Genomic DNA, 115,343 nt, shown 5'->3' on the forward strand with positions numbered 1-115,343 from the left:
ACGTGTGGCCGGTGGGGGTGGTGAGTTCGATGGTGTGCCTCGCGCCGATGCTCGAGGCGGATCCGGGTGCGGCTTCGGGGCTGGGGCGTGCTTTCCAGCCGGGGGTTTCTTTGGTGTGGTTGCAGGCTTCGCAAAGTCCGGCGGCGTTGTCCGTGGTGGTCGGGCCGCCGGTGTGCCAGGGCACGATGTGGTCCAGGTGGCGGATGGGCGCGTCGCAGTACGGGGTGCGGCAGGTGTCGTCTCTGGCCTGGATGAAGCGGCGGTGCCCGGGCGGGAAGAGCCGGGCGCGGGAGTCCATCCCCACGAGCTCGCCGGTGCCGGGGTGGGTGTAGAGCCGGCGGAGCCAGAGGTTGAACGCGGGGTCATTGGCGCTCCCGGCGGCGCCGCCCGGTCCGGGGGGACGGCCGCCCTCGCCGCTGTGTGCATCCTTTGTGCCGTTGATGAGGGTGCGGGCCCAGCCGGCCGGGACGGTGCCGTAGCCGGGGAGCCGGGCGGGTGCGGAGTCTCTCGGCAGGAGGGTGCGGTCGGTGATGACGAGCTGGATCTCGACCCCGCTGATCCCGCCGGGGGTGCCGGTGGTGCGTTCGACCAGGGCATCGGCCATGAGCTGCCCGCGGCCCCTCGGGTCCCCGGCGGCGCGGAGGGTGTCGGCGTGCCCGGTGAGGGTCTTGTAGACGGCGACGCCGGCGGTCACGGGCAGCAGGGCGGTCAGGCAGGTCATCGCATCGGGGGCCGGGCGGAGGCTGACGTGCCGCTCGGTGGCGGCGTGCGCGGCGCGTTCGGTGACGGAGCGGGGGTCACGCCGGTACGCGGCGGCCCGGGCCGCGGCGACCAGGGACCGGTCACCGGCCCCGGCGAACGTCCCGGCGTCGGCGGCGAGGTCGGCGTCGACGGCGGCCCGGTCCGCGGCGGTCAGGCAGGCGGTTTCACGGACGAGCAGGGTGGCGCGCCATTCGTTCAGCTGCCCGGTTTCGAGCGCGGTGAGGGTGTGCGGCATCTCGGTCACGAGGGCTTTGGCCAGGCCGAGGAGCCGGCCGCCCCTGGCGGGGGATTCGTGCCGGGCCAGGGCGATCTGCGCACCGATCCCGGTGCCGAGATTCTCGGGCGGGACCCCGAGCCGGGCTTGTTCGCGGCGTTGGAGCAGGTCGAAGGCCACGGCGAGCCGGGCCTGTTCCGCGGACGCGGCGGATTTCCAGTCTTCCAGTTCCCGGATCCGGTCAATGATCCCGGCACTGTCCGTGGGCGGACAGCCTAAGTCCACCGGCCCGGCGGCCAGCCGGCCCGCCAAGGCCGCGGAGGCTGCCTCCCTGGTGCCCGGAATGGCGGCGGCATCGCCCGCGGCGCGGCTGAAGCCACCGTCGCCGTATCCTGCCGGAGCCACTTCGGGCCCCTGATTGCCGTCCATGAATCCAGTGTTTCAGAGACCCCCGACAATAACGCGCCTGTACTCCTCAGCCGAAGCTAGGCGTCACGGATTGCCGGCGGACTCAGCGGTTGCGGTAGTAGTCCTTCCAGACCAGGCGATGGAGGGGGATCACCCGCGGCAGCGACCGTAGTCCGGGGATGAACGGCAGCAGGGCCAGCAACGCCGTCAGCACGAACATCGTGACGACGACGAGGGCATCGGCATTAGGCGAGCTCTTGAACGGTTCCACTTGGTAAAGGAGCGAGAAGAGCCACAACCAGGACTGCCCAGGCGTATCGCCGGTTTCGTTCATCACGCCCCACTGATCCCCCGAGAGGTGTTGGCTGGCCGCAAGATCCGGGAAGTAGCCGCCGTCGCCCAAAAAGAGGAGGCCGCGCGTGTAGTCCATGTTGTAGAAGTTTCCGCCGCTTTGCAGCACGCCGTCCAGACTGCCTTGGCGCGCCATCTCCAGCAGCGCTCCCGTCAGTGCAGGGACCGGGCCATAGTCGCCGTCGCCCACCTGGGCCGGGTCGTTATCCGGCGCAGCGGCAAGGGCGTCCGAATAGGCAGCTGCCCAGGCTGAGCGCTGCTGATCCGTGGCGGCCGTCCAGCTCGCCAGCTCTGCCGGCGGCGACGGCAGCGTCGCCAGCGGGGCGATCACGAAGTCATTGGCGGTATCAACCGGGAGGCGGACGCCGGAGAGGCTTTGAAGGTCCACGGGGCCGATGTTCTGCGTCGCGTCCGGGGTCGAGTTGTAGGGCGGCCCGTATCCGGCAGTATCGCTGGTGCCGGCCAGTTCCTTTGCAGCGGTGCCAACGAAATCCGCCGGGGCGGCCGTGGCCCACGCCTTGAGGCTCACGCTGGGCTCATCAGGGGACCCGAAGATGGCGGACACACCGAGCACGAGCAGGCCGACCACCACAACGCCGATGATCAGTTCCTTGATGAGGTCATATTCGCGGACGCTGCCCGTCCAGGGCCGGCTGGCAACGTCGTCTGCCTTCCGCCAGGAGGTACTGCTGTTTTTTCTGGTCATTGCACTGCGCCCCCGGATTCTGTGCCCCTGGGTTCGGAGGCCTCCGGAGGTTCGGTGGCCTCCGGAGGTTCGGTGGCCTCCGGGCGGTTGTGAAGCAGCTGGGCGTCGGACTCCGCGGCATCCAGTGGAGGTGCAACGCCGTGGACCCGGACCAGCAGGACGTGCAGGACCACCACAGCGCCCACGGCCAAGGGCAGCAGCGTGACGTGCCAGGTGAAGAGCTGACCGACGTTGGCCACATTGAACCAAGCGCCTACTCCGACCGCGTTCAGCGCATCCTTCGCTTCAAAGGCAATCCACTGCGAATCGAAGTTCGTCTGGAGCAGATACCCGGTGAAGGCCGCCACGATGGAAACGACAAAGGAGATCACGCCGGTGATCCAGGTCAGCACCCGGCCCCCGCGCCAGGCCGCCATCCAGAATTTCAGCCACAGGTGCACCACCATGAAGATGAAGAAGAACTCCACGCTCCACAAATGCGTGCTGTTGACGAAACTCCCCAGCGAGGACACGTGATACCACTGGGGTCCGTTCAGTCCCAGCACGATCCCGGAAACGATGATCCACAGCAGGGACGCGATGGCCCCCATGCCGAATACGTACGCCCAGGATGCCACGAAGCTTGGCTGGTCCTCGGGCAAGAGTTTGTCCGGCGGAAGCTTCCTCAGGAGCCACCGGCGGGCCCTGCCGGTCAAGGTGCGGGCGTCTGTTTCATCGACCTGCGCACCGTGTCCCGGTGTTGCGGGGGCAGTCATTTCCGCCGCTTCCCTCCGGGAAAAGGCAGGACCAAGGCCAGGATGAACAAGATGATCATCACGACGATCACGATCAGGTTTCCGGATTGGATGGTGAAGCCGTCCCAGCCAAAATATGTTCCATCACCAACCATGCCAACGCTTGCCACGAGCCATCCAGACATGAGCTGCTCGATTCTTTTTAGGATGCCGGTTCAACTCCACCACTGTCACGTATCCGCAGACAGGGTCTTCTGCCCCGTTTAGGCGCCCTTCCGGGACCCCGTGTTGCTGTGCTGCGGTGGATTAGGCTGGAGCCGTGACCCGCCTCATTCTTGCCTCCCAGTCCCCCGCCCGCACCAAGCTGCTCCACAACGCCGGCATCGCCCACGAGGTCCTCGTCTCGGACGTGGATGAGGACGCCGTGCAGGCCCGCTACGGCGTGACGGATCCGCATGACACGGCCCTGTTGCTTGCCCGGGCCAAGGCAGAGGCCGTCGCGTCCCTGCCCGAGGCGGACGGCGCAATCGTGATCGGCTGCGACTCGGTCTTCGAGTTCGACGGCGAGGCCCACGGAAAGCCCTACACGGCCGACGTCGCCCGGGAGCGTATGCTCCGCATGAGCGGCAGCATGGGCGTCCTGCACACCGGCCACTGGCTCGTGGACTGCCGCGACACGGCCGTCGCAGACGCTGACACAGACGCAGACGCAGACACCAACGACGACACAGACGGCGACGACGGCGCGCGCGGCACCGGCGCCACCCTGGGCTCGGTGTCCTCGGCCGAGGTCCACTTCATGGAGATGAGCGCTGACGAAATCGAAACCTACATCGCCACCGGCGAGCCGCTCCAGTGCGCCGGCTCCTTCACGATCGACGGCTACGGCGGGGCGTTCATCCGCAAGGTCGACGGCGATCCCCACACCGTCGTCGGGCTCTCCATCTCCACCCTGCGTGCCCTGCTCGGCCAGGCGAATGTGGGCATCACCGAGCTCTGGACCGGCGGGGCTGTGGACCCGGCGGACGTCCGCGCCGAGTAACGACGGAATGCGTGGCGGAGTGAGCCAATTCGCTGCCCTTTGTGGCAACCCTACAAAGGAAGGGCCGTATACGCGCGGAATCCGCAAGTAATATCGGCGGAACCCTCAAAACCGCGCTAGGCTCCCTGAAGGAAAGAAGGAGACGCCTTGTCAGCAAATTCGGAGCAGTCCGCACCCACCGTGCCGGGATCAACGCAGTCATCTACAGCCGAGGGCATCCGCCGGCTGACCAAGGTGCTGATCGCCAACCGCGGAGAAATTGCGGTGCGCATCATCCGCGCCGCCCGCGATGAAGGCATCACCTCGGTGGCGGTCTACGCGGACCCCGATCGCGACGCGCTGCACGCCCGGCTCGCGGACGAGGCCTACGCGCTCGGTGGCAACACCGCCGCGGAGTCCTACTTGGTGATGGACAAGATCATCGACGTCGCCCGCCAGTCCGGCGCGGACGCCATCCACCCCGGGTACGGGTTCCTGGCCGAGAACGCCGAGTTCGCCGCCAAGGTGATCGATGCCGGCATTACGTGGATCGGCCCCTCCCCCGCAGCGATCTCTGCCCTGGGCGACAAGGTCCAGGCCCGCCACATTGCCGAGAAGGTTGGCGCCCCGCAGGTTCCCGGCACCGCCGACCCGGTCGAATCCGCCGAGGAAATCCTCGACTTCGTGGACAAGTTCGGCCTGCCCGTCGCCATCAAGGCGGCCTTCGGCGGCGGCGGACGCGGCATCAAGGTGGCCCGCACCCGCGAAGAAATCCCCGAACTCTTCGAATCCGCCGTGCGCGAGGCCACCGCCGCCTTCGGCCGCGGCGAGTGCTTCATTGAGCGCTTCCTGGACGCCCCGCGCCACGTCGAGACCCAGTGCCTGGCCGACGCCCACGGCAACGTCGTGGTGGTCTCCACCCGCGACTGCTCGCTCCAGCGCCGGAACCAGAAACTCGTCGAGGAAGCCCCGGCCCCGTTCCTCACCGAGGAACAGAACCGCCGGCTCTACGAATCCTCCAAGGCCATCCTCAAGGAGGCGGGCTACCTCGGCGCAGGCACCTGCGAATTCCTCGTCGGCCAGGACGGCACCATCTCCTTCCTCGAGGTCAACACCCGCCTTCAGGTGGAGCACTGCGTCTCCGAGGAAGTCACCGGGATCGACCTCGTCCGCGAACAGTTCCGGCTGGCCCGCGGCGAGGAGCTCGGCTACGGCGACCCGGAAGTCCGCGGCCACTCGATCGAATTCCGCATCACCGGCGAGGACCCGGGCCGGAACTTCATGCCCGCCCCCGGCACCATCACGGTACTGAAAAACCCCACCGGTCCCGGTATCCGCGTCGATTCCGGCGTGGAGCAGGGCGATGTCATCAGCGGCAACTTCGACTCCATGCTCTCGAAGCTGATCGTCACCGGCGCCACCCGCGCCCAGGCCCTGCAGCGCTCCCGGCGGGCACTGGAGGAAATGGTGGTGGAGGGCATCCCCACCGTCATCCCGTTCGACCTCGCGGTGGTTTCCAATCCCGATTTCGCACCGGCCGAAGGCCCCTTCAAGGTCCACACCCGCTGGATCGAGACGGCCTTCGTCAATGACATTCCGGCCTGGACCCCGACCGGCACCGAGGCTGAAGCGGCCGACGCCGGTGACCGCCAGCGCGTCGTCGTCGAGGTCGGCGGAAAGCGCCTGGAAGTCGTGCTGCCGGCGTCGCTGGGCTCAGTCAGCAACGCCGCAGGCGCCAAGCCGGCCAAGGCCAAGAAGCGCTCCCGGGGTGGCGGCGCACCCGCGGCCGCGAGCGGCAACGCCCTGACCTCCCCCATGCAGGGGACCATCGTGAAGGTGGCAGTCGCCGAGGGTGACACGGTCGCCGAGGGCGATCTCGTCGTCGTGCTCGAGGCGATGAAGATGGAACAGCCGCTCACCGCCCACCGCGCCGGGATCGTCATCGGCCTCGCCGCAGCGGCCGGCGAGACCGTGTCCGCCGGCGCCATCATCGCCATGATCGAGGACGGCGCCGCGGAGTAAGCGCACACGGCACGGCGACGGCGGACGGCAGGCGCCGCTGCCGGCCGCGGGCGCGCCTCTGGCGCGTCCGCGACCGGCCAGTAGAGACTTGGAGTGTGAAGCCATTCCTGCTCCTCGCCTCGCGCGCGGAAGACACCGCCGCCGAGGACGAATACCGCGCCTACCTTCGCTACTGCGGTCTCCGGCCCGAGCAGCTCCACCGCATCCGGATGGAGGCCGCCCCGCTGCCCGCGCTTGAGTTGTCCGACTATTCGGGCGTCATTGTGGGCGGCAGTCCCTTTACTTCCAGCGACCCGGCCGAGCACAAGAGCGCCACCCAGCACCGGGTGGAGCGCGAACTCGCCGGGCTGCTGGACAGGATCGTGGCCGAGGACTTCCCGTTCCTCGGCGCCTGCTACGGCGTCGGCACCCTCGGACTGCACCAGGGCGCCGTGATCGACCGGACGTACGGTGAAGGGCTCGGCGGCGTCACCATCAAACTGACGGCGGAGGGGCTGCAGGATCCCCTCCTGCGCGGGCTGCCGGAGAGCTTTACGGCGTTCACCGGCCACAAGGAAGCCTGCACCGTCCTGCCCTCCCATGCGGTGCTGCTGGCCAGCTCGGCCGCCTGCCCGGTGCACATGTTCCGGATCAAGACCAACCTGTACGCGACGCAGTTCCACCCCGAGCTCGATGCTGAAGGGCTCGTCACCAGGATCGATATCTACCGCCATGCCGGCTACTTCCCGCCGGAATCGGCCGAAATGCTCATGGATGACGCCCGGCAGTTCACTGCGACAGAACCGATGAAGATCCTGCGGAACTTTGTGGAGCGCTACGCGAGCTGAGCCCCGCCAACGCTGAAGCCTGGCCCCTGAGCCCCGCCAACGAAGAAGCCCGGTGTGTTCAATGAACACACCGGGCTTCCTCTGTCAGGAAAGAGGGCCGGACGTCAGGCTACGTTGTTGGTGTAGTCGAGGTCCCGGGTTTCCTTGCTCACGAACAGGGCGATCAGCGTCAGCACCGCCATGGCGGCGAGGTAGACACCCACCAGCACGGTGCTGCCACCGGCCAGTTCCCAGAGCCAGACGGCGATGAACGGAGCCACGGCAGCGCCCAGGATGCTGGAGACGTTGTAGCTGATGGCGGAGCCGGTGTAGCGGACATTGCCCGGGAACAACTCCGGCAGGAGCGCACCCATGGGACCGAAGGTCAGGCCCATGAGCGAGAAGCCGATGATCAGCAATGCCATGGCGCCCACGAATCCGGCGCTGAACAGCGGAACGAACAGCAGGCCGAAGGCGAGGATGCCGAAAGTTACAACAATCAGCATCTTGCGGCGGCCGAATTTTTCGGCCAGCGGGCCGGAGACCAGCGTGAAGATACCGAAGAATACGACGCCGGCGATCAGCATCCAGAGGAAATCGTTCCGGCTGTAGCCCAGGCCCGGGACGAACGCAGCGGCAGCGGCCTCGGTCATCGGCTTGCCGGCCTTTTCGGCGGCGGCCTTCGCCGTGTCCAGACTGGACGCCCGGGTGCCGTAGGTCAGCGTGAACGTGGTCATCAGGTAGAAGAGCACGTAGGTGGCGAGCATGATGAACGTGCCCAGGATCAGCGGACGCCAGCTGGTCTTGAAGACCCGTGCCAGCGGCAGCTTGGCAACCTCATTGGATTCGAGGACCTTGGTGAAAGCGGGGGTTTCGATCAGCTTGAGCCGAACGTAGAGGCCGATGATGACCATGACGGCACTAAGCAGGAACGGCACCCGCCAGCCCCATTCCATGAAGGCCTCCGGCGTCAGGGTGTAGCTGAAGACCAGGAAGATCACGTTGGCGATGATGAAGCCGATCGGGGCCCCCAGTTGCGGGAACGTGCCGTAGATGGCGCGCTTGTTCGACGGGGCGTTTTCGGTCGCCAGCAGCGCCGCACCGCTCCATTCGCCGCCGAGGGCCAGGCCCTGGCAGAAGCGCAGGACCACGAGGAGTGCCGGGGCCAGGAAGGTCCAGCCCGGGACGGTTGCCGTCGGCAGGCAGCCGATCAGGAAGGTGGCAACGCCCATGGTCAGCAGCGAGGCCACGAGCGTGCCCTTGCGGCCGAACTTGTCACCGAAGTGGCCGAAGATGACCGAGCCGAGCGGGCGGGCGATGAAGGCGACGCCGAACACGGCGAAGGATGCCAGCAGCTGGGTCGTCTCGTTCTGCCCGGGGAAGAAGAGCTTCGGGAAAACGAGCACGGCCGCGGTGGCGTAAACGTAGAAGTCATAGAACTCGACGGTGGTACCGATCAGGCTGGCGACAATCACGCGGCCGCGCGAATTCACCTGCTTGGTGGACCCATGCTCCGCGGAGGTGGCAGTGGATGACATGTAGTAACGCTTTCATGAAGACCGGTCGGATATTTCCCCAAGAGCCCGATGCCCGGGGCCGCCGGCTAGGGATTCGTATACGTCTGATAATAGTTCCCACCGTCCAGTCAATGGACAAATAGTCCGCTATTTGGACTCCGTGTCGTTGTCTCACGTGGTGGTCGTCACACCTATTCTCACACCGTCATAAAAGCCCCGATAGGCAAAAGTCACAGCGCGTTAATAAACCGCGTCCGTCCCGGAAACGCGGCGTCCCTACCTTTGAAGGACATCACCCCCAAGGAGGTCTCCCAAGTGACTGCTGAACGCACCGCCGAAATCGGCACCGCAGAGGTCGGCGCCGCCAGTACCGGCGGCACCCTTACCCTCGACCACCGGCCCGGCCGCTGGATCGCCAACTGGGATGCGGAAAACAAGGAGCAGTGGGAGTCGGCCGGCCGCTCGATCGCCCGGCGCAACCTGAACTGGTCCATCTTCGCCGAGTTCCTGGGCTTCGTGGTCTGGCAGCTGTGGTCGATCGTGGTGGTCCAGCTTCCCTCCGCCGGCTTCAAGTTCTCTACCAACGAGATCTTCTGGCTGATCTCCATGCCAAGCCTCGTCGGCGCCACTCTCCGGATCCCCTACACGTTCATGGTTCCCCGCTTCGGCGGCCGCAACTGGACCATCGTGTCCGCCCTGTTGCTGCTGATCCCCACGATCGGACTGGGCCTGTGCGTCGCCAACCCGGCCACCCCGTTCGGCGTCATGCTGTTCGTGGCCGCGCTGGCCGGCTTCGGCGGCGGCAACTTCGCCAGCTCGATGGCGAACATCACCTTCTTCTACCCCGCACGGGAAAAGGGCTGGGCCCTGGGCCTGAACGCCGCCGGCGGAAACCTCGGTGCCGCCGTCGCGCAGCTGGCCGTGCCGATCGCCATCACCCTGCTGGCAGCCGGCACCGTGAACCTGCCCGTCGCAGGGTTCATGTGGGTTCCGCTGATCCTGCTGGCGGCCTTCGGTGCCTGGAAGTACATGAACAACCTCACCAGCGCCAAGGGCGACGTCGCAGGTTCGCTGGCCGCGGTCAAAGAGCCGCACCTGTGGATCATGGCGCTGCTGTACATCGGCACCTTCGGCTCCTTCATCGGCTTCGCCGGCGTCTTCCCCAAGCTCATCAAGGACTACTTCCCGGCATTCTCATCCATCTCCGTCGGCACCGTGGCCCTGTCCCTGGCCTTCCTCGGCCCGCTGGTCGGCTCCCTGGCCCGCCCGTACGGCGGACGCATGGCGGACCGGATGGGCGGGGCCCGCATGACCGTCGCAGCCTTCGCCGCCATGGCCGTCATCACCCTCACCATGCTCTGGACCCTGCCGCTGAAGAACTTCTGGCTCTTCCTCTTCCTGTTCCTGCTCCTCTTCACCGCCAGCGGCTTCGGAAACGGCGCCACCTACCGCATGATCCCGATCATCTTCGCCACCTCCAGCCGGGCCGCCCGCGCCGGGGCCAGCACGCACACCACCCAGCGGCTCGCGTCCTCGGCCCTCGGCCTGATCTCGGCCATCGGCGCCTACGGCGGATTCATCATCCCCCAGGTCCTCAACGCCTCCAACACCGCCAGCGGTTCCTACACCTCGGCGTTCTACGGCTTCGTGGGGGCCTACGTGCTGATGCTGGTGGTCTGCTGGTTCTGCTACATCCGCAACGCCAACCGAAATGCGATGGGACACGTCTAACATGACCAAAAGCGCCGCCACGCACTGCCCTTACTGCGCTCTGCAGTGCGCCATGACGCTCACATCTCCAGCGGCTCTGACCCCGGCTGTCCAGCCGGGGTCAGACCCCGTAGACGCTGCACCGGGCCCCGCCACTACCCCAACGTCCGCGCCGCTCCTGACAGTCGCCGGACGGGACTTCCCCACCAACCGCGGCGGCTTGTGCCGCAAGGGCTGGACCTCCGCCTCGTTGCTGGACCACCCGGGCCGCGTCACGGAGCCCCTGCTGAAGGGCGCCGACGGCGTCCACCACCCGGTCAGCTGGGACGAGGCCCTCATGCGGATCGTCTCCGCCGTAAAGCAGGCCCGCCTCGAGCACGGGGCTGACGCCGTCGGCGTGTTTGGCGGCGGCGGCCTCACCAATGAGAAGGCCTACCAGCTGGGCAAGTTCGCCAGGCTGGCTTTGGGCACCTCACGGATCGACTACAACGGGCGGTTCTGCATGTCCTCGGCCGCCGCGGCCGGCATGCGCGCCTTCGGCCTGGACCGCGGGCTCCCGTTCCCGCTCGCGGACCTCGACACCGCCAGCACCATCCTGATGCTCGGCTCCAACGTTGCCGAGACCATGCCGCCCTTCGTCCAGCACCTCCAGGGGGCGCGCGACGCCGGCGGCCTGATCGTCGTCGACCCCCGGCGCTCCGCCACCGCCGCCTTCACCTCCGACGGCGGCGGGCTGCACCTGCAGCCGCTGCCCGGCACCGACCTCGCCCTGCTCCTGGGCATCTCCCACGCGGTGATCCACGAGGGCCTCGCCGACGCGGGATACATCGCGGACCGGACCACGGGTTATGACGCCGCGGTCCGCAGCGTCGGAAGCTTTTGGCCCGAACGGGTCCAGTCGATCACCGGCGTCCCCGCCGGGCTGATCCGTGAAACCGCCCGGCGGCTGGCCGACGGCGCCGGCAAGGGCGGCAGCTACATCCTCACCGGCCGCGGCGTCGAACAGCACGTGGACGGCACTGACACCGCCACGGCCGCCATTAACCTCTCCCTCCTGCTGGGCCTGCCGGGCTCCGCGCGCAGCGGCTACGGCACGCTCACCGGCCAGGGCAACGGCCAGGGCGGCCGCGAACACGGCCAGAAGTCGGACCAGCTCCCCGGCTACCGGAAGATCACCGATCCCGCCGCCCGCGCCCACATGGCCAGGGTCTGGGGCGTGCCCGAACCCCTGATTCCCGGCCCCGGCCTTCCCGCCGTCGAACTCCTCAAGTCGCTGGGACAGCCCGACGGCGTCCGGTGCCTCTTCGTGCACGGCGCCAACGTGGCGGTGTCCGCGCCGGACGCGAACGCCGTGATCGCGGGCCTGCGCAGCCTGGACTTCCTGGTGGTGTGCGACTTCTTCCTCTCCGAGACCGCCGCCGAGGCGGACCTGGTCCTGCCCGTGACCCAGTGGGCCGAGGAAGAAGGAACCCTCACCAACCTCGAGGGCCGCGTGCTCCGCCGCCGCCGGGCCCTCACTCCCCCGCCCGGTGTCCGCAGCGAGCTGTGGATCATGACCCGGCTGGCCGAAATGCTGCACGCGCCGTCCACGTTCAGCGAGGATCCGGAAACAGTGTTCGAGGAGCTCCGGCTCGCGTCCTCCGGCGGCCTGGCCGACTACTCCGGGATCGACTACGCCATGCTGGACCGCGGCGAGGCCGCCTACTGGCCCTACCCCGCCGGGAGCGCGGGCACGCCGCGGCTCTTCCTGGACGCCTTCGCCCATGCGGGCGGCCGGGCAGTGTTCACGCCGGTGACGCCCCGGCGTCGTTCTACTTCTGCGGGCGTCCCGTCCGCGGCGGACCGCCGGGAGGACCAGCGGGCCGACCGGGCCGGCGACGATCGTCCCGGCACGCCGATGACCCTTATTACCGGCCGCCTGATGGAGCACTACCAATCCGGCGCGCAAACCCGCCGGGTGGCCGCCCTGGCCGAGGCACAGCCGGAGGCGCGGCTCCAGCTCCACCCCGCCGCGGCCGCCGCCCAGGGCATCGCCGACGGCGACTACGTCTCGATTTCCAACGAACGCGGCGTGGTCAGCTGCCGCGCCGAACTGAGCACGGACATCCGGCCGGAGACGGTGTTCCTGCCGTTCCACTTCCCGGAGCTCGAGAGCGCCAACCGGCTCACGGAGGCGGCCACGGACCCCATTTCCGGGATGCCCGAGTTCAAGACCAGCAAAGTGTGGATCCGCCCGGCAGCTTCCCTGGATGCCCTGGCCGGCATGCACAGCGGCGTTCCAGCCCGCGTTCTTCAAGCAGAGGAGACCTCATGACTGAGCGGATTGTGGTGGTGGGCTTCGGGCCCGTCGCCGCGAGGCTGATCGACGAGCTGCTGCCGGCCGTGCGCAGCGGCATCGCACACCTGACCGTGGTCGGCGAAGAGTCCGAGGCGGCGTACAACCGAGTGCTGGTGGCGGATCTTGGCGTCGGCCGGACGACGCCGGCCGCGCTCGCCCTCGCGGACGCGGCGGCACTGGTGGCCGACGGCGTCGATGTCCGGCTGGGCGTCCGCGTCCGCCGCGTGGACCGTGCCCGGCAGCAGGTCTTGTTGAGCGACGGCACCTCCCCCGGCTACGAGCGGCTCGTCTTCGCCACCGGTTCACGGCCGGTCATCCCCAACCTGACCGGGCTCAATCCGGACCCGGCCGCGCCGGTGCTGCCGCCGGGCGTGACCGCCCTGCGCGATCTCCGCGACGCGTCCGTGTTGCACTCTGCCGTGGCCGGCGGCAAGCGCGTGGTGGTCCTGGGCGGCGGTGTGCTGGGCCTGGAGACGGCCCTCGCCGCGGCTGAGGAAGGCGCCACGGTGACCGTGGTGCACAACGGCCCGCATCCTTTGGGCCGGAACATCGACCGCGGCGGCGGCGCCGTGCTCGCGGCGTCCCTGCGGAACTGCGGCGTGCGGGTGGCCGGCAACGCCCGCTCGGTCGGCGTCGAACACAACGCGCCCAACGGCGGTTTCTCCGCCTTGTTGCTGGATGACGGCTCCGCGATCGACGGCGACCTCCTGGTCCTCTCCTGCGGTGTCCGGCCGCGGACCGAACTGGCGGAGGGCTGCGGGCTCTCCACCGGTGCCGGGATCCTGGTGGACCACAAGCTCCGCGCCCACCACGAGCCCCACATCTTCGCGATCGGCGACTGCGCCGAGGTCCGCTGCCCGGACCCCGAGTGCGTTCAGTGCCGGACTGCGAGGGGACCCTCCGGGCTGGTCGGCCCTGGCTGGCGGCAGGCCGAATGGCTCGCCGACTATCTGACCCTGCTGGCGTCCGGCGCCGAGGCGGAGGCCGAGGCTTTGCCGTCCCTGCCGGCGGAACTGCCGGGCGTGATTGTGCTCAAGGCCCGCGGCATGAACATGGCCGTGGCCGGGGACGTGTCCGCAGATCCCTGGGACGAGGAAGCCTTGAGCTCCGGGGCCGTGAACGGCCGGCCCCGGCTGCAGATCGCCCAGTGGGCCGATCCCGAGCACGGCCGCTACGTCAAGATGACCACCCGCGCCGGCGTGCTGGAAGGGCTCGTGGCCGTGGGCATGCCGCGAACCTCGGCCGAGCTGGTGCAGCTCTTCGAACGCGGCGCGGAACTGCCCGCCGACAGGTCACTGCTGCTGCGCCTGGACGGGCCGGACCAGATCGCTTCCGCGGGTGCCGCCGACCCCGCCCGGACCGTCTGCCGGTGCGCCGGCGTCAGCGGCACGGCGATTGCTACGGCCGTGTCCGAGGGCTGCGGAACGGTGCCCGAGGTATCGGTGTCCACCCGCGCCGGCACGGGCTGCGGCGGCTGCCACGAGGACATCAAGGGCATCATCGAGGCCCACTTTCAGGGGGCGGCTGCCTGATTTCTAGCTCGCAGCGCTGTCGAAGTACTTCTGCCACTGGGCGTGCTCGCGGCCAGCTTCCAGCCGGCGGTTCGCGGTCCACCTGGGCAGGTATGCGGGCGCTGGCATCTCGCGGGCAGGCTTGGACTTGTGCGTGGGCTCAGGCCGGGCCTGCACAGGCTTGGGTCTGGGGCGGGACTGGACCGACCTGGCCACAGGCCGGGTCTGGACGGCCTTCCGGGTGTAACCCGGCCGTGTGTCGGCCGCGTGGTGCCTCATCCAGGCCACAAGCGCCCAAATGGCGAGTCCTGTCAGGGTGAGTTGCCAGTATGTGACCAGTATCCCGATGATGACCAAGATCAGAAATAGAGCGGGGATCCACATGACGACATTATGCCTGTGCGGCACGCCCGGAGGTAGAGGCCTTTCTCCCCCGATTGCCCGCACGGGAGTTGTCGTCCGTATAGTCCCCTGAGGTTCCCGCTGCAGGGTTGACGCTCTGACCCACCCCCCTCAAGACGCGATGGGCCGGCGCCAGAGTTGTTGAGTCATAGGTGCATGCTAAGTCACGGCAGGACTTGCCACCGGCAGGAGGATACGCCATCCCATTCGTGAAAACTGCACGTTGTCCGCCGCGACGCGGAGGGGTCGGCATCGTGGCTGGGTGGTGGAGGTGCAGAACCTGTCCGCACGGATTTCGGCCAGGAGCTGAGTCGTTTCCGCATCGGGCAAGTCCGAACATTGTTCAGACACACCGCAGTAGTACCGGGCACGCTTCGTTATCTGGCGCTAGTTGTTTTAAACTGAGGGCATTAAACCCCTTCGAGGACTGGTTGCCCGTGGAGACAGTATTCTTCCTGGTCGTAATTCTCATCGCAGTGTGGATCCTGCTCGGCCTCTTGCTGAGACTCAAGAAGAGAACCCACCGCAAGGGCTCCAATTACTACGTGCCCACCTTCAAGGCCAACTTCGACACATGGGAGAGTAAATGGACCATGGACCGAAAGCTGCAGGAGAGGTGGGATAAGGCACGGTGGCAGCAGGAGTTTAACCGTCCGTAACTTTGGAGCAGGCGGTCACCATTCCCCCGAAGAGGAACATTAAAGCCGCGGATGCTGTGAAGCGCATTCATGACCGCACGGGTCACCCTGCGGACGAGGTGCATCCCATTCCCCTCTCGGTATAGTGCGTCCGGCCACCCCGGCCTGCGGGGCAGGCCAAGTTGCCACATACGGTTCGGCTGTCCCACGCCATCTGGGTTGAACAATAATCGGGAAGCCCGGAGTTCAGGGCACTCAGCAACTCCACTAGCTCCGAAGCGGGCCTTTCTCCCCTTGGCACGGCCGAGGGGCGGGGCTGCAATGAACGTAGGTTCCGTTCAGCCGCAGGAGGCATCCCATGAACGTCCCGGTCATTTTGGCGCTCGGCGCGATCATTGTGTTCGCCGTCGTGATGGGCGTTGTCATGTCGCGCGACAAGGATCCGCAACGGCGGGCGGCCGCGCTGACGCGCACCGGAGCGGCCGTCATGGCGGCGTTCACCATCATCGGGGGAATCTTCATCGGCGGCTTCGCGATGCAGGACCCGGGCGGAACAACCGGAACGCTGATCACGCTCGCCTGGGTGGTTCCGATGCTCATCCTCGCGGTCTCGGCCTGGTTCTGGCCGGCGGCAACCGCTCCCCTGCTGCTCGCCCTCGCCTCGGCCTTCATTGCCGCGTGCGTGTGGCTCGCCTTTGACCCCGCTGCCCTGAGCGCCTTCCTCAACGACAACGGCCCCCTTATCGCCGTCAGCGTTCTCGCGCTGGCGTTCCCGGCCGCAATCCTCGGCCTGAAAGTTACCGCACTGGCCGGCTGGCTGCTGGTGGGCCTGGGGGTGTTGCCGCTGTTGATCACGATCATCGGAAGGTCGGGTGCGGTCGGATCGCTGATCGCGGCCAGCCTGGTTCCCCTGGCCTGCGGGATCGCCTATCTGCTGTCCGTCCGGATGGCCAGGACGGGTTCGACGTCGGGAACCATCCACCCCGCGGCCGCCTAAGGCTGCCGCACCGCCGCCAAACCCGGCCGCGTAACGCAAATCGGGCCGCGGGCCAACGGCGGGTAGCATCGGGGCCATGAGCGCCGACGACGACGACATCACCGAAGAACTGCTGGCCGACGCCCGGAAGCTGACCGGGTTGAGCCTGGAACTGCTTGGGCTCGACCCCCACCCGGACGACATGACAGCCGAGCAGCGGCTCCAGTTTGATCCCGAGGACCTGGCCGAAATGGCCTCCGTCTCCTCCGAAGACCGGCGCAAAGCCGTGGGCCAGACCCGTCTGCTGGCCGGACTCCTGTGGAACTCGTCCAGCATTCTGATCGACCAGTTGTTCCGCGATCTCGGAACGCTCAGCACGCTGGATGTTCTCACGCCGGCCGACATCGCCGGGACCTCCGTCCTGTCCTCGCTGCCGCCACAGTTCGCCGCCAGCTACGACGCGAAGTTCACCCAGAAGTTCATCGTGGTCGCGGCCGACGTCACCGCGTCGCTGGTCCGGGGCTGGGCCGCCCCCGGCTGCCTTGCAGCGGAACTAGCCGTCCGCTGCCTGCTCGATCAGGCGGAAATCACCGAGGACATCTACGAACTGGATCTTCCGGAGGACTGGCGGGCCGACGTCGAGGAAGTCCTGTTGGAGGATGCCGACAGTGACGCGCTCTACTCCGACAACCTTGACGTTCTCGAGGACGACGCCGCAAGTCTGGATTTCGAGCAGTGGTTCATACCCTTCACCCCCGGCGACACTGTTCCGCCGTACGCCTACTCCTGAGCCCTATGGCTGGGCGGGCGGCTCGGCGAACCGGGCCAGGAAGTCCTCCGTGAAGCGCCGGACGCCGTCCCACTCGGTGTACACGTAATCACGGGACGTGTCCGTGTCCGGGGATCCTTTGTCGCTGGCGATCTTCTTCATGACGTGCTTCTTGATGAACCCGTAGTGGGTATAGAGCACGGCGCCGGCGAACAACCCGACGTGGGCGGGCCGCCAGCCCGTGTCCTGCTCGAACTTCTCCACGTAGCCCTCCGCGGTCTGCTCGTCTCCGTGTGCGGCCATGCTCACCGAAACCAGGGCCGACGGCAAGCGTTCGAGCTCACCGCGGTTCTTCTTCACGAAGTCTGCGACGTACCCCTCGTGTTTTCCCACGTGCACCGAGGCCGCCACGATCACGCCGTCATAGCCGCCCGGAAGAGGGTCCGGGGAATGCTTGAGGTCCGCCGTCTCCGCCTGGTGCCCGTTCGCCCGGACCACCTCGGCGATGTACTCCACGATCTGCGCGGTTTGTCCTTCGACGGTCCCGTAGGGGATATAGATTTTGGCCATGTGCCAAGTTGACCTCGCCCGGCTGTGACGCACTACGGCCGAAGGTCCCGCGGGCGGCGACGCACGGCCCTCTTGACGCCCGCACTCTTGACGGCGGCGGCCTACCGACATGAGATGGACGAAGGCCCGGTGCGGTTCTGATTCGACCGGCCGGTACACAAGCAGAACCCTCGATGAAAGGACGCAACATGTCCCTGCTCGACTCCGCCCTCTGGGACGGCAAGATCTACCTCAGCGGCTGGCGGCCCGGGCGCGGCGGGACCGGTGACGCCGTCGAACCAGCCACCGGAGAAACGCTGGGCCGCTATGGCGTGGCCTCCCTGGAGGATGTCCGCGAAGCCGCCGCGGTAGCCGCAAAAGCGCAAAAGGACTGGGCCGCCCGCAACCCGGAAGACCGCGCCGCCGTGCTCCGCCGCGCGGGACAACTCTGGGAGGAACACTCGGCGGAAATCCAGGCCTGGATCGTCCGCGAATCCGGCGGCATCCCGCCCAAAGCCGGGCTGGAAACCCACATCGCGGCCAACGAATGCTACGACGCCTCCGCCCTGCCCTCACTCCCGGCTGGCGACGTGCTGACCTCAAACGAGAGCCGCTGGTCCTTCGCCCGTCGCCGGCCCGTCGGCGTCGTTTCGGTGATAGCACCCTTCAACTTCCCGCTGATCCTCTCCATCCGCGCAGTCGCCCCGGCGCTGGCCCTTGGCAACGCCGTCCTGCTCAAACCGGACCCGCGCACTGCGGTCTGTGGTGGCGTCACCTTGGTCCGGGTGTTCGAGGAGGCGGGTCTTCCGCCCGGCCTGCTCTCCCTGCTGCCCGGCGGCGCCGAGATCGGCTCGGCCGTCGTAGAGGCACCCGAGGTCCGCGTCATCGCCTTCACGGGGTCGACGGCGGCAGGGCGCAAAGTGGGCGAGGCGGCCGGCCGGCTGCTCAAGCGCGCCCACCTGGAACTCGGTGGGAACAACGCAATGATCGTGCTGCCCGGCGTCGACCTCCCCAAAGCTGTCTCCGCCGCCGCGTTTGGCTCCTTCATGCACCAGGGTCAGATCTGCATGGCGTCCGGCCGGCATATCGTGCACGAGGACATCTACGAGGACTACGTCAGCGCCCTGGCGGAAAAGGCCCGCCATCTACCGGTAGGCGACCCGAAGAGCGGAACAGTGGCGCTGGGCCCGGTAATCGACGAGAAGCAGCTCCACCGGGTGGACACGATCGTTCAGGACGCGGTGCAGGGCGGCGCGCGCCTGGCCGCCGGCGGCAGCCACGACGGCCGCTTCTACCAGCCCACAGTACTCGCGGACCTCGACCTCGCCAGCCCGGCGTGGAAGGACGAAATCTTCGGCCCCGTGGCGCCGGTGATGAAGTTCTCCACCGTGGACGAGGCCGTGGCCCTGGCCAACGACAACGAATACGGGCTCTCCATCGGGATTCTTGGCGACGTCGGCATGGCCATGACGATCGCCGACCGGCTCGACTCCGGCAAGGTCCACATCAACGAACAGACCGTATCCGACGAGGCCAACTCGCCCTTCGGCGGGGTCAAGAACTCGGGCAACGGCTCGCGGATCGGCGGCCATCACGCCAACATGGAATCCTTCACGGAAATCCAGTGGCTGACCGTGCGGCCGGACATCGCGCCGTACCCGTTTTAGGCCGGGTAACTGCGGGAGTTCCCCGCCGCGGATGGCGCGGAGCCGGTGGTCCCATTTTCCGCAAACGACGCGCCGAACGTCCCATAAAACAGCACCCTTCCCAGTCAGGTGTTGCGACGTTGACGCGAAACCGCGGCCCCCGCACGGCGGTGCGCCCGACTGCCGAAAACGAAGAATCCCTGCCCGGATTCCCGGCCAGGGATTCTTCGCTCAGCGGAAGCGCACTAGTAGCCGGAGGGCTGGTCGAACCGCTGGCCGGCAGGGTTGGAGGGCAGAATTGTCATCACCAACAGCGCCAGGCCGCCGAGGAACGGCACCAGGACCAGCAGGATCAGCCAGGCGCTCAGGTTCACGTCGTGGAGGCGCCGCGCCAGCAGGGCCACGGACGGAACGATTGTCCCGAGCCCCCAAATGACAGCAAGGATCAAGCCGACAATGGCACCCGGTCCCGTCACGGCGGTTCCGGACGCATTAGTCGTCGTGCCGGTGCTGGTGATGATGTTGATGACTATCCCGACGATGAGGGACACCAGTGCCCACCACCAGTACTCACTGCGGCTTGCCCGGCCGGAGAAGATGGCGTATTTCTTGAAGAATCGCTGGACGGCCTGCTTGAGGGTAGCCCCATAGAGCGGCGCCCAAAGCGGAGTCTCTCCGGTCTGGGGCGGAAATGCATTCGGTTGCTGCGGATAACTCATGTAGTCCCCTTGAATGAGTGCGAATGACGAGATTCATCCTAGGGCCGCCGTCGGACATGAATGCCTGTTGGGCGGCGAGAATTTACACTGCGTTCACCCGCGCATGTGTGCGGCGCAGGAGGCTAGACCCGGATCAGTGGACGCGGAACCTCAGGCGCCGGTCAACCGTCGTGCTTAATCTCCCGGCTCGAACACCGCGGTTCCCATCATCAGGATGCCGCGCCGGGGTATCCAGAAGTCCCCCAACCTGTCCTGGACTGGCAAGGCAGCGGGTTCTCCCAAGTCGCGTCCCTTGAGCACGGCCCGGCTGTCTGCGACGAACCACATGCGCCGAGGGTGGACGGCAAATCGTTGGCCGTTGGGGGCGAGGCCAGTCAGGCCCAGGTGGCCCGCCCCGAGGAGCGGTCCGGCAACGGCACCCATGGCGCGCAGGAACGCCCGGCTGCGCCACAGCCGGTCCGGAACGGCACCGGACACCACCGTCATGAATCTGGTGATCGTCGTGGAGCGCAGCGTGAGCTGCCAGTGCAGCGCAGCGCCGCCGTCGACGTCGACGTCGACGTCGACCGTGAAAGCGTGGCTGCCGCTCCACGTGAGGGAAATGCGGGAGGTTGACGCCGAATCGAGGGCGGCGCCGAAGTACCGGGGGCACGAGAGTCCTGGGGCCACGGTGCCATGCATTGACCATGCTCCGGCGGGGTCGCGGATCCAGACCGAGGTGTACCCCGGCCCGATCGATGACCCGGCGAAGCGCCGCAACGCCAGTACGTAGCCTGAACTGAACGGAACCCCGGTGACGCCGAACCCGGTGAAGGATTCTTCTTCCCCCGCGACGTCCCCCGCGGCGCCGTGCGCAGTAGAGCGCGCGGCGGCCCGCTCGGCGGCTTCAACCAGCGCCTGGGGACTCTGCATGGCATCAGCCTCCGGATTGCGGCGGGCCCGCTCTGTAACTCTACGTGCGCAATCTACATGTGGACGTGGAGCCGCCGGGCTGCTTCGGAGATGGAGCCGCTCAGGGACGGGTACACGGTGAAAGTGCTGGCGATGTCGTCGACGTGCAGCTTCTGGGTCACGGCGATCGAGATCGCGAAGATGAGCTCGGAGGCGTTCGGGCCCACCACCACCCCGCCGATCACGGTGCCGGAGCCCTTGCGGGCGAAGATTTTGATGAAACCGTCGCGGTGGTTGCGCATCTTGGCGCGGGCGTTGCTGCGCAGGGACAGCTTGATGACGTCGGCCTGGTACTTGCCCGAATCAATCTCGGCCTCGGAGACGCCCACGTTCGCAATCTCGGGCGAGGTGAAGATGTTGGATGCCACCTGGTGCAGCTTAAGGGGCATGACACTGTCGCCCAGGAAGTGCGCGATCGCGATCCGGCCCTGCATCGCGGCGACGGAGGCGAGCGCCAGCACGCCGGTGCAGTCGCCCGCGGCGTAGATGTTCGGCGCAGTGGTGCGCGAGACGCCGTCGACCTTGATGTGGCCGCTCTCGGTCAGCGCGACGCCGGCTTCCTCCAGGCCGATGCCGGCCGTGTTGGGGATGGAGCCGACGCAGACCAGGCAGTGGCTGCCGGTCACCTTCGAACCGTCGCCGAGGGTGACCACGACGCCGTCGTCCGTGCGCTCGACCGTCTCGGCGCGGGCGCGGGAGAGGACCTTGAGCCCGCGGCGTTCGAAGACGCCCTCGAGGACCTCGGCGGCGTCGGTGTCCGAGCCCGGCAGCACGCGGTCGCGGCTGGAAATCAGGGTGACCTTGGAACCCAGGCCGTTGTAGGCCGAGGCGAATTCCGCGCCCGTGACGCCGGAACCCACCACGATCAGCTCTTCGGGGAGCACGTCCATGTTGTAGATCTGGGCCCAGTTGAGGATGCGCTCACCGTCCGGGCGGGCCGTGGGCAGCTCGCGCGGGTGGGCGCCGACCGCCAGCAGGATGGTGTCTGCTTCCACCGTCTCGGTGCCGTTGGCGGTGAGGACCTCGATGGTGTGGTTGTCCAGCAGCCTGCCGGAACCGATCAGGATGCGGACGTTCTGGTGTTCCAGCCCGACTTGGATGTCCTCCGACTGCTTCCGCGCCAGCCGCAGCAGGCGGTCGTTGATGTGCTTGAGGTCCGCGCGCATCGTGGGGGTGCAGTCGCCGCCGTCGAGGTCGAATTTAACCCCGAGCTCGCCGGCCTCGCCGACGCGGGTCATCAGATCTGCCGTCGCGATCAGGGTTTTGGACGGAACGACGTCGGTCAGCACCGCCGAGCCGCCGAGCCCCGCACGCTCGATGATGGTGACCTGCGCCCCCAGCGAGGCGGCGACCATGGCGGCCTCGTAGCCGCCAGGCCCTCCGCCGAGAATTGCGATGCGGGGTGAGCTGAAGTCAGGATGCGTAGTCACAATCAACCATTGTCCACCATCCGAACCGGAGCCACCAAGAATCCGGGCCGCGCGCGGGTCCGGCCGTGCATGCTGGGCAGCGGGCCCCGGCCGCGATAACTTGTACCGGTGAGTACAACAGAATTCCTGAACACGGACCCTTTCGACGCCGCCCGCGCCGCCGCCGACTACATCGCCGCAGAGACGGGCGTCGACTCCCATGACGTCGCGCTGGTCCTCGGCTCGGGCTGGGGCGACGCCGCCGAGCTCATCGGCGAGACCACGGCCACCTTGTCCGCCGCCGAAATCCCCGGCTTCTCCGCACCGTCCGTGGTGGGGCACGTGGGCACCATCCGCTCGGTCCTGACCAAAGAGGGCAAGCGCGCCCTGGTACTGGGCGCACGCACGCACTACTACGAGGGCAAGGGCGTCCGAGCCGTGGTGCACGGGGTGCGCACCGCCGCCGCGGCCGGCTGCAAGACCCTCGTGCTGACCAACGGCTGCGGCGGGCTCAACGAGAACTGGACGCCCGGCACGCCGGTGCTCATCAGCGACCACATCAACCTCACCGCCACCTCTCCGTTGGAAGGGGCAACGTTCGTGGACCTGACGGACCTGTACTCCTCCCGGATCCGCGGGCTGGCCCGCGAGGTGGACCCGTCGCTGGACGAGGGCGTCTACGCCCAGTTCACCGGCCCGCACTATGAGACGCCCGCCGAGGTGCAGTACGCCAAGCGGATCGGCGCCGACCTGGTGGGCATGTCCACGGCGCTTGAGGCGATCGCCGGCCGTCACGCCGGCATGGAGGTCTTCGGCATCTCGCTGGTGACCAACCTCGCCGCCGGGATCAGCCCCGTGCCGCTCAGCCACGGGGAAGTCCTCGAGGCCGGCGAGGCCGCCGGCCCGCGGATTTCCAAGCTGCTGGCAGACATCATCGCCAAGCTCTGATCCTGGTTCTGGGCTGGGCCCCGCGACCGGTCCTGGGCCACCCGGCTGCGGCTATTCCGCGGCCAGGTAGTCCAGGACCTTTGCCTTGTCCGCCGGGAACCGCCGCTCCATCGAGTCCGCGATCCCGGCGATGCTCTGGCGGGCCAGCGCCTGCCGCCAGGCGAGTTCGGCCTGGCGCATGGTCTGGGAAATCAGGCACGTCCGCGCGAAGTTCTCCTGCCGGTCCGGTTCCGGAACATTTCCGAGGATCGCCTCGCACCGGAATGCCGGGTCCTGGCCCTCCAGCGCCAGCACGATGTCCAGCACGGTGATGTTTTCGGGCCGGCGCGCCAAGAGAAAGCCGCCGCGGGGACCCGACACCGAGTCCAGGACGCCGGCCCGGACCAGCGACTGAAACTGCTTGTTGAGATAGGCCGCCGGGAGTTTGTAGAACTCGGCCAGCCGGGCACTGTTCACCGGCTCACCGGGCGGTGTCCATGCCATGTTGACGCAACTGTGCACGGCCCATTCGACACCACGGCCCATTTTCATATTCCAGACGCTACGTGTCCGGAAATTTGGGTGTCAAGGTCCCGCGAAAGGCCTCGAGATGGAACTGAAACCCGAACTCTCGATTGTCTGGGCAGGAATCGCCCACGATTGGCGATAGTTTGGTTCCATGACGTCTTCTGATGCCGAACTCGCCCGCCTCCTGAGCGATGCCCGCGATTGGGCAAGCCAGGACCCGGACCCCGCCACCGCCGCCGCCCTCTCCGAACTGGTCCGCCTCGCCGACGGGGGCGTCGCCGCGGCCCGCCAGGAACTGGCCGACAGCTTCAGCGGCACCCTGCAGTTCGGCACCGCTGGACTGCGGGCAGCCCTCGGCCCGGGTCCGAACCGGATGAACCGCGTGGTGGTCCGCCGCGCCGCCGCCGGCTTCACCGCCTTCCTCACCAACGCGGTCGGGCAGGCCTCCCCCGGCACCCGGCCGCGCGCCGTCGTCGGCTATGACGCCCGTTACAACTCCGACATTTTCGCCGAGGAAACAGCGGCGATCCTCACCGCGGCGGGGGTTGAGACCTTCCTGATGCCGGCCGCGCTGCCCACCCCGCTGCTCGCCTACGCGGTGCGGGCGCTGGACTGCGACGGCGGCGTCATGGTTACCGCCAGCCACAACCCGCCGCAGGACAACGGCTACAAGGTGTACCTCGGCCGTCACGCGGTGGAGGAAAGCGGCCGCGGCGCCCAGATCGTGGCACCCTACGATGCCCTGATAGCGGCGAAGATCGACGCCGTCGGCGCCCTGGACTCGATCGTCCTGGCCGCGGACGGGTGGACTGTGCTGGAGCCCTCGATTGCGGGCGACTACCAGCGCGCCGTCGCGGCTCTGGCGGTTCCTGAGCACTTCCCGGCCCGCGGGCTGAAGATCGTCCTGACCCCCATGCACGGGGTGGGCGGGGAAACGGCCGTGGCGGTGCTGAACGCCGCCGGATTCGACGACGTCACGCTCGTCACCGAACAGGCGCAGCCGGATCCGGACTTCCCCACGGTGAACTTCCCGAACCCGGAGGAGCCCGGGGCGCTGGATCTCGCCCTCGAGGCGGCGACGCGCGAGGACGCCGACATCGTGATCGCCAACGATCCCGACGCCGACCGGGCAGCGGTGGCGGCGAAGGATCCTGATACCGGCGCGTGGCGCATGCTGCGCGGCGACGAGGTAGGCGCATTGCTCGGTGCCCACGTCGTGGCGCGGCAGGCCGCCAGTGGCGAAGCACCGGCCGGCGTGTTCGCCAACTCGATCGTGTCCTCCCGGCTGCTGGCGCGGATCGCGGCCGCGGCAGGCTACGCGCACGAGGAAACCCTGACCGGTTTCAAGTGGATTGCCCGGGTGCCGGGGCTGGTCTACGGCTACGAGGAGGCGCTGGGCTATTGCGTTGCTCCGTCGCTGGTGCGCGACAAGGACGGCATTTCGGCTGCGGTCCTCATTGCCGAACTCGCGGCGGCCGCAAAGGCTGAGGGCAAGACGATCTTTGACACCCTGGACGAGCTCTACCTGGTGCACGGGCTGCACGCGAGCGACCAGCTCAGCATCCGGGTGGCGGACCTCGGCCTGCTGGACGCGATGATGAACCGGCTGCGAGTGAGCCCGCCGGAATCGTTTGGCGGCTCCGGCGTCGAGGCCGTCACGGACCTTGCCGAGGGCAGCGAACTCCTCCCGCCCACCGAGGGCCTGCTGTACCTGACCCGGGACCTCAGCCGCGTGATCATCCGTCCCAGCGGCACGGAACCGAAGCTCAAGTGCTACCTGGAAGTCATCCGCAGTGTCGGCTCGGCCGCCGAGCTTCCGGCAGCCCGGGACGAGGCCCGCACGGCCCTGGACGGCGTCCTTGCGGACGTCCGCGAGGCACTGGGCCTCTAGAGCCGCACCTCAATGTACCCGCCCACAATCCGGGTACCGAAGGTGGCGAGGCGGAGTTCCGGGCTGCCGAGGCATTCTCCGGTGCCGAGGTCGTAGACCTCCTTGTGCAACGGAGATGCCACCGTGGGCCGGTCCCCGCGGGATCCGGTGATGCCGCGTGCCATGACGTTCGCCCCGGTGGCCGGGTCCTCCTGCGCGACGGCGAAAACCTCCCCGGACAGGGTGCGGAACACGGCCACCTGGCGGCCCGCAATCAGTGCCGCCTCGCCCCAGGCAGGTTCCAGGTCCGCCACGGCGCACACCCGGTGCCAGCCGGCTGCGGCTTCAGTAATTTGGTCCTCAACGTCGTGTACGGCGGTTTCAAGTACGGCGGTCATCCCGGCCCCTCTCTGATACATCCCTTACGGGCTCAACCGCTGCTGCGGCCACATATTCAAGCTAGGCGCGCGGTGTTTCATCCGGACGCGCCGGATGTGTCCGGCGCGTAAAAGAGAGCTCACACGGCGGGAAATGCATTCGTGATGCAGAAGTTAAGATCACGAAACATAAGGGAAACTGAAGCGAAATTCCGGTTGCCTAGTCTGGGACGACAAGCTGCAGAGCACCGTCTGCGGCCCATGCGAAAGGCCCACCGTGACCGGACACCCCTCAAGCCACCCGATCCAGGGCGCAACCAGCGCCGCCCCGCGCCGTATTGTGGTGGCCGGCGGCGGCCCCGCAGCGCACCGGTTCGCCGATGCCATGCACGCCCGCGGACTCGATGGCTGGCACGTTACCGTCCTCACCGAGGAAGCCCACCTCCCCTATGACCGCGTCGCGCTGAGCAAGGCACTCACCGACAGCGACGTCGACCTCACCCTGGGCAGCGCTTCCATGTGGGACCACACGGCCCTGAACCTCAAGACCGGCGAGCGCGTCACCAGCATCGACGCCGCCGGCAAGACCGTCCGGACCGCGGCGGGAACCGTCTATCCGTATGACGAGCTGGTGGTAGCGACGGGCTCGGACGCTGCCCGCCTGCCCATCCCGGGCGCCGAACTCACCCATGTGTACCGCACCCTTGAGGACGTCTGGTCCATCAACAAGGCCATCGCGGACCTCACCGCGAAGCTGGGCCGGAAGGTCAACGCGGTCACGATCGGCGGCGGTCTGCTGGGCCTGGAATCAGCCGCCGGCACCGAACAGCTCGGCGCCACCCCGATCGTCATCAACGGCTCGCCGTGGCTCATGAACACCCAGCTGGACGAGGGTGCCGGCCAGGCGCTCGGCCGGCTGATCGAGGCCAAGGGCTTCACCGTCCACGGCGGGGTGTTCCCCTCCGAGGTCATCTCTGACGACGACGGCCAGGTCACCGGCGTCCTCATGGCCGACGGCCGGATCATCGACGCCGACATCGTGATCGTCGCGATCGGCGTGCGGCCCCGCGACGAACTGTTCCGGGCGGCGGATGGCCCGGATGGGCAAAAGGGACCGCAGCAGTTCCAGCTCGGCCAGCGCGGCGGCGTCGTCATCTCCGACGACTGTTCCACGGATGTTCCCGGCATCTGGGCGATCGGCGAGGTCGCCAACTTCGGCGGCATGTGCCTGGGACTCGTGGCCCCGGCCAACACGATGGCCGAAATCGTCGCGGACCGGCTGCACGGCGGCGACGCGACCTTCCCCGGCTTCGACACCGCCACCAAGCTCAAGCTCTCCGGCGTCGACGTCGCCAGCTTCGGTGACGCCTTCGCCCGCACGGAACACGCGCTCGAGATCGTCTACGCCGACCCCGCCCGCGGCGTCTACCAGAAGATCGTCACCACCGACGATGCCAAGACCCTGCTCGGCGGCATCTTCGTCGGCGACGCCTCGCCCTACACCTCCCTGCGCCCCATGCTGGGCCGCGAACTGGCCGCCGAACCCGGCGCCTACCTCACCGCGGCCGGCGGCGGTGACGCCGGGGACGGAGTCTTGGAGATCCAACTGCCGGATGACGCGATCCTGTGTTCCTGCAACAACGTCTCGGCCGGAACCATCCGTGACACCGTCAACGGCTGCGGGAGCTGCGACGGCAACGCGCCGGTCCGGGAACTCGGCGAGCTCAAGGGCTGCACCCGCGCCGGCACCAGCTGCGGTTCCTGCGTGCCGATGCTCAAGAAGCTGCTCGAAACCGAACTGACCAAGTCCGGCGTCGAAGTCTCCAAGGCCCTGTGCGAACACATCGAGCTCTCCCGCCAGGAACTCTTCGACGCCATCCGGGTCCTGGAGCTGACCTCCTTCGAGGAGATCATGGCCAAGTACGGCACCGGCGCCGGCTGCGATATCTGCAAGCCGACCATCGCCAACATCCTCGCCAGCCAGAACAGCGCCTACGTCCTGGACGCCGGCCGCGGCACCCTGCAGGACACCAACGACCGCGCCCTGGCCAACATGCAAAAGGACGGCACCTACTCGGTGGTCCCGCGGATCGCCGGCGGCGAGATCACCCCGAAGAAACTCGGCGTGATCGCCACGGTCGCCGAGCAGTACGGCCTCTACACCAAGATCACCGGCGGGCAGCGGATCGACATGTTCGGCGCCCGGCTGGAGCAGCTGCCCGAAATCTGGAAGGTCCTGGTCGATGCCGGCTTCGAATCCGGCCAGGCCTACGGCAAGAGCCTGCGCACGGTGAAGTCCTGCGTCGGCTCCACCTGGTGCCGCTTCGGGGTCCAGGATTCGGTGGCCATGGCCATCGCGCTCGAGCTGCGCTACCGCGGCCTCCGCAGCCCGCACAAGCTGAAGATGGGCGTCTCCGGCTGCGCCCGCGAATGTGCGGAGGCCCGGGGCAAGGACGTCGGCGTCATCGCCACCGCCGACGGCTGGAACCTGTACGTCGGCGGCAACGGCGGCGCCACTCCGGCGCACGCCCAGCTGCTGGCCAAGGACCTCGACGACGAAACCCTGATCAAGTACATCGACCGCTACTTCATGTACTACATCCGCACGGCCGACCGGCTGCAGCGCACCGCGCGCTGGCAGGAAGAGCTCGACGGCGGCATCAAGCACGTCGAGGACGTGGTGGTCCACGACACCCTGGGCATCGCCGAGGACCTCGAAGCCGCCATGGCCAAGCACGTTGACACCTACGTGGACGAATGGGCCGACACCCTGAAGGATCCCGAACGCCTCCGCCGCTTCCGCTCCTTCGTCAACGCCCCGGACCAGAAAGACGATTCGATCACCTTCGTCTCCGACGAGCGCGGCCAGATGCGCCCCGCGACAGCGGAGGAGAAGGCGCGGGCCGGGCAGCAGCCGGTCCTGATCGGGGCTTCCATTCCGGTCCGGGCCACCACCCCGGGACTGCCTGACGAGAACGAGGTATAGCCATGCAGCTCACCATTGACCTCACCGGACGCGAAGTCCTGGTCACGGGCGCGGACCACGCCGCCCGTCAGGCCGTGCGGCGCTATGAGGCGGCCGGCGCCGTCGTGTTCCGCCTCAGCACCCCGCAGGGCGCCGGCATTGACGGCCCGCTGCCCGAGCGCCCGTTCCTGGTCGCGGCGGTCGACGACGGCCAGCCCGGCTGGGAGGCCCTCCTCGGCCGGTGCCGTGCCACCGGCATCCCGGTGGCGGCCGAGCCCCCGGCCGGCGCGGCGGGCCACGTCACGCTGGTCGGCGGCGGACCCGGGACCACCGAGCTGCTCACGGTCGCCGCCGTCGCCGCGCTGCGCGATGCCGACGTCGTCTTCTACGACCGGCTCGCCCCGTACCAGGACCTGCCGTCCCTGACCACGGCAGAGCTAGTGGATGTGGGCAAGAAGCCCGGCCACCACAAGGTCAGCCAGGCCGACATCGAAAAGCTCATGGTGGAAAGCGCGCTGGCCGGCAACAACGTGGTCCGCCTCAAGGGCGGGGACCCCTATGTGTTCGGCCGCGGCGGCGAGGAAGTCGCGTCCTGCGTCGCGGCCGGGGTTCCGGTCCGCGTCATCTCCGGAGTCACCAGCGCCATCTCGGTTCCGGCCGCCGCCGGCATCCCGGTCACGCACCGCGAAGTCAGCCACATGTTCACCGTGGTCTCCGGCCATGCCCCGCTGACCGAGAACGAACTGACGCACCTCGCCGGGCTCGGCGGAACCATTGTGGTCCTGATGGGCATCGGCACCCTGCACCACCTCGCGGCCGGACTCCGCCGGGCCGGGATGCGGGCCGACATGCCGATGGCGGTCGTCGAACGCGGCTACCGCCCCGGCCAGCGCACCACGATCGCCGAGCTGGGCACCATCACCTCCGCAGCCGCGGACTGCAGCAACCCCGCCGTCCTGGTGATCGGGGACGTTGTCCGGGTGGCCGAAGCCAACCGGGGCTGTGCCGATGCCACGGCATCGCTCGACCGTCTGGCCGCATCACTGATGGAGGCGTAAGGATTCCCATGAGCGCATTGAACGCCGTCGCCGCAACCTTCCCGGAGCCCGGCGCACCACTGTCCTCCTTGAACCCCGCCCTCGCCTCCGCACTGACCGCCGGCGCGACCGCCGGCGCCCCCGCGCCCGAACCCGCCGAGGACGCGACCGACCGGGACCTTCCCCTGGACGGCTTCCGGATCGGCGTCACCTCGCACCGCCGTTCGCAGGACCTCATCGAGGCCCTGGAACGCCGCGGTGCCGAGGTGCTTCACGCCCCGGCACTGAAGATCGCCCCGGTCCGGGAGGACCAGAGCCTGATCGAGGACACCCGGGCGATCATCGCCGCCCGGCCCGATCTTTGCATCGCGACCACCGCCTACGGCATGCGCCGCTGGTGCGAGGCCGCGGACACGTTTGGCATTGGCGACCAGCTGCTGGAGACCCTCTCCGCCACCCGGATGTTCGTCCGCGGGCCCAAAGCCCGCGGCGCCGTGCGCGCCGCCGGGCTCGCCGACGTCGGAATCAGCAGCGACGAAACCACGTCCACGCTCGTGGACATGCTCCTGGCCGAGGGTGTGCGCGGCAAGACAGTCGCGGTGCAGCTGCACGGCTACACCGATGTCCGCCAGCTCGAGCGCCTGCGCATGTCCGGCGCCACCGTCCTGACGGTCACCCCGTACCGCTGGGTCAAGCCCGACGGCGCCGACCGGCTGCCCAAGCTGATCGAAGCCGCGTGCAGCGGCAACCTGGATGTCCTGACGTTCACCAGCGCGCCCGCCGTGGACGCGATGTGGAGCACGGCGCACGAGATGGGCGTCTACAAACAGCTCGTGGAGAGCCTGAAGACCACCGTGGCGACCGCCGTCGTCGGGCCCATCACCGCGCAGCCGCTGCTCGATGCCGGGCTGCACCCGCTGATCCCGGAACGGTTCCGGATGGGCGCCCTGATCCGGCTGGTCTGCGAGCACCTGGCGCTGAACCACGTCCGCCGGCTCGACACCGTTTCCGGCAGGGTGGAGCTGCGCGGCCGGTCGCTGCGCATCAACGGCGAGCCGGTCGAGATGGCGCCCGCACCGCTGTTGCTGCTGCGCGCGCTCATCGGCGCCGGCGGGGCAGTGCTGTCCCGCGAGGCACTCTCGGACCTGCTGGAGCTGCGCGGTTCCGTGCATGCCCTGGACATGACCGTCAGCCGGCTGCGGTCCGCGCTGCCGGACACCCGGCTGGTGGAAACCGTGGTGAAACGCGGCTACCGGATCAGGGTCTAACCCAACGCGGGGTCACATAGCGCCCATCCCACCGCTATCTATAGGCGCTAAGTGACCCCGCGTTGCTTTGCTGCCGGCCTTCGCGGGGTGTGACCCACGGCATTACCGGCCGGTAAATACTGGCGAACGGGCAGGGCAGAAGCGGCAACACCCGGGAAACACCCCGGAAAAATCGGACGCCTACGCTGGGGTTCATCAAGCACACCGGCCACACGATGGCCGCCCAGCGAAAGGGCCAGCACATGTCCGCTCCGGCAATGTCTCCCATCTCCACTTCCTCCCTGACAGGCGCTCCGGCTGCCGCCGCCACCACGGCCGCCCGGCCCAGGATCGTCATCGCCGGCGCCGGCCGGGCCGCCCAGGCGCTCGTCCGGCAGCTCACCCGGACCCCGTTCGCCGGCGCCATCACGGTCCTCAGCAACCGGGACGACGCACCCGAGGAATTGCTGGAGCTCGCCGTCCTGCCCCAGGTATCCGTCCGCTTCGGCCAGCCGGCCAGCTATATCGACGCGGAAAACCGCAGCGTGACCACCGCCGACGGCATGGAGTTCGACTACGACGAGCTCGTCATCGCCACCGGTTCCGCTCCCGCCGAGGCTCCGGTGGAAGGTGCCGCCCGCTGCCTGAGCTATTCCACGATCGACGACGCCGCCGGGCTGGGCGAGGCCGTCAAGGACGTCACCCGGGTCCTGGGCCGCCGCCCCCTCGGCATCCTGGTCGGCACGGGTTCGGCCGCCGGCCAGGCCGAGGCCGTGCTCCGGTCCCGCGGCGTCCGCCCGGTCCGCACCACCGTCCGTCCCGCCGCCGTCGTTCCCACCGCCGCCGGGTCCGCCCTGCCGGCGTCGGGCATCGTCTTCGAGGACGGCTCCAGCATGAACGGTGACCTCGTGATCCTCGCCGAGGAGCGCATCGCCCGCGACGAGCTGGCCGCCACGGCCGGGCTCGCGACCGCTGCCGGCGGCGGGATCGTCATCGGCCAGGACTTCCGCACCTCCGTGCCGGGCATCTGGGCGATCGGTGACGCGGCAGCCTACGACGGCGTCCGGCTGGGGCTGCTCGTGGCCTCCGGTTCCGCGGCGTCGGTGTGCGCTTCCCAGTTGCTTCAGGCCACCATGGGCCGGCCCCTGGCGGCCGCCGCCTGACGTGCCGGGGAGGCCCGGCCGGGGGCATCCGCCGGGCACATTCCTATGGCAAGATGGTTCCCTGATAAGCCGCGCACCACGCGGCGCCGCCAGGGCCCGCAGGCCCACAAGGCCCGGGAAGGGACCGCCGCGTCCCAGGCCCGCCACGAAAGGGACCACCATGAGCCAAGAAGCCGCCACCGGGGGGACGCCCAACATCGCCTCCTACATCGACCACACCCTGCTCAAGCCGGAGGCCAGCGAGGCGGAGATCCTCAAGGTCTGCGCCGAGGCGGCGGAGTACCACTTCAAGTCGGTCTGCGTGAACCCGGTATGGGTCAAGACCGTCAAGAAAGCGCTCAAGGGATCCGGCGTCCTGACGTGCTCCGTGGTGGGATTCCCGCTGGGCGCCACGCCGAGCGACGTCAAGGCCTTCGAGGCCCGCGGCGCGGTCCTGGACGGTGCCGAAGAAGTGGACATGGTCATCAACATCGCCGCGGCCCGTGCCAATGACAAGGGCGCGCTGGTGGACGACATCGCCGCCGTCGCGGCCGCCGTGCACGAGGGCGGAGCCATCCTGAAGGTCATCATCGAAACGGCGCTGCTGGGCGATGACCAGAAGGTGCTCGCCTGTGAGGCCGCGGTGGAAGCCGGGGCGGACTTCGTGAAGACCTCCACGGGCTTCAACGGCGGCGGGGCCACTGCCGAGGACGTCGCTCTCATGCGCCGCGCCGTCGGCCCGGACCTGGGTGTCAAGGCCTCCGGCGGCGTGCGTTCCCTGGCCGATGCTCAGGCTATGATTGCTGCAGGTGCAACACGTATTGGCGCCAGCTCCGGTATCGCGATCGTCAAGGGTGAACAGGGTTCGTCCGCGTACTGACCGTGCCGGCACCGCCCACAGTTTTGAGCCCCCCGGGGCCGAGGAGGAACGAATGTCCAGCAACACCACCCCGTCCCGGCGCGTCGAGAACAGCCTCGGATCCAGCATCGCCCTGTTCGTGCCGATGATGGTCCTGTTCCTCGGTGCGATCTACTCGCTGTCCTTCCTGACGCTGGAAAACACCTGGCCGATGGCCGTCTGCCTGATTCTCTTCGCGGCCGCGTTCTGGATCCCCCAGACCCTGCTGGGCCGCTCGGATTCGGCCGGCGAAAACTAGGCCTCTCCTGACCCTTAAATGACTGAAGCTCCGGTTCATCCGGAGCTTCAGTCATTTAACCGGTGGCAGTCCTAGCCGGGCACCAGTGCGAACAGGCCCTTGACCAGCCCCGTGCCGAGGGCCAGGGCCGCGGGGAAGTGCGCTTTGGCCACCGCCAGGCCGGCGCCAAACATCCCCACCATGGCGTAGCCGCTTACCGGGATCAGGACGAACCATTCCCGCCGCGAACCCGCCCGGCCCAGCAGCGGGATGGAGAACGCCCCGTTGGCCCTCCAGATGTTCTTCAGCAGCGGCAGTTTCCGCAGGACCTTGGGCGGCTTGATCACAAGTGGCCAGAGCAGCGGCACTCCCCCGGTGGTGATCATGTCCCCCACAATGTGCACCAGCACCCCGGTAAGCATCGAAACCGGCAGCCAGGTCCACTGGTGCGGCGCGAACCACGTCACGAGTCCGGCCATGAGCAGCCCGACGATCCAGTTGCTGATCCAGCCGAATTTCGGGAAGAGTTTCAGTGCCTTCGCGGCGATGTTGATCATGAACATGCACAGCAGGCCGGCTCCGACGGACAGCAGCCCCCACTGGGTCTGCACCTGCCACTGCCCGGCGATCGTGGCCAGCAGCACGAAGAACGCCGCGCCCAGCACCGAATGAGTGCCCTGCCGGTGGCCCCCGCTGGCGTTCTCAATGCCGCGCGCCACCAGGTTGGACAGCGGCGGCAGCGCGTGCGCCACCGTGCTGGCACGGTGGTCCCAGTCGCAGACCAGCGCGGTCCCCGCCGTCGCCATCGCGCCGATCACGATTCCGGTGGGATCCAGCGGGTACCAGCCGAGCGCATACGAGCCGGTCGAGGCAATGGCTACCCACGCCGCGGCTCCCGACGCGGCGTGATGTCCTCCCATCATTCTTTTATTTCACCGCCGGTGTGGCCGAGACAGGGGCGTCGGAGAAGATGTTGCGGATCACGCCGTTGGCCCACTCCAGGATCTCGGCGTCCTGCAGGTCCCGGCCGCCGATCCTGGCCGTCTTGGGCTTCGGAACGAGCACGGCGTCCAGAGCCGGCTTCGCCTGCGCGCCGGGGTACATCCGGGTCAGGCGCATGAGCTTGGACTCGGGCAGTTGCGCCGGGGAGAACTTGATGAAGTTGCCCTGCAGCGCGACGTCGGACAATCCGGCCTCGCGGGCGCCCACCCGGAACCGGGCGACGTCGATCAGGTTGGTGGCCGGCAGCGGCAGCTCGCCGTAACGGTCCACGAGCTCCGCGAGGACCTCCTCGATCGCCTCGTAGGTGATGGCGCTGGCGAGTTTGCGGTAAGCCTCCAGGCGCAGCCGTTCGCCCGGCACGTAGTCGTGCGGCAGGTGCGCGTTGACCGGCAGTTCGATCTTCATTTCGGCGGCCTTCTCCTCCGCCTCGCCCCGGTATTCGGCTACGGCCTCGCCGACCAGCCGGATGTAGAGGTCGAAGCCGACGCCTTGGATGTGGCCGGACTGCTCGCCGCCGAGCAGGTTGCCGGCGCCGCGGATCTCCAGGTCCTTCATGGCCAGCTGCATGCCGGCGCCGAGCTCATTGTGCGTTGCGACGGCCTTGAGCCGTTCCAGCGCCACCTCGCCCAGCGGCTTCTCCGAAGGGTAGAGGAAGTAGGCGTAGGCGCGTTCACGGCCGCGTCCCACACGTCCGCGCAGCTGGTGCAGCTGGGAGAGGCCGTACTTGTCCGCGCCGTCCACGATCAGGGTGTTGGCGTTGGAGATGTCCAGGCCGGTCTCAATGATGGTGGTGCAGACCAGGACGTCGAAGCGCTTTTCCCAGAAGTCCACGATGATCTGCTCCAGCCGGCTCTCGGACATCTGCCCGTGCGCCACCTCCACCCGGGCCTCAGGGACCAGTTCGCGGATCTTCGCCGCGGTGCGGTCGATCGTGGACACCCGGTTGTGGACGAAGAACACCTGGCCTTCGCGCATCAGCTCACGGCGGATCGCGGCGGAAGTCTGCTTGTCCGTGTACGGGCCCACATACGTCAGCACGGGGTGCCGTTCCTCCGGCGGGGTGGCCAGGGTGGAGGTTTCGCGGATGCCGGTCAGGGACATTTCCAGTGTGCGCGGAATCGGGGTGGCGCTCATGGCCAGGACGTCGACGTTGGTGCGCATCTTCTTCAGCGCTTCCTTGTGTTCGACGCCGAAACGCTGCTCCTCGTCCACGATCACCAGGCCGAGGTCCTTGAAGCCGAAGTCCTTGGACAGCAGCCGGTGCGTGCCGATCACGACGTCCACGGAACCGGACTTGACGCCGTCGGCGGTTTCTTTGGCCTCCTTGCCGGTCTGAAAGCGGGACAGCGGCTTGACGACGAGGGGAAAGCCGGAAAACCGCTCGGTGAACGTCTCGTAGTGCTGCTGGGCGAGCAGCGTGGTGGGCACCAGCACGGCGACCTGCTTGCCGTCCTGGACCGCTTTGAACGCGGCCCGGACAGCGATCTCTGTCTTGCCGTAGCCGACGTCGCCCGAGATCAGCCGGTCCATCGGGATCTCCCGCTCCATGTCGGCCTTGACCTCGTTGATGGTGGTCAGCTGGTCCGGGGTCTCCACGTACGGGAAGGCCTCCTCCAGTTCCCGCTGCCACGGGGTGTCCGGGCCGAAGGCGTAGCCGCGGGAGGCCATCCGGGCCGAGTACAGCCGGATCAGCTCGCCGGCGATCTCCTTGACCGCCTTGCGGGCCTTGGACTTGGTGCTCGCCCAGTCCGCGCCACCCATCTTGCTCAGCGCCGGAGTGTCGCCGCCCACGTACCGGGTGACCTGGTCCAGCTGGTCGGTGGGCACGAAGAGCCGGTCGCCCGGGGCTCCGCGCTTGGACGGGGCGTACTCCAAGACCAGGTATTCGCGCACGCCCTCGCCGCCACCGGCAACCTTGCGCTGGATCAGCTCCACGAACCGGCCGATGCCGTGCTGTTCGTGCACCACGGAGTCCCCGGCCACGAGCTGCAGCGGATCCACGGCATTCCGCCGCTTGGACGGCATCCTGCGCATGTCCTTCGTGGAACCGGCCGAGGTCCGGCCCAGCAGGTCAGCCTCGGTCAGCAGCGCCAGCTTGAGCGGATCCAGGACAAAACCGCGGCCGACGGCGGCGGTGGTCACCTCGATCAGCCCGGCCTGCGGATCGGCCTCGAGCGTGTCAACCCGCGCGCACGGGATGTCGTTGTCGTGGAAGAGTTCGGCGAGGCGCTGCGCCGGGCCCGGGCCCTCGGTGACCACGACGATCCGCCACTGGTCCCGGACGCGGGAGCCGATGAAGTCCATCATTTCCGCCACGTCGCCCTGGTAGCCGCGGGGTTCCCGGGCGTGCAGGTTCAGCACGTCGACGTCGGGCAGCAGCTCCTCGTCGCTGGCCAGCGAGGTGATGGACCACCAGGAGACGCCGTGCTCGAGGGCCGCGGTGCGGGTTTCGGTCAGCGAGCGGAAGCTGGCCGAGTGCAGCGCTTCGGACGCCGCAGAGGTCAGATCAAGAGGTGCGGTGCCGCCGTCGGACGCCGTGGACCAGGCGGCCTCGAGGAATTCCTCGTTCGTGGCGGCGAGGTCGTGGGCCCGGGTGCGGACCTTCTCCGGCTCGATCACCACCGCGATGGAACCCGCCGGGAGCTGGTCCAGGAACGGCACCATGGCGTCCACCAGCACGGGGGCCAGCGATTCCATGCCCTCGACGGCGATGCCGCCGGCGATTTTCTCCAGCATGTCCGCGGCGGCCGGGAGCTGGGACTTCAGGGTCGCGGCGCGGGACATGACGGAGGGTGTGATCAGGATTTCGCGGCACGGCGGGGCATGGAGTTCGGTGGGATGGTGCAGGCCGGGCGCGGTCAGCGAGCGCTGGTCGGCGACGGCGAACCAGCGCATCTGGTCCACCTCGTCACCAAAGAACTCGACCCGGATGGGGTGGTCCTCGGTGGGCGGGAAGACGTCCAGCATGCCGCCGCGGACGGCGAATTCGCCGCGGCGGGTCACCATGTCCACCCGGGCGTAGGCGGCGTCGGCCAGGCTCTTGACGACACCGCTGAAGGGGGCCTCCTGGCCGACTTTCAGGGTGACCGGCACCAGTTCGCCGAGTCCGGCGACGATCGGCTGCACGACGGCGCGGACGGGGGCTACCACCACGCGCAGCGCACCGGCGGTGGACGATTCGGGGTGCGCGAGCCGCCGCAGCACAGACAGCCGCCGGCCCACGGTGTCCGAGCGCGGGGAGAGCCGCTCATGCGGCAGCGTCTCCCAGCTGGGGAACTCCGCGATCGTCTCGGCCGGCAGGAAGGCGCGCAGGGCCTCGGTCAGGTCCTCAGCCTCGCGGCCGGTCGCGGTGACGGCCAGGACCACGGGCACTCCCCGGCCAGCCCCTGCAGAGCCGGTTTCGTTTCCCGCCAGGGTCGCGAGTCCGTCCGCCATTTCCGCGAGCAGCGTGGACCGCATTCCGGCCGGGGCGCTGATCTGGTAATCCTCGCTGCGGGCTGCGAACCCGCGGGCGGCCTCGGCCTGGATCCGGGCGTAGTTCCGGTCTTCGGCGAGGACACGGCGCAAACCGGTGAGAGAGGGGCCGTTGAGGCTCATAGCTGTTGCTCCTGATGGGATCACGGGGTGCAGGCAACACGAATAGCCGAAATTCGCGAGAATCCCGGGCCCTCCAAGCCTACCGCGGAGCCTCGGGGCCCGCCGACGGGCCCGGCCGGCGGGACCTGCCCGGGGCGCCGCCGACGGGGCTAGGCTGGCTTCAGGAGCGGGCGGCCCATCCAACGCGGGCCGCGCACCGAATGGCTTGGTAGGCCACCCGCCAACTGCTGGCTGACAAGGAGTCACCATGAACGCCACAACCGCAACCCCCGAACCCGCTGGAACCCCTGCTCCAGCCCCGCAGGCAGCCACCGCGAAGGCCTCATCCCCTAAGACCGTGCTCGTCACCGGGGCCACCGGCTACATCGGCGGCCGGCTTGTCCCCCGGCTCCTGGAAGCCGGGCACAGGGTCAAAGTCGTGGTCCGCACCCCGGCCAAGATCGCCGGCGTGCCCTGGCTGGACGACGTCGAGGTGATCCACAGCAGCCTCGACGACGGGGACGCCCTGCAGGCGGCGCTCGACGGCGTCGACGTCCTGTACTACCTGGTCCATTCCATGGCGGCCGGGGCCGGCTTCGAGGCCAAGGAAAAGACGATGGCCGGGACGGCCGCCCGGGCCGCGGCCGCCGCCGGTGTGGACAGGATCGTTTACCTCGGCGGCCTGCACCCGGCCGGGGCCGAACTGTCCACCCACATGCGCTCCCGCGAGGCGGTGGGGAAGGTGTTCCTGGACAGCCCGGTGGACGCGGTGGTGTTCCAGGCCGGCGTCGTGATCGGCTCGGGTTCGGCGTCGTTCGAAATGATCCGGCATTTGTCCGAGACGCTGCCGCTGATGCCCGCCCCGAGCTGGGTGCGCAACAAGATCGAGGCGATCGCGGTCCGTGACGTCCTGTACTACCTCGTGGCGGCAGCGTCGCTGGAAGGACCCATCAACCGGACCTTCGACATCGGCTGCCGCCAGGTGCTCAGTTACGCCGGAATGATGCAGGAATACGCCGCAGAGGCCCGCCTGCCGCACCGGGTGGTGCTGGCGCTGCCGGTGCCGGCCCCCAAACTGGCCGGTCTGTGGGTGGCACTGACCACCCCCATCCCGCTCTCCATGTCCCTGCCGCTCGTCGAATCACTCCAGCACGACGCCGTCGCCGCCGAGCACGACATCGACGCGTGCATCCCTGCGCCGGAGGGTGGCCTGACCCGCTACCGGCGGGCCGTGGCCCTCGCCCTGGGCAAGGAACGCGACGGCCAGGTGGAGACCACGTGGACCAGCGCCGGCGTCGACGCCGATCCCCTGCCGAGCGACCCGGACTGGTCCGGACACGCCGTGTACGTGGACGAGCGAAGCTTCCAAAGCGACGTGGACCCCAAATATGTGTGGACCGTCATCGAAGGAATCGGCGGCCGGAACGGCTGGTACTCCCTGCCACTGGCCTGGCAGGTGCGCGGCTGGCTGGACAAGCTCACCGGCGGGGCGGGGCTGCTGCGCGGCCGCCGGCACCCGCACCTGCTGGCCGAGGGCGAGGTGGTGGACTGGTGGCGGGTCGAGCGGATCGACCGTGGCCGGCTGCTGCGGCTGCGGGCCGAAATGCGGGCCCCGGGCCGGGCCTGGCTCGAACTTTCCGTGGAGCCGGAGGGGACGGGCAGCCGCTACCGCCAGCGCGCCATCTTCTTCCCCAAGGGCCTCAGCGGCCGCCTCTACTGGCTCGCAGTGCTGCCGTTCCACAGCGTCATTTTTCCCGCCATGTCGCGGAATATCACCGCCGCCGCCCGGGATCTGGAAAACCTCGAATCGGAGCCAGCCCGGCACACCACGTAGGATGTTGGAGCCCGAAACGTCCACTTCCACATCACGGAGGACCCCCCTATGGCCCTGAGTGCATCCACCACCGTTCCGCACAGCGTCGACCGCGTTACCGCGGTTTTCGTCAATGAAGACTTCCTGCGCCACACGAGCGAACTCGTCGGCGGCACCCTGGAATCCTTCGCCATCGACGGTGACACCGCCGGCGCTTTCAACACCACCACCGTGCGGACCATCCCCACCACCCGGATGCCCGACATTGCCCGGAAATTTGTTGGCGAAAGCCTGAAGGTGACGCAGCTGGAGGCCTGGGAGGCCCCCGCCGCCGACGGCTCCCGGCAGAGCAAGATCTCCCTGAAGGTCTCCGGCGCCCCGCTGGACGTGAAGGCTGTCCAGCGTCTCGTGTCCGACGGCGGCAGCACCCGGATCGAGCTCGAGGGCGACGTGACCTCCTCGGTGCCGTTCCTTGGCGGCAAGATCGCCGACGCCGCAGAACCGATGGTCGGAAAGGCCCTGAACCTGCAGTCCCAGCAGGCCCAGGCCTGGCTCGAAAGCCACTGACCCCGTGGAACTGCCCGCGGTCCTCGCCGTCGTCCTGATAGTCGCCGGCGTCTGGTCCCTTGTTGTCTGGCCGCAGTTCCTGCGCCGGGTCATGAAGGATCCGCGTGCCCGCGACGCCAACGGCAAGGCCACGCGCTTCCTGACCGTCCATGTGGTCCTGGTCAGCATCTCCATGCTGCTGGGGGCCGCGACGGCGGCGATTGGCGTGGCCGGGCTGCTCAGCTAGCATCCGGCACACCGGCGGCGGCACGCGCACCCTGCGCCTGCCGCCGCCGGCCGCTAGAATCAGCAAAAAGGTGGACCGCTGAAAGGGGACGCCAGTTGCTACCCCGCCGCGTCGCCATCTGGGGCCTGTGCGCCTGCGTTCCGGTCCTCGGCCTGATTGCCTTCTGGCCGGTGCCCGTTGACCGGGGCGCGGCCACCTACCTCATGCGGTGGCTCCGGCAACTGCACAGCTGGGGCGTCCCTCCCTGGTTCGACTACGGGGTGGTGGAATTTTCCTCAAACGTGATCCTGTTTATTCCGCTGGGCGCCCTGGTCGCCATCATCCTGGGCCTGCGGCTCTGGTGGGGCGGGGCCGTTGCCGGGTTCATCCTCTCCGTCGTGATCGAACTCGGCCAGATGGCGTTCCTGCCGGCGCGCTTTCCGTCCGTCGCCGACGTCGCCGCAAACACGATCGGCGCCATGGCCGGCGCGCTCGTGGCCAGGCTGTTCATGGCACGCCGTGAGGCTGTGCGATCCCGACGTCCACCACGTACCCTGTGAACAGGGCCCGACGGGAGGAAATCGGAACTATGCGGATCTCGGTTATTGGTTGCGGTTACCTGGGCGCGGTCCATGCCGCATGCATGGCAAAGCTGGGTCACGACGTCGTCGGAATCGACGTCGACGAACACAAGGTGGCACAGCTTTCAGCAGGCCACGCCCCCTTTTACGAACCCGTGCTCGACGAACTCTTGTCCCAACTTGAGGAATCGGGCCGGCTGCGGTTCACCACCGACATGGCGGCCGCCCGCGGCGCCGAGGTCCACTTCATCTGCGTCGGAACGCCGCAGAAACGCGGCGAAAACGGCGCCGACCTGCGCTATGTCGACGCCGCCGTCGCCTCGCTCGCTGAATACGTCTCCCCCGGCGACGTCGTCGCCGGCAAATCCACGGTGCCTGTGGGAACCGCCGCGGGCCTGGCCGAGGTGCTGGCGGAGGCAGAGCCCGGCGCCTCGCTGGTCTGGAATCCCGAGTTCCTGCGCGAAGGCCATGCCGTGACAGACACCCTGAACCCGGACCGGTTCGTCTACGGCACGCCGGACGGCAGCGAAGACCATCCCGCGGTGGCCGTCCTCGACAGGGTCTACGAGACTCCCCTGGCAGGCGGGACACCCCGGCTGGTGACGGACTACGCCACGGCGGAACTGGTGAAGACGGCAGCCAACTCGTTCCTCGCGACCAAGATCTCCTTCATCAACGCCATGGCCGAGGTCTGCGAAGCCACCGGCGCCGACGTCACCCGGCTGGCCGATGCGATCGGGCTCGACGAGCGGATCGGGCGGAAGTTCCTGAACGCAGGCATCGGATTCGGCGGCGGGTGCCTGCCCAAGGACATCCGTGCCTTCATGGCCCGCGCCGGCGAGCTGGGGGCGGACCAGGCTCTGACCTTCCTGCGGGAAGTGGATGCGATTAACATGCGGCGCCGGACCCGGGTGGTGGAGCTAACACGCGAACTGTGCGGCGGGTCCCTGTTGGGCCAGCGGGTCGCCGTCCTGGGCGCGGCGTTCAAGCCCGAAAGCGACGACGTCCGGGACTCCCCCGCGTTAAGCGCCGCCGCGCAGCTGCAGCTGCAGGGCGCCGTGGTGACGGTCACCGATCCCCAGGCCCTGCCCAATGCCGCCAAGCGCTTCCCGGAACTCCAGCTGGAACCGGACCTGGAGACGACGCTGCACCGGGCCGATGCCGTGCTGCTGCTGACCGAGTGGCAGGCGTACCGGGAGCTGGATCCGCACGCCGCCAAAGCGCTCGTGTCCGCGCCGCGCATCCTGGACGGCCGCAACGTCCTGGACCCTGCCAAGTGGCGGGCGGCCGGCTGGACCTACAAGGGCCTGGGCCGGCCCTGATGTGTTGCCGTCAGGCCGTCAGCGCCTGGCCGAGGGCGTCCTCCGCGGCCACCCAGGAGAGCATGGCGCATTTGACCCGGGCAGCATAACGGGACACGCCCTCAAACGCCGCGGCGTCGCCCAGCACCTCCGGGTCGGCCGGCACCTTCCCGCGCGAGCGCAGCACCTCGCGGAAGCTGTCAATGACGGTGCTGAGTTCCTCGACTGTCATGCCCTCGGCGAGGTCTGTCAGCACGGACGCCGAGGCCATCGAGATCGAGCAGCCGTCGCCGTCCCAGCGCAGCTCACTGACCTTCCCGCCGGCCACGGACACCCGGACCGTGATTTCGTCGCCGCAGGTCGGATTCAGCTGGTGGGACTGCCCGCAGCTGGCCTCCTTGGGCGCGTCCGCGGCGGCGAGGCCGCTGCCGTGCCGGGCCTTGGCATGTTCGAGAATGATCTGCTGGTAAAGCTGGTCAAGACTCATGGATGTCCGTCCTAGGCTTGGAAGTAGGCACGGACATCGGCGACCGCGTTCAGGAACGCGTCCACATCGTCCGTGGTGTTGTAAAGGTACGTACTGGCGCGCGTCGTCGCTGTCAGCCCGAGCCGGCGGTGCAGGGGCTGGGCACAGTGGTGGCCGACCCGCACGGCGATGCCGCGGCTGTCCAGGAACTGGCCGACGTCGTGCGCGTGGACGCCCGCGACGTCGAATGCCGCCAGGCCAATCCGCTCCTGCCCGGCCGCCGGACCCAGCACCCGGATCCCGGGGATGGACTCCAAGCCGCGCACGAGGCGCTGGCCGAGTTCGGCTTCCCAGGCGTGGATGCGGTCCATCCCGGTTTCGCTGAGGTAATTTACCGCCGCGGAGAGTGCCACGGCCTGCGAAATGCGCTGGGTGCCGGCTTCGAAGCGTTGCGGGCTGGGCAGGAAACCCGCCCGTTCCATCGTGACGGTGGTGATCATGGAGCCGCCGGTCAGGAACGGCGGCATCGCGTTGAGCAGCTCCGAGCGGCCATAGAGGGCGCCGATGCCGGTGGGGGCAAGCATCTTGTGGCCGGAGAACACCGCGAAGTCGACGTCGAGCGCCTTCACGTCCAGGGGCAGGTGCGGTGCGGACTGGCAGGCGTCGAGCACCACGAGGGCTCCCGCGGACCGGGCCAGGGCCACCAGGGCGGCCACCGGGTTGATGGTGCCGAGGACGTTTGACGCGTGCGTGAACGCCAGGACGCGGGTGCGCGGGCCGATGATGCCGGCAGCGGCCTCCAGGTCAAGGGCGCCGGCGTCGTCGACCGGGATGAACTTCACGACGGCGCCGGTCCGGGCCGCCAGCTCCTGCCAGGGGATCAGGTTGGCGTGGTGCTCCATCTCCGTGACCACGAGCTCGTCGCCCGGGGCCAGGGCGAACCGGGCCGCTTCGGGTCCGGCGCCCGGCAGGGAAGCGTTGAGGAAGGAGTAGGTGAGCAGGTTCAGGCCCTCCGTGGCGTTGGAGGTCCAGATCAGCTCATCCCACTCCGCCCCGACGAAGTCCGCCACCGTTTCCCGGGCGTTTTCGAACGCCTCGGTGGCCTCGACGGCGAGGTGGTGTGCCCCACGGTGGACCGCGGAGTTCCGCTGCTCATAGAATTCCTGCTCGGCCTCGAGCACGCTGAGCGGGTTCTGCGAGGTGGCACCGGAGTCCAGGTAGACGAGCGGCCTGCCGTTGACGTGCTGCTGCAGGATTGGGAAGTCGTTGCGGATCCTCAGGACCTCCTCGTTTCCGAGCGCGGCGGCAGAGCGGCGGAGATGGGCTGGGGTGGCAACCATGGCGGAGACTCCTGGATCGGCGTTCGCTGCGGCGTACACCGCGCCGGCCGGGCGGCCAGCGTGCAAAATACGTCACACAGATTAAACCTAATTATCCCACGTTCCTGCAGCCCTCCTGCGCGCCCACCGCGCGGCCACCGCGCGGACCCGCACACCGCGGAACCCGGGCGGAGGTCCGCGCCCCGTTAGCCGGCTCCGGCGGCCATCGGCTCCCGCGGCGGTGCCCTTCGGCGGCCAAGACCCGGACCGCGACAGGAGCATTGCCCAAGGGCAGCCGCAATCAACCGCCAGCCAGGCGGGTTGGGCTGGTGCTGCCCAAGAATGGCGAACGACGACCGATAGCGGCCGCGGCGATGACCGCAGGGGCCGCGGGTGTGCGTCGCCGGGACCGCGGGTGTGCGTCGCCGGGACCCATTGGCGGGAGCCGTGGGCCGTCGGCATCCAGCACCGGCATGCAAAAGCGGCATCCAACAGCGACATGCAACAGGGGCGCCGGAACATCCGGCCGGCTCTCACTGCTACTGCGCAAGGCCTGCGCGGCGCAAGGCTCGCCCGACATGCCGGCGCTTGACGCCAGGTCCGGCGAGGGCTTGCACACCGGACGCCGTCACGCGCCGCTACCCCCTGCGGCGATGCCCGACGGCGCCGGTGTCAGGGCCGCGCTTCTCGATGGCGCGGACCCGCGTGTAGACCGATTAAGGGAGCCGGCGGCGGCTGGGGGGAGAGCCTCGGTCTCAGAAGGCTCTGACGCCGCCGGCTCCGACCTTGGCGCGCGGCTGCCCGTTGAGGCACCGCACGATTCCAATGAAGGAGTTAGTGGGAAAGATTACGGCCCGATCACCTCTAATGGTGGCAGTGGCCGCATCCGCAAGCAAGGAATTTGAGACCACACTTTCCTCGGGCCATGCTTGCGGTTGCTGACCGCCCTCAAGTTCCTCATTTTGAGACCTTTGTGAGCTGTTCGGGTTGGAGCTGTTCGGGGTGGAGCTGTTCGGGATGGGGCTGTTCGTGGGACTGGCTTAAGTCAATCGCCCGAACGGACTCTGCACACGAGTAGCGTTTACCCGATTTCTGACGCCCTACTCGCCATGGCACTACTTGGAGCTACTCCCGCTGGTCCCGCTGGCCACCCGTGCTGTACGCACGCCACAGCCAGGTCACGCCATGCCGGGCCGGGCCGGTCAGGAGGGCAGCGGGCCGAGGTCCAGGAGGTCCGCCCGCCGGCCCACGCCGAGCTTGGCGAAGATCCGGGACAGGTGCCCCTCCACTGTCCGAAGTGACACACAGAGCGCGGTGGCGATCTCGGCGTTCGTGGCCCCGCCCGACACCAGTTCCAGGACTTCGGTCTCGCGGGCAGTCAACGGGGCGCCGTGATCGCTGCGGACGACCTCCAATTGCGACAACATTCCGGCCTCCACCAGGCGGTGATGGACCCGGCGCTGGACCGCGGTAAGCCGCCACCGCTCCGGGTCGTCTGCCAGGATCCGCTCGGCCTGCTGGGCGGCCTCAAGGGCAAGGAGCCCGTGCCCTGCATTGAGCGCGTCGTCGCTGATGCCAATGAGGTCGGACGCATCGGACGCCGACACCGCTCGCGCGTAGGACTCCACCAGCCTGGCTTCCGGGCCGTCGACTGCGCCGCTGCTGAGGGCGAGGGCTTCGGCGCCCGAGGTGTCACCGCCGCGGAGCGCGAGCCGCCTGATATCGGTTTCAACGCCCCGCAGGCTCTCGTGCAGGGCCTCGTCCGCCAGCCGCGCCAAAGCTCCGGCACCGCTCCCTCCGGGCCCTTCTCCGGGTTCAGCCGCCCGGCAGTACGCCTCTGCCAGCAGGTGAAGGGTTTTCGGCTCCCGGTACTCCGAGAGCCGGTAGGCCAGCACATGCTGGCTGGCCTCATGGTGGCGTCCGACGGCGCCTGCGGCGTAGGCCGCAACGGCGCGCGCAAACGGCAACAGACCTAACGGGTCGGCGATAGTAAGCTCTTCGACACTCAGCCGAAGTTCGGCCAAGCTTTCACGCATCCTGCCCTGGCGCAACCGCGAATAGCCCCGCATGAGGTGCAGCATGCCGCCGCTGTACAGCAGACGCCCAGGCTCACGGGCCGCGTAATCGTCCAGGACATTTCCGAGCCGGTCCCAGTCGCCGGCCCAGATCAGATTCAGGCAGTGGCGCACCACGAGGTCCTCGTAGACCAAGGGAAGTTCCAGGCTTGCGGTTCGGGCGCCGCCCCATGCCTCTCCGTCCAATCGCAGCCCTGCGCGGAGTTGACCTTGGGCGGTCAAGAGTTCGGCGAGGAGGGAAACTGCCGGGACCCGGATTTCGGGATAGGCGCCGGCCGCGGCGATGAGTTCGCGCAGCACGGTTCCAACTGCCATGAACTTGCCGTCCCACGAGTGACTCAGAAGCTCTGTGGCCAGTCCCCCGGCAGCTGTCACGTCCGACGGCCGTCCCGCCGGAGCGCGCCCGGAAAGGTCGGTGCACGTTGCGAAATCCGCAGACAGTGAATCCCGGGCCCGCGATTCCAGGAGCTCTGGTTCCATGGACAGTCCAAAGGCCGGGCGGTGCGGCCCGGCGTCGGCTTGCTGTTGCCGGGCCGGCGTTGCGGACCCGAGCCGGGCTGCGAGGAGGGCTGCCAGGTAGGACGGCCGTCCGGAGGGCACCGGCTGTGCGGCCTCCAGACACGCCACAGCGGCCTCGGTGTGCCCCGCGATGAAGTGCGAATAAGCCAACTGGATCCGGGCCTCGGGGAGGAACCGGGCGTCCCGGATGGCGCCAGCCACCCGGGACGCGGTCGCAGGGTCCAGGTCCGTGTTCGCGGCGACAGCGGCCTGCAGGAGCTGGATCGGAGGGATCTCTACGCCGCAGTCCATGGACCAGCGCAGCCGGTTGAGTGCCGCTCCCGGCGCCGCGGCACGCGCTGACGGAAGCGACAACACGCTCGAACGCAGGGCCGAACTGCGGCCGGCCGGGACCCGCTGGCGGATAATTTCGCCAAGGATCGGGCTGGCGGGCCGTACCAGCCGGTCATGTCCCGTGGAGACGGCAATAATGCCCGCGGTGTCCAGGGCATCGACGGCCTTAGGACCACTGATCCGCAGAATCTGGGACAGGGATAGCGGTCCGGCCATGGCAACGATCGTGGCGGCGGTCTTTTCCTCCGGTGTCATGGAGCGCAACTGCCGGTCCACAACGTCGGCGGCCGGAACTTGGGCCATGTCGGGGTTGGCCAGCAGGAACCACACTCCGTGCCGGAGGCCCAAGGCACCGCTGGCACGGGCATGCTGGATCAGGGACATCAGCATGAGCGGATTGCCGTCGGCCGCCTTATGGAACAACGCACTAACCCACGGAGAGACGTCGGCCCGCAGGACCTGCTCGCACAGTTGGTGGGTTCCGATCCGGCTCAGCGGGTAAAGGTCGAACTTGGCAATTATCCCGTCGTCCCAGAGCGCGAGGAACTCTTCCGGAATCATCGGCCCGGGACGGCAGGCCACGAGGATTCCCGCGGCGCCGGTCGCCGCCGCCTGAGCCAACTGCCGGACGGTCCCATGATCGAGGCAATGCGCGTCGTCGACCACAAACAGAGGGCGGTCCGCCTCGGATTTCAGGCTGCGCGCCATCGCTTCCACGACGGCTGCGTAGGAGTCGAGTTCCCGGTCAGGAAGCCGGGACAAGTACGGCGCCAAGGCACCGAAAGGAACGCTGGCCAGGGCCGGAGTGGCGGTCAGCCGAATCAGGCGGCGGTGGGGCTCGAGTTCGCGGATGGCGGCCTTGAGGACGGCGGTCTTGCCCGCGCCCGCGCCGCCGATGATGAGCGCACCTGATCGGGTGTCGTCACGCAGGCAACGCACCAGGTCCTTGACCAGCGCCGAGCGCTCGATCAGTGCCGAGGTCTCAGCCAGGCTTTCCATCGCCGGTTCTTCCTGCCAGTTTCTGCCCGTCTTGAATAGCCGTCCGGGTTGCCGCCTGCAGTCTGCCGGGCTCAGCCGAGCCTGGCGCTGTCTGCCGGAGTCGAGATGACATCTTTGAGTTCCGATCGGCTGGCGACGTGCAGCTTCGAATACACCTGATAGAGGTGTCCCTCCACAGTGCGGACGGATACGTGCATCTGTTCCGCGATCTTGCGGTTGGACGTACCGGCAGCGGCCCGGACCGCCACTTCACATTCCCTCGCCGTCAGGGTTGAGGTTGTAAGCGACCGCAGCCCGTTCTTCGGACTGCCGAACTTGTCATCGAGAGACTGCTGCGCCCGCTGGGCGATCCGCAGCGCGATGCGGTTGCCGGCGTCGTTCGCGCAGCCGACGGCTTTCCGCACCGCGTCCCGGGCGAACACGGTGTTGCCGCATGCCTCAGCTTCCTTGGATGCTGCCAGTAACTGCTCGCTGTCAGCCTCCCGCATGCCTTCGGCCAGCCGCGAGCACAGGGCCGCGAATTGTCCGGTCACCCTCCCGCTCAGGCTGCCGAGCTTCTGGCCCGTCTGGCGGTCTCCCAGCCGGGCCGCGGCGGACTGGAACAGGAGCGCGGGGGCCAGTGCTGACGTTTCGGCGTCGTTGCCCGCTTCGGCCGAGAGCGCACGGATGGACATTGCCCTCTGGCCGAGCTCGGCCTGGGCCGACAGTTCGAAATAGCGTGTGAGCCGTTCCACCAGCCAGGCCGCGGGCGGCCGGGCCTGGGCAAGATCGTCCAGTAGCAGGCCAGCCATTTCCTCTTCGCCCTGGAGTGCGGCGGCATAGGCACACACGGCCGCGGCCAGGCCGCCCAAAGCGTCGGGGTCCTGCGCCCGGAGCTGCCACCGGCCCGCCTGGAGCCGGGACAAGGCGTCGTCGAGGTGTCCGGCATGCAGGTCCATGACGCCGTGCCCGATCTCAAACATCCCGCCCAGCCTGGTCTGGGGCTCTGCGCCGCTGTACGTCTCCTCAAGATAGACGGACGTTTCCCTGAACTTGCCGGAGAGCAAAAGGAGGAGGAGGAACCTGCCCCTGATCTCACGAACCGCATGGTCCGGGAGCTGCACGCCGGCTGTGGCCGCCAGGATCTGCTTTCCAAGGGCGAGCGCCCGCACCACGTTGCCGGTGACGGCCAGGGCCTCGCTGCGCACGCTGGCGGTCAGGATCCTTGGTTCGCTGCCCAGGTCCCCCGCGTCCACGCCGTCGGTTATGGCCAGGACTTCGTCGTAGCGTCCACGGAAAGCGGCGAGCCCAGCCTCCGCCAGGCGCAGCCGCTCCCGGGCTGCAACTGCAACTGAACTCTGTGCGGCGGGCTCGGCAGCCAGCCGCTCGGCGAACTCCTGTATCCGGGCTTCGGGGTCGGCTCCCGGGGCGGTGCTGCGTTTGTCCAGTTCCACGCGCAGCAGCTGCAAAGCGGTCCACTCGGTCAGGGGAAGCCTGGCGCACGCGCCGTCATCCAGTGCCTCCAGAACCCGGCGTGCGGAGTCCTCGTTGTTCACCGAGATGTGGGCATTGACTGTTTCGATGGCCATCAGGGCAGCGGGTTCGCTTCCTTCGACCTCCTGGACAAATCGCAAGGCGGCCGCGTGGTCGGATGCACCGTTCGCGGCGCGTGCGGCGGCCAGGGCGACCTGGGAGCTCACCTCTTCCCCGCAATCCAGCGCCCAGGCGACGCCGGCCGAGCCGCCGGTGTCCAGCGTGTCCGATTCCTGGAGCACGGCCGTGAGCCGGCGGCGGAGTTCGGCGCTGCGCCCGGGCGGGACCACGTTGGCGACAATTCCGGCGGTCACCGGATTGGCGATGCTGACCATCGGCGGATGGTCATGGGTGACCCGGATCAGGGCCCGCTCCTGGAGCGCGTCCATATCCTGCGGGTTGGCGATGAGCATGAGGGTCTGCAGCGGGACTGCCCCGGCGAGTGCCAGCAGTTCAAAGACGTCGCGCTGGCCGTTGCCGAGCCGGTTGAGGCGTGCCTTCACGACGTCCCGGATCTCTCCGGTCAAGGCGATGGGGCCGTTGCCCAGGAACCATACACCGTCCTGGCGGATCACTGTGCCCAGCTTGATCTGCTCCCGGGCCAGGGAATGGAGGAACAAGGCATTGCCTCCGCTCGCACTCCAAAGCGCCCGGGCAGCGGTCAGGGAGAACCGGCCGCCGTATTCGTGGTGCAACGTTGTTGCCGTCTCTGCGAAGTCGAACGGTCCAAGGTCCACCCGTCGGAGCAGGTCATCCTTCCACAGGCCCATGATGTCCCCGCCTATGTGCGGCATGTCAACGCACGCCGCCAGCAACGTGACATGGGACCCGGCGCTCAACTGGGCCACCATCATGCTGGAGAGCTCGTCGAGGTCATGGGCGTTGTCCACGAAGAGGACGATTCGCCGGCCTTCGGATTTGTTGTGGAGCAGCTGGGTCAGTCCGCGCAACACCATCAGCGGGTGCTCGAGGTGGGAGGCGTCGAGGTCGTTGAGCAGGACGCTCAAGGCCCCGTAGGGAAGCTTGGAGGATATGGAGCTGCCCCTGACCTGGACTACCAGGTACTCGTCGCCGAGCTGCTCCAGGGCGCGCTGGGCGATAAAGGACTTGCCGGCCCCGTGGTCGCCCACGAGCACGATGCCGCAGCCGGAACCCGACGTCAGGGTCTCAACGATGTCGGCAACGACCTCCTGGCGGGTGAAGGGTCTGTCCTTACTGCGGCCATGACCGTTTCTTTGCGCCGGAAACATTATTTCTGTCTGGCCGCTGCCCGTTGGCAAGCCGGCGTCTTGCTGGAACATATGAGAGACCTTCGCAATCAAAGTGTGAGCGGTGATACCTCAACGGTAGGGACTACGCGTATTTTCGGTATGCGTAAGTAGTACTCGATTACCTAGCGAGTATTCCGCCCGCTCTACGTAGCTGTACTCAGTTGGACCGGCGCTGCCGCAAGGCCCAAACCAAGTAGTCGCCATCCCGCCGCACGTGTCCGGCGCCGGTAGCGGCCCGGACACCGGGGAAGCGGCCCCGCCACGGCCGGCCGGCCGGCCGGCGGACACGGCCCCACGCGGCCTCTCCCTTGCTTGCCGCTAGTGCCCGCCGATACCGGGAAGCTGCTCACGGCCCTTGACGTTGAGCTTCGCGTAGCTGCGGTAGAGGTGGCCTTCAACCGTGCGCACGGACACCTGGAGCTCTGCGGCAATCTGCCGGTCAGTGAGGCCGCGTACCGCCAGCGCCACAATGTCGCGCTCGCGGCGGGTCAGTATGCCGAGCGAGTCATCGTTCTTGGCCGCTTCGTCGCCGGGAAGGTCATCGGCCCGGTCCAGGCACCGCTTCCGCTGGGAATTGGCCATGCGCTCCCTGAGGGTGTCGCCCGCGGCCCGGTAGGCGTGCGCCGCGGCGTCGTAGGCGAGGGCGGCAAAGGCCCACAATTCCGCCGCTTCACAGGCTTTCGCGGCCTCAAGGAGGTCTGCGGCGTTGTCCGCGCTGATGGCTGCGGCGTAGGCGCAGATCGCGGCGGGCCTTGGCCCCTCGAGCCCGGCCCGGAGTTCGAGCAGCCTCGGCGCCGAGTCCGTGTCCCCCAGGGCCAGGCAGAAGGCCAGCGCGTCGAGTTCGAGCCCGGCGGTGTCCACTTCCGGGTAAGGTCGGCCGAGCCGCTTCAGTTCCGCGATGGCACCCGGGTAGTTCCCGAGCCGGGCCTTTCCATAGACCACGGCCATCGCGGCCAGTGAGCGCATGTACCGCGGCAGGGCCGCGGGTGCTGCCTCGAAGTCGGCGAGGAGTAGCTCCGCCTTCGTCTGGGCACCGACTTCGGCGGCTGCCGCGAAGGCCATGGCCGCCGTGAGCGCGAACAGCTGCTGAGGGTCGGTCAACCGCAGCGCTTCGAGCGCGGCACTTAGCGTGTTCAGGGCCTGGGCGGCCTTGCCCTGGTAGAGCAGAATGATGCCGTGCGCCGCGTGCACTCCCCCGCCGAAGGAAATCAGGTTGGGCCCGGATCCGGCGACGAAGCCGGTCAGGAGGCTTTCCGCCCCCTGCCAGTCGCCGGAGTGGATTGCGGCGGCCGCCGATCGGACGACGAGGAAGTCGGTGAGGAAGTAGAGCTCATCGTGATCGGCCCCGGCGGCCTCGATGGCCCGGGTCATCGCGGCGAGGGCGCTCAGTCCCTTGCCGCCGGCAAGGAGCCGCTCCGCGTCGAGGCAGAGCCGGAACGCCTGCACGAGGGTGTTCGACTGTGGGGTGTTCGAGGGAGGGGTGCCGGCAGCCGCGTCCTCGCCGGACGCCGCCGCGGCCGGGGCTGCCGCGTACTCGCCCGCCAGCGCCAGGACCATGGCTTCCAGAATCTCCAGCCGCTCTTCCGTGGCACGGTGAATGGCTTCGGCGTCGTCCGGCCGGGCCGCGGCGAGGCGTTCGGCGGCGCGTCGGAGCACCTGTGCCCGCTTGATGATCTCTGCCGGTGTGTGGCCCAGCGCTGACATCGTTGCGGCCCACAGGAGGGATCCGGCCAGGAGCCCGGGGATGCTGTTTCCCTGCCCGAAATCGGCGTCGAGGATGTCCCGGGCCGCCATGTAGTCGGAGGCGTTGTAGCGGGTCCGTGCTATCACGGCGCGGGCCGCCATCTGCAGTTCCGGATCCTTGACGAGGACGGCAGCCTTGCGGGCGAGCTCGTCCTCGTAAAGCCGGCTCGCCAGCACGGCCGCCCTCAGGAGCTGCCGGTCCTCGACCTCCGCGCCGCATTCGATCGACCAGCTCACTTGCCGCAGCAGTCCCTCGGCAGACGTCGGCTCGCTGTCCATCTTGCGCAGCAGGCTCTGCCGAAGTTGCAGGCTCCTGGCCGGCGAAATCAGGTTCCGCAAGGTGTCGCCGTACACGGTATGCCACAGCCGCAGCTCACCCGTCCCGGTGTCCGTGACCCTGATCAGTTCGCTGTCGATCAGTGATCCCACGGCCTCTTCGCCGGCCACCGACTCGATCAGTTCCCGGGACACGGGTTCGGCCAGCGCCACGAGGTTCAGGGCCTGCCGTTCTTCCGGCGAGCGCAGCAGCAACTGGCGGCGCACGACGTCGGTCAGCCGGTCACCGTGGCTGTTCAGGTGCCGGGTGAACAACCAGACACCGTTGCGCCGCAGCAGCGTCCCGTCGTTCCTGGCGTCGTCCAGGAGCCCGTTGAGGAGCATCGGGTTGCCGCCGGAGGCCTCCCAGAGGATCTCGGCGACGTTTGGCAGCACTTGCGAGCCGAGCTCGCCCTCCAGCATCTCTGTGGTCTGCGCGAGCGTGAGCGGGCGCAGGTCGTGCCGCTCGGCGATGCCTTCAAACCAGAGCTGCAGGAGCGGTTCCGGCAGTCCGGGCCGGGCCGCGGCGCCCACAAGCAGTTTCGCCCAGCCGGCCGCCGCCAGCTCCGCGAGGATTCCGGCCGTCGCCTCGTCGAGATCGTGTGCGTCGTCAACGACCAGCAGGAGGGGCTTCTGGGTGGCCCGCTTCTGCTCTTCCAGATGCGCCCACAGCGTCCTCAGCACGGCCAGCTGCGATGTTGCTTCCTGGACCGGCAGTCCGACGATGAAGGGACCCAGGACACCGTAGGGCACCTTGGTCAGCGACGCGCTGCCGTGGATCGGCACCGGCGTCACCTCGGGGCCCAGTTCCCCGACGACGGCATCGATGAGCCTTGATTTGCCCATCCCGCTGTCGCCGAGGACGAACACGGCCACATGGCTGCCGCCCTGGAGGGCTTCCACTGCAGACATCAAATCTTCCGACCTCCCGGTCAAGGCGCGGGCCGGCGCCGTGCCGGGGTTTCCCGCCGGCCCCTTAGATGAGTCCAAGCAGATCACTTCGCGAAGAAACGCCGAGCTTCGTGAACACCTGGTACAAGTGGCCCTCCACGGTCCTGACGGAAATGCCCACTTCCAGGGCGATGTCCTTGTTGGAGACCCCGTTCCCGGCCAGGGTGGCGATTTGCCGCTCCCGGTCTGTCAGCAGCGGGCCCTTGTTGCGCGGCATGACGGGCAGCGCCGGTACGGACTCCGAGAGGCTCTCCAGCATGCTGTAGGCGGCGTTGGCGCTGGCGGTCAGTCCGGCGCCCTTCGCGAAGTCGAATGCGAGCGCGGCGCACCGGGCCTGGACGGCGTCCAGTTCGAGGCCCGCGGCCTGCCCGGCGGCTTCGAGCATGATCGCGGCGTCCTTCTTCCGGCTGCCGACGGCGACCGTCCGGGACAGCTCGGCCAGCGGCCCCTGCCGCAGCCCGGCGATTTCCTCCATGAAAAGAAAATCCTTGACGGTGCCGTTGACGGTGGCCCCGAGCATGCAGATGCCGGCCAGGGTGTAGCGGCCCTTCCGGAAATGCTCCTCCGCGGTCCGTATCAGCCGGTCCTTGGCTTCGGGGTCACCGAGCCACCGCGACGCCATATCCATGCAGAACTCGGTGGAACTGCCGACCGTGAAGCGGGCCGGGCCGTCAGCCGAGCGGGCCCGGTCCAGGTAGATCGTGGCCTGGACCGAGTTGCCGGTCTGGGCGTAGGCAAAAGCAGTGGCGGCGTAGGCCTGGCGCAGGGACTGCAGGCTCGCCCGCACCTCCAGCTGGGCGATCGCGGCCAGCAACGGATCCAGAGCCATGTACCCGCGGCCGGCATAGACATAGGCGAGTCCGACGGCGAGGTCCGTTGCGGCGCTGCCGGAATGCAGCCCGTGCCCGGCCCGGCCGCTCGCGTCCTTGAGCATGTCGATGGCTTGGCGCCAAAGGCCCGAGAGGAGCAGCACGTTGAAAGAGCGCCAGGCGAAGTTTTCCCGGATGCGCGGCACGTTGGACCACTCGCCCAGCTGTCCGCCGATTTCCCGCATGAGTTTGCGGGCGTCGAGTTCGTGGCCGGTCATGGACCAGGCCTCCATCAGGATGATGGCCGACCTGAGCCGGTGCACGGGATCGGCGCCGGGCACGTCCGTGGTGGCCGCGGTGGTAAGCCGCTGCATCATGGGCTGGAAATCCCCGATGAAAGAGAAATAGTTGAACTCGCACAGATCCAGGCAGAGCCCCGCCCGGGCAAGCGCCGCAGGGGCGGGGGACGGCTCGTCCAGGCTCAGGTCCTGGAGCCGTACCCTGGCCTGCCCGAGCAGTTCGGGGACCTGGCCGGAGCGGTCGTCCAGCCACGCCATGCAGTCAGCCTTCGCCGCGATGAATTCGGCGAAGTTCTCGGCCGCAAGGCCGTTGACCTGCCGTTCGGAGACGTCGTCCAGCGCGGACATGGCCTGCAGCGGCAGGCCGAGCTGGAGGTAGGCAGCCGATTTCTGGAGCTGCCCTTCGGCCCATTCAGGGTCCGAGGGAGAGAGGCTGCCGGCGCATTTGAGGGCAAATTTCGGGTCGAAGAGCTTGACGGCGGCACTGGCAGCCGCGACGGCGTGGGCGGGGGCCAGCTGGGCGTGGCAGTCGTGGGTCCACGCCGCGTAGGCCAGCAGGTCTTCGACTGTCAGTTCGTCCAGTTCATGTTCCTGGTGTCCGGGGACCTTGTCCCGGAGCTCCAGCCGGCGCTCCACGCTGAGCCAGTTGCGGACAATGTCGCCGAGGTAGCGGTCGCCCAGCGTGACGAGGTGCCGGTCCGCGCGGTCGACCACGATCTGGCCGGCCTCTTCCATGTCGGCGATGACACCGGGGCTGTACATCCTGGCGAGCCGGGACAGGGGCAGGGTCCGGGCGCAGGAGAGGACGTCGATGACCTCCCGGGCCTCGGGTGTTTCCCTGGCATACCTGGCCCGGACAATATCTTCCAGCGCCGTGCGGCCATCCAGCACAACCTCATCGAGCAGTGTCCACACGGATCCGGACAGGACAAGGTTTCCGCGTTCGATTTGTTCGGAGACGACGGCCTGCAGGAGCGTGGGGCTGCCGCCGACCAGCTGGTGCAGCTGGCTTGCCAGGGCGGTCGAGACCCGATGGCCCAAAGCTGACTGCAGGACCTCCAGCGTCTCGAGTTCGGTCAGGTTGGCGAGCCGGACCTCGGCGAGCTGGCCGGAAGTGATGAGCCAGTAGAAATCGGGCGGAAGGTCAGTGGTGCGCTGGGCCGTTGCGATCAACCGGGCGGTCCGGGTCTGGAGCAGGTTGAGCAGGACCCCGGTGCTGAGTTCATCGAGGGCACCGGCGTTGTCGAGCAGGATCACGCACTGGCGCCCGGCGGCGTCGTCGCGGATCAGCGAGGTAATGCCGTGCAGGATGGCGGTCGGCGAGCCCAGGGAACTCTGCGGGAGCCGCGCAAGGGTGAAGGCGAGGCAGCCGTACGGCGTTGCCGAACCCGGCCCTGAACTGCGGAGCTGGATGGTGTACACCTCGGGGCCGAAGCCCGCGAGGGCGGTCCGGCCGACAAGCGTTTTGCCCACGCCGCGGTCGCCGGTGATGACGACGCCCATCCGGTCCTGGGCAAGCAGTTCCTGGCGGACACGCTCGGCATCAGCGTTCCGCGCCAAACCGGACCAGCCGTGTCTCGCGACCTGGCCGGCAGCATGTTCTTCTTCGGCGGGTGCCAATGTAGTGGAAACATTCCCCCAGCCCAGCGAATCCCTCGACATGTAGTTTCCTTCGTACCGCTTTGCAGACAGCAACCCCGGACTGCCCACTTAGAAGTAGCGTATCCCTATCCCCCGACGTGAGAGTAGACAGATCATAGCTGGAATGCGGAAAGCTTGGAAAGGAAACACGCAATCGGCATGCAACTTAGTCGCCGGCCGCCCGCCGCGGGCCCGGGCCGGCCCGCGGTCGGGGCGTTTCGGCTGCGTGGTGTTTTGCCTGCGTTTACGTCCGGGAGGGCTACGTCGCCTTGGCGGGGTGGAACTTTTGTTGGGCGGCGGTGAGGCCGTCCCGGACCAGGAGTTCGACGGCGTCGGCAGCTGAGTCGATGAGGAAGGGCAGTTCTTTTTTCTCCGGCGCGGAAAAGTCACGCAGGACAAAGTCCGCGGTCTCCATCCGTCCGGGCGGACGCCCGACGCCGACCCGCACGCGCAGGTAGTCCTTGGTGGCCAGGGCCTTGGAGATGTCGCGCAGTCCGTTGTGGCCGCCTTCGCCGCCGCCGATCTTGAGCCGCACGGTGTCGAAGGGGATGTCGATCTCGTCATGGACGGCAATGACGTGGGCCGGATCGATGCCGTAGAACTGGGCCAGGGCAGACACTGGGCCGCCGGAGACGTTCATGTATGACAGCGGCTTGGCCAGCACGATCCGGGGTCCGCCGATGCCCAGGCGCCCTTCGAGGACCTGGGCACGCGATTTGTGCGATTTGAAGCCACCGCCGACGCGCGAGGCGAGTTCGTCCAGGACCATCTGGCCGACGTTGTGCCGGTTGTGGCTGTACTCGGATCCGGGGTTTCCAAGGCCTACGATCAGCCAGGTGTCGGTCATGGGTCAGTCCTTCGGTGGGACGCAGCCGGGGGCGCGGCCAGTGGGGCGGGTCAGGTGGGACGGGTCAAGTGGGTCGGGGCAGGCAGCCGGCTACGGGGCGCGTACGGCGCGGGATACGGCATCAGAGACGACGGCGGCCGGGCCCCTGAGGGACCCGGCCGCCGTAAAATTCAACGGAATTACTCGGCTGCTGCTTCGGCCGACGGTGCGGCTGCTTCGCCCTCTTCGCCCTCTTCGACGTTTTCGGTGGCCTCGGAGATGTTGACGACGAGCGCTTCGGGGTCGGCCAGCAGGGTGGAACCCTTCGGCAGGACAAGGTCGGAAGCGTGGATGTGCTCGCCGGCGCTACGGCCTTCGATGCTGACCTCGATGGCGGTCGGCAGGTGGGTTGCCTCGGCCTCGACGGAAACGACCGTCATTTCCAGGTTGTGGACGTTGCCCGGGGCCAGCTCTCCGCTGAGGTGAACGGGCACGTCAACGGTGACCTTCTCGCCGGTGCGGACGGTCAGCAGGTCGAGGTGCTCGATGATCTGCTTGATCGGGTTGCGCTGGATGTCCTTGACGAGGGCCAGGTGCTGCTCGCCGTCGATGTCCAGGGTCAGCAGGGCGTTGGCGGTGCGGACGGCCAGGGTGGTGGCCTTCGCCGGCAGGGTGATGTGGATCGGCTCGGCACCGTGGCCGTAGATGACGGCCGGGATCAGGTTGGCCATGCGGGCGCGGCGGGCGAAGCCCTTGCCGAATTCGGTGCGGACTTCTGCTGCGAGCTTCTGCTCAGACATGGATATCTCCTCGTGGGATTTCAAGCTGTGGGACTAAACGGTGTTCAGCAAGGGCGGAGGTCTGTTTACGACCTTCAACGCCGGGCTGCCGTACGGCTGCCCTTCAGAAGGAGATTCAGACCCAGTCGATTACGGAGACCAGCAGTCCGGGTTCCGATTAATTTCCCGTCAATAAGGAATTCAATACGGAATGCCGGCGCTCTCCCTCGCCAAGGTTTCGGTACAAGGCTACCAGCGGAAGGACCGGTTTCAGAAACCGGGCCCTCCGCCGGCCGGCTTAGGCCTGGCCGTCGAACAGGCTGGTGACGGAGCCGTCGTCGAACACTTCACGGATGGCGCGGGCGATCAGCGGCGCGATGGAGAGCACGGTCAGCTGCGGGAAGCGCTTGTCCGCGGTGATCGGCAGCGTGTTGGTGACCACCACTTCGCGGGCGCCGGACTCGGAGAGCCGGCGGGCCGCCGGATCGGAGAACACGGCGTGGGTCGCGGCGATGATGACATCCTTGGCGCCGGCGTTCTTGAGCACCTGGACGGCGCCGGAGATGGTTCCGCCGGTATCGATCATGTCGTCGATCAGGACGCAGGTGCGGCCTTCAATCTGGCCCACGACCGTCTTGGAGACGGCCTGGTTGGGCACGGTGAGGTCCCGGCTCTTGTGCACGAACGCCAGCGGCGCGCCGCCGAGGCGCTCGGCCCACTGCTCGGCCACGCGGACGCGGCCGGTGTCCGGCGAGACGACCGTGACCTTGTCCGAGCCGACCCGGGTGCGGATGTAGTCGGCCAGGAGCGGAATGGCCATCAGGTGGTCCACGGGGCCGTCGAAGAAGCCCTGGATCTGGGAAGTGTGCAGGTCCACGCTCATAATGCGGTCGGCGCCGGCGGTCTTGTACAGATCGGCGACGAGGCGTGCCGAGATCGGCTCGCGGCCACGGCCCTTCTTGTCCTGCCGGGCGTAGGGGTAGAACGGGGACACCACAGTGATGCGCTTGGCGGAGGCCCGCTTGAGCGAATCGATCATGATCAACTGTTCCATGAGCCAGTTGTTCAACGGGGCCGGGTGGGCCTGGATCACGAAGGCGTCGGTGCCTCGGACGCTCTCGCCGGCCCGCACGTAGATCTCGCCGTTGGCGAAGTCGTAGGCGTCCAGGGGCAGCAGCTCGGTGCCGAGCTCCTTCGCGATCTCCTTCGCCAGCTCAGGGTGCGCGCGCCCCGCGGCCAGCACCAGCTTCTTCTCGCCGTGTGCCGTAATTTCGCTCATGATTGCTAGCCCTCTTCTGTCGGTGCCGGAGTAGTGGAGGATGTTGGGGCGGCGCCCGCGGCGGAATCCACCGCGGCAGCGGATTCGGCCAGGGCGGACTCGGCCAGGCCGGCGGAAACGGAACCGGGGCGGTTGGCCGCAACCCAGCCGTCCGAGTTCCGCTGCTTGGCCAGGGTGACGGCGAGGGCGCCGGCCGGGACGTCCTTGCGGATGATCGCCCCGGCGCCGCTGTAGGCGCCGTCGCCCACGCGCACGGGGGCCACGAACACGGTGTTCGAACCGGTGCGCACACCCGAGCCGATCACCGTACGGTGCTTCTTCTCGCCGTCGTAGTTGGCCGTGATGTTGCCGCAGCCGATGTTGGTGTCCTCGCCGATCTCCGCGTCCCCGGCGTAGCCGAGGTGGGACAGCTTCGAGCCGCGGCCGATCGTGACGTTCTTGGTTTCGTAGAACGCGCCGATCTTGCCGGTCTCGCCCAGGACGGTGCCCGGGCGCAGGTAGGTGAAGGGGCCGACGCTGGCGCGCGCCCCGATCGTGGAGCCGGAGCCATGGGTGCGGATCACCGTGGCGCCCTCCCCCACCGTGACGTCGGTCAACGTGGTGTCCGGGCCGACCACGGCGTCGCGCGCCACCGTGGTGCTGCCGTGCAGCTGGGTGTTGGGCAGGAGCCGGACGTCCTCGTCGAGCGTCACCGTGGCGTCGATCCACGTCGTGGCGGGATCCACGACGGTCACGCCGGCGCGCATCCAGGCTTCGAGGGTGCGGCGGTTGAGTTCAGCGCCGAGCGCCGAGAGCTGGACGCGGTCGTTGGCGCCCTCCACCTGCCAGCGGTCGTCGGTGACGACGGCGGCGACGCGGCCGCCCGCGGTGCGGGCCAGGGCCAGGACATCGGTGAGGTACTTTTCGCCCTGGGCGTTGTCCGTGGTGACGTGGACCAGCGCGTCGCGCAGGACTGCGGCGTCGAAGGCGTAGATGCCGGAGTTAACCTCACGGATTTCGCGTTCGGCGCTGGTGGCGTCCTTGTGTTCGCGGATTCCCGTGACGGTTCCGTCTTCTGCGCGGAGGATGCGACCGTAGCCGGTGGCGTCCTCGAGCACGGCGGTGAGGACGGTGACGGCGTTGCCCTCGGCCTCGTGGGCGGCGACGAGCTCGCCGAGCAGGCCACCGGTGAGCAGCGGGACATCGCCGTACGTGACCACGACCGTTCCGGCCAGCGGGCCTTGGGGGTCGAGCGTGTCGAGCGCTTCCAGTGCCGCCTCGACCGCGCGGCCGGTGCCGGGCACATCGTCCTGGTCCACAATCAGGGCTTTCGGATCGAGGGCGGAGACGTGGGCGGCCACGAGGTCGCGTTCATGCCGGACCACCAGGGCCAGCTCGCGGGGGCTGATACTGCGGGCCGCCTGGAGCGCGTGGCCGACCAGCGAGCGGCCGCCGATCTCATGGAGAATTTTGGGGGTACGGGATTTCATCCGGGTACCGGCCCCTGCAGCTAGGACGATCACGGCGGCCGGGCCAGTATTCTCGGGGCTCACGTATTGGCTCTCCTTGCTTGGTTGCGCGGTGTGTCTCGCCAAGTTCCGCCCATAGGACTCGAACCTATACTCCACGGCTCCAAAGGCCGGGGTGCTGCCATTACACCAGAGCGGACCGTGCCCAGGCTTGACCTGTGGCACGAGAATCAATTCTGCCACGAAGGTTGATGCTCGTGCGACTCAGCGCCGCGGAAGGAGCGGGCAGGCGCGGGAGGGCGGTGCGGCCAGCGCCACGGGACATGTCCAGTGTTGGTCCGCGCGGCCGGACATATGCCGCAGGAATCACGCACTCCGCGGGACGTGCCTATTTGGGCGCGCAGAGACCTCGGCCCCTACGCGGGATGAGCCCAGTGTTGGTCCCGAGCAATGGACATGATGCCAATATGTCCAGTGCTCGGCCCGCGCCGAGGGACATGCCCGGCGGGAATTGAGCCCTCCAAGGGACATGCCCTGCGGGAATTGAGCCCTCCAAGGGACATGCCCTGCGGGATTTGAGCCCTCCAAGGGACATGTCCAGTGCTGGCCCGCGCAAAGTGACATGTGGCGCAGGATTCACGCACTCCGCGGGACGTGCCTTCCCGGGCGTGCGCAGAGACCTCGGTCCCTATGCGGGATATGCCCAGTGTTGGTCCCGGACAATGGGCATAACGCCAATATGCCCATCCCTGGCCCGCGGCGAGGGACATGCCCGGCGGGATTTGAGCCCTCCAAGGGACATGTCCAATGCTGGCCCGCGGCGAGGGACATGCCCGGCGGGAATTGAGCCCTCCAAGGGACATGTCCAGTGTTGGTCCGCACCAAGGGACATGCCCAGCGGAAATTCAGCCCGCCAAGGGACATGCCCATCCCTGGTCCGCGGCGAGGGACATGTCCCGTGGGTTTTGAGGGCTGCGAGGGACATGTCCAGCGGCGGGTGCTCACGCTGGGCATGTCCCGGGGAGGGCAGGAGGCTACTCCCCCAGCACTTCCAGGGCTTCGAGCCATTCGAGTTCAAGGGCTTCGCGTTCCCCGGCCAGTTCCTGGAGTTTCGCGTTAAGCCCGGCGAGCTGGTCGAACTTGCTGGCGTCCCCGGCCCCGGCGGTCATCTGGGCGTGGATCTTGTCTTCCTGCTGCTTGAGTTTGCCCAGCTGGCGGTCGATCCGGTTCTTGGCCTTGCGGGCGTCGCGCTTTTCGGCCTCGGAAGGGCCGCTGGTGGCGGGAGCGGATCCCCCGCCGGCGGAGGTGACGGGGTTGCCGCCGCCTGTGATCGTGGAGCCGGCCATGGCCCCTTCCCGCAGTTCGAGGTACTGGTCCACGCCGCGCGGCAGGGCACGGATCTTGCCATCGCCAAGGAGCGCCATCTGGTGGTCAGTGACGCGCTCGAGCAGGTAGCGGTCGTGGCTGACGACGACGAGCGTGCCCGGCCAGCCGTCGAGCACATCTTCGACGGCGGCGAGGGTGTCGGTGTCGAGGTCGTTGGTCGGCTCGTCAAGCATCAGCACGTTCGGCTCCCCCACGAGCAGGCGCAGGAGCTGCAGCCGCCGGCGTTCGCCACCGGAGAGGTCCTTGACCGGGGTCCACTGCTTCTCGTTGGTGAAGCCCAGCTGCTCCACGAGCTGGCCGGCGGTGAATTCCTTGCCGCCGACGTTGAAGGAGCGCTTTTCCCGCTCGATCACTTCGATCACGCGCAGGTCCGAGACGTCGTCGAGTTCCTTGACCTCCTGGGTCAGGACCGCGGTGACCACCGTCTTGCCGCGCTTGACCTTCCCGGAGCTGGGCTGGATCTCACCGTTGAGGAGTTTGAGCAGGGTGGTCTTGCCGGCGCCGTTGACGCCCACGAGGCCCAGCCGCTCCCCGGGGGCGAGGCGCAGCGTGATGTTGTCGAAGAGCTTCTGCCCGGGCTCGCCGCCGAGGAAGTCCAGCGAGACGTGCTCGAGGTCCAGGACATCCTTGCCCAGCCGGGCGGTGGCCATCTTGCTCAGCGCCGTCGAGTCGCGCGGCTCGGGGACGTCCGCGATCAGGGCGTTGGCTGCCTCGATCCGGAACTTGGGCTTGGCGGTGCGGGCCGGGGCACCGCGCCTGAGCCAGGCGAGTTCCTTCTTCACGAGCTGCTGGCGCTTGCTTTCCATCACGGAAGCGGAGCGGTCGCGCTCGGCCCGGGCCAGGACGTAGGCGGCATAGCCGCCGTCGAACGGGTCCATGATGCCGTCGTGGATTTCCCAGGTCTTGGTGCAGACTTCGTCGAGGAACCACCGGTCGTGGGTGACCACGAGGAAGGCGCCCTGGTTGGCCCGCCAGCGGGTCTTCAGGTGCCGGGACAGCCACGCGACGCCTTCGACGTCGAGGTGGTTGGTGGGCTCGTCGAGCATGATGACGTCGTGGTCCTCGATCAGCAGCTTGGCCAGCGCCACACGCCGCTTCTGCCCGCCGGAGAGCGCGTGGACGTTGGCGTGCCAGTCGACGTCGGACACCAGCCCGCCCATGACTTCGCGGATCTGGGGATTGCGGGCCCACTCGTAGTCGGCCTGGTCCCCCACGATCGCGGCGCCGACGGTGAGGTCGCCGTCGAGCACGTCGCTCTGGTCCAGGGAGCCGATGTTGACCTCGCTGCGCTTGGTCACCCGGCCGGAGTCCGGGGTGGAGCGCATGGCCAGCAACCGCATCAGGGTTGACTTGCCGTCACCGTTGCGGCCCACCATGCCGATCCGGTCGCCCTCTTCAAGGCCGAGGGTAATGCCATCGAGGACGGTACGGGTTGCATACGAGACCGTGAGGTTCTCGCCGCCGAGCAGGTGTGCCACTGGGAACTGCTTTCTTAGGTGTATCGGTGAAGTGAAGCTGTGAAGTCATCGGATGCGATGCGTCAAAAGCTCCTAAAGGAGCGTATCGGAGATGATGCGGGCCCCGTGCACCGGCCCGTGCACCGCCATGGCGTCGAGGCTGTGGTGCCGCAGCTCTTCGGCGAGCCCGGCGGCCGTGGCGGGGCTGTGCGCGAGGAACGCGACGGTGGGTCCGGAGCCGGAGACGATGCCTGCGATCGCGCCGCAGGCCTCGCCGCGGCCCAGGGTCTCGCGCAGGCCCGGGGCCAGTTCGATCGAGGCGCGCTGGAGGTCGTTGACCAGCACGCGGCTCAGGGCGTCGGCATCGCCGCTGCGCAGAGCCGTGAGCACGCCGGGATCCACGGCGTCGGGTTCGTCCACCGCCAGGCCCTCGGCCGCGCGCAGGCGGTCCAGGGTGCGGTAGACCTCAGGGGTGGGCAGGCCGAAGTCCGCGCTGACCAGGACCCAGTCCGTCTGGGCCTTGACCAGGGCCGGCGAGAGGTCATCGCCCAGGCCCAGTCCGACGGCGGTGCCGCCCAGCAGCGCGAAGGGAACATCGGCGCCGAGCTCGGCGGCCAGGTGGGCCAGCTCATCGCGGGACAGTCCGCTGTTCCACAACGCGTCGCAGGCCAGCAGGGTGGCGGCGGCGTCGGCCGATCCGCCGCCCATGCCGCCAGCCACGGGCACCCGTTTGGTGATCTCCAGGTGGACACCCGTGGAGTGTTCCGAGACGTCGGCCATGATGGCGGCGGCTTTGTAGGCCAGGTTGCGGTGATCGAGCGGAATGTCCACCCCGTCGAGGTCCACGGTGCTCGCATCACTGATGCTGACGGTGATCTCGCCGGTATCGGTGCTGGTGGCGGCAATTTCTTCGTAGAGCGAGACAGCCAGGTAGACGCTGGCCACGGAGTGGTAGCCGTCCGGCCGCAGCGGTCCGACGTCCAGTGAGACGTTAACCTTGCCTGGAGCTTTCACCCGGACGGTCCTCGCGGCAAAGCGCCCTCTCACTGCGTTCATGGCTCCACGCTATGGCATCGCGGCCCGGGCTCCAAGCACGCAACCGCCCCCGGAGGCGCCCATGCAGGGCTCACAAGGAGCTCAGGAGTCCGCTTGTCCGTGGGCTTCGGCGATTCTGGCGAACGCCGCGATGTCGATCACTTCGCCGCGTGCTGTGGGGTCGACGCCGGCGGCCCGCAGGCAGCGTTCGGCCTCGGCGGCACTGCCGGCCCAGCCGGCCAGCGCGGCCCGGAGCGTCTTGCGGCGCTGCGCGAAGGCGGCGTCGATCACGGCGAAGACCTGCTCCCTGGTGGCGGTCGTAACCGGGGGCTCCCGGCGCGTGAAGGCGACGAGTCCGGAATGGATCTTGGGCGCTGGCCAGAAGACGTTCATGCCGATCACGCCGGCCTTGCGCATGCTGCTGTACCAGGCGGCTTTGACGGATGGAACGCCGTAGGTCTTGGAGCCGGGCCCGGCCGCGAGCCGGTCGGCGACTTCATCCTGGACCATGACCAGGCCGTGCTGCAGGCTCGGGAAGTGCTGCAGGAGGTGCAGCACCACGGGAACGGCCACGTTGTAGGGAAGATTCGCGACGAGGGCGGTCGGCTCGACGGGAAGTTCGGTGACCCGCATGGCGTCCGCCAGCACGAGGTGGAAGTTCCCGACGGCGTGCGGTCGCCACGCGGCGACAGTGGCCGGCAGGCGCCCGGCAAGGACCGGATCGATTTCGACGGCGACCACGCTGCGGGCGGCGTCCAGCAGGCCAAGGGTCAGTGACCCGAGTCCGGGGCCGACTTCCAGGACGGTCTCATCGGCCCGGATGTCGGCGGCGTTCACGATCCGCCGGATGGTGTTGCCGTCGATCACGAAGTTCTGCCCGAGGGTCTTCGTGGGCCGCACGCTGATTTCCTCTGCCAGCCGGCGGATATCGGAGGCACCCATCAGCGGTGCGGGCCCCGCTCCGGGCAGGCTTTCGGGGGCGGAGGGGCTCGGTTCAGTCACCTAGGTATCCTATCCCGGCGCCGGTACGCCGCAGGCCGGGTCCGGAGGGAATCCGGACCGGCCTGTGCTCTCCCCTGGCTGTGGTCGGCAGCCGCGGGAGTCGGGCGTTTAGTGGCGGGCGTTCAGTGGCGGGCAGTCAGCCGCGGGCCTGGCCTGCTAGCTGGAGGCGGCCCAGCCGCAACCCCAGGGCTGCAGTCCGCGCTGGGCGTAGACCCGGTTGGCGACGGCGATCTGCTGGGCCTTGGTGGCGGCCGCGGCGTTCGGGGCGTAGGCGCCGCCGCCCGAGCTGAGCCAGGTGCCGACGTCGAACTGCAGGCCTCCGTAGTAGCCGTTGCCGGTGTTGGTGGACCAGTTGCCGCCGGATTCGCACTGGGCGATCTTGTCCCACATGCCCTGGTTCATCATGGCGGGGGCGGCCGCACCGGTGTTGGCGGCGGGCTTGGGCTTTTCCTTGGTGCCGACAGTGACCTTTTCGGTGACGGGCTGGACGCTGACGGTCTCGGACACCAGGGTCCGGGAGGCTTCGCGGCCATCCACGAGGACCAGCTTGAAGTTCTTGCTGGTGGTGCCGGCGACGCCGGCCTGGGTGACCTTCTTCTCACCCTTGAACATGTCAGCACTCTCGGTGGTGAGCGTTTCGAAGGCGACGGGCTCGGTGGTGTTGGCGGTCTTGCTGACGTCGACGCGGGAGACCTTGATCACCATGTCATTGACCACCGGGGCGTTCCCGGGCTGGGAGACGCGGTCGCTGGCCCCAAGCGAAAGCCCGGCGTCCTCGAGCACTTTGGCGACCGTGGCCGCCGTCGTGGTGGTCGCTGCCGCCTTGCCGTCCGCAACGAGGCTCACCTTTTTCGGCGTCGAGATGGAGACGAAGGAGCCGGAGACGGCGAGCTGGGCGTCCTTGGGCACGGAGACCTGCGAGGCGCTGGCCACGCCGAGTTCGGTCACGAGCCCTTCGACGGTGGGTGCGGTGGTGGAGATAGTCCGTTCGGCGCCGTCCAGGCTGACCTTGACGGCCTTGGCGAGGTTGACGTTGATGACTGACCCGTCCTGCACGTGGGCGTCCGCCGAAGGCGACACCCTGTCAGATGGCTGCAGTTCAACCTTGGCGCTCTTGACGACTTCCCCGACGGTTCCGCCGAAGGTCTGGACGGAGCTGACTTTGCCATCCACGTTGAGTGTGATCGTCTTGTTATTGCCGACGAAGGCCACGAGGCCCAGCACCAGTGCCACCAGCACCACGAGCTGCGTGCCAACCTTGACGAAGCTGAACTTGCCGTCCGATGTGAAGAACTTGACCACAATTGCCCGAATCTCTTGGACCTTCCGGGCACGGGGAAAAGTGCACGTGGCCATCCCCCGCGAGCGCGCCAACGGCGGCTCCGGACAGCGTCCGGAGCGTCACGGAACATGCGTGCACTGCCTCACCCAAAACGAGAGCGCGCATGTGGTTCGTTTGCCACAATGCACGCCCTGCTGGAGTGAAATTATCCGTAGGCCTTCCCCGACCCCGGCTAATAGTTGACCACTGTAATCGAAGCGTTATAAAGGAACCAAGAATTTGTGCATACCCCGTATCTACCCCGGGAGGCTGAATGAGGGCGGTTCAGTCCCAGGATCCGTATGCCCGCACCGTATTTGCGGCGATCTGCGCACACAGCCCGGAAAGCTCCGACCCAGTCACATCGGCCATGGCCCGCACCGTGTACGGAACCATGTAGCTCGCGTTCGGCCGGCCGCGATGCGGGTGCGGGGTGAGGAAGGGTGCGTCGGTCTCGACCAGGATCCGGCTCGGCTCAGCGATAGCCAGCGCTTCCCGCAGGTCCGTCGCGTTCTTGAATGTCACAGTTCCGGCAAAGGACATGTACCAGCCCTCCGCGTTGCAGGTCCGGGCGAGCGCCTCGCCGCCGGAGAAACAGTGGAAGACCACCCGCTCCGGTGCCCCCTCTTCGCGCAGGACCTGGACGACGTCGTCGTGGGCGTCGCGGTCGTGGATTTGCAGCGTCAGTCCAAGCCGTTTGGCGATGTCGATATGGCGGCGGAACGAATAGCGCTGGTGGACCAGGCCCTCGCCCTCGGTCCGGAAGAAGTCCAGGCCGGTCTCCCCGATCGCCCGGATCCTCGGATGGGCGGCGAGCTCCTCGATCTCGGCCAGGGCCTCCTCCAGGCCGCCGCGCCGGGCGTAGCCGGGGGCGTCGTTGGGGTGGAGGGCAACAGCGCCCAGGAGCCGTGAATCGAGGTCGACCGCGTTGACCGTAAACCGGGACGATTCGAGGTCGCAGCCCACCTGCACGGCGCCTTGCACGCCCACGGCGGCGGCGGCATCGAGGGCGTCCTTGATGCCCACCTCAAGCTCCGCGTCGGGAAAATCCAAATGCGTGTGGTTGTCCATGACCGGCACGGGAAGCGGTTCAGGTGCGGGCGGATACCCGCTGCGTCCGGTACCGTCGTGTCCAGGCGACCGGAAGGGGACGGGAGTGAGGGGACTGAGCATTCATCCACCCTAACCGGAGGCCAGATTTCCCCGGAACTCTCTGTCAGGGCCGGCAGTTGTGTTAGTAGTCTGTTAATACTCTGTAATTTCCCCGTTAGGAAACAGGTGAATGCCACTGCGGGGCCCGGCCGCCGCGGGCGGTCAGATCCGGGACCCACCAGGGCTGAAAGGCTGCCGATGGATTACCACCGCACTTCCGTAGACGACATCCTCCCCCAAGGACAGAGCCTCCCGGGCCGCGCTTCCTTGGATCCAAGCGCAGCCGGACACCGGCCCCCGCGGCATGAACTGCCGGCCATGGAAGCCGACGCCTTCCACTCAGCCAGCACCCGGATCCTGACGGCGATCAATACGGTCATCGACGGCAAGGCCGAAGCGGCCAAACTGGCGCTCACGGTCCTCCTCGCCCAGGGCCACCTGCTCCTCGAAGACGTCCCAGGGGTGGGCAAGACGCTCCTGGCGAAGACGCTGGGCCGCACCATCGACTGTTCCGTCAGCCGGATCCAGTTCACCCCGGACCTGCTCCCGTCCGACGTCACGGGCGTGTCCATCTACAACCAGGCGACCCGGACCTTCGAGTTCCGGCACGGCGCGGTGTTCGCCAACATCGTCATCGGGGACGAAATCAACCGCGCCTCGGCCAAGACCCAGTCAGCCCTGCTGGAGTGCATGGAGGAGCACCAGGTCACGGTGGACGGCACGTCCTACCGGCTGGATGAGCCCTTCATGGTGGTGGCGACGCAGAACCCCATTGAGATGGAGGGCACGTATCCGCTGCCGGAAGCGCAGCGGGACCGCTTCATGGCCCGGATTTCCATGGGCTACCCGGACCGTGAGTCCGAGATGGAGATGCTCGAAACCCACCAGGCCTCCTCTCCGCTGGCGCGTGTGACGGCAGTGGTCACCGCGGCGGAAGTGGCCGCCATGATTGCCACGGTGCAGCAGGTGTACGTGTCCCGGTCGATCAAGGAGTACACCGTGGCCCTGGGCCGGGCCACGCGGGAAAGCGGGCTTCTCCGGCTCGGCGCCAGCCCGCGGTCCATGCTGCAGCTCCTGCGTGCGGCGAAGGCCACCGCCGCGCTGGAGGGCCGGGACTTTGTGCTGCCGGACGACGTCGTCAGCGTCGCCGAAGCGGTGCTCGCCCACCGGATCATCCTCGACCGCAAGGCGGCCAGCGCGGGTGAGACGCCGCAAAGCGTCATCCGGGCCATCATCGCCAAGATACCCGTCACCCCGGACGTGACGGCCTCACCCAACGGAACCGGCCGCCCTGGCCGGAAGAAGGCCTCGGCCATGGCAGCCGCGCCGCCGCCCAACCTGCCCAATCCGCGCTAGGGAATGGCTCCGCCGTGGCGTTAAGGGATCGGTTCCCCGGGCACTTCTTCAGCAGCCGCGGCTGGGGCCTGCTCGGCGCGGGTGCGGTGTCGCTGCTGGCCGCGCAGATCATGGGGCGCCGGGACCTGCTGGCCCTGGCCGTCCTGCTGCTGGTGCTGCCGGCGCTCGCCCTGGCCGGAACCCGGGTCCTGAAGCCGAGGTTCCGGGTCTACCGCGAATTCAGCCCGTCGCCGGTTGAAACCTCCGCCCGTGCCACGGTGCGGCTGGCCGTCGCGCGGACCGGGGCGGGCACAGGCCACGCGGTCATGGAGGAACACTTGCCGGCCCGGTTCGGCGAATCGCCCGTCTTCCGGTTCCCGGCCCGTGCGGCAGCCGGCGGCACCAGCCGCTATGAGTACCACCTCCGCTCGGCCAGGCGCGGCCAGTTCCTGATCGGGCCCGTCACGGCGGAATTCAGCGATCCCTTCGGGCTCTCCTTCCACCGCCACGCGATTGACGACGGCGACCTCCTCACCGTCACGCCCGCCGCCATCGAGCTGCCGGAGACGGGGCTCGCCGGTGCCCGCGGACACGACGGTGTCACACCCACGCGGGCCCGGGCCAATCCCAGCGACGACGACGTCATGACCCGCGAATACCGCCACGGGGATCCGCTGCGCCGGGTGCACTGGGCCGCGACCGCCCGCCACGGGTCCCTCATGGTGCGGCAGGAGGAATCCGTCACGACCCCCGAGGCGACCATCATCCTGGACCAGCGGCTCTCCGCCTACCCCCACGGGGTGTTCGGCCACAGTGCCCATTCCTCCGGCGGCCACCCGGGCGGCGGGGAGGGGGACGGCCACGACCTGCTGACCTCTGATGCCTTCGAGTGGGCTGTCACGGCGGCGATGTCGATCGGGGCGCACCTCGCGGAACGCAACTACTCGTTGCGGTTCCTGGACAGCGCGGGCGAGCCGGCCTTCCGGCATTCGCCGTCCGCTCCCGACCCGGAAGCCGAGGAATACACCGGAACGGCCGGGCTGCAGTCCATCGCCGAAAGCCTGGCTGCCATCGAGCTTTCCGGCCCGCACCACACCCACCACCACAACCACCCGCACCGTGACCGCACGGGGCCCCGCCCGCAGAAGGCCGCGGCGGGAACCAGCACCGGATCTTCCGCGCCGGGGGGATTCCGCTCCGGGGCCGGTGCGGGCACCGGTAATGCCCCGCACGCCTTCGACGACACCCTGATGGACAAACTTTCCGCCCACCGGCTGCGCGGACCTGTCCTGGCGGTCCTGGGCAGCCTGACCCCGGCCGAGGCCCGGGCGCTGTCCCCGGCCGCCGGGTTCGGCGCGAACGCCTTCGCGCTGCTGGTCACGGACCGGGCACAGGACTCCGGCGACGTGCCCGAGGTGCTGGAGGCGCTGCGGCTGGGCGGATGGCGGGCCCTGGCGGTGTCCGCCCAGAGCTCGCTGCCTGACGCCTGGGCAGCCTTCGACCAGGCAGACCCGGGGATGTCCGCCGGGGCCGACGTCCGCCGCGGCGTGGGGGGCCGGCCATGACGCTCGCCCCGCAACGCAGCCAAGGCACCGGCACGGCCGGCGGAGAAGAACCGACGGCCCTCTCCCCCGGTGCGGCGTCCCGGCCGGACGGACCCGGCGCCCGGCCCTGGGTGATGGCGACCGCCGTCGCGGTAGCCGTCGCGGGCGCGGCCCTCGGATTCAACGGCGTCCTGCGTGGCTGGGCCTGGTACTCCCCGGTGTTCAGTACCGTGCTCTCCGTTGCGTTCTCCCTCGCGGTGCTCCGGTCCCTGCGTGCCCGGCCCTGGCTGGTGACCGCCGGCGGCCTGGTGGCGCTGATCGTGGCCGTGACCTTCATCTTCTTCCGGCAGCACAGCATTGCCGGGTTCATCCCCTCCCCGGAGACCATGAACTACCTGGGAAAGTTCCTCCGGCGGGCCAGCGAAACGGTTCTGGCCGAGAGCACCCCAGTGGCCCCCAACGCCGGAATCGTCATGCTGATCTGCGCGGTCCTCGGGGTGCTCGTGATCCTCATCGATGCCCTGGCGTTCCCGCTGGCGCTGCCGGCCACGAGCGGGCTCGGGATCCTGGCAATCCTCGTGGTGCCGGCCATGGTCAAGCCGCAAAGCGTGGGAGTGCTGGGGTTCTTGGGCGCCGTAGTCGGGTACCTGTTGATCCTCGGCTGCAGCCATTGGTACACGCCGGATACCCGCACCCTGGCCGACACCGCCCGCAACCCCGGGCAGCTCCGGCGCGGCACGGTCACGGCCGTCGCGGCGCTGACCCTCACGCTGGTGCTGCAGCTGGTCATCCCGGGTTTCGACCAGGGCACGTTCCCGCAGGGCTCGCGGCTGAACCCGTTCGGCGGCGCCACCGGCCTCAATCCGATGATCAGCCTGGGCAACAGCCTGCGCAGCCCCTCCGGCGAGGGCCGGATCACCTTCGCCACGAACGCGCCGACGACGCCGTACCTGCGCTCGGTAACCGTGGACACCTTTGACGGCGATTCCTGGTCACCCGATGACCGGGAGTCGAGCCGGCAGCCGGGAACCGGCCGGCTCGAGGCCGGGCATGAAACCGCCCCGGCCGAGCTCCGCGTAATTACGGCCGTCAACACCGGCCAGTACACGAGCCCGTACCTGCCCGCACCGTATGCGCCGGAAGCTGTCAACGGACTCTCAGGGCGCTGGAGCTGGGACCCCGCCACGCTGAGCATCAAGGGTGTGGACACAAATTCCCGCGACCAGCAATATGTGGTCTCGTCCGTCACTCCGCAGCTCACGGCAGCGCTGCTGGCGGGCGCTTCCGGGCCGGTGACCGGTGTCCCCGAACTGTTCCTCCGGGAACCGTCGAATGTTCCGGAGGTTGTGCGCAGCACGGCTAAAACCGTGACGGCGGGTGCCAACTCGCCGTATTCGCGGGCCATGGCCATCCAGAGGTATCTGCGCTCCGCCGAGTTCAGCTACTCGCTGCAGTCCCCCGTGCAGGGCGGCTACGACGGCAACGGCCTGTCCGTGCTGGCGGACTTCCTGACCCAGAAGAGCGGCTACTGCATTCATTTCGCCTCCGCCATGGCCGTGATGGCCAGGCTGGAGGGCATTCCGAGCAGGATCGCCGTGGGCTACGCGCCGGGGCGCCCCACGGGGGCCACGGTGGCGGTCTCGGGCCAGGGCCCGCTTCCGGAGTTCGAGGTCGATGCCCGGGACGCCCACGCCTGGCCGGAGCTCTATTTCCAGGGCATCGGCTGGGTCGCGTTTGAGCCGACACCGTCCCGCGGCGTCGTTCCGGCGTACGCCACGGATGCCGCCGCACGCAGCGGTGCCAGCACCAACGACCGCAACGACGCCCTGACCCCCGGTGACGGTTCCACCCAGGCACCGTTCCCGGCCCCCGGCACGGTCCCGCTTCCCGGAGCGGGCACGCCGGCGCCCAGCGGCGCGCAGGCGGCACAGGCGCTGTACAGCGTTGCCGCGGTGCTGCTGCTGGCGCTGCTGGTGGCCTCCCCGCGGCTGGTGCGCAGCGGCGTGCGGCGCCGCAGGCTAAGGACGGCGTCCCGCGGCTATCCCGGCGTCACGGCCGGGACGGCGCTGCCGGCCTGGGCGGAACTGCGGGATCTGGCCACGGACTACGGGGTGGCGCCCGGAGCGAGCGAAACGCCGCGGAATTTCGCCGAGCGGTTGCGCGCCTCGACGGTTTTGGGGGAACCCGGCGGTGCGGACGGGCCCGGCCAGCGGGCCGCGGCGGCCCTGACCGAGGACTTCGAACGTGAGCAGTACGGCCGCCCGGGCGGCGTGGCCGGTCCGGCGCGGACCGCAGGCTCCGCGGATCCGGCCGACTCCGCCGCGGCCAGGATCGCCCTGGTGCAGGCCTCGCTGCGCGCCAACGCCGGCTTCCTGGTCCGGCTGCGCGCGGCCTGGCTCCCGCCGTCGGTCATGTCCGGCTGGCGACGGGCCCTCCGGCTGCCCCGCGGATTCCTCTCCCGGACAGCACAATACTCCCGGACAGCACGACGCACCCGGCGGGGGTTCGCGGGATCCTGGGGAAAGATCCGCAACTCCGTCCGCCGGGTGCGCCGCGGGTAGCTGGCGTGGCTAGCCGGCGTAGGGGTCGGCGATGCCGATGTACTGCGTGTAGAGGTATTCCTCGATGCCCTCGAGGCCGCCTTCACGGCCCAGACCGGACTGCTTGACGCCGCCGAACGGGGCGGCAGCGTTGGAGACCACGCCGGCGTTGAGGCCCAGCATGCCGGTCTCGAGCCGTTCGCCCATCCGGATGCCCCGGTTCAGGTCCCGGGTGAAGACATAGGCCACCAGCCCGTACTCGGTGTTGTTCGCGAGCCGGACGGCCTCGTCCTCGGTGTCAAAGGTGATGATCGGGGCGACGGGTCCGAAGATTTCCTCGGACAGGATCCGGCTGCCCTCGCTCACGCCGGTGAGGATGGTGGGCTTGTAGAAGTATCCCGGGCCTTCGACGGCGGAGCCGCCGGTCACGGCGACAGCACCGGAGTTCACGGCGTCGGTGACGAGTTCGTGGACCTTGTCCCGGCTCTTGGCATCGATCAGCGGGCCGACCTTGGACTCGGCCTCGGTGCCGCGGGCGGTGGTCATATCCGCCATCTTCGCGGCGAACTTCTCCGCGAACTCGGCCGCGACGGACTCGTGCACGATGAACCGGTTCGCCGCGGTGCAGGCCTCGCCCATGTTCCGCAGCTTCGCCAGCATCGCCCCGGCGACGGCGGCGTCGATGTCGGCGTCCCCGAAGACGACGAACGGGGCGTTCCCGCCGAGTTCCATCGAGGTCCGCAGCACCGTCTCGGACGCATCCGCGAGCAGCCGGCGGCCGACCTCGGTGGAACCGGTGAAGGACAGCTTGCGCAGGCGCTGATCCTTGATCAGCGGGCCCGTGGTGGCGCCGGCCGTGGAGGTCGGGATGACGTTCAGGACACCGGCGGGCAGGCCGGCCTCGACCATCACGGCCGCGAACAGCTGGGACGTCAGTGGGGTCAGGTTCGCGGACTTGAGCACCATCGTGCAGCCGGCCGCGACCGCGGGGGCGATCTTGCGGGTGGCCATCGCCAGCGGGAAGTTCCACGGCGTGATCAAAAGGCACGGGCCCACGGGCTTCTTGGTCACCAGCAGCCGGGACTTGCCGTCCGGGGAGACCGAGTAGCGGCCGAACGCGCGGACGGCCTCTTCCGAGAACCAGCGCAGGAACTCGGCGCCGTAGGTGACCTCGCCGCGGGCCTCGGCCAGCGGTTTGCCCATCTCCAGGGTCATCAGGAGCGCGAAGTCCTCGGCCCGTTCGGTTACCAGCTCGAAGGCGCGGCGCAGGATCTCGCCGCGTTCCCGGGCCGGGACCTTGGCCCAGGACTCCTGCGCGGCAGCGGCCGCGTCCAGGGCCGCCTTGCCGTCTTCGGGACCGGCGTCGGCAATGCTGAGCAGGACCTTCCCGGTCGCGGGATCCTCGACGTCGAAGGTCTTCCCGGACACGGCCGGACGCCATTCGCCGTTGATCAGCAGACCCGTCGGAACGGACGCCAGCAGGGCGCTCTCCCGGTCCGCGGAAACAATAGGCTGGGCAGTTACAGTCACAATGACTCCCTCGTCAGCAATTCGGTTGAACTAGTGTGGGCACAAGTTTTTTGAATGGGTTTTCGTTGTAGGCGCTCGTTCCCACAGGCAGGCACGGGCGTCTGGATTACTGCCACGCTACTGCCGCGCTCACTGGCAAGTCTATGCATGCGCGCACTACTGTATCCAGACTATGCTGTGCAGCTGCACAACCGTTCTGCGTGCGCGTGGAGCCCGGTTCCGGCGGGCCCCCGAGGCAAGCAGCGCGCCGGAACCCGCCGCCCGGCACCCACCACCTGGCTCAGCGCACGGCTCAGCGCGCGGCGAGGACCGCGGCATAGAGTTCGCGCTTGCTGACCTTCGCGTCATCGGCCACTGCGGCGACAGCCTCCTTCAGCCGGATTCCCTGGGCTATCAGCCCGTTGACGGCGGCCACATGATCCTCGGGGCGGCCGGGTTCGCGTTCCGGGGCGCCGCCCACCACCACGGCGATTTCGCCGCGTACCTCGCTGGACTCGGCCCATTCAAGCAGTTCGCGCAGGGTGCCGCGGATGACCTCTTCATAGGTCTTGGTGAGTTCGCGGCAGACGGCAGCCCGGCGGTCGGCGCCAAAGCTCTCCCGCAGGGCCCTCAGCATGGGCTCCAGCCGGTGCGGCGCCTCGAAGAACACCATGGTGCGCCGCTCGGTGTCGAGATCGGCCAGCCGCGAGGAGCGTTCACCGGCCTTGCGGGGCAGGAAACCCTCGAAGCAGAAGCGGTCCGTCGGCAGGCCCGACAGGGCCAGGGCGGTCAGCACGGCGGAGGGTCCTGGGGCCGCGGTGACGGTGAGGCCGGCCGCCACGGCGCCTTCAACCAGCCGGAACCCCGGATCAGAAACAGAGGGCATGCCGGCGTCGGTCACCATCACAAGAGTCTTGCCGGACCGGACCTGCGCCAGCAGGTCAGCCGTCTTGGCTGCCTCATTGTGCTCGTGATAGCTGATGATCCGGCCGGCCACGGTGACGCCGAGGTTCTGCACAAGGCGGTGCAGCCTCCGGGTGTCCTCCGCGGCGACGATGTCCGCCGTCGCGAGCAACTCCACGAGCCGCGCCGAGGCATCGCCCGCATTTCCGATCGGCGTCGCGGCGAGAACGATCCTGCCGGGCCCGCCAGGGGCGAGAACACTGGCGGAAACAGCGGCGGAATCAGACGCGGAATCAGGGGCGGGAACGGCGGCGGCGGCATCGCCGTCGAAGGGAGGATCGAGGGGAGGAAGGGGGGAAGGGCTGGGTTCGTGGTCCACAGGACCAGCCTACTGCCGCCGGGGCGGGGGCCTGCGAGCACAGCTGCGAAAGGTAGCATGGGCAACGTGACCCAGACCCCCACGCGGCAGCCCGAGACTGGCCCCGATGCATCGCCGGCAACAGGTCCCAGCCGTCCCGACGGCCGGGCGGCCGGCAAGGACCGGAGCCGCTTCAGCACCGGCCGCAACCTTGAAGGGCACCGCTGGATCGGCCGCCCCGCCGAGGCCAACACCCCGGAGGCCCTCAGGGAACGCCTGATCGGCGGCCTCCAGAGCTGGCGGGACTACCCGGCGTCGCTTCGGCTCTGGTACTGGCTCATTCCCGTCCTGACGGCCGCGCTGGGCGGCGTCCTGCGGTTCGTCCGGCTGGACACGCCGCGCAACCTGGTCTTTGACGAAACGTACTACGTCAAAGACGCGTACTCCTTCCTGGTCAGCGGATACGAGCGCAGCTGGCCGGACCGGGCGAACGACTCCTTCATCGCCGGCAACCCCGGCGTGCTGCTGAACACCCCGGAGTACGTCGTCCACCCGCCGGTCGGCAAGTGGATGATCGCCGCGGGCATGTGGCTGTTCGGGGCGGACAACCCCTTCGGCTGGCGGTTCGGTGCAGCCCTGACGGGGACACTGTCCATCCTCCTGCTGGCCCTGATCGCGCAAAAGCTCTTCCGCTCGCTCACCCTGGGTGCCGTGGCCGGCATCCTGCTCGCCGTGGACGGCCACCACCTGGTCATGTCCCGGACCTCGCTGCTGGACATCTTCCTGATGTTCTGGCTCCTCGCCGCGTTCGGGGCCCTGCTGATGGACCGCGACGACGGCCGGAGGCGGCTCGCTGCCCGGCTCGGCCGGCAGGCCGCGGCCTCCGCCACGGGGCGGCCCTCGGCGCTGCAGCTCACCTCCGGGCCCTGGCTCGGCATCCGGTGGTGGCGCCTCTCGGCGGGCGTCTGCCTGGGCCTGGCGGTCGGCACGAAATGGTCCGCCCTGTTCTTTCTGGCCGGATTCGGCCTGCTGACCGTCTTCTGGGACCTCAGTGCGCGGCGCATAGCCGGCGTGCATGCCTGGATCAGCGGCGGCATCCTCAAGGACGGCGTCCCGGCCTTCCTGAGCATCGTTCCGGTGGCCGCCCTGGTCTACGGCGCCACCTGGACCGGGTGGTTCCGTTCCACGGACGCCTACTTCAGGCACTGGGCCGACGCCAACCCCTCGGCCGAGTGGGGCTGGCTGCCGAACGCCGTACGGTCCCTGGTGCATTACCACCTGGAGGCCTACAAGTTCCACCAGGGCCTCAGTGCCGACCACCCCTACGAGGCCAGCGCCTGGAGCTGGCTGGTCATGGGCCGGCCCACGTCCTTCTTCTACGAATCCCCCGGGCAGGGCACCCCGGGCTGCGAGCTGACCAACTGCACCACCGCCATCCTCTCCGTCGGCAACCCGTTGATCTGGTGGAGCGCGGCCGTGAGCCTGGGTGTCCTGCTGTTCTGGTGGGCGGGCCGCCGCGACTGGCGCGCCGGCGCAGTCCTGGCCGGAGTGGCCGCAGGATATCTCCCCTGGTTCATGTACCCGGAGCGCACCACCTTCTTCTTCTACGCCGTGTCCTTTGAACCGTTCCTGGTGCTGGCGCTCGTCTATTGCCTGGGGCTGGTGCTCGGCCAGCGCGCCGACCCCCTCTGGCGCCGGCGGTCCGGGTTCTACCTGGTGGCGCTGTTCGTGGTGGCGGCCGTGCTGGTGTCCGCGTTCTTCTACCCGGTCTGGACGGCCGAGGTGATCCCGTACCAGGACTGGCGCATCCGGATGTGGATGCCGTCCTGGATCTAGGGCAGGATTGCAGGGGAATGTCCGCCGAACTCCGGGCGGACCAGGAAATGGAGACTCGGCTGTGAGAGAAGCAAGCACCGGACTGCTCGTGGAGCTGGACCCGGAGAGCAACGTGACTGACCTGCTCCTGGAGCAGCACGCGAAGGATCCCGTGCACGCCCTCTACTCCCGCAAAGGCCCCGCCGGCTGGACCGACGTCTCCGTCCAGCACTTCCTGGAGCAGGTCACTGCCCTTGCCAAGGGCCTGATCGCCGGCGGACTCACGCCGGGCGAAACCGTCGCGGTCATGTCCGCCACCCGGTACGAGTGGACGGTGGTGGACTTCGCCATCTGGTTCGCCGGCGGCGTCACCGTCCCGATCTACGAGACCTCCTCCGCGGCCCAGGTCGAGTGGATTCTCCATGATTCGGGGGCCCGGCGGGTGTTCGTCGAGGACCACGCCAGGGCCGCCCTCGTCCAGGGCGTCCTGGACGCCTCCACCGTCCTCGGTGACCGGCTTGTTGCCGTCGTGCGGATGGAGCACGACGGCGCCGCACCGAACCTGGCAAGCATGGCCGCGGCCGGCACCGGGGTGACCGACGCCGAGCTGGAACGCCACCGGACCGCGGCGTCCCTGGCGGATGTCGCGTCCCTGGTCTACACCTCGGGCACCACCGGCAAGCCCAAGGGCTGCGAGATCACCCACGCCAACTTTGCCCTCGTGGCCAAGAACATCGTCCTGTTCCTGCCCGAGCTCCTCATGCAGCCGCGTTCCCGGACGCTGATGTTCCTGCCCCTGGCGCACGTCCTGGCCCGGGCGGTACAGGTGGTCTGCCTGAGCTCCGGATCCACCCTCGGCCACACCGCCAGTGCCAAAGAGCTCCTGGACGACCTGGACAGCTTCAAACCCACCTTTCTGCTGGTGGTCCCCCGGATCTTCGAAAAGGTCTACGCCGGAGCCGCGCAGAAGGCCGACGCCGCCGGCAAGGAACGGATCTTCACAGCCGCAGCGGCGGCCGCGATCGACTACTCCAAGGCCCTCGACGCCGCCTCCCGGGGCAACGGCACGGGCCCGGGGCTCCTGCTGCGTGCCCGGCACGCAGTCTTCGACCGGATCCTGTATCCCAGGCTCCGGCAGGCCTTCGGCGGCCAGCTGCGGTACACGGTCTCCGGCGCGAGCCCGCTGAGCTCCAACGACGCCCATTTTTTCCGCGGCGTGGGCATCCCCGTCCTGGAAGGCTACGGCCTGACCGAAACCACGGCGCCCTGCACAGCCAACACCCCGGCGCGGACCAAGGTGGGCACCGTCGGCATCCCGGTGCCGGGCACCACGGTCCGGGTGGCCGACGACGGCGAGATCCTGGTCAAGGGCATCGGCGTCTTCAAGGGCTACCACGCCAACGAGGCCGCCAACGCTGAGGCCTTCGTGGACGGTTTCTTCCGGACCGGCGACCTCGGCTCCCTCGACGAGGACGGATTCCTGACCATCACGGGCCGGAAGAAGGACCTGCTGGTCACAGCCGGCGGCAAGAATGTCGCCCCGGGCCCGCTCGAGGAGAAGATCCGGGAGCACCAGCTGGTCGGACAGGCCGTGGTCGTTGGCGACGGCCGGCCCTTCGTCTCGGCACTGGTGAACCTGGACCCGGAAGGACTGCGCAACTGGTGCGCCGCCCGGAAGGTGCCCGTCATGGCGCCGGCCGAAGCCGCCACGGACCAGACGGTCCGGGCCGCGATCCAGGAAGCCATCAATGCCGCGAACCTCACGGTCTCCAAGGCCGAGTCCATCCGCAGCTTCGTCATCCTGGACGCCGACTTCACCGTGGAATCAGGGCACCTGACCCCCTCGCTCAAACTCAAGCGGGCCGCCGTCGTGCGGGACTACGAACAGCACATCAACCGCATCTACGGCTGACCCCGGGCAACCGGCCCGTCGTCAGACGGTGTGCCGGGTGCGCGCCGGGCCCTCTGCGTCGCTGCCGGCCGTGCCGTCCGCCGCGGGCGCAGCCTCGGCGGTGGCGCCGGCGCCGGCATCAGTATCGGTGCCCTTGGACGTGGCGGCGGCCTTCTTGCCGAGGCCGCGGCGCCGGCGCGTGGGCCAGGTCAGGACGAGGGTGACCAAGGAAGCGAGCAGCACGAGGCTTCCGATGACGATCCCGGCGTCCATCCAGAACTGGCCCGGGAAGAGCCGGATCAGGGTGTCCTGGAGCGTAAATGTCCAGGTCCCGTTGGCGAAGAAAATACGGTGGAAATCGGTGAAGAACTGCTCCCAGCCGAGTACCGCGAGGGTCCCGAGGCCGATGATGAGTGCAAGGGTGACGATCGAGCCGGCGAACAGGCCGCGGCGGACTCCCCCGTTGTGGCGCCGCTTGAGGTAGATCACGGCCACCAGGCCCAGCAGGATCAGCAGGGTACCGGCGCCGAAAGTGGACAGGATCACGGCCTTGACGTCGGCCATGTGGCTGACTTCGCCGTCCTTGAACAACCGCTCCCCGCTTTGGTCCACAAGATCGCCGAGGTAGCGGGGGCCCGACCAGTTGCTGAGGTAGTCCACCGCGTAGGAACCGTACGTCATGCGGTCATCGGTGCTGAAGCCGTAGCCGTCACCGGGGAAGCCCGGACGGTTGTATTCCACCCAGAGGAACAGGGGGCTGGTCACGGCGCGGACGGCGAGCACCAGCAGGATGACCGGGTAGAACACGGCGAGCAGCACCTGAAGCACCCGCGGCAGGACGGGCTTGGCCTTGGCCGCCTGCTCGCGTTCGGCATTACGGCGTTCGGCGTTGCGGCGTTCGACTTCGTCCTCGGGGTCGGTGTCAGGACGTGCGCGGGCTGATGCGCCGGCTCCTGCCCCGCGCGCCTCGTCATTCGACGTGGCAGCATTCGACGTGGCCACGTCCGACGGGGAAGTATCCGACGGCCCCGTGGCGGCGGCCTCGGCCGCCTTGCGGTCGGCGCGGCTCTCCGGCTGGCTGGCGGTGGGCGTTGCCGACGGCGCTGCCGCGCCCTCTGCTGATCCCGCTGCTGCGGCTGATCCTGTCTTGCCGGCGGCTGCGGCCGGCCCTGCCGGGCCGGCTGCCGTGCCCGCCGTGGGCTTGCCGGCGGCGGCCGGCTTCATCCAGTCGAACGCCGGTTCGTCGGAGTCGTCCGACGGATCCAGGTGCGGATCCGGCCGGTCGGGAGGGGTGGGACTCTTGTCAGTCACGTGGAGCTTCGCTTCCGTAGGCTTCTGCGCTGCCCGGCCTGCGCCCGGCTGCGCAACTTATCTGGCTCTGAGCCTACCGTCAGAGGATTGGGCTCAGCGAGGTGCCACCCCGTCAGTTGGCGTATTGGGCCCAAGGGATGTTCCAGTCCCCGAAGCCGTCATCGAAGTTGGCGTACTCCCCCTCGGTGTTCACCACCTGGACGACGTCGCCGGTGGTCATATTGTCGAACACCCACTTCGCGCCGTCCGGGCCCAGGCCGATACAGCCGTGGGAGAGGTTCGTCTTGCCGATATAGGGCATCGCGGACTCCGTGGCCTGGTGGATGAATTCCCCGCTGGGCGTCAGGCGCGTGGCGTAGTTGACGTCCAGCTGGCCGTAGTAGGCCGGATCCCCCGGTTTGAGCCCAATCGTGGAGGCATCCATGTGCTCCACACGGTGCTTCTCCATGAACACGAGGAAGCCCCGTGCCGACGGGAACCGGGTGTCGCCCATGGTCGCCGGCCAGTGTCCGGCCGGCTTGTCGTTGATGCTGACCGAGAACGTATGGGCCTTGGCGTCGGCGACGGCCACCTTCTTGTCCCCGATATGGACCGTTACCGTCTTGTTGAAGTTGCCGACCTGCCCGTTGCCGAGCTCGACGCCGAACAGCTTCATGTCCATGGTGATGGTGCTGTTCGCGGCCCAGAAGGCCTCCGGCCGGTACCGGACAGTGTTGTTGTTGAACCAGTGGAAATCACCCACCTGGCCGGACGTCGAGGTGATCTTGATGGCCTTTTCGACGGCGGTCCGGTTCAGGACCGGCTCGCTGAAGGTGATCTGCAGGGGCTGGGCCACACCCACCTTCATCCCGTCCAGGGGGTATATGGCGGCGTCGGCCTCGTTGGCGGTCGACACGGTGGTGAACGCGCGCGTGCTGTGGGTCTCGCGTCCGGCGTCGTCCACCACGGAGTACGTGAAGTTATACCGCGTGTTGAATGTCAGGTTGCCGGAGGACGTCCAGGCGGACCCGTCCGTGCCCAAGGTACCGTCAACGGTGTCGCCGTCATCGCTCGTCAGGGCCACGCGGTCAATCCGGCCGTTCGTGACCTTGAGGGAAACCGGCGCCGCAGGGTTGACCTGCTTGGCGCCGTCGGCGGGCGAGACGGCCAATTCTGCGGGGGCGACCACCGGGACGGCGAGTCCCGGCGTCGTCCGGGACGGGGACCCGGCCTCGGAGGAAATCCCGGACTGGGCCAGCCCCGGAGCCGCCGCGGCGAAGGCTCCGCCGCCGGCTGCCAGGGCACAGAGCACCCCCAGCAGGGCGATCTTTCGGCCGGTACTCCAGGTTTTCAGGGCCATCACAGGACCCGGGCGTTTCCACACGTCATCCTGCCAGCATAAGCGAATTACCTTGGAACCCCGGCCCGATTCGACCACGATCCGGTTACAAAAGTGCCCCCAAAACGGTCACAACAAAGGGCCCCGGACCTTCGTCCGGGGCCCTTTGGGAGGGTTCCTAGTAGCGGTAGTGACCGGGCTTGTACGGTCCGGCCACGTCGACGTCCAGGTACTCCGCCTGTTCCTTGGACAGCTCGGTCAGCTCCACATCGAGGGCACCCAGGTGCAGGCGGGCGACCTTTTCGTCCAGGATCTTGGGCAGGACGTACACCTGGTTCTCGTATTCCCGCTCGCCCTCGGGCTGGCCGGCCTTCGTGAACAGTTCAATCTGGGCGATCGTCTGGTTGGCGAAGGAGTTGCTCATGACGAACGAGGGGTGTCCGGTGGCGTTGCCGAGGTTCAGCAGGCGGCCTTCGGACAGGACGATGATGGAGCGGCCGCCCTTACCCGTGGCCGGGTCAGCTTCGAAGACCCACTCGTGCACCTGGGGCTTGATCTCGACCTTCTTGATGCCGGGGACCCGCGCCAGCCCGGCCATGTCGATCTCATTGTCGAAGTGCCCGATGTTGCCCACGATGGCCTTGTCACGCATCTCGGCCATGTGCTTGGCCATGATGACGTCTTTGTTGCCCGTGGTGGTGATGAAGATGTGGCCTTCGCTGAGGACGGATTCCAGCTTGGCGACCTGGTAGCCGTCCATGGCCGCCTGGAGCGCGCAGATCGGGTCGATCTCCGTGACGATCACGCGCGACCCCTGGCCGCGGAAGGCCTCTGCTGCGCCCTTGCCGACGTCGCCGTAACCGCAGACGACGGCGACCTTGCCGCCCATCAGGACATCGGTGGCGCGGTTGATGCCGTCCGGCAGGGAGTGGCGGATGCCGTACTTGTTGTCGAACTTGCTCTTGGTGACTGAGTCGTTGACGTTGATCGCCGGGAAGAGCAGCTTGCCCTGCTCCGCCAGCTGGTACAGGCGGTGCACGCCCGTGGTGGTCTCCTCGGTGACGCCGAGCAGGAGGGCGCCGATGCGGGTCCATTTCTGCGGGTCGGTCTCGAGGGATGCGCGCAGCACGTCGAGGAACACCCGGCCTTCCTCGGACTCGTCCTCGGCGGCGGCGGGGACAGCGCCGGCGGCCTCGAACTCGACACCCTTGTGCACCAGCATGGTGGCGTCGCCGCCGTCGTCCAGGATCATGTTCGGGCCCAGCTCAGGGTTGGCGTCGGCGCCCGGCCACGTGAGGATCTGCTGGGCGGTCCACCAGTATTCCTCCAGCGTCTCGCCCTTCCAGGCGAAGACGGGGACGCCCTGGGGGTCCTCGACGGTGCCGTTGCCGACCACCACTGCGGCGGCGGCTTCGTCCTGGGTGGAGAAGATGTTGCAGGACGCCCAGCGGACTTCGGCGCCGAGGGCGGTAAGGGTCTCGATCAGCACCGCGGTCTGGACGGTCATGTGCAGGGATCCGGCGATCCGGGCGCCCTTGAGCGGCTGGCTGGCGCCGAACTCCTCGCGCAGGGACATGAGTCCGGGCATCTCGTGCTCGGCGAGGCGGATCTGGTGGCGGCCCGCCTCGGCCAGGGAAATGTCCGCAATCTTGTAATCGAAAGTCATCTGAGTCCTTTGTTGTGGCCGGTGGCATCGCGTGTCTGGAGCTGGGCGATTCTGGATTGGAGCAGGATCTAAGCAGTCATTCGGTGCCGCGGGCCTCCCTGATGGGTGCCCGGCGGCGTTTTGGGGCGGCTATTCCGCGGCGTGGCGCGGGGCGGCGTCGTGCTGATCAGCGGGGGCCGCCGCGGCGGCGGGCAGCAGTTCCGGCGGCAGCAGCAGCGGGATGCCGTCCTCGATTTTGTACCGCAGCTTGTTCCCGGCGCCATCTGCCGTGACGGTGACGAGCTCGTCGCCTTCCTGCACCAGGCCGGAGCCGGTGACGGGGCATCGCAGGACAGACAACAGTTCGGAACTGAGCTTGGGCATGGTGAACGCTCCCTGATGGGCGCCGCAACAGGGCGCCGGTGGCTGAGTGGCTGACGGCTTTTTGCAGTTTCCACCCTACCGCCAGTTGACGCCTTAGGAAGGTTCGCGCAGGACGCGCAGATGTCCGCGCCGGACGCCCTCGGCCGGGGCCGGTGCCTCCAGGGCCGGGTGCAGCGTGCGCTGCCCCTTCGCCGTTTCCCCCGCAGCCGGACGGGAGGCCGCTTCTCGGACCGCGTTGGCAAGGGCCAGGAGGTCGTCGGGGCCGGGGCCGGCCGGGGTTGCGGGCATCGCCAGCCGCATGACTTCCCAGCCGCGCGGCACGGTCAGCGAATCGGCGTGCTGTTCGCACAAGTCGTAGCAGTGCGGTTCGGCGTACGTCGCCAGCGGGCCCAGAACGGCCGTGGAGTCGGCGTAGACGTACGTCAAAGTGGCCACCGCAGAATTGCGGCAGGCAGACCTAGAACAAATACGAATTGCACCCACGACATCACAGACTACTCCCCCTCGGACTGGAGGCTGCGCATTGAAACGGCAGTGGTTGTGCCGCGGCGGCGCGGCGGCGGATCGCCGTCGGGGCTGTATCGCGTATTTCATTGCGCGGGTTTAGAGTCAAGATATGCAGTCATCGCACCACGATTCGGGTTTCACGGTCCGGTTGGCTGACCCCGACGCCGGACGCACAGGCGCCGGTTCCGGCCCCGCCGGCGCGCCTCTGGCCGGGTCGCCTGCCGCCGTCCAGGGAAAGACCTTCCGGCAGCGCCGCAGGAACCGGCACGGCCGGGGCCTTCGCGGCGAGCTCATACTCCCCACCCTGCCCGGCTACCGGACCCGCTCCGACCGCTTCGATGACTTCGTCCTGGACTCGGCCCAGCGGCTGCACGACATCTGGGGCAAGCCGCTCGACGGCGTCCGCTTCGCCGTTGACGAGATCCCCCCGGGCCTGGAGCAGCTCGTGGCGGACCGCACGCCCGCGCCGATGGGCGCTTTCACTGCTGCCACGGCCGAGGACGGACCGGTCATCACGCTGTACCGCCGGGTGGTGGAGCAGGTGTGCGGAACCCGGGACGAACTCCAGGACCTCGTGCACGACGTCGTCGTGGAATACACGGCCGAGATGCTCGGCGTACCGCCGGAGTCCCTCGACCCCGTCTACCGCCGCCGGTACTAGCCCGAGCCTGCTTCCGGTCTGCCCCCGGGCCTAGTAGCCCAGCGTGACGGGGATCTGCCGTTGTCCTGCCGCTTCCGGCGCCAGCGCCACCGCGGAAATGTCCTGCCGCCCGTCCTGCGCCAGAACAAGTGCCCCGTACGCCGGATCCCCGGCGGCGGACACCACATACCCCACGAGCGGCGAGCCGCCCACGTCAGCGGGGATCTTGATGGAAACGGTGGTTCCGCCGGCAATGTCGGCGGTGCCCGCGGTCCGGATCTTGCCGTCCGCAGTGATTGGCGTGTAGGTCACGGTCGCCCGGCCGGCGGGGGCACCGAGAACGAGCTGCCGGTCGCCCGTGCGCGGAACCGCAACGATGTGCTGGCTGCCCAGCCGGGCCGAGGCGGCGGAAAACGCGATGTCCGCCGCGTCTCCGGCCTGCAGTCCCCGCGTGAGCCGGGCAGTGGCCGCAAACGAGACATCCGAGCTCGCCGCCACGGTGTAGGTCCCGGCCGGGACCCCGGCCAGGGAAACCTCCGTGACCGCGCCGGCCTTCGCCGTCACCACGCCTCCCCCGGGCAGCGCCTTCTGGCCGTCGGGACCATACAGCTTGATCTCGACCACGGCGTCGGTGGCCCCCGGCACGGCGACTTCGAGGGCCGGTCCGGCGTCGGCGAAGCCGGGCTTTGCCTTGAGCGCGGCCAGCGCCGCGGGATCCTGGATGTCGAGGCCGGCGGCCACCTGGCTGACGGACGGGGCGGTGCCGGGGGTGATGAAGTCGACGCCGCCGGGCGTGAGGCCGCGGAGCACGCTTTGCTGGATCACGGCAGCCACCGGGCCGCCGGTGCTGCGGACCCGCACGCCGAGCCGTTCCTGTCCCGGCGCGAGCCCGGCCAGGATGATGGAGCGGGTGCTGCCGGGCGCCACCAGCAGGCCGCGGCTTCCGGGAGCCTGGATCGGGCCCTCGGAGCCAAAGAGGTCCAGGCTCACCGTCGCCGGCGTGCTGGAGGCATTGGTCAGGTTCAGGACCGCCGACCGGCCGAGCGCAGTGTTGGCGCCGACCAGCCAGAGATCGTTGCCGGGCTGCTGGCACGCGGCAGCCGCGGAACCCTGGAGGTCCCCGTCCTCGGCCGTGTAGCTCAGGACGGCGCCGGCAGCTGCCTGGTGGTTGTTTTGGGCATCGGCGCTGAGGACGCTGATGTTGTCCACCTCGCGCTGGGGCACGACGCCGGCGACCAGCACGGGCGTGCGGGCCGCAGCCGCGGAAGCCGGGGGCGCGGAAGCTGTTGGCGCGGTGCCCGGCGCGATGTCGGCGAGGGAGGCACCTTTAAGCGGGGCGAGCCGGCTGCCGGGGATTATGCCGGCGCTTGAGCCGAGCACGGCGGCGCTGACGGCTGTCTTCGCGGTGGCGGATTCCGGACTGAACTGGGGGTCGGTGCCCACGGGGGTGCCCTCAAGCAGCCGGGCCGGGCCCGGGCAGACCCCGACGCTGCTGCCGGCCGGAACCGCGGCGACGGGGGCCTCGAGCTGCCTGCTGGCGGGGTTCTGGGGCGTCAGCGACGCCGCCGATACCAGGCCGCCGCCCGCGGCAACGAGGGCCACCGCGGAGAGGATGCCGCCGATCACTCCGGCCCGCGGCAGCCGCCGCTTCCGCGGCGACGGACCCGTCTCGGCTTCCGTTTCGGTTTCTTTTTCGTTGTCGCCCTTAGACATGCTGATGTTCCTTACGCAGGGAGGCTTCGTCCCTGGACAGGCCGGTGTTGGACCGGCGGGCAGGCATGGGCACGGCGAGGAGGACGGTCAGCCCGATCATCACGGCCTGCGCAATCCCGATCAGGACGGCCCACGGCGCTTCGTAACGGATGCTCAACTGGCCGCCCTGGGCCGGCAGTGTGAAGGCCTGCGACCATCCCGACGTTGTTGAGGTCAGGCGGCGCCCGTCAAGCCAGGCGCTCCAGCCCGGATCGGCCCGCTCGGCGAGCACCACAAGGCGGCCCTCGGGGCCGGCCGGGACCGTGCCGGCCGCCGAGACTTCTTCGGACGGGAGCAGTCCGATGGCGGCGCCGCTGCCGTCCACTACCCGGACCCGGTGCGCGACGTCGGAGTCCGCGATGCCGGGCCGGTCCTGCGGGCTGACCCGCCAGAGCCAGCCCGTCCCCGTCTGGCCGACGGCGACAAGTCCGGGGACTGCGTCCATGCGGCTGGCCGTCAATTCGGAGGCTGAATCGGCAACCCGGAGCACGACAAAGCCGACGCCGAGCCGCTCGAGGTCCTCCCGCGGATCCACGCCTTCGCCGGCGACGATGGTGGCCACGACGTTCCGGAGCGATCCGGCGACGGCATCGTCGTCGCGGACCGTCTCCTGGCCCGGCGCTCCCATGATGCCGCGGGCGGCGGCGATCGTTGAGAGCGCGTCCAGGGTGGTCCCGGCTCCGCGCATGAGTGTTGCGTCGAAGCTTCCGTCCTCGTTGCTGGCAATCAGGAGCGTCCTGGACTGTTCCGGGCCCTCGCCGCGATCAACCGCCGTGGCGGGCAGCGTGCGGGCCTGGGCAGGCTGGACGAGCCTCGGGGTCCCGAGACCGGAGGGTCCCGCGGTGGCTGCCGCTGCCTGTGTCGGTGTCTGCGACGCGGGCTGCAGCAGGTTTTGTGCGGTCCACACGGTGAACCCGGCCAGGGGCGCAGCCAGCAGCAGGACCATGGATGCCGCGGCCGTACCGCGGATCAGGACCTTCCGTGCCAGCCCGGTGCCGGCGGTCCGGTCGGCGGCGTCCAGGAGCCCTTCGGCTCCGATCAGGGCAGCGCCCAGGAACGCGAACGCGGCCGCCGAAACGGCGGGGCCGGGGAACGGAGTGACCAGGACCTCGGCGCTGGCGCCGGAGGCGACATGCCCGGCGAGCCAGCCGCCGGCCAGCATCAGGACGGCCACGGCCCACAGGCCCCGTGCCGTCCGGGTGCGTCCGGCCAGCACAAGCCGGCGCGGCATGAAGAGTGCGGCCAGGGCCAGCAGCAGCACCGGCAGCCCCAACAGCAAGGCCAGCAGCAGTGCCCACGGCAGACCGGCCGGCCCGGCGGAACCTGCGGCGGACCCGCCGAAGGCGCTGAGCCCGGTGAGTCCGGCGCCGGCGTCGAAGTTCAGTGGCTGCCCCAGGGCCTGTTGCCACAGTGGGGCGGCGTCGAAACCGAGCGGCAGACCCGGGTCGGCCAGGAGCGCCCGCGGCCGGTCCAGGACCGAGAAGGCGAAGGGCAGGAACAGTGCCAGGCTGGGCAGGAGCGCCCACCACACCGTGCGGCCGCGCCGGCCCAACAGCACGCCGCAGAGGGCCACGACGGCCATGGACGGCAGCAGCAGCGAGGGCGCCGCGGCGGTGACCACGGCCAGGGCGAGGCCCGCGGCGGCCGCAGCCGTCCACGACGGCGTCCCGTTGACGCCGGGACGGGCGGCCGGCGTGGGGATGAGCCGTCCCTGCCCCGGGGCCGGGACGGCATGGATGCCGCGGCCCGCGGCCGTGCCGGTCGCCCGGAGCAGCGCCAGGACGACCACCGGGATCATGACGTGCGCGACCAAGGCGCCGAGCCGGCCCTGGTTCAGGGACACCTGGAGTGCCGGCGCCGCGGCCCACAGCAGGGCGGCCGCAAGGCGCAGCCTCCGGCGGGCAGTCAGGGCGCCGGCAGCGAACCACGCGCCCAGCGCAGACAGCGGCATGGCGAGGATCAACAACCAGCCCACGCCGCCGTTGGCATCGCCGGCGCCGAGCACACCGAGCACCCACAGCAGGTAGCCAAAGGGGTCGCCGTGGCCCGGCAGGCCCGCGCCCAGACTGATCCACCAGGTGGAGGCATGGTTCCAGATTTCGGAGAGGCGCAATGAGACGGGGATCAGCGCGCCGCCGGAGACGGCCGGGGCCCGGAACAGGCTAAGCAGCCCTGTCAGGGAGACCGCCAGGGTCAGGAGTATGGCCAGCACCGCACCGCTGCCCACCCAGCCGCGGTCCGGGGTGGCGATGGCTGCGAAATCGTCAGCATTGCCGGTGTTCCCGGTGGGCTGCTCGGCCAGCGGACCGGGACCTGTCAATTCGCTGCCGAAGTCGTCGGCGCCGAGCGCCTCAATCAGGGAGCGCCGGTGCGCCCAGACCTCACGGCGCGGCGTCTGCAGTCCTTTCATGACGGAGCGCCGGATCCGGCGGGTGCGCGCGGCGTTGCGGCGTCCGCGGACCACCGCCGCCGGGCGGCCCAGTGCGGCAAAGGTCGCCAGCAGTTGGGAGAACCCGTGTCCCGGGTCCTTGACCGCAATGCTCAGGACGAGTTTGAAGAGGCTGCCCAGGAGGGCGCCGGCCGCGTGCAGCGGGACTTTCCAGCCGGCCGCGTGCTTGAGCCGCAGGTGCACCTGTGCCTTGCGTGCGGCCGTCGCGTTGCCAAGGGCGTGGGGACGGTGCGAGACATGGAACATCCGGGCGCTGGGGACCACCACCACGCGGTGCCCGGCGAGGCGGTTGCGCCAGCAGAAGTCGACGTCGTCGCCGCTGCCGGGCAGGGCCGGATCGAAGCCCCGGAGCTCCTCCCAGATGTCGCGGCGGACCAGCATGCCGGCGGAATTGACCGCAAAGGTATCGCTGCGGCCGTCGTACTGGCCCTGGTCGAGCTCGTCGGCGTCGATCAGCGTCAGCCGCTCGGCCCAGCGGCTCGTGGAGAGCCCGACGTCGATCAGCCGCCGCTCGGCATGCCAGTCCAGCTGCTTGCAGCCTGCAACCGTGACCGACGGCGCCCGCTCGACCGCACGGAGGAGTTCGGCCAGGGCCTCGGGTGCCGGTGCGGCGTCGTCGTGCAGCAGCCAGATCCAGTCGGTGCCCGGCGCCGTGGCGGCGGAGCCCTCCGCAGGCCACGGCGCGAGGGCCTTGAGCCCGGCTATGACGGCGCCACCCATGCCGGACCTGGGCTGGTCGAAGACAGTGACGTTGGCCTTGCCCAGTTCCTGTTCAAGGAGGGCGGCGGAGTGGTCGCGGGATCCGGTGTCGACACCGATCACGGCGTCGGCGGGCCGTGTTTGGGCCGCCAGCGCCGCAAGGGTCCTGGGGAGAAAATCACCGCCGTCGTGGGAGACCACGACGGCGGTGACTCGTACTTCTTGAAGAATTAGACTGCTCGCTTCCTAAGCCGGCGCCGCTCGCGCTCGGAGAGGCCTCCCCAGATCCCGAAGCGCTCGTCGTTGGACAAGGCGTACTCGAGGCACTGGGAACGCACGTTGCAGGCGCCGCAGACTTTCTTGGCGTCGCGGGTGGAGCCGCCCTTTTCTGGGAAGAAGGCTTCGGGATCAGTCTGGGCGCACAGGGCATCGGTCTGCCAGCCGAGCTCGCCCTCGTCGTCGAATTCCTGCCGGGACGGCAGGCCGATCCAGACTGGCTGCCCGGCGGTACCGGAACCGGGCGAATGGAGCTCCATCGGCGGGTCGAGGAGATCGGTGTCATGATCCGGGCCGGACAGGAGCTCGTCGTGCGCTGCGAGGAAGGCCGTGGCGGCCTCCTGCAGGGAATCCTTGGTGTGTTCGTTATAGCGGTCAGCTGCGTCCGGATCCGCCGGATCTACGTACCAGTCAGTCGGCACGCCGCGCGACCGGTATTTCGCCGTGGCCTGGCCGGCAACTACGGCATCTTCATGGATACGCTCTGCTAGCCCCATGGCGTCCCCCTCCTGATTTGCAGCCACTGCAAGACCCCCTTGGACACTCGGTTGAGTGCCGGTTTTTGTGCAGTGGCTTTAGATAACTAATTACACGCGTGTAAGTATCCGGGAGTCAAGCCACGGCGGAGATAATAATCAACTTGATACACAAAGTGGAGGCACGCCACGCCCGGAATTTTTTCGCCTCTCCCGCGAGAACCCGCGGAATAATCAGGGTACTGAGCACTTTTGGGGCTTTTCATTGAATTTTCGGGAAATTTTCCCGCGCCCTGCGCGGACCCCGCCGAACGCCGGGGCCGCCGAGGTGACGGACGTCACGGAGCCGGGGACTGATCGGCCGCGACAACAGCCGTGGCAAGATGAGGGCATGAGCATTCCGGCAATCGACCTGATGACAGCGCTGCGGTCCGGCCAGGCCACGGCGCCCCGGCTGACCTGGTACGGCCCCGATTCGGAACGGGTTGAACTCTCTGGCCGCGTGCTGGACAACTGGGTCGCGAAGACTTCCAACCTGCTGCAGGACGAACTCGACGCCGAACCGGGCATGCGGCTGCGCCTGGACCTGCCCGCGCACTGGAAGTCGGTGATCCTGGCCCTCGCGGCCTGGCAGCTTGGCATGGAAGTGGTCTTCGACGACGCGGAGGCTGACCTGCTTGCCACCGCGGACCCGGGTCCGGGCGCTGCCGCGGGCGGGTTCGACGCCGTCCTGGCCGTGTCTTTGCCGGCACTGGCCATGCGGTGGACGGGTGAACTGCCCAGCGGCGTCCTCGACTACGCCGCCGAGGTCCGCTCCCACGGCGACATTTTCATGCCCCACGTGGATCCGGAGGCGGGACGTCTCGCCGTCCGCACCTCCGACGGCGCAGTCCATGCGCACGGGGCGCTCCTGGACGGTTTTGCCGCGGCCCAGGGCCCCGGGCTGCGGCTGCTCGTTCCGGCGGCCGACGGCCTCGAAACCGTCCTTGCGCAGTCATTGGGAACCTGGAAGGCCGACGGTTCCGTGGTCCTGGTGCACCCCGAGGTAGAGGTGACCGGCAAACTGCGGGACGCCGAGCGCATCAGCGGGAACTGATCCCCACGCGCTGAATCCCCGGCACTGATCCCCCGGGCAGTGATCCCCAGCCGCTGATTCCCCGGGACGGCGGTTCCTTAGGCCGGCGGGCCGGGCAGTTCCGGATCGTTGACGGGTTCCCTGACGGCTGCCGTGGCAACCGGCTGGGAGTGCGGGTGCCGTTCGATGATCTCGTGGTCGTGCGAGAACTCGGGCTCTGCGTCGAGTTCCTGGTTGAACACCAGGAAGCGGTAGGCAAAGAACCGGACCACGGTCGCGACCAGGATGCCGACCACCCCGGCGAGGAAGAGCATGTTCTTGTCGGTGACTCCCATGCCGTACTTCGCGACGGCGGTCAGGCCGGTGGAGATGCCGATGCCGATCCCGTTGATGATGAGGAACATCACGAACTCGCGCAGCACGTTGGCCTGCCGGCGGTGCCGGAACGTCCAAAAACGGTTCGCAACCCAGGAAAAGACCGTCGCCACGCTGGCCCCGAAGAAGCGGGCCTTGGCCTCGCTGTCGGTCATGGGACCGTGCATCAGGTAAAACGTCAGTCCGTTGTCGATGACGAACGCGATGCCGCCGACGGCACCGAACTTGGCCACTTCGCGCCAGAACAGCGAGGCAAGCCCGCGCATGCGCTCGTTAAGTGTAGTAATCATGACCCTCCGTGGCCTTCTGGAACTGTCGGCCATTGGGCCAAACGCCCATTTTAGCGCCGTTTCCGGGGAGTCCGCCCGCAGCGGCCGCTCAGACGGCTCCCTGCGGACCCGGCGGCGGGCGCCGGGCGGGCGGGTGCGAAACCCCCGTCCCGGCACCGTTCCCGCGCTTGCCAATCCCCAAAAGCCGGGTTCCCGTGAGGTTTTCGGTAGGCTGGGACTTGTGACTTTTCCTGTAATCGGTGTTGTTGGCGGCGGCCAGCTTGCCCGCATGATGGCCCCTGCCGCGACCGCCCTGGGCTTTGAGCTCCGTGTTCTCGCCGAAGGCGAGGACGTCTCCGCAGTCTCTGCCGTGGCTAACGCCCCGGTTGGCGACTACAAGGACCTGGAGCATCTGCTCGAGTTCTCCCGCGGCCTCGACGTCCTGACCTTCGACCACGAACACGTCCCCACGGCGCACCTGCGGTCCTTGATCGGTGCCGGCGTGAACGTCCATCCCGGCCCGGATGCCCTGGTCAACGCCCAGGACAAGCTGGTGATGCGCGCCGCGATCGACCGGCTCGAGCTTCCGAACCCCACGTGGGCCTCCGTCGCCAATGTCGCGGACCTCGTCGCCTTCGGCGAGCAGACCGGCTGGCCGGTGGTGTTGAAAATGCCCCGCGGCGGCTACGACGGCAAGGGCGTGCGCATCGTGTCCTCGGCCGAGGACGCGGCGGCCTCCGCCGACTGGTTCGAGGCCATGTCCCCCCTGCTGGCCGAAGCCAAGGTGGAATTCAGCCGGGAGCTCTCGGCCATGGTCGCGAGGACGCCTGACGGTGAAACACGGGCCTGGCCGGTGGTGCACACCATCCAGGTGGACGGGGTGTGCGATGAAGTCATTGCCCCGGCCCTGGACATCTCCGTCGATGTTGCCGCAGCCGCGGAAAACGCCGCGGTCCGGATCGCCGGCGAACTCGGCGTGACCGGTGTCATGGCCGTCGAACTCTTCGAGACCCCGGGCGTGGGCGCAGGGTTCCTGATCAATGAACTCGCCATGCGCCCGCACAATACCGGGCACTGGACCCAGGACGGCTCGGTGACCAGCCAGTTCGAGCAGCACCTGCGGGCCATCCTGAACCTGCCGCTGGGCGCCACTGACCTGCTGGGGCCCGTCGTGGTGATGAAGAACTTCCTCGGCGGCGCCAACCAGGACCTCTATTCCGCCTTCCCCGCCGCCCTCGCGAGCGAACCGGCCGCGAAGGTGCACTGCTACGGCAAGGCCGTCCGGCCCGGCCGGAAGATCGGCCACGTCAACCTGGTCGGAACCTCAGCCGCCGACGTCGACTCCGTGCGGCAGCGGGCCACCACCGTGGCCGACATCATCCGGAACGGCCGGGCCCACGCCGGCGCAATGCCGGCAACCTCCGAGGAGACCGCATGAGCACCGCAGCCAGCCCCGAAGCCAACAAAGCGGGAACCCCTCTTGCCGGCACCCGCGCGGCGACCCCGCTCGTGGGCCTCGTGATGGGCTCGGATTCGGACTGGCCGGTCATGGAAGCCGCCGCCGAAGCCCTCGCCGAGTTTGGAATCCCGTTCGAGGCCGACGTCGTCTCGGCCCACCGGATGCCCACGGAGATGATTCGCTATGGCCAGACGGCCCACGAGCGCGGTCTTCGCCTGATCATTGCCGGCGCCGGCGGGGCCGCGCATCTTCCCGGCATGCTGGCCTCGGTCACTCCCCTGCCGGTGATCGGCGTCCCCGTGCCGTTGAAGACCCTGGACGGCATGGATTCCCTGCTGTCCATCGTGCAGATGCCGGCAGGCGTTCCGGTCGCCACCGTCTCGATCGGCGGCGCGCGCAACGCCGGCCTCCTGGCCGTGCGCATGCTGGCCTCGGGCACGGACGAACTGGCAGTCCAGCTCCGGGCGGACCTCCTGGAGTTCGCCCGGGAGCTGAACGACGTCGCAACCCGGAAGGGCGCGAACCTGCGGCACAAGGTCAGCGAAGTGTTCGCCGCCGGAAACGTCACCCCGCGTAGCGGCAATTAAGGCAGCCATTAGGAATCCCGGCATGAGCAGCAGCTACGCCCCCACACACGGCCCTGAGCAGTCCGGGCGGGCACTGGGCGACCCGGTCCGGCATCCCTCCGGCGCCCCGTCCCCGGTGCTCACCAAGCGGGCGTTCGTCCTGATCCTCATGACGCTGCTGGTTCCCGGCAGCGCCCAAACCGTCGCGGGCAGCCGCCGGCTTGGACGGGCCGCGCTGCGCGTGACCTTCACGGTCTGGGCGCTGGCCCTGCTGGCCGTGCTGCTCCTGCTCGTGTCCCGCTCCACGCTGATCAACCTCCTCACCGGCACGGTGCCCTCGCTCCTGCTGGTGCTCGGCCTCGCCTGCCTGGCCATCGGCTGGGCCGCCCTGTTCCTGAACACCTTGCGGCTGATCCGGCCCGGGACGCTCGCCCCCAGGATCCGTCCCGCGGTGGTGCTGGCGCTCGTGCTGGCCATGATCCTCAGCAGCGGATCCCTGGGCTACGCGGCCTATCTGCTCAATATCAGCCGCAACGCCATCGGCAGCATCTTCTCCGGCTCCGGCCCCACCCTTGAGCCGTCCGATGGCCGGTACAACTTCCTGATGATGGGCGGCGACGCCGGAGCGGACCGCACGGGCCGCCGCCCGGACAGCCTCTCGGTGATCAGCGTCGATGCCAAGACCGGCAGCACGGCGATCATCTCCGTGCCCCGCAACCTCCAGAACGCCCAGTTCAGCGCGGAATCGCCGATGCGCCAGGTGTACCCGGATGGCTACAACTGCGGCGACGAATGCCTGATCAACGCGATCAACACCGAGGTTACCAACCAGCACCAGGACCTCTATCCCGGGGTGGCCGACCCGGGGGCGCAGGCCACCCTCGAAGCGGTGTCCGGAACGCTGGGCATCAAGGTCCAGGCCTACGTGCTCGTGGACATGGACGGTTTTTCCAAGCTCATCGACGCCATGGGCGGAATCCGGATCAAGGCCGGCGGCTGGGTCCCCATCAGCGGGTCGATGGTGGATGAGGCCAACGGCATCCACGGCATGCCGGACGGCTGGATTCCGGCCGGAGACCAGACACTCGACGGCTTCCATGCCCTCTGGTACGGCCGGTCCCGGGAATTCGTGGACGACTATGCCCGCATCCAGCGCCAGCAGTGCGTGCAGCAGGCGATGCTGAAGCAGCTCGACCCGGCAACACTGCTGGCCAAGTTTGAGGACATCGCCAAGGCCGGGACCAAGGTGGTCGAGTCGAACATCTCCTCCGGCCAGCTCGGCAGTTTCGTGGACCTGGCCATGAAGGCCAAGGGACAGGACGTCAGCCGCCTGACCATCGGTCCGCCGGACTTCGACGCCGCCTTCTCCACGTCCCCGGACTTCGACGTCATCCATGCGCGGGTGGCCAAACTGCTGGCCAGCCCGTCCGCCGGCGCCGCCGCCGCAACTGACGATGCGGTCCTGCAGCCCGGAACGGCCGCCGGGCCGGTCTCCGCCGCCGGCCCCGTCCCGGCCACCGATCCCCCGCCCGCGCCGTCGGACTTCACCCCCGTGACCACCACGCCGGACGGCGAGCAGATCACCGAAGAGATGCTGAACCAGTTCAAGCGCAACGGCGACGAACAGTCCATCCGCGACCTCGTCGCCACCAACGGACAGTGCGCGCCGCTCTAACCCCGGCAGCAGCCTTGACCGCAGCAGTGCGACCACATTTCTTTGACGAGACATTTCATTGATCAGACAGGGACCAGGCCATGTACGAACTTGAGAACGTCCTCCGGCCCTACGCCTGGGGCTCCCCGACGGCCATCGCCGGGCTGCTGGGCAGGCCGGCTTCCGGCGGTCCTGAAGCGGAGCTTTGGATCGGCGCCCACCCGGACTCCCCGTCCGTCGCGCTGACGCCGGCGCCCGGCGGTGCCGGCCGGCACGCACCCGCAACGCACGACGGCGGACGGCTGCCGCTGGACGCCCTGATCGCCGGGGATCCGGAACATTGCCTGGGCAGCGCGAGCGTGGCCGCTTTCGGTCCGCGCCTGCCGTTCCTGCTCAAGGTCCTCGCGGCTGAGGCGCCCTTGTCCCTGCAGGTGCACCCGACGCTCGCCCAGGCCCGGGAGGGCTTCGCGCGCGAGGAAGCCGCCGGCGTCGACCCCGCCGCAACGGAGCGCAACTACAAGGACGATAACCACAAGCCCGAAATGATCTTCGCGCTGACTCCGTTCGAGGCCCTCTGCGGGTTCCGGCCGGCCGCGGAATCCCGTGCGGTCTTCCAGCATCTGGCGGCGTGCTTCGAGCTCGCCGGGCTGGAGCTGCCGCCGCTGGTCCAGCTGCTGCTCGAGGACCTGGCGCGGCCGGACGAACCCGTGGCCCTGCGCTCCGCCTTCGAACGCCTCATCACCGGCGGCGGGGACGTCGCCGAGGCGACGGCGACGATCGTTGCGGCTCTCGTCTCCGGTGCCCCGATGGCCGGGCACGAGGCGGAACTGTCCACCGCGGTGAGCCTGAACGGCCGGTACCCCGGAGATCCGGGAGTGCTGATTTCCCTGCTGCTGAACCGGATTTCCCTCGCCCCCGGTGAGGCCGTGTACCTCCCGGCCGGCAATGTCCATGCCTACCTGCACGGCCTCGGCATCGAGGTCATGGCGTCCTCGGACAACGTGCTCCGCGGCGGGCTCACGCCGAAATTCGTCGACGTGCCGGAACTGCTGAAGACCGTGGCGTTCGAGGCCGTCGACGTGCCCATGCTCCCCGCCGAGACCACCATGCTGGGCCAGGAACTCTTCCGGCCGCCGTTCCGGGAATTCCAGCTGCAGCGAATTGTTGTGGCGCCCGGCGCGGAGCCCGTCCCGTTGGCGCAGTCCGGTGCCGCCGTCGTCATTGTCACCCACGGCTCCGTCCGCCTCGACTCCCCCAAGAGCGAGCTCCGGCTCGAACGGGGCGCCAGTGCCTTCCTGCCCGCCGCCGAGGCACCGGTCAATGTCCACGCCGTCTCCGGCGCCACCGGCCCCGCCCTGGCATTTGCCGTCACCACCGCATTGGAAGCCTGACACCATGGATTATTTCCTGCAGAGCCCGCAGTGGGCACAGTTCCAGCGTTCGCTGGGACGCACCGTCCACGAACAGTCCGGGCCCGGGTGGCGCTTCCTCGCGGTGGAGGAATCCAATCCGGCCGGTAAACTGCTGTACTCCCCGTACGGCCCGGTCGCCGAGTCACTGGCAGCGTTCGACGCCGCACTGGCGGCCCTGACGGACCTCGCCCGGACCAGCGGGGCCGTGTTTGTCCGGGTTGAGCCGGTCACCGCAGGATTCACCGCAGCCGAAGCCGACTCGGTACTCCGCAGCCGCGGCCTGCAGCCGGCCCCGGCCAGCCAGCAGCCCGAGCTCAGCTGGATTGTGGACCTCGACCGGGATTTCAAGGACGTCCTGGCGGATATGAAGCCGGCGAACCGGAACCTGTTCCGCAACATCCACAAGAAGGGCGTGAGCTTCCGCTCCAGCCAGGATCCGGCAGAGATCGCCGTCCTCCTGGAGTTCTTGCACATGACGGCCGCCCGCAACGGCTTCAAGCCGCAAAGCGACGAATACCTGACCCAGGTGGCCCTCTCGCTGATGCCGGCCGGCGCGGCGACGCTGTTCATCGCGGAGCTCGACGGCCACCCCATCGCCGCAGCCCTGGCCTACGACTCGGCCGACACCCGGACCTACGCGCACGCCGCCCTGGACGACACCCACCGCAAACTCAGCGCGGGCATCCCCCTGCTTGTCACCTTGATCGCGGACGCCCAGGCGAAGGGCCTCAAGCACGTGGACCTCTGGGGCGTGGCGCCGGAGGACCAGCCCGACCACAAATGGGCCGGGTTCACGGCGTTCAAGAAGTCGTTCGGCGGCCGCGGGATCGCGTATCCCGGAACGTGGGACCTGCCGGTCCGGAAGGTGCGCTACGGCAGCTACCAGCTGGCCCGCAAAGGCGCCCAGCTCGCGAAGAAGCTGCGCGCCCGGTCCCGGGCCCTCGCAAACCGCTAAGGGCCCAGCAGGCGGCACCGGCCACCGGGTCGCCCCGGCCAGCCGGGCCGCCATGTCCCGGTGGCCGGTGTTGGTGGGGGCGTTAGTTGGCCGTAATGGCGTGCCGCTGGGCGTCGTAGGCGCTGGCCACCATCTGCTCCACGGAGTGCCGCATCTTCCAGTCGAGATCGCGGGCGGCCAGCGTGCCGTCGGCCACGATCCGGTCCGGATCCCCTGCCCGCCGCGGACCGATTTCGGGTTCGAAATCGATCCCCGTGACGTCGGCCATCGCCGTCATGATCTGGCGCACGGACAGCCCGTCCCCGGATCCGAGGTTGTACACCCGCTCCAGCGGCTTGCCCGCCTCGAGCGCCTGGGCGGCGGCCACATGCGAGGTGGCCAGGTCCGCCACGTGCACGTAGTCGCGCACGCAAGTTCCGTCCGGCGTGTTGTAGTCGATGCCGTTGATGCGCGGCGTCTTACCGGCCGTGAGCGCCCGCAGCACGATCGGGAAAAGGTTGTGGGGGCTGGTGTCGTAAAGCTCGGGCGCACCTGAGCCGACCACGTTGAAATACCGCAGCGAGGTGTGGCTCAGGCCCCGGGCCCTGCCCTGGTCACGGATCAGCCACTCGCCGATGAGTTTGCTCTCGCCGTAGGGCGATTCCGGGTTGGTGGGCGTCGCTTCGGTGACGATGTCGCCGGTGGGCGTGCCGTAGGTGGCCGCGGACGAGGAGAACACCAGTTTGTCGACGCCGGTGAGCTCCATGGCCTTGAGCAGTTGCGCGGTGCCCGTGACGTTCTGTTCATAAGTCAGCAGCGGCTCCTGGACGGAAACCCCCGCGTACTTGAAACCGGCCAGGTGGATCACCCCGGTCACCGCGTGCTCCCGCAGCGTACGGGCCACGAGGTCGGCGTCGAGGATGCTGCCATGGATGAACGGCACATCGGCCGGCACGAACTCACGGTGCCCGCTGGAGAGGGAGTCAATCACCACCGGCTGAATCCGGGCACCGCGCAAAGCGGAAACCACATGAGAACCGATATATCCTGCACCGCCAGTTACGAGCCACGTCATGGCTCCACCCTATCTAATCCCACGGGCCCCGGCCGCCCCACCGCAATAGACACGTCATCATGCACGTGGTTTAAGACGACGAATCCCGGACCGCGGAGGCGGCCCGGGATTCGCTGTGCTCTATCGTGCAGTTCAGTGTTGCCGTTCAGGTGCTAGCTCCTGCGGGCGTAGCCTTCCCACTTGCTGGCCTGGTGTTCGCCGTCGACAAAGCGGATCGTGCCGGACTTGGAGCGCATCACGATGGACTGGGTGAGGACCTTGTCCTTGGAGTAGCGGACGCCCTTGAGGAGGTCGCCGTCGGTGATGCCGGTGGCCGCGAAGTAGCAGTTGTCGCTGGAGACGAGGTCGTTGGTCGAGAGCACGCGCTCCAGATCATGGCCGGCGTCGATCGCCTTCTGCTTCTCTTCGTCGCTCGTGGGCCACAGGCGGCCCTGGATGACGCCGCCGAGGGACTTGATGGCGCAGGCCGCGACGATGCCTTCCGGGGTTCCGCCGATGCCCATGAGGGCGTCGACTCCGGTGCCGGCACGCGCAGCGGCGATGGCCCCCGCGACGTCGCCGTCCATGATGAACTTCGTGCGGGCGCCGGCTTCGCGGATTTCCTCCACGAGGGGGCGGTGCCGGTCGCGGTCCAGGATCATGACGTTGAGCTGGTTGACCTTGACGCCCTTGGCCTTGGCGATCAGGTGCAGGTTCTGCTTGACCGGCAGGCGCAGGTCCACCATGTCGGCCGCTTCCGGGCCGGTGACGAGCTTTTCCATGTAGAACACGGCGGAGGGATCGAACATGGAGCCGCGTTCGGCCACGGCCAGGACGGCCAGGGCATTGTTGATGCCAAGGGCGGTCAGCCGGGTTCCGTCGATGGGGTCGACGGCGACGTCGCACTCGGGGCCGGTGCCGTCACCGACGTGCTCGCCGTTGAACAGCATCGGGGCTTCGTCCTTCTCGCCCTCACCGATGACAACGACGCCGTTGAAGTGCACGGTCTGCAGGAAGGAGCGCATGGCGTCCACGGCGGCGCCGTCGGCCTTGTTCTTGTCGCCGAAACCCACCCAGTGGCCGCCGGCGATGGCCGCGGCTTCCGTGACGCGGACAAGTTCCAGCGCGAGGTTGCGGTCAGGCTCATCGATCCCGACGGCGAGCGAGGGGGAAAGCGTGGAGTACTTCTGGGACATGGGCGCTGGTGTCACGTGAACCTCTTCTTCGAGTGGCGGTCGTTGAACCCGTACGGCCAGGATCGATCCGTCGCGGTGATTCGTCTGATATTGATCATAGTCGGGGCGGACCCGGAAGGTCATGGGATGACCGGCGCGTGACGCACTTCACCCTCTGAGGGGCCGCTGCGCCGCGAATGTGAGATCGGCCCGGTCATGCGCGACTATAGAGGGGTGAGTGAATTGCAGGACGCTTCCCCCGCCGCCCCCGGTTCGCCGGCTGGCAGCTCCCCCGCGGCAGGCCCGGCCCCTTCCGGACAGCCGCCCGTGAAGCCCGTCATCGCCGCCGCGGCGGCCAAACGCGCCAACGCCTCCGTGATGGGCATGATCATCGCCCTGGTGGTGAGCATCGCCGCGTTCCTGCCGATCGTCCTCATGAACCCGTCTCCGAAGACCGACGGTTACCGGCCCAACGTCAACGTCAGCGCCACCGCGCAGAACGCGGCGGGTGTGGCGGGATTCACACCCGTGGCGGCCGATACCGGCGACACATTCCGCGCCAATTACGCCCGTTGGGAGTCCGGCGCCGGCAGCGGCGTCCCCGCCTGGGAAGTCGGCTACCTGACGCCCAAGGAATCCTTTATCGCCCTCGTGCAGACCCGCACGGCCAACCCCACCTGGCTCCTGCAGCAGACCAAGAACGCTCCCGTGACCGGCACCCGCAACGCCGGCGGCCGCGACTGGGAACTGCGCGACACCGGCAAGGGCGAGAAATCCATGGTGCTGACTGATCGCGGCACCACCGTCATCCTCTCCGGATCCGCGACGCTGGAGGAGTTCTCCGCCCTGGCCACCGCCGTGGTGAAGTCGCTCGAAAGCAATCCGGCCGCCGGGGCATCGTCCAGCGCGCCAGGCGCAACAGTTTCACCTTCGGCCAGCCCTTCACCGTAAAGTGGCCACGTGGCTACTTATCTGACTCCCGCACTCGCCTGGCAGCGTCTCCGTGAAGGCAACAAGCGTTTTGTCGCCGGCACGTCCTCACACCCCAACCAGGACGCGTCGCGACGCTCGTCGCTGGTTGAAAACCAGCACCCCTTCGCGGTGATCTTCGGTTGCGCCGACTCCAGGCTTGCCGCCGAAATCATCTTCGACCTCGGCCTCGGGGACGCCTTTGTGGTCCGCACCGCCGGCCAGGTGATCGACGACGCCGTGCTTGGCTCGCTGGAATACAGCGTCAGCGAACTGGACGTCCCTCTGATCGTCGTCCTGGGGCACGACAGTTGTGGTGCTGTCACCGCAACCAAGAACGCCGTGGAAACCGGCCAGATGCCGGTCGGTTTCATCCGCAGCCTGGTGGAGCGGATCACCCCGTCCGTGTTGACCTCGCTGCGTAACAATCAGACCGACGTCAACGACATGGTGGTCGAGAACGTCAAGCAGACCTCGCAGCGGCTGGTGGACAGTTCCCGGGTGATTTCGGGCGCAGTCGACAGCGGCCGCACCGCCGTGATCGGCCTCGCCTACAGCCTGGCTGACGGCCGGGCCGATCTCGTTTCCAGCATCGGCAGGCTGTAAACCCCGGCGACCGGCCGTCGCAGCCTGCTCACGGTTTTCGGTGGGACTCCTACTCCCAATAAGCTAGCCCCATGACTTCCACAGATGAGTTGAACACCGAAGAGTTCCGTATTGAACACGACACGATGGGCGAAGTCCGCGTTCCCGTGAACGCCCTGTACCGCGCACAGACGCAGCGGGCAGTCGAGAACTTCCCCATCTCCGGCAAGACCCTGGAGCGCGCCCACATCGAAGCCCTGGCACGGGTGAAGAAGGCCGCCGCCCAGGCAAACGCAGAACTGGGGGTGCTCGACGGCGAGCTCGCCCTGGCGATTGCCGACGCAGCCGACCAGGTTGCGGCCGGCAAGTACGACGGCGACTTCCCGATTGACGTCTTCCAGACCGGCTCCGGCACGTCCTCGAACATGAACACCAACGAGGTCATCGCCGAGCTCGCCACGCGTGCCCTCACGTCTGCCGGAAGCGACAAGGTTGTGCACCCGAACGACCACGTCAACGCCTCGCAGTCCTCCAATGACGTCTTCCCCACGTCCGTCCACGTCGCCGCCACGTCCGCCCTGATCAACGATCTGATCCCGGCCCTCGGCTACCTGGCGGAGTCGCTGGAGCGCAAGGCCACCGAATTCAAGGACGTCGTGAAGTCCGGCCGCACGCACCTCATGGACGCCACCCCCGTCACGCTGGGCCAGGAGTTCGGCGGCTACGCCGCGCAGGTCCGCTACGGCATCGAGCGCATCAACGCCGCCCTCCCCCGCGTCGCCGAGGTCCCGCTTGGCGGCACCGCCGTGGGCACCGGCATCAACACGCCGGCCGGATTCCCGGAGCGCGTGATCGAACTGCTGGCGGCCGACACCGGACTGCCCCTGACCGAGGCCCGCGACCACTTCGAGGCCCAGGCCAACCGGGACGGCCTCATCGAAGCGTCCAGCCAGCTGCGCAACATCGCGATTTCCTTCATGAAGATCAACAATGACCTGCGCTGGATGGGCTCCGGCCCCAACACCGGCCTCGGCGAAATCGCCATCCCGGACCTGCAGCCGGGCTCGTCCATCATGCCGGGCAAGGTCAACCCCGTCATCTGCGAAGCCTCCATCATGGTCTGCGCCCAGGTGATCGGCAACGACACCGCCATCGCGTGGTCCGGCACCAACGGCGCCTTCGAACTCAACGTCGGCATCCCGGTCATGGCCGCCAACCTCCTTGAATCCGTGCGGCTGCTGGCCAACACCAGCCGCGTCATGGCCGACAAGATGATCGACGGCATCACCGCCAACGTCGAGCGCGCCCGCTTCCTCGCCGAGGCGTCGCCGTCGATTGTGACCCCGCTGAACAAGTTCATCGGCTACGAGAACGCCGCCAAGATCGCCAAAAAGGCCGTGGCCGAGGGCCTGACCATCCGTGAGACCGTCGTCTCCATGGGCTTCCTCGAGCGCGGCGAACTGACCGAGGAGCAGCTGGACACCGCCCTGGACGTCATGTCCATGACGCGCCCGCCGCACAAGGCCTAACGGCTCCGGGCGGCGCCGCCCCCGAAGAGAACATCCGCCGCCGGCCGGCATCCTTCCTGGAAGGGTGCCGGCCGTCGGCATGTCTGCACCGCAGGTCAGAACTTAGACCCGGGGCGGTTCCCCGCCGGCGGCCTCCCGCTCCTGCGCCGTGTACGCCGCCGCGGCTGCGGCATCCGCCATGCTGGCACCGCCGATCCGTGCCTCCCGCAACCGCCGCGTCTTGGCGGACTGGACGGAGAAGGCAGCATCGACGTTCCCGGCGGCATAGGTCAGGGCGTCTTCGGCGCGGATGCCGAGGCCGCCGGCGGTCAATACGGCGTCCTGGTTGGCGCCCAAATACGTGAACTGCCAGCCCCACTGGCTCTGCTGCCGCTGGACCAGGGCCTTGACCAACTCGCCCGTGGCCTCGCGCGAGGAGTTCTCGTGGCCGTCCGTCAGCACGGCCACCAGCACAGTGCCGGGGCGCTCGTCCTCCGGAAGGGCCGCCAGCTCCGCACCCGCTTCGCCGATCAGCCGGACCATGGCGTCGTGCAGGGCGGTGCTGCCCCGCGGCTGCAGGTCCAGGGCCGGCACGTCCTGGATGTCCACCGAGGCGTAGACGCGCTCGTAGGTGTCATCGAACTGCGCCAGCGACAGCCGGCACCGGCCCGCCACTGCCCGCTGTTCGCGGATGAACGCCGCAAACCCGCCCACAGTGTCATCGGCGATGGCGCTCATCGACCCGGAACGGTCCAGCAGGACGTACACGTGCGTCAGGGCTGAATCTGTCATGCTTCCCCATTTCCGGCCCCGACGGCGCTTCTGCCTCGTCGCGGGCCACCTGTTGCCAGCGGTATGACTGGACAGGAGCAGGCTACGGCCGGGCAGCGACATTATTGCCGGCAACAGCCCAAACAACGCAAACAGCCCAAAGTTTCTTTTGCACTATTTATAATTTAGTGCAAAAATACACTTCATGGGAAACAGTGCAATTACTTCGGGCGGCCTCCGCGAGCGCAAGCGGGCCGCAACACGGGCGGCGATCACCGCCGTCGCGCGTTCCCTGACCGCCGAACGCGGCCTCAGCGGCTACACCGTGGAGGAAGTCTGCGAGCGCGCGGGCATCTCCCGCCGGACCTTCTTCAACTACTTCCCTGCCAAGGAAGATGCGATCCTGGGCCACGTCGACGACGACTTTCCGGAAGAGGTGGTGGCCCGGTTCATGGCGGGCGGCGCGGGTTCGCCCGCCGGGGAAATCTCGGCCTCACTCCTCGCCGACCTCGTGCGCCTGTCCCTTGATCTGTCAGAGCGGATGAGCGGCTCCGAGGAAGAGACCCGCCAGCTGATCGGGGTGATCAAGAAGGAGCCCCAGCTGATGCTGAAGATCATCGGCGCCACCGAGGAACGCGAGGCCGACTTTGCCCGGCTGCTCGCGGCCAGGGAAGGCGTGCCTGCCGATCATCCCGTAGTCCGCATGGCCGTAGTCCTCCTCGGAAACGTCGCCAGGAAAACCAGCGCCGACTACTTCTCCGAGGGCAACGCCCGCCCCTACAAGGACTTGCTGCTGGAAAACATTGCAGCAGCCCGCATGCTCTTCTCCCTGCCGTTCACCCTGTCCCAGTTCGACACAGTCCACTTCGACGGAGTCGAGTCAAATACAGTCCAGCCCAACCCTTCCGAAGGAGCGCAATGAGCGCCGCCGTCAGCACCAAACCAGCAGCCGAGCCGCTGCTGCTGACCCAGAAACGCATCTGGATCATCTTCTCCGCCCTCATCGCGGGCATGCTGCTCTCCAGCCTTGACCAGACCATCGTCTCCACCGCCATGCCGACGATCGTCGGCAAGCTCGGCGGCGTGGAACACCAGGCCTGGATTACCACGGCCTACCTGCTCGCCACCACGATCGTCATGCCCATCTATGGAAAGTTCGGCGACATCCTGGGCCGCCGGAACCTGTTCCTCATCGCCATCGGGCTCTTCACCCTCGCCTCCGTCGGGTGCGCCCTCGCCACCGACTTCTGGGGCTTCGTGGTCTTCCGCGCTATCCAGGGCCTCGGCGGCGGCGGCCTGATGATCCTGTCCCAGGCCATCATCGCCGACATCGTTCCGGCCAAGGAGCGCGGCAAGTACATGGGCCCGCTGGGCGCAATCTTCGGCCTCTCCGCCGTCGCCGGACCGCTGCTGGGCGGTTTCTTCGTGGACCACCTGACCTGGGAATGGGCCTTCTACATCAACATCCCGATCGGCATCGCCGCGTTCACCATCGCCTGGTTCACCCTGACGCTGCCGAACAAGAAGGCCGAGAAGCGGATCGACATCCTGGGCGTGCTGCTGCTCTCCGCGGCCACCACGTGCCTGATTTTCTTCACCGACTTCGGCGGCAAGAAGGACGAAGGCTGGGATTCCCCGCTGACGTGGGCGTTCGGCGCCGGGCTGGTGCTCGCCGCTACGGCCTTCATCCTGGTGGAGCGCCGGGCCGAGGACCCGATCATTCCGTTGAGCCTGTTCAAGAACCGCATCTTCGTGAACTCCACCGCCATCGGCTTCACCCTCGGGCTGGGCATGTTCGCGGCGATCGCCTTCGTCCCGACCTTCCTGCAGATGTCCTCCGGGACCTCCGCCGCCGAATCCGGCCTGCTGATGCTGCCCATGATGGTGGGACTCATGGGCATGGCCATCTTCTCCGGCATCCGCATTTCCAAGACCGGCAAGTACAAGATGTTCCCGATCCTCGGGGCCACCCTGACCATCGCGGCAATGCTGTGGTTGACCACACTCACGGCCGCCACGCCCATCTGGGTCATCTGCGTGCAGCTGTTCGTCTTCGGCGCCGGCCTGGGCTCGATCATGCAGGTGATTGTCCTGGTGGTCCAGAACTCGGTGCCGGCGGACCAGATCGGCACGGCCACGAGCACCAACAACTACTTCCGCGAGGTGGGCGCATCCCTGGGCGTCGCGGTGTTCGGCTCCATCTTCACCACCCGGCTCTCCGAGTCCCTGACCAATGCCTTTACCGGCGCCGGGGCGTCCGCTGAGCAGGCGTCGCAGTCCACCCGGACGATGGACCCCCAGGTCCTCAGCCAGCTCCCGGCGCAGCTCAAGGACGCGATTGTCAACGCCTACGCGGACTCGCTCGCCCCCGTCTTCTGGTACCTGCTGCCCTTCCTGGTCATTGCCCTGATTCTGGCCCTGACCCTCAAGCAGATCCCCCTGTCGGACACCGCCGGCATGGTGGCCCGCGGCGAAGCAGTCGGCGGCGAGGAAGCCGAGCGGCTCGAGGCGGAACGGGCGGCAGCCCGCCACGCCGCCGACGCCGCGGAGTCCACGGGGCCGGAAGGGCTTTCAGCCCACGGCAACACCGGCGGGTCCGGCCACGAAGACGAGCTCACCCGCCTGCGCGGCTGAGGGTCCGGAAACTGACGGTCCGGAGACGGCCCGGCAGCAGCCGGTGAGTGCCAGCAGGGGCGCCGCAACCTTTGGGGGTGCGGCGCCCCTGCCGCGTGCCGGCCGGTCGGCTCCGGCAGGCCGGGATGGCCGTGCAGTCGGCCTATCCGGCGGTCGGCAGCAGCATGGCGGCGGCCGTGCCGGCCAGCATGAAGGGCCCGAAGGGAATGGCCGACTGCAGCGTCCCGCGCCGTGCGGCGAGCAATCCGAGACTCCACAGCCCGCCGAGGACGAACGCCGCAAAGGTCCCCGCTATGACGTGCCCCCAGCCCAGGAATCCCAGGTACATTCCCAGGACGCCCGCGAGTTTCACGTCGCCGAATCCCATTCCCGGCGGATATACCGCGTGCAGGAGAAAGTAGAAGAGCCAGAGGGCTGCCCCGCCGGCCAGGACACGGAGCCCCGGAATGCCGAAAGCCCCGGCGTCGGCTGTGCCGGCCACGTCCTGCCCGCCGGGAAGCAACTGGCTGGCCGCCGCGCCCAGCAGAAGGACTCCGGCGATCCCATAGGAGGGAAAGACGATCCTGTCCGGGAGCAGGTGGTGCCGGACGTCAATGACCGTGAGCCGAACGGCCATCACGAAGAAATACGCGCACGCAGCCAGGGCAAGCCAGAAAGCCAGCGGGTTGGCGGCGCCCAGGGTGCCGAGTCGTTCGATCACCCTCGGATGCTACTTGATATTCGTCCGGCCCGGCGGTCCCCGCGCGTAAACTGTGGATATGGCCGCATGGGACAGCACGAACCGGCGCGGGCCGGACGCGCCCCGCGGCCCGGCGGAGAAGGCCGCGGCCTTCCGGAACCTGTGCCGGTCATCGCCCTGGAAGTGGCAGTCGCTGAGGTTCGAGTACCTGGACCGGCCGCTCACGGTTTCCGCGGTTTCCCCGGCCGCCCCCTCCCCCGGCGACCTCGTCAGGGGGTGGCTGCGCCGGCCCGGTGCCTTGCGGCTGGAGACTGCCGACGGACTGGTCATCGGCAGCACCACCGGCATCAATGACTCCCGCGGCGGCTTCTATATCAGCTCCACGAGGAAGACCTGGCTCCTGCCCCCGCAGTTGGTTACGCCGGTGTACGACGACGACGGGCTGGTGCGCCGCCGCCCGGAGGCAGCTTATGGCGAGCCGTCGTTCGGCAACGGCAGGTTCGCCGCCGTCCTGGACCCGGTGGAGCTTGCGGGGAACGCCCCCGTCCCGTTGGAGTTCCCCAACTCCAACGCCGTCGAGCTTGGCCCCATCACGGAGGTAGACCACGAGGGCCGGCCGGCCCTGGAATCGACGGTCAGCCCGAACCTCTCCTACCGTCCCGCCGATCCCGGAGCCCCGCTATGCCGTCCGGGACGCACACTGCTGAGGATTGACGCCGGCACGGGCGTCTGCGTTGCGAGCCGCTGGCTGGACGCGCCCGGGGCCGGCTCAGAGCAGGACGGTTACGGGCACTGGCTCCGCATCCTGGGCGTCGACGAATACATGCTCGATGACCTGTTCCTGGCCGAATCGATGAACCTCACGGACGTCCGGCGCCACATCAGCTGGGACGTCCCCGCGGAGTAGCCCGGCCGTGACTCGCATCCGCCCGCCGGCACCGCTAGGCTTCGCCGATGACTGAACCCGCCGACTACTGGCCCCCTTTCGGATTGAGCCTGACCACGCCGCGTCTTCAGCTGCGCCCCATCCGCGACGCGGACATTCCGGCCGCGGTCTCAGCCGCCCTGAGCGGCGTGCACGAGCCGGGCCGCAGCCCCTTCAGCAGGCCCTGGGCCGAATCCCCCGCTGAGGAGCTCGGCCCGAACATGGCGCAGTGGTACTGGCGGTGCCGCGGGAACATGACACCGCAGGACTGGACCCTCCTGCTCGGCATCTGGCACGAGGACGAATTCGTCGGATGCCAGGACGTCGAGGCCAAAGACTTCGCCACGCTGAAGACGGTCACCACGGGCTCCTGGCTGCGGCAAAGCGTGCACGGCCAGGGCCTCGGCAAGGAAATGCGGGCCGCCGTCGCCCTCTACGCCTTCGACTGGCTCGGCGCCGAAGTGGCGGAATCCGAGGCCGCCGCCTGGAACCAGCAGTCCCTGGGCGTCTCACGCTCCCTCGGCTACGAGCTCAACGGCGTCACCCGCGCCGCCTGGGGCGGCAAGGCCCAGGAGGTCCAAAACGTCCGCCTCACCCCCGCCACCTTCAAACGCCCCGACTGGCAGCTCGAGGTAAAAGGCCACGAAGCCACGGCCAAATTCCTGGGCATCCACCAATAGCCCCAGCGGGGCCGCGGCGTCCGCCGTCGCTCAGACGCCTCCTGTCGCTTCCCGTCGCTGGGTTGCGGTGGTTGCGGGTGCCGTGGTTGGGTTCGCCGGACCGCCACCTTTCGCCGTCGCTTAGACACGACGCATGGGACCCGCTGCGGTCGCTGGGCGACCTCCGGGGATCCGATGCGCCGCGATGCGCTCCTCTACGAAAGACGGCGACCCGGCTGGTGGGCGTCTCACCATCGCGGGGCAGCGGTGTCCCGCTAAGGAGCGCATCGCCGACCAAAGCGAAGCGAAGGTCGCCCAGCGACCGCAGCGCAGCGACGGGAGGTGTCTAAGCGACGGCGGGACGCCGCTGCCCGGCGAACCCAACGACGGCAAACCCAACCACGGTTATCCAACCACGGTTACCCAACCACAGCGAAGGGCCGTGGTCCGGCGAACCGGACCACGGCCCCCAACCTCGGGAGGCTAGATCTCCGCCCCCTCCAGCAGCTCCGTCACGAGGGCAGCGATCGGCGAGCGCTCCGAGCGGGTGAGGGTGATGTGGCCGAACAGCGGGTGTCCCTTCAGGGTCTCGACGACGGCCGCCACGCCGTCGTGCCGTCCGACCCGCAGGTTGTCCCGCTGGGCGACGTCGTGCGTCAGGACGATCTTGGAGTTCTGGCCGATCCGGCTCATCACTGTCAGCAGCACATTCTTCTCCAGGGACTGCGCCTCGTCGACGATCACGAATGCGTCGTGCAGGGAGCGTCCGCGGATGTGCGTCAGCGGCATGACCTCAAGCATGCCCCGGTCCATCACTTCCTCCACCACTTCCTGGCTGACCAGCGCGCCCAGGGTGTCAAAGACCGCCTGCGCCCACGGGTTCATCTTTTCCGCTTCGGACCCGGGCAGGTAGCCGAGTTCCTGGCCGCCCACCGCGTACAGGGGGCGGAAGACGATCACCTTGCGGTGCTCCCGGCGCTCCAGGACGGCTTCGAGACCGGCGCACAGGGCCAGTGCGGACTTGCCCGTGCCGGCCCGGCCGCCGAGGGACACGATTCCGACCGACGGGTCCATCAGGAGGTCGATCGCCAACCGTTGCTCGGCCGAGCGGCCGTGGAGTCCGAAGACGTCGCGGTCGCCCTTCACGAGCCGGACCTGTTTGTCCGCCCCTACCCGTCCGAGGGCCGAGCCGCGGCTGGACAGCAGGACCAGCCCGGTGTTGGTCGGCATCTCGGCCGCCGCCGGGATGAATACCGGCTCGTGCCCGTACAAGGTGGCAACCTCGTCCTCGCCCGCGTCGAGCTCGGCGACGCCGGTCCAGCCGGAGTCCTTGACGAGTTCATTGCGGTACTCGTCGGCCAGCAGCCCCATGGCCGAGGCCTTGACGCGCATCGGCAGGTCCTTTGACACCACCGTCACGTCGCGGCCCTCGTTGGCCATGTTCTTGGCCACCGCGAGGATGCGGCTGTCGTTGTCCACCCCGCGGAACCCGGCGGGCAGCACCTCGGCGGAGATATGGTTCAGCTCCACCATGAGCGTGCCGCCGTCGGGGCCCAGCGGGATGGGACGGTCCAGGCCGCCGTGCTCGAGCCGCAGGTCATCGAGCAGCCGGAGGGCTTTGCGCGCAAAGTAACCCAGCTCTGGGTCGTGGCGCTTTCCTTCGAGCTCGGTGATGACAACGATCGGCAGGATGACCTCGTGCTCGGCGAAGCGCAGGAGGGCCCGCGGATCGGAGAGCAGGACGGACGTATCGATCACGAAACTGCGGGCCGTGCCCCGGCTCCCTGTTCCTTCCCCGGAAACAGCAAGACCGGCCGCCGCGGAATCCGCTGCACCGGTCTTTGAGGTGGCTCGCTTGGCGCGAGAGGTAGCTTTCTGTCCCTGATCGGAAATGACGTCGGGCAGTTGCTCAGAAATAGCCACATCGACTCCAGCCCCGGGGCAATGCCCGGAATTGTTATTGGTGAGGCGGCTCGGCCTGGAGGCCGGACGCGGCCTCCCATACACCCGGTGCGAAAATCCGCTCCATGTACTGGCCTCCCCGATCGGCCGGCGAATTGCCTGCCGATGGGATTAACGTACGTCTCCGGGGGCCGGTTTGTCCGATAATTTTTCGGCGATTCTTGTTGCCGTCTTGTGAACTCCGCGTGAACCGCTCAGGCGCCGAAGCGGCGCTGCCTGCCGGCGTAGTCGCGCAGGGCACGCAGGAAATCCACCTTGCGGAACGCCGGCCACAAGGCCTCGCAGAAGTAGAACTCACTGTACGCGCTCTGCCACATGAGGAATCCGGACAGCCGCTGCTCCCCGGAGGTCCGGATCACCAGGTCCGGATCCGGCTGGCCCCGGGTGTAGAGGAAGCGCGAGATGTCATCCACGGTGAGTTCATCGGCCAATTGTCCAATGTCCGCTCCCCGGGCGACGGCGTCGTGCAGCAGTTCCCGGACGGCGTCGACGATCTCCCGCCGTCCGCCGTAGCCGACGGCGACGTTGACGTGCAGCCTCTCCTGCGCGGGCGTGCGCGCCGTCAGGTTGTTCAGCCGCTCGGCGAGGTAGTCCGGCAGCAGCTCGGGGGCGCCCATGGCGTGAACCGAGATGTTGGCGTCCTCGTCCAGCCGGTCCAGGGTGTTGGCGATGATGCCCATCAGGAGGTCGAGTTCCTCGCCGGAGCGGTTCATGTTGTCCGTGGAGAGCATGTACAAGGTGACCACCTTGATGCCCAGCTCCTGGCACCAGCCGAGGAATTCGTGGATCTTGTCCGCGCCGGCCTGATGGCCCTGGCTCGTGGGGGCGTTGAACTGGCGGGCCCAGCGCCGGTTGCCGTCGACCATGACGCCGACGTGGCGCGGGATCCGTTCAGGATCGAGGGAGCGCTGGAGCTTGCGCTCGTAAAAGCCGTAGAGGAATCCGGGCATTTCCATCCGGAGATTCACCTGGCTTCCTTGAGGTACTTGTTCAGTGCACATCCTAGGCTACCTGCCGGAGGGCCGTGCCGGGTGCAGCTCCGTCACAGGACAGCCTCGGACCGCTTGTTACTCACCGGTAACTTACTAGGGCGTAGGTTACTATTACGGCATGGAAAGCAACAGTCCGGAGCCCCGGCCGGAGCCTCCGGCGAAGCGGGCAACCCCGGTGGACGACGCCGCGGTGCGCCTGGCTGAACTGCTGATGATCAAGCCCAAATGGCGGGGCTGGATCCACACCGTCACCGCCCCGCTGGCACTGGCCGCCGGGCTGGTGCTGGTGATCCTGGCGCCGCCGGACCTGAAGGTGGCCTGCGCCGTCTATGCCGTTACCGGGGTCCTGCTGTTCGGCGTCAGTGCCGTCTATCACCGCGGGAACTGGTCACCGCGTGTGAAGATCGTCCTGAAGCGGCTGGATCACACGAACATCATGCTGGTGATCGCCGGAAGCTACACGCCGCTCGCCTGGGCCCTGCTGGACCGGCAGCAAGCCGAAGTGCTGCTCTGGGTGATCTGGTCCGGGGCCATCCTCGGTGTGCTGTTCCGCCTGCTGTGGACCAATGCCCCGCGGTGGCTCTATGTGCCGATCTATATCGCACTCGGCTGCGGCTCGCTGTTCTATCTGCCGGACTTTTTCGCCGCCAACGCTGCCTCGGCGGTGCTGATCTGCGTCGGCGGGGTCCTGTACATCACGGGAGCCGTGTTCTATGCGCTGAAGAAGCCGAATTTCAGCTACGAACACTTCGGCTTTCATGAACTGTTCCATGCGCTGACGGTCTTTGCCTTCGCCGCGCACTACATCGCCATTGCCATCGCGGTCCTGGGCTGACGCCGGCTGCGCTGATTCTCCCCACCTTTGAAACTGCGCCGCCGGGACTCGCCGGCAGTTCGGCCCGACACGCCGGGCGCCAGCTTCAAGCGAGGGGAATTCCGGCGTTAGGAGCTCGCCCCCGGCTCAGCCGGGATGCCCTGCCGCAATGAGCTCGGGCAGCAGCCGCATGTCTGAAAAGACGGTGGTTCCGGGACCGGCCAATCGGGAAGCCGGGGTGACACCGCCGGCATACGCGAAGACGTGCATTCCCGCCGCCCGGGCGGCCTGGACGCCGTAGGCGCTGTCCTCGACGACGGCGCACCGCCCGGGAGCGGTGCCCAGGCTCGCCGCGGCGTGGAGGAACAGGTCCGGCGCGGGTTTGCCGTTGGCCACCTCTGTGGCGCTGTAGATGCGGCCCTGGAAGCGGCGCAGCAGCCCGGTCTTGCCCAGGGTCCGGCGCATCTTTTCGTGGCTGCCGCTGGAGGCGACACAGTGCGGCAGGGACAGCCGGTCCAGGGCGTCCTCGATGCCATCAACGGCCTCGAGGTCACGTTCAAACGCCTCCTGGTACCAGCGACCGTAGTCGCGGTCCCAGCCGTCGGCCAGCCGGACCCCGAGCTGCTGTTCCACGGCGGCCACAAAGTGCGCCTCGGATTTTCCGACGAACCGTTCCACGATGTCATCGAGTTCCAGGTCCCAGCCGAGATCGGCCAGCACTCGCTGGTCCACCCGGATGGCGATCACCTCGGAATCCACCAGCACACCGTCGCAATCGAACACCACCAGCTCAAAGCCGTCCTGACCAGTCATGAGGACATCCTAGCCAGCTGCCCGCGCATTTCTTCGACGGAAGTCGAGGGGAGGCCGCAGACCATGCCGCGGCACAGGAACACCTGCGGGGCGCCGTCCGGGCCCGCGCCGCGGCCCTGCAGCAGCGGTATTGGCCGGGCGGCGCCGTCGTCCTGGACCGCGACCACCAGCCCGGGGCTCGCCGAGAGCAGCAGCTCCCGGTGCAGCACGGCCCGTTCCGGGGTGTCCGGTCCGGCGACGGCGGCCTCGATGGGACCGGCGAGGGCGGCCTGGGCGGTCGCGAGCAGCCAGCCGGCGGCGCGGGGCGCCTGGCCCGCAAGCGGAGGAAGCAACAGGG

90 protein-coding genes and 1 tRNA gene (1 of these 91 running past the window's edge) are annotated in these 115,343 nt (G+C 68.4%); 43 read left to right on the top strand and 48 right to left on the bottom strand.

The genetic code is table 11. The features are described from left to right. The 4 genes from AC1DDH_RS09850 to AC1DDH_RS09865 form a co-directional block, all read right to left on the bottom strand. The coding region (locus AC1DDH_RS09850) for an HNH endonuclease (RefSeq protein ID WP_476955338.1) at positions 1-1,405 on the bottom strand (1,405 nt) is incomplete at its 3' end. An 82-nt stretch (positions 1,406-1,487) separates the two neighbouring features. Then, entirely contained in the window at positions 1,488-2,441 is a 954-nt protein-coding gene (locus AC1DDH_RS09855; protein WP_476955339.1) for a hypothetical protein, read from the bottom strand. Further along, positions 2,438-3,196 (bottom strand): cytochrome b N-terminal domain-containing protein, encoded by a 759-nt coding sequence (locus AC1DDH_RS09860; protein ID WP_476871288.1) that lies wholly within the window; start codon positions 3,194-3,196, stop codon positions 2,438-2,440. Before AC1DDH_RS09860 ends, AC1DDH_RS09855 begins: the two co-directional genes overlap by 4 nt. Beyond that, positions 3,193-3,360 (bottom strand): hypothetical protein, encoded by a 168-nt coding sequence (locus AC1DDH_RS09865; protein ID WP_223914108.1) that lies wholly within the window; start codon positions 3,358-3,360, stop codon positions 3,193-3,195. The genes AC1DDH_RS09860 and AC1DDH_RS09865 overlap by 4 nt, the downstream gene beginning before the upstream one ends. 134 nt (positions 3,361-3,494) lie before the next feature. Between AC1DDH_RS09865 and AC1DDH_RS09870 the strand changes: the two genes are divergently transcribed. From AC1DDH_RS09870 to AC1DDH_RS09880, 3 genes are all read left to right on the top strand, one after another. Beyond that, a complete protein-coding gene (locus AC1DDH_RS09870) occupies positions 3,495-4,217 on the top strand; it encodes a Maf family protein (RefSeq protein WP_476871287.1) in 723 nt (240 codons plus the stop codon). A 147-nt stretch (positions 4,218-4,364) separates the two neighbouring features. Further along, positions 4,365-6,218 (top strand): acetyl/propionyl/methylcrotonyl-CoA carboxylase subunit alpha, encoded by a 1,854-nt coding sequence (locus AC1DDH_RS09875; RefSeq protein ID WP_476955340.1) that lies wholly within the window; start codon positions 4,365-4,367, stop codon positions 6,216-6,218. Between the two features lie 95 nt (positions 6,219-6,313). Continuing rightward, positions 6,314-7,045 carry a glutamine amidotransferase gene (locus AC1DDH_RS09880; RefSeq protein ID WP_476955341.1) on the top strand — a complete coding sequence of 244 codons (732 nt, stop codon included), beginning with the start codon at positions 6,314-6,316 and terminating at the stop codon, positions 7,043-7,045. A gap of 104 nt (positions 7,046-7,149) precedes the next feature. On the opposite strand, the gene AC1DDH_RS09885 is transcribed toward AC1DDH_RS09880, so the two are convergent. Then, positions 7,150-8,562, bottom strand: a complete 1,413-nt coding sequence (locus tag AC1DDH_RS09885; RefSeq protein ID WP_476955342.1) for an MFS transporter — start codon at positions 8,560-8,562, stop codon at positions 7,150-7,152. A gap of 318 nt (positions 8,563-8,880) precedes the next feature. Between AC1DDH_RS09885 and AC1DDH_RS09890 the strand changes: the two genes are divergently transcribed. From AC1DDH_RS09890 to AC1DDH_RS09915, 6 genes are all read left to right on the top strand, one after another. Further along, positions 8,881-10,272, top strand: a complete 1,392-nt coding sequence (locus AC1DDH_RS09890) for an MFS transporter (protein WP_476849155.1) — start codon at positions 8,881-8,883, stop codon at positions 10,270-10,272. Position 10,273: 1 nt separating this feature from the next. Further along, entirely contained in the window at positions 10,274-12,565 is a 2,292-nt protein-coding gene (locus AC1DDH_RS09895) for a molybdopterin oxidoreductase family protein (RefSeq protein WP_476955343.1), read from the top strand. Beyond that, on the top strand, positions 12,562-14,121 hold the full coding sequence (locus AC1DDH_RS09900; RefSeq protein WP_476955344.1) for an FAD-dependent oxidoreductase: 1,560 nt from the start codon (positions 12,562-12,564) through the stop codon (positions 14,119-14,121). The genes AC1DDH_RS09895 and AC1DDH_RS09900 overlap by 4 nt, the downstream gene beginning before the upstream one ends. 818 nt (positions 14,122-14,939) lie before the next feature. Continuing rightward, positions 14,940-15,161: a hypothetical protein gene (locus AC1DDH_RS09905; RefSeq protein WP_230009052.1), complete on the top strand. Its 222-nt coding sequence runs from the start codon at positions 14,940-14,942 to the stop codon at positions 15,159-15,161. A gap of 337 nt (positions 15,162-15,498) precedes the next feature. Beyond that, positions 15,499-16,137: a hypothetical protein gene (locus tag AC1DDH_RS09910; protein WP_476871283.1), complete on the top strand. Its 639-nt coding sequence runs from the start codon at positions 15,499-15,501 to the stop codon at positions 16,135-16,137. Positions 16,138-16,213: 76 nt separating this feature from the next. Beyond that, positions 16,214-16,906 carry a hypothetical protein gene (locus tag AC1DDH_RS09915; protein ID WP_476955345.1) on the top strand — a complete coding sequence of 231 codons (693 nt, stop codon included), beginning with the start codon at positions 16,214-16,216 and terminating at the stop codon, positions 16,904-16,906. A gap of 3 nt (positions 16,907-16,909) precedes the next feature. Here AC1DDH_RS09915 and AC1DDH_RS09920 read toward each other — a convergent pair whose 3' ends face one another. Beyond that, the gene (locus AC1DDH_RS09920; protein WP_476955346.1) at positions 16,910-17,455 is read right to left on the bottom strand and encodes a flavodoxin domain-containing protein; all 546 of its coding nucleotides are present in this window, start codon (positions 17,453-17,455) and stop codon (positions 16,910-16,912) included. A 188-nt stretch (positions 17,456-17,643) separates the two neighbouring features. On the opposite strand from AC1DDH_RS09920, the gene AC1DDH_RS09925 reads away from it, so the two are divergent. Beyond that, positions 17,644-19,101 (top strand): benzaldehyde dehydrogenase, encoded by a 1,458-nt coding sequence (locus AC1DDH_RS09925; protein WP_476955347.1) that lies wholly within the window; start codon positions 17,644-17,646, stop codon positions 19,099-19,101. Positions 19,102-19,325: 224 nt separating this feature from the next. Here the strand turns inward: AC1DDH_RS09925 and AC1DDH_RS09930 are convergent, their stop codons facing one another. The 3 genes from AC1DDH_RS09930 to AC1DDH_RS09940 form a co-directional block, all read right to left on the bottom strand. After that, the gene (locus AC1DDH_RS09930) at positions 19,326-19,799 is read right to left on the bottom strand and encodes a DUF805 domain-containing protein (protein WP_476856537.1); all 474 of its coding nucleotides are present in this window, start codon (positions 19,797-19,799) and stop codon (positions 19,326-19,328) included. 174 nt (positions 19,800-19,973) lie between these two features. Next, positions 19,974-20,711 carry a hypothetical protein gene (locus AC1DDH_RS09935; protein WP_476955348.1) on the bottom strand — a complete coding sequence of 246 codons (738 nt, stop codon included), beginning with the start codon at positions 20,709-20,711 and terminating at the stop codon, positions 19,974-19,976. A gap of 53 nt (positions 20,712-20,764) precedes the next feature. Next, the gene (locus AC1DDH_RS09940) at positions 20,765-22,180 is read right to left on the bottom strand and encodes an NAD(P)H-quinone dehydrogenase (protein WP_028278354.1); all 1,416 of its coding nucleotides are present in this window, start codon (positions 22,178-22,180) and stop codon (positions 20,765-20,767) included. Positions 22,181-22,288: 108 nt separating this feature from the next. Between AC1DDH_RS09940 and AC1DDH_RS09945 the strand changes: the two genes are divergently transcribed. Then, on the top strand, positions 22,289-23,107 hold the full coding sequence (locus tag AC1DDH_RS09945) for a purine-nucleoside phosphorylase (protein ID WP_028278355.1): 819 nt from the start codon (positions 22,289-22,291) through the stop codon (positions 23,105-23,107). A gap of 51 nt (positions 23,108-23,158) precedes the next feature. Here AC1DDH_RS09945 and AC1DDH_RS09950 read toward each other — a convergent pair whose 3' ends face one another. Beyond that, positions 23,159-23,638, bottom strand: coding sequence for an RrF2 family transcriptional regulator (locus AC1DDH_RS09950; RefSeq protein WP_028278356.1), 480 nt, complete (start codon positions 23,636-23,638; stop codon positions 23,159-23,161). 127 nt (positions 23,639-23,765) lie between these two features. Between AC1DDH_RS09950 and AC1DDH_RS09955 the strand changes: the two genes are divergently transcribed. Further along, a complete protein-coding gene (locus AC1DDH_RS09955; RefSeq protein WP_476955349.1) occupies positions 23,766-25,505 on the top strand; it encodes a phospho-sugar mutase in 1,740 nt (579 codons plus the stop codon). On the opposite strand, the gene nirD is transcribed toward AC1DDH_RS09955, so the two are convergent. Further along, the gene (gene nirD, locus AC1DDH_RS09960) at positions 25,502-25,882 is read right to left on the bottom strand and encodes a nitrite reductase small subunit NirD (protein ID WP_476849033.1); all 381 of its coding nucleotides are present in this window, start codon (positions 25,880-25,882) and stop codon (positions 25,502-25,504) included. The genes AC1DDH_RS09955 and nirD overlap by 4 nt on opposite strands. A 256-nt stretch (positions 25,883-26,138) precedes the next feature. On the opposite strand from nirD, the gene nirB reads away from it, so the two are divergent. The 6 genes from nirB (at position 26,139) to AC1DDH_RS09990 (ending at position 33,409) form a co-directional block, all read left to right on the top strand. Continuing rightward, the gene (gene nirB / locus AC1DDH_RS09965; RefSeq protein WP_476955350.1) at positions 26,139-28,847 is read left to right on the top strand and encodes a nitrite reductase large subunit NirB; all 2,709 of its coding nucleotides are present in this window, start codon (positions 26,139-26,141) and stop codon (positions 28,845-28,847) included. A 2-nt stretch (positions 28,848-28,849) separates the two neighbouring features. After that, positions 28,850-29,884 (top strand): uroporphyrinogen-III C-methyltransferase, encoded by a 1,035-nt coding sequence (cobA, locus tag AC1DDH_RS09970; protein WP_476955351.1) that lies wholly within the window; start codon positions 28,850-28,852, stop codon positions 29,882-29,884. A gap of 92 nt (positions 29,885-29,976) precedes the next feature. Beyond that, positions 29,977-31,131, top strand: a complete 1,155-nt coding sequence (locus AC1DDH_RS09975) for a uroporphyrinogen-III synthase (RefSeq protein ID WP_476856642.1) — start codon at positions 29,977-29,979, stop codon at positions 31,129-31,131. Between the two features lie 242 nt (positions 31,132-31,373). Next, positions 31,374-32,273: an FAD-dependent oxidoreductase gene (locus tag AC1DDH_RS09980; RefSeq protein WP_476955352.1), complete on the top strand. Its 900-nt coding sequence runs from the start codon at positions 31,374-31,376 to the stop codon at positions 32,271-32,273. 160 nt (positions 32,274-32,433) lie between these two features. Continuing rightward, positions 32,434-33,132 (top strand): deoxyribose-phosphate aldolase, encoded by a 699-nt coding sequence (gene deoC, locus AC1DDH_RS09985; RefSeq protein ID WP_476849037.1) that lies wholly within the window; start codon positions 32,434-32,436, stop codon positions 33,130-33,132. Positions 33,133-33,184: 52 nt separating this feature from the next. Further along, positions 33,185-33,409, top strand: coding sequence for a hypothetical protein (locus AC1DDH_RS09990; protein ID WP_230010712.1), 225 nt, complete (start codon positions 33,185-33,187; stop codon positions 33,407-33,409). A gap of 71 nt (positions 33,410-33,480) precedes the next feature. Here the strand turns inward: AC1DDH_RS09990 and AC1DDH_RS09995 are convergent, their stop codons facing one another. Continuing rightward, entirely contained in the window at positions 33,481-34,311 is an 831-nt protein-coding gene (locus AC1DDH_RS09995) for a metal-dependent hydrolase (RefSeq protein WP_476955353.1), read from the bottom strand. Between the two features lie 4 nt (positions 34,312-34,315). Next, positions 34,316-37,987 (bottom strand): transcription-repair coupling factor, encoded by a 3,672-nt coding sequence (gene mfd / locus AC1DDH_RS10000; RefSeq protein WP_476947327.1) that lies wholly within the window; start codon positions 37,985-37,987, stop codon positions 34,316-34,318. 247 nt (positions 37,988-38,234) lie between these two features. On the opposite strand from mfd, the gene AC1DDH_RS10005 reads away from it, so the two are divergent. From AC1DDH_RS10005 to AC1DDH_RS10025, 5 genes are all read left to right on the top strand, one after another. Beyond that, a complete protein-coding gene (locus AC1DDH_RS10005) occupies positions 38,235-39,800 on the top strand; it encodes an SDR family oxidoreductase (RefSeq protein WP_476955354.1) in 1,566 nt (521 codons plus the stop codon). Positions 39,801-39,848: 48 nt separating this feature from the next. Continuing rightward, positions 39,849-40,346, top strand: a complete 498-nt coding sequence (locus AC1DDH_RS10010; protein ID WP_223914131.1) for a DUF2505 domain-containing protein — start codon at positions 39,849-39,851, stop codon at positions 40,344-40,346. A gap of 4 nt (positions 40,347-40,350) precedes the next feature. Then, the gene (locus AC1DDH_RS10015; RefSeq protein WP_018774651.1) at positions 40,351-40,572 is read left to right on the top strand and encodes an SCO4848 family membrane protein; all 222 of its coding nucleotides are present in this window, start codon (positions 40,351-40,353) and stop codon (positions 40,570-40,572) included. 95 nt (positions 40,573-40,667) lie between these two features. Continuing rightward, positions 40,668-41,111: a VanZ family protein gene (locus tag AC1DDH_RS10020; protein ID WP_230009621.1), complete on the top strand. Its 444-nt coding sequence runs from the start codon at positions 40,668-40,670 to the stop codon at positions 41,109-41,111. A 29-nt stretch (positions 41,112-41,140) separates the two neighbouring features. After that, positions 41,141-42,454, top strand: coding sequence for a UDP-glucose dehydrogenase family protein (locus AC1DDH_RS10025; RefSeq protein WP_476856545.1), 1,314 nt, complete (start codon positions 41,141-41,143; stop codon positions 42,452-42,454). A 10-nt stretch (positions 42,455-42,464) separates the two neighbouring features. On the opposite strand, the gene sufU is transcribed toward AC1DDH_RS10025, so the two are convergent. The 16 genes from sufU to AC1DDH_RS10105 all read right to left on the bottom strand — a co-directional run bounded on the left by sufU (position 42,465) and on the right by AC1DDH_RS10105 (position 68,391). Further along, entirely contained in the window at positions 42,465-42,920 is a 456-nt protein-coding gene (gene sufU, locus AC1DDH_RS10030) for a Fe-S cluster assembly sulfur transfer protein SufU (RefSeq protein ID WP_028276481.1), read from the bottom strand. Between the two features lie 11 nt (positions 42,921-42,931). Then, positions 42,932-44,239 (bottom strand): aminotransferase class V-fold PLP-dependent enzyme, encoded by a 1,308-nt coding sequence (locus AC1DDH_RS10035; RefSeq protein ID WP_476955355.1) that lies wholly within the window; start codon positions 44,237-44,239, stop codon positions 42,932-42,934. Positions 44,240-45,420: 1,181 nt separating this feature from the next. Continuing rightward, complete coding sequence (locus AC1DDH_RS10040) at positions 45,421-48,144, bottom strand: helix-turn-helix transcriptional regulator (RefSeq protein WP_476955356.1); 2,724 nt, start codon at positions 48,142-48,144, stop codon at positions 45,421-45,423. A 71-nt stretch (positions 48,145-48,215) separates the two neighbouring features. Then, on the bottom strand, positions 48,216-50,906 hold the full coding sequence (locus AC1DDH_RS10045; RefSeq protein WP_476955357.1) for a LuxR C-terminal-related transcriptional regulator: 2,691 nt from the start codon (positions 50,904-50,906) through the stop codon (positions 48,216-48,218). A 339-nt stretch (positions 50,907-51,245) separates the two neighbouring features. After that, positions 51,246-53,984, bottom strand: coding sequence for a LuxR C-terminal-related transcriptional regulator (locus AC1DDH_RS10050; protein WP_476955358.1), 2,739 nt, complete (start codon positions 53,982-53,984; stop codon positions 51,246-51,248). Continuing rightward, positions 53,962-56,706, bottom strand: coding sequence for a helix-turn-helix transcriptional regulator (locus AC1DDH_RS10055; RefSeq protein ID WP_476856549.1), 2,745 nt, complete (start codon positions 56,704-56,706; stop codon positions 53,962-53,964). Before AC1DDH_RS10055 ends, AC1DDH_RS10050 begins: the two co-directional genes overlap by 23 nt. A gap of 238 nt (positions 56,707-56,944) precedes the next feature. Continuing rightward, entirely contained in the window at positions 56,945-57,532 is a 588-nt protein-coding gene (gene pth, locus AC1DDH_RS10060; protein ID WP_223914139.1) for an aminoacyl-tRNA hydrolase, read from the bottom strand. A 179-nt stretch (positions 57,533-57,711) separates the two neighbouring features. After that, positions 57,712-58,311 carry a 50S ribosomal protein L25/general stress protein Ctc gene (locus AC1DDH_RS10065; RefSeq protein ID WP_028276489.1) on the bottom strand — a complete coding sequence of 200 codons (600 nt, stop codon included), beginning with the start codon at positions 58,309-58,311 and terminating at the stop codon, positions 57,712-57,714. 277 nt (positions 58,312-58,588) lie between these two features. Then, the gene (locus AC1DDH_RS10070) at positions 58,589-59,569 is read right to left on the bottom strand and encodes a ribose-phosphate diphosphokinase (protein ID WP_018774662.1); all 981 of its coding nucleotides are present in this window, start codon (positions 59,567-59,569) and stop codon (positions 58,589-58,591) included. Positions 59,570-59,574: 5 nt separating this feature from the next. Next, positions 59,575-61,101, bottom strand: a complete 1,527-nt coding sequence (gene glmU, locus AC1DDH_RS10075) for a bifunctional UDP-N-acetylglucosamine diphosphorylase/glucosamine-1-phosphate N-acetyltransferase GlmU (protein WP_476955359.1) — start codon at positions 61,099-61,101, stop codon at positions 59,575-59,577. Positions 61,102-61,144: 43 nt separating this feature from the next. Further along, positions 61,145-61,216, bottom strand: a tRNA-Gln gene (locus AC1DDH_RS10080). Positions 61,217-62,051: 835 nt separating this feature from the next. Beyond that, on the bottom strand, positions 62,052-63,881 hold the full coding sequence (locus tag AC1DDH_RS10085) for an ABC-F family ATP-binding cassette domain-containing protein (protein WP_476955360.1): 1,830 nt from the start codon (positions 63,879-63,881) through the stop codon (positions 62,052-62,054). Between the two features lie 72 nt (positions 63,882-63,953). Beyond that, on the bottom strand, positions 63,954-64,916 hold the full coding sequence (locus AC1DDH_RS10090) for a 4-(cytidine 5'-diphospho)-2-C-methyl-D-erythritol kinase (protein ID WP_476955361.1): 963 nt from the start codon (positions 64,914-64,916) through the stop codon (positions 63,954-63,956). 81 nt (positions 64,917-64,997) lie between these two features. Next, entirely contained in the window at positions 64,998-65,897 is a 900-nt protein-coding gene (gene rsmA / locus AC1DDH_RS10095; RefSeq protein WP_476955362.1) for a 16S rRNA (adenine(1518)-N(6)/adenine(1519)-N(6))-dimethyltransferase RsmA, read from the bottom strand. A 156-nt stretch (positions 65,898-66,053) separates the two neighbouring features. Further along, positions 66,054-67,199 (bottom strand): ubiquitin-like domain-containing protein, encoded by a 1,146-nt coding sequence (locus tag AC1DDH_RS10100; RefSeq protein WP_476849065.1) that lies wholly within the window; start codon positions 67,197-67,199, stop codon positions 66,054-66,056. 304 nt (positions 67,200-67,503) lie between these two features. Beyond that, positions 67,504-68,391, bottom strand: coding sequence for a TatD family hydrolase (locus AC1DDH_RS10105; protein WP_476849066.1), 888 nt, complete (start codon positions 68,389-68,391; stop codon positions 67,504-67,506). 177 nt (positions 68,392-68,568) lie between these two features. Between AC1DDH_RS10105 and AC1DDH_RS10110 the strand changes: the two genes are divergently transcribed. Genes AC1DDH_RS10110 through AC1DDH_RS10120 form a run of 3 tightly spaced genes read left to right on the top strand, consistent with a single transcriptional unit; the run spans position 68,569 to position 73,810 of the window. After that, a complete protein-coding gene (locus AC1DDH_RS10110; RefSeq protein ID WP_476955363.1) occupies positions 68,569-69,726 on the top strand; it encodes an AAA family ATPase in 1,158 nt (385 codons plus the stop codon). 14 nt (positions 69,727-69,740) lie between these two features. Next, the gene (locus AC1DDH_RS10115; protein WP_476849068.1) at positions 69,741-71,270 is read left to right on the top strand and encodes a DUF58 domain-containing protein; all 1,530 of its coding nucleotides are present in this window, start codon (positions 69,741-69,743) and stop codon (positions 71,268-71,270) included. Then, positions 71,267-73,810 (top strand): transglutaminase TgpA family protein, encoded by a 2,544-nt coding sequence (locus tag AC1DDH_RS10120; RefSeq protein WP_476955364.1) that lies wholly within the window; start codon positions 71,267-71,269, stop codon positions 73,808-73,810. Before AC1DDH_RS10115 ends, AC1DDH_RS10120 begins: the two co-directional genes overlap by 4 nt. 9 nt (positions 73,811-73,819) lie before the next feature. On the opposite strand, the gene AC1DDH_RS10125 is transcribed toward AC1DDH_RS10120, so the two are convergent. Continuing rightward, entirely contained in the window at positions 73,820-75,319 is a 1,500-nt protein-coding gene (locus tag AC1DDH_RS10125; RefSeq protein ID WP_223914141.1) for an NAD-dependent succinate-semialdehyde dehydrogenase, read from the bottom strand. A 292-nt stretch (positions 75,320-75,611) separates the two neighbouring features. Then, positions 75,612-76,580 (bottom strand): 16S rRNA (cytidine(1402)-2'-O)-methyltransferase, encoded by a 969-nt coding sequence (rsmI, locus tag AC1DDH_RS10130; protein ID WP_476955365.1) that lies wholly within the window; start codon positions 76,578-76,580, stop codon positions 75,612-75,614. Positions 76,581-76,637: 57 nt separating this feature from the next. Here rsmI and AC1DDH_RS10135 point away from each other — a divergent pair, with 57 nt between their 5' ends. Together AC1DDH_RS10135 and AC1DDH_RS10140 are read left to right on the top strand one after the other, a co-directional pair. Beyond that, positions 76,638-78,395: a dolichyl-phosphate-mannose--protein mannosyltransferase gene (locus tag AC1DDH_RS10135; RefSeq protein ID WP_476955366.1), complete on the top strand. Its 1,758-nt coding sequence runs from the start codon at positions 76,638-76,640 to the stop codon at positions 78,393-78,395. A 61-nt stretch (positions 78,396-78,456) separates the two neighbouring features. Continuing rightward, positions 78,457-80,286, top strand: coding sequence for an AMP-dependent synthetase/ligase (locus AC1DDH_RS10140; RefSeq protein WP_476856556.1), 1,830 nt, complete (start codon positions 78,457-78,459; stop codon positions 80,284-80,286). 21 nt (positions 80,287-80,307) lie between these two features. Here the strand turns inward: AC1DDH_RS10140 and AC1DDH_RS10145 are convergent, their stop codons facing one another. From AC1DDH_RS10145 to AC1DDH_RS10165, 5 genes are all read right to left on the bottom strand, one after another. Then, positions 80,308-81,576 (bottom strand): TIGR01906 family membrane protein, encoded by a 1,269-nt coding sequence (locus AC1DDH_RS10145; protein WP_476955367.1) that lies wholly within the window; start codon positions 81,574-81,576, stop codon positions 80,308-80,310. A 112-nt stretch (positions 81,577-81,688) separates the two neighbouring features. Next, positions 81,689-82,915, bottom strand: coding sequence for a L,D-transpeptidase (locus AC1DDH_RS10150; RefSeq protein WP_476856558.1), 1,227 nt, complete (start codon positions 82,913-82,915; stop codon positions 81,689-81,691). 157 nt (positions 82,916-83,072) lie between these two features. Continuing rightward, on the bottom strand, positions 83,073-84,560 hold the full coding sequence (gene ahcY, locus AC1DDH_RS10155; protein WP_476955368.1) for an adenosylhomocysteinase: 1,488 nt from the start codon (positions 84,558-84,560) through the stop codon (positions 83,073-83,075). A 129-nt stretch (positions 84,561-84,689) separates the two neighbouring features. After that, positions 84,690-84,923 (bottom strand): hypothetical protein, encoded by a 234-nt coding sequence (locus AC1DDH_RS10160; RefSeq protein WP_223914147.1) that lies wholly within the window; start codon positions 84,921-84,923, stop codon positions 84,690-84,692. A 93-nt stretch (positions 84,924-85,016) separates the two neighbouring features. Further along, positions 85,017-85,406 (bottom strand): DUF3499 domain-containing protein, encoded by a 390-nt coding sequence (locus AC1DDH_RS10165; RefSeq protein ID WP_476856560.1) that lies wholly within the window; start codon positions 85,404-85,406, stop codon positions 85,017-85,019. Between the two features lie 133 nt (positions 85,407-85,539). On the opposite strand from AC1DDH_RS10165, the gene AC1DDH_RS10170 reads away from it, so the two are divergent. After that, entirely contained in the window at positions 85,540-86,091 is a 552-nt protein-coding gene (locus AC1DDH_RS10170; protein ID WP_028277395.1) for a metallopeptidase family protein, read from the top strand. 30 nt (positions 86,092-86,121) lie between these two features. Here the strand turns inward: AC1DDH_RS10170 and AC1DDH_RS10175 are convergent, their stop codons facing one another. Genes AC1DDH_RS10175 through AC1DDH_RS10185 form a run of 3 tightly spaced genes read right to left on the bottom strand, consistent with a single transcriptional unit; the run spans position 86,122 to position 91,743 of the window. Next, a complete protein-coding gene (locus AC1DDH_RS10175) occupies positions 86,122-87,783 on the bottom strand; it encodes a DUF5719 family protein (RefSeq protein ID WP_476955369.1) in 1,662 nt (553 codons plus the stop codon). Further along, positions 87,776-91,171 (bottom strand): glycosyltransferase family 2 protein, encoded by a 3,396-nt coding sequence (locus tag AC1DDH_RS10180; RefSeq protein ID WP_476955370.1) that lies wholly within the window; start codon positions 91,169-91,171, stop codon positions 87,776-87,778. Before AC1DDH_RS10180 ends, AC1DDH_RS10175 begins: the two co-directional genes overlap by 8 nt. Positions 91,172-91,200: 29 nt before the next feature. Next, complete coding sequence (locus AC1DDH_RS10185; protein WP_476955421.1) at positions 91,201-91,743, bottom strand: WhiB family transcriptional regulator; 543 nt, start codon at positions 91,741-91,743, stop codon at positions 91,201-91,203. Positions 91,744-92,113: 370 nt separating this feature from the next. Here AC1DDH_RS10185 and AC1DDH_RS10190 point away from each other — a divergent pair, with 370 nt between their 5' ends. Beyond that, positions 92,114-92,818, top strand: a complete 705-nt coding sequence (locus AC1DDH_RS10190; protein ID WP_476849079.1) for a TIGR03089 family protein — start codon at positions 92,114-92,116, stop codon at positions 92,816-92,818. A 77-nt stretch (positions 92,819-92,895) separates the two neighbouring features. On the opposite strand, the gene AC1DDH_RS10195 is transcribed toward AC1DDH_RS10190, so the two are convergent. Then, complete coding sequence (locus AC1DDH_RS10195; protein WP_223914153.1) at positions 92,896-93,462, bottom strand: GtrA family protein; 567 nt, start codon at positions 93,460-93,462, stop codon at positions 92,896-92,898. A 268-nt stretch (positions 93,463-93,730) separates the two neighbouring features. Between AC1DDH_RS10195 and AC1DDH_RS10200 the strand changes: the two genes are divergently transcribed. The 5 genes from AC1DDH_RS10200 to AC1DDH_RS10220 all read left to right on the top strand — a co-directional run bounded on the left by AC1DDH_RS10200 (position 93,731) and on the right by AC1DDH_RS10220 (position 99,487). After that, positions 93,731-94,879 carry a 5-(carboxyamino)imidazole ribonucleotide synthase gene (locus AC1DDH_RS10200; RefSeq protein ID WP_476859218.1) on the top strand — a complete coding sequence of 383 codons (1,149 nt, stop codon included), beginning with the start codon at positions 93,731-93,733 and terminating at the stop codon, positions 94,877-94,879. Positions 94,880-94,962: 83 nt separating this feature from the next. Beyond that, a complete protein-coding gene (purE, locus tag AC1DDH_RS10205) occupies positions 94,963-95,487 on the top strand; it encodes a 5-(carboxyamino)imidazole ribonucleotide mutase (RefSeq protein ID WP_476955422.1) in 525 nt (174 codons plus the stop codon). Positions 95,488-95,509: 22 nt separating this feature from the next. Continuing rightward, entirely contained in the window at positions 95,510-97,141 is a 1,632-nt protein-coding gene (locus tag AC1DDH_RS10210) for an LCP family protein (RefSeq protein WP_476955371.1), read from the top strand. An 80-nt stretch (positions 97,142-97,221) separates the two neighbouring features. Further along, the gene (manA, locus tag AC1DDH_RS10215; RefSeq protein WP_476955372.1) at positions 97,222-98,511 is read left to right on the top strand and encodes a mannose-6-phosphate isomerase, class I; all 1,290 of its coding nucleotides are present in this window, start codon (positions 97,222-97,224) and stop codon (positions 98,509-98,511) included. Positions 98,512-98,515: 4 nt separating this feature from the next. Next, a complete protein-coding gene (locus AC1DDH_RS10220; RefSeq protein WP_230008873.1) occupies positions 98,516-99,487 on the top strand; it encodes a lipid II:glycine glycyltransferase FemX in 972 nt (323 codons plus the stop codon). Between the two features lie 82 nt (positions 99,488-99,569). Here AC1DDH_RS10220 and galE read toward each other — a convergent pair whose 3' ends face one another. Together galE and glpX are read right to left on the bottom strand one after the other, a co-directional pair. Further along, positions 99,570-100,541 carry a UDP-glucose 4-epimerase GalE gene (gene galE / locus AC1DDH_RS10225; RefSeq protein WP_223914156.1) on the bottom strand — a complete coding sequence of 324 codons (972 nt, stop codon included), beginning with the start codon at positions 100,539-100,541 and terminating at the stop codon, positions 99,570-99,572. 152 nt (positions 100,542-100,693) lie between these two features. After that, positions 100,694-101,716 carry a class II fructose-bisphosphatase gene (glpX, locus tag AC1DDH_RS10230; RefSeq protein WP_028277383.1) on the bottom strand — a complete coding sequence of 341 codons (1,023 nt, stop codon included), beginning with the start codon at positions 101,714-101,716 and terminating at the stop codon, positions 100,694-100,696. A gap of 195 nt (positions 101,717-101,911) precedes the next feature. On the opposite strand from glpX, the gene AC1DDH_RS10235 reads away from it, so the two are divergent. From AC1DDH_RS10235 to AC1DDH_RS10245, 3 genes are all read left to right on the top strand, one after another. Beyond that, the gene (locus AC1DDH_RS10235) at positions 101,912-102,646 is read left to right on the top strand and encodes a DUF4245 domain-containing protein (protein WP_476859143.1); all 735 of its coding nucleotides are present in this window, start codon (positions 101,912-101,914) and stop codon (positions 102,644-102,646) included. Between the two features lie 9 nt (positions 102,647-102,655). Then, a complete protein-coding gene (locus tag AC1DDH_RS10240) occupies positions 102,656-103,270 on the top strand; it encodes a carbonic anhydrase (protein WP_028277382.1) in 615 nt (204 codons plus the stop codon). Positions 103,271-103,341: 71 nt separating this feature from the next. Next, a complete protein-coding gene (locus AC1DDH_RS10245; RefSeq protein ID WP_476955373.1) occupies positions 103,342-104,778 on the top strand; it encodes a class II fumarate hydratase in 1,437 nt (478 codons plus the stop codon). Between the two features lie 102 nt (positions 104,779-104,880). On the opposite strand, the gene AC1DDH_RS10250 is transcribed toward AC1DDH_RS10245, so the two are convergent. Then, positions 104,881-105,549 carry a VWA domain-containing protein gene (locus AC1DDH_RS10250; RefSeq protein WP_476849085.1) on the bottom strand — a complete coding sequence of 223 codons (669 nt, stop codon included), beginning with the start codon at positions 105,547-105,549 and terminating at the stop codon, positions 104,881-104,883. Positions 105,550-105,733: 184 nt separating this feature from the next. Between AC1DDH_RS10250 and AC1DDH_RS10255 the strand changes: the two genes are divergently transcribed. Together AC1DDH_RS10255 and AC1DDH_RS10260 are read left to right on the top strand one after the other, a co-directional pair. Then, positions 105,734-106,450, top strand: a complete 717-nt coding sequence (locus AC1DDH_RS10255; protein ID WP_476955374.1) for a TetR/AcrR family transcriptional regulator — start codon at positions 105,734-105,736, stop codon at positions 106,448-106,450. Then, positions 106,447-108,162, top strand: coding sequence for an MDR family MFS transporter (locus tag AC1DDH_RS10260; protein ID WP_476872699.1), 1,716 nt, complete (start codon positions 106,447-106,449; stop codon positions 108,160-108,162). The genes AC1DDH_RS10255 and AC1DDH_RS10260 overlap by 4 nt, the downstream gene beginning before the upstream one ends. Positions 108,163-108,304: 142 nt before the next feature. Here AC1DDH_RS10260 and AC1DDH_RS10265 read toward each other — a convergent pair whose 3' ends face one another. Then, positions 108,305-108,862, bottom strand: coding sequence for a prepilin peptidase (locus AC1DDH_RS10265; RefSeq protein ID WP_476955375.1), 558 nt, complete (start codon positions 108,860-108,862; stop codon positions 108,305-108,307). 58 nt (positions 108,863-108,920) lie between these two features. On the opposite strand from AC1DDH_RS10265, the gene AC1DDH_RS10270 reads away from it, so the two are divergent. Together AC1DDH_RS10270 and AC1DDH_RS10275 are read left to right on the top strand one after the other, a co-directional pair. Continuing rightward, positions 108,921-109,748: a hypothetical protein gene (locus AC1DDH_RS10270; RefSeq protein WP_476872697.1), complete on the top strand. Its 828-nt coding sequence runs from the start codon at positions 108,921-108,923 to the stop codon at positions 109,746-109,748. 47 nt (positions 109,749-109,795) lie between these two features. Further along, positions 109,796-110,446, top strand: a complete 651-nt coding sequence (locus AC1DDH_RS10275; protein WP_476955376.1) for a GNAT family N-acetyltransferase — start codon at positions 109,796-109,798, stop codon at positions 110,444-110,446. Between the two features lie 462 nt (positions 110,447-110,908). On the opposite strand, the gene AC1DDH_RS10280 is transcribed toward AC1DDH_RS10275, so the two are convergent. Together AC1DDH_RS10280 and AC1DDH_RS10285 are read right to left on the bottom strand one after the other, a co-directional pair. Next, a complete protein-coding gene (locus AC1DDH_RS10280; RefSeq protein ID WP_028277376.1) occupies positions 110,909-112,348 on the bottom strand; it encodes a PhoH family protein in 1,440 nt (479 codons plus the stop codon). 233 nt (positions 112,349-112,581) lie between these two features. Continuing rightward, on the bottom strand, positions 112,582-113,343 hold the full coding sequence (locus AC1DDH_RS10285; protein ID WP_043436292.1) for an isoprenyl transferase: 762 nt from the start codon (positions 113,341-113,343) through the stop codon (positions 112,582-112,584). Positions 113,344-113,497: 154 nt separating this feature from the next. On the opposite strand from AC1DDH_RS10285, the gene trhA reads away from it, so the two are divergent. After that, the gene (trhA, locus tag AC1DDH_RS10290; RefSeq protein WP_230009209.1) at positions 113,498-114,214 is read left to right on the top strand and encodes a PAQR family membrane homeostasis protein TrhA; all 717 of its coding nucleotides are present in this window, start codon (positions 113,498-113,500) and stop codon (positions 114,212-114,214) included. Between the two features lie 126 nt (positions 114,215-114,340). Here the strand turns inward: trhA and AC1DDH_RS10295 are convergent, their stop codons facing one another. Both AC1DDH_RS10295 and AC1DDH_RS10300 read right to left on the bottom strand, forming a co-directional pair. Continuing rightward, a complete protein-coding gene (locus tag AC1DDH_RS10295) occupies positions 114,341-115,006 on the bottom strand; it encodes an HAD family hydrolase (protein WP_230012707.1) in 666 nt (221 codons plus the stop codon). After that, positions 115,003-115,343, bottom strand: partial view of a thioredoxin domain-containing protein gene (locus tag AC1DDH_RS10300; RefSeq protein WP_476955377.1) — the end only. The gene runs 1,927 nt beyond the window's last position; only the last 341 of its 2,268 coding nucleotides appear in the window; the start codon falls outside the window, past its right edge — the gene reads right to left on this strand; its stop codon occupies positions 115,003-115,005. The genes AC1DDH_RS10295 and AC1DDH_RS10300 overlap by 4 nt, the downstream gene beginning before the upstream one ends.

The sequence above is a fragment of the Arthrobacter sp. 10T425 genome (genome assembly GCF_056393985.1).

Bases quoted from the DNA above. Each gene is read 5' to 3' on its own strand.
- AC1DDH_RS09855 (WP_476955339.1), bottom strand. From the start codon at position 2,441: ATGACCAGAAAAAACAGCAGTACCTCCTGGCGGAAGGCAGACGACGTT.
- AC1DDH_RS09860 (WP_476871288.1), bottom strand. From the start codon at position 3,196: ATGACTGCCCCCGCAACACCGGGACACGGTGCGCAGGTCGATGAAACA.
- AC1DDH_RS09865 (WP_223914108.1), bottom strand. From the start codon at position 3,360: ATGTCTGGATGGCTCGTGGCAAGCGTTGGCATGGTTGGTGATGGAACA.
- AC1DDH_RS09885 (WP_476955342.1), bottom strand. From the start codon at position 8,562: ATGTCATCCACTGCCACCTCCGCGGAGCATGGGTCCACCAAGCAGGTG.
- AC1DDH_RS09895 (WP_476955343.1), top strand. From the start codon at position 10,274: ATGACCAAAAGCGCCGCCACGCACTGCCCTTACTGCGCTCTGCAGTGC.
- AC1DDH_RS09900 (WP_476955344.1), top strand. From the start codon at position 12,562: ATGACTGAGCGGATTGTGGTGGTGGGCTTCGGGCCCGTCGCCGCGAGG.
- AC1DDH_RS09910 (WP_476871283.1), top strand. From the start codon at position 15,499: ATGAACGTCCCGGTCATTTTGGCGCTCGGCGCGATCATTGTGTTCGCC.
- AC1DDH_RS09915 (WP_476955345.1), top strand. From the start codon at position 16,214: ATGAGCGCCGACGACGACGACATCACCGAAGAACTGCTGGCCGACGCC.
- AC1DDH_RS09920 (WP_476955346.1), bottom strand. From the start codon at position 17,455: ATGGCCAAAATCTATATCCCCTACGGGACCGTCGAAGGACAAACCGCG.
- AC1DDH_RS09925 (WP_476955347.1), top strand. From the start codon at position 17,644: ATGTCCCTGCTCGACTCCGCCCTCTGGGACGGCAAGATCTACCTCAGC.
- AC1DDH_RS09930 (WP_476856537.1), bottom strand. From the start codon at position 19,799: ATGAGTTATCCGCAGCAACCGAATGCATTTCCGCCCCAGACCGGAGAG.
- AC1DDH_RS09935 (WP_476955348.1), bottom strand. From the start codon at position 20,711: ATGCAGAGTCCCCAGGCGCTGGTTGAAGCCGCCGAGCGGGCCGCCGCG.
- AC1DDH_RS09950 (WP_028278356.1), bottom strand. From the start codon at position 23,638: ATGAAAATGGGCCGTGGTGTCGAATGGGCCGTGCACAGTTGCGTCAAC.
- AC1DDH_RS09955 (WP_476955349.1), top strand. From the start codon at position 23,766: ATGACGTCTTCTGATGCCGAACTCGCCCGCCTCCTGAGCGATGCCCGC.
- nirD (WP_476849033.1), bottom strand. From the start codon at position 25,882: ATGACCGCCGTACTTGAAACCGCCGTACACGACGTTGAGGACCAAATT.
- cobA (WP_476955351.1), top strand. From the start codon at position 28,850: ATGCAGCTCACCATTGACCTCACCGGACGCGAAGTCCTGGTCACGGGC.
- AC1DDH_RS09980 (WP_476955352.1), top strand. From the start codon at position 31,374: ATGTCCGCTCCGGCAATGTCTCCCATCTCCACTTCCTCCCTGACAGGC.
- deoC (WP_476849037.1), top strand. From the start codon at position 32,434: ATGAGCCAAGAAGCCGCCACCGGGGGGACGCCCAACATCGCCTCCTAC.
- AC1DDH_RS09990 (WP_230010712.1), top strand. From the start codon at position 33,185: ATGTCCAGCAACACCACCCCGTCCCGGCGCGTCGAGAACAGCCTCGGA.
- AC1DDH_RS09995 (WP_476955353.1), bottom strand. From the start codon at position 34,311: ATGATGGGAGGACATCACGCCGCGTCGGGAGCCGCGGCGTGGGTAGCC.
- mfd (WP_476947327.1), bottom strand. From the start codon at position 37,987: ATGAGCCTCAACGGCCCCTCTCTCACCGGTTTGCGCCGTGTCCTCGCC.
- AC1DDH_RS10005 (WP_476955354.1), top strand. From the start codon at position 38,235: ATGAACGCCACAACCGCAACCCCCGAACCCGCTGGAACCCCTGCTCCA.
- AC1DDH_RS10010 (WP_223914131.1), top strand. From the start codon at position 39,849: ATGGCCCTGAGTGCATCCACCACCGTTCCGCACAGCGTCGACCGCGTT.
- AC1DDH_RS10025 (WP_476856545.1), top strand. From the start codon at position 41,141: ATGCGGATCTCGGTTATTGGTTGCGGTTACCTGGGCGCGGTCCATGCC.
- sufU (WP_028276481.1), bottom strand. From the start codon at position 42,920: ATGAGTCTTGACCAGCTTTACCAGCAGATCATTCTCGAACATGCCAAG.
- AC1DDH_RS10035 (WP_476955355.1), bottom strand. From the start codon at position 44,239: ATGGTTGCCACCCCAGCCCATCTCCGCCGCTCTGCCGCCGCGCTCGGA.
- AC1DDH_RS10040 (WP_476955356.1), bottom strand. From the start codon at position 48,144: ATGGAAAGCCTGGCTGAGACCTCGGCACTGATCGAGCGCTCGGCGCTG.
- AC1DDH_RS10045 (WP_476955357.1), bottom strand. From the start codon at position 50,906: ATGTTTCCGGCGCAAAGAAACGGTCATGGCCGCAGTAAGGACAGACCC.
- AC1DDH_RS10055 (WP_476856549.1), bottom strand. From the start codon at position 56,706: ATGTCGAGGGATTCGCTGGGCTGGGGGAATGTTTCCACTACATTGGCA.
- pth (WP_223914139.1), bottom strand. From the start codon at position 57,532: ATGACCGACACCTGGCTGATCGTAGGCCTTGGAAACCCCGGATCCGAG.
- AC1DDH_RS10065 (WP_028276489.1), bottom strand. From the start codon at position 58,311: ATGTCTGAGCAGAAGCTCGCAGCAGAAGTCCGCACCGAATTCGGCAAG.
- AC1DDH_RS10070 (WP_018774662.1), bottom strand. From the start codon at position 59,569: ATGAGCGAAATTACGGCACACGGCGAGAAGAAGCTGGTGCTGGCCGCG.
- AC1DDH_RS10090 (WP_476955361.1), bottom strand. From the start codon at position 64,916: ATGAACGCAGTGAGAGGGCGCTTTGCCGCGAGGACCGTCCGGGTGAAA.
- AC1DDH_RS10105 (WP_476849066.1), bottom strand. From the start codon at position 68,391: ATGCTCAGTCCCCTCACTCCCGTCCCCTTCCGGTCGCCTGGACACGAC.
- AC1DDH_RS10110 (WP_476955363.1), top strand. From the start codon at position 68,569: ATGGATTACCACCGCACTTCCGTAGACGACATCCTCCCCCAAGGACAG.
- AC1DDH_RS10120 (WP_476955364.1), top strand. From the start codon at position 71,267: ATGACGCTCGCCCCGCAACGCAGCCAAGGCACCGGCACGGCCGGCGGA.
- AC1DDH_RS10135 (WP_476955366.1), top strand. From the start codon at position 76,638: ATGGGCAACGTGACCCAGACCCCCACGCGGCAGCCCGAGACTGGCCCC.
- AC1DDH_RS10150 (WP_476856558.1), bottom strand. From the start codon at position 82,915: ATGGCCCTGAAAACCTGGAGTACCGGCCGAAAGATCGCCCTGCTGGGG.
- ahcY (WP_476955368.1), bottom strand. From the start codon at position 84,560: ATGACTTTCGATTACAAGATTGCGGACATTTCCCTGGCCGAGGCGGGC.
- AC1DDH_RS10160 (WP_223914147.1), bottom strand. From the start codon at position 84,923: ATGCCCAAGCTCAGTTCCGAACTGTTGTCTGTCCTGCGATGCCCCGTC.
- AC1DDH_RS10170 (WP_028277395.1), top strand. From the start codon at position 85,540: ATGCAGTCATCGCACCACGATTCGGGTTTCACGGTCCGGTTGGCTGAC.
- AC1DDH_RS10175 (WP_476955369.1), bottom strand. From the start codon at position 87,783: ATGTCTAAGGGCGACAACGAAAAAGAAACCGAAACGGAAGCCGAGACG.
- AC1DDH_RS10185 (WP_476955421.1), bottom strand. From the start codon at position 91,743: ATGGGGCTAGCAGAGCGTATCCATGAAGATGCCGTAGTTGCCGGCCAG.
- AC1DDH_RS10190 (WP_476849079.1), top strand. From the start codon at position 92,114: ATGAGCATTCCGGCAATCGACCTGATGACAGCGCTGCGGTCCGGCCAG.
- AC1DDH_RS10195 (WP_223914153.1), bottom strand. From the start codon at position 93,462: ATGATTACTACACTTAACGAGCGCATGCGCGGGCTTGCCTCGCTGTTC.
- AC1DDH_RS10200 (WP_476859218.1), top strand. From the start codon at position 93,731: ATGATGGCCCCTGCCGCGACCGCCCTGGGCTTTGAGCTCCGTGTTCTC.
- purE (WP_476955422.1), top strand. From the start codon at position 94,963: ATGGGCTCGGATTCGGACTGGCCGGTCATGGAAGCCGCCGCCGAAGCC.
- AC1DDH_RS10210 (WP_476955371.1), top strand. From the start codon at position 95,510: ATGAGCAGCAGCTACGCCCCCACACACGGCCCTGAGCAGTCCGGGCGG.
- manA (WP_476955372.1), top strand. From the start codon at position 97,222: ATGTACGAACTTGAGAACGTCCTCCGGCCCTACGCCTGGGGCTCCCCG.
- AC1DDH_RS10220 (WP_230008873.1), top strand. From the start codon at position 98,516: ATGGATTATTTCCTGCAGAGCCCGCAGTGGGCACAGTTCCAGCGTTCG.
- galE (WP_223914156.1), bottom strand. From the start codon at position 100,541: ATGACGTGGCTCGTAACTGGCGGTGCAGGATATATCGGTTCTCATGTG.
- glpX (WP_028277383.1), bottom strand. From the start codon at position 101,716: ATGTCCCAGAAGTACTCCACGCTTTCCCCCTCGCTCGCCGTCGGGATC.
- AC1DDH_RS10235 (WP_476859143.1), top strand. From the start codon at position 101,912: ATGCGCGACTATAGAGGGGTGAGTGAATTGCAGGACGCTTCCCCCGCC.
- AC1DDH_RS10245 (WP_476955373.1), top strand. From the start codon at position 103,342: ATGACTTCCACAGATGAGTTGAACACCGAAGAGTTCCGTATTGAACAC.
- AC1DDH_RS10250 (WP_476849085.1), bottom strand. From the start codon at position 105,549: ATGACAGATTCAGCCCTGACGCACGTGTACGTCCTGCTGGACCGTTCC.
- AC1DDH_RS10255 (WP_476955374.1), top strand. From the start codon at position 105,734: ATGGGAAACAGTGCAATTACTTCGGGCGGCCTCCGCGAGCGCAAGCGG.
- AC1DDH_RS10260 (WP_476872699.1), top strand. From the start codon at position 106,447: ATGAGCGCCGCCGTCAGCACCAAACCAGCAGCCGAGCCGCTGCTGCTG.
- AC1DDH_RS10270 (WP_476872697.1), top strand. From the start codon at position 108,921: ATGGCCGCATGGGACAGCACGAACCGGCGCGGGCCGGACGCGCCCCGC.
- AC1DDH_RS10275 (WP_476955376.1), top strand. From the start codon at position 109,796: ATGACTGAACCCGCCGACTACTGGCCCCCTTTCGGATTGAGCCTGACC.
- AC1DDH_RS10285 (WP_043436292.1), bottom strand. From the start codon at position 113,343: ATGGAAATGCCCGGATTCCTCTACGGCTTTTACGAGCGCAAGCTCCAG.
- trhA (WP_230009209.1), top strand. From the start codon at position 113,498: ATGGAAAGCAACAGTCCGGAGCCCCGGCCGGAGCCTCCGGCGAAGCGG.
- AC1DDH_RS10295 (WP_230012707.1), bottom strand. From the start codon at position 115,006: ATGACTGGTCAGGACGGCTTTGAGCTGGTGGTGTTCGATTGCGACGGT.